The sequence below is a fragment of the Zobellia russellii genome (assembly GCF_018728565.1).
Lineage (GTDB): Bacteria > Bacteroidota > Bacteroidia > Flavobacteriales > Flavobacteriaceae > Zobellia > Zobellia russellii.
Genome location: NZ_JACSOI010000003.1, coordinates 519045 through 634387 on the forward strand (window position 1 = coordinate 519045; position 115343 = coordinate 634387).

The following is a 115343-nucleotide window of genomic DNA, read 5'->3' on the forward strand; positions in this document are numbered from 1 at the left end:
TGCTCGCTATGGTCACGGCCCTTTCATGGTCGTGCGGAGAGGAGTTTCTTGAAGAAAAACCAAAAGGAGCTGTAAGTGAGGAAATATTAACCAACGCAGATGGCGTAGACCTTTTGCTCGTTGGGGCTTATTCTAGGATAGATGGGTATTCTGCTGGTGAAGCAGGCGGTCAGGGAGAAGCATCTGCAACCAACTGGGTTTGGGGAGATGTACCATCTGATGATATGCACCGTGGCGATCAAACTGGGGGGTGGAGTCCAATTAACCTTATTGAAAGATATGAGACAGATGCGGCCAATCCATGGATAGAAGGTTTATGGGCGGCAAATTATGATGCCATTGCCAGAGCTAATGATGCTATTCGTGTTCTTAAAAAAGCGGGAGAGAATGTAGACCCCGCAGATGCCATACAATTAGAGGCGGAAGCACGTTGGTTGCGCGCATGGTTCCATTTTCAATTGCGTAATAAAATTGAGAAGATTCCATACATAACGGAAGATGTTGTTGCAAGTGAAGTGACCAATAACGAGGAAGTATGGGACAAAATTGAAGCCGATATTAAGTGGGGAATAGATAATGGTATGGCCGAAGATGTTGAAATAGGACGTGCCTCTCGTTGGGCCGCCAAAGCGCTTTTGGCACGTGTTCATATGTTTCAACAAGAGTTTGCCGAAGCAAAACCTTATTTGGATGATATTATTGATAACGGTCCTTTTCAATTAATGGATCATTACTATGATAATTTTGACGAGGAAAAACAAAATAATGCTGAGAGTATTTTTGAAGTTCAGTATACGGTGAACGATGGTGCAGGCGATGCCAATAGTGGAGCGGACCACAGAACTTTGTTTCCTAGAGGTAGTGAAGTTGGGTCATGTTGTTCGTATAGTGCACCAAGTTTTGATTTGTTCAACGCATTTAAAACAGATGCGGACGGTCTACCGTTGTTAGATAATTTTCAAGATGACCTTTTATTGGAAGATTACGGACTGTTGGATACTGAACCTTTTACACCCACTGATGTTTCTTTAGATCCAAGAGTAGATTGGAGCATTGGTAGGCGTGGTATTCCTTTCTTGGATTGGGGACCAATGTCCGGTAGTGATTGGATGTTGGATCAAGCAGGGATGGGACCTTTCTTAAACAAGAAAATTATGTTCTATAAGAGAAACAAAGGAGTTATATCCATTTCTAGTCCAATTTGGTCAAATGGTCTTAACGGGAATAACTGGCGTTTGTTTAGACTGAGTCATATCATTTTGTGGAGAGCGGAAGTAGCTATGGAAGAAAATGACCTTGGTAGGGCAAGAGACTTGGTAAATGAGATACGTGAACGTGCTCAAGACGATTTAGTAATGGGTAAAGTAAACAATACAACTTTTGAAAGTGATGCTGAATTGGATATTGATGAAGATCAACCTGCGGCCAATTACAATCTTGGTCTGTACCCTTCATTTCCAAATCAAGAGTATGCTAGAAAAGCTATATATCATGAAATGCGTCTAGAATTTGCTTTGGAAGGAATGCGTTTCCAAGACTTGGTAAGATGGGGAATAGATGATGTTACCATCAATAAATATCTAGACTCTGAGTTAAGTAACGAAAAGCTACCATGGTTACAAGGTTCTACTTACACTGCAGGACAAGATGATCACTGGCCTGTACCACAAACCCAGATAGATTTACAGCCTGGTGTATTAACGCAAGACCCAGCTTATTAATAAGGGTTAAAAATAAACTAGTTGAGTTAGTTGTTTGAAAACGGTGGCAGACTTTTAGGTCTGCTGCCGTTTCTTTTTTCTAACTAAATTCTTGTAATTGAATTTATTTTAAACAGAAATATTTTATTCCAAGAAATATTAATTGTTATCTTGACACTTTTTTTGATTGGGCTGTAAAATTATCCTGTTATAGTTTTTGAAAGGTTAATTTTTAATCGCTCGTATTTCTAAATAATTGAACCAAAATTCATGATTGACTTAAACCAAAAGGAGAATTCTTCACGAAAACGTTACAATATACTAGCCATGATTTTTATTACGGTGGTCATAAATTATCTAGATCGAAGTAATATTTCGGTTGCCGCTTTTGCCATGAAAGAAGATATGGGGCTTAGCAATGTGCAAATGGGGTATGTTTTTTCGGCTTTTGGCTGGACTTATGCTTGTCTTCAGATTCCAGGTGGTATTGTTGCTGATAAACTCCCTACACGAATCTTATACTCTGCAATAATGGCTTTATGGTCCGTTGCAACACTTATACAGGGTATGGTAAGCTCTTTTGCAGCATTACTAGGCTTGCGCGCCAGTATAGGCGTATTTGAAGCGCCTTCCTACCCGATCAATAATTTAGTGGTTACCAGATGGTTTCCTGAAAATGAAAGGGCATCTGCTATTGCCGTGTACACATCAGGCCAATTCTTGGGGCTTGCTTTCCTAACACCCGTTCTTGTGGCTATCCAAAATTATTTTGGTTGGAGAGGACTCTTTATTATTTCCGGTATTATAGGCCTAGTATGGGCGGCAATATGGTATTTTTTCTACAGAAACCCACAAGACCACAAATCCATAAGCCAGAAAGAGTTGGAGTATATTGAAAAAGGTGGTGGACTGATTGGTAAGAACGATGTAAAAAAAGAAGAGAAGAAAAAATTTGATTGGCACGATTTTAAACAGGCTTTTATCTACAGAAAGTTGTGGGGGCTATATATTGGTCAATTTTGTTTAGGAGCAACCACCATATTTTTTCTTACCTGGTTCCCAACATACTTGGTAGAATTTAGAGGATTAGATTTCCTGAAATCAGGATTTTTGGCGTCAATTCCATTTTTGGCGGCCTTTTTTGGAGTACTCCTTTCAGGATTCTCTTCTGATTTTATGATTAAAAAAGGGTATTCCGTTGAAATTTCAAGAAAGACTCCCATCATTATTGGTATGTTGCTCTCTACTTGTATAATAGGGGCCAATTATACAGAGAGCACATTTTTTGTCATATTATTTTTGGCCATTGCATTTTTTGGAAATGGTCTCGCCAGCATAGCATGGGTCTTTATTTCACTCATGGCTCCAAAGAAACTCATAGGGCTTACCGGTGGTGCTTTTAATTTTATAGGCGGACTTGCAGGAATAGTTGTTCCCATTGTTATTGGGTATTTGGTAGAGGATGGAGATTTTAGTCCAGCACTATTCTTTATTGGTGGTATAGCATTGCTTGGTTTTATATCTTACACCTTTATTGTGGGTAAGGTTGAGCGTATCGTACCAAAATCAAAATAAACTCAAACACTAGTAAATACAAATTTTATGAAAATATCAGCTATTAAAACTTTTCCTATCAACGTAGGTTTTGGGAGCCAGTTGGTCGTTAAGGTCGAAACCGATTCAGGAATCTACGGTTGGGGCGCTTCGGGGCTTTCCGGAAGGGAATTGGCGGTTATAGGTGCAATAGAACATTTTAAAGGTTTCTTGATAGGTAAGGATGCACGCAATATTGGTGCACTTTGGCAAGAAATGTACAGAGGGCAATATTTTGAAGGCGGAAGGGTGCTTACAGCGGCTATTTCAGCTATAGATATTGCACTGTACGATATAAAGGGAAAAGCTTTGGGCGTACCCGTATACGAGCTCTTGGGAGGGAAACATCGCGACCATGTAGACTGTTTTGCTTCGGTTCGTTTTAGAACACGCGAAGAGCTTTTTGAGTATTCTAAAATATGTATAAAAGAGGGTTGGAACATGTTGCGTTTGGCTCCTGCAGAATTTGAAGCAGAAGGCGATAAGGAACTTTTTGAACCACGAGAATCTATTGCTGTTATAGCGGAATGGCTTACGGACTTAAGAAGAGAAGTCGGTTCTGCAGTAACCATTGGTATAGATTACCATACGCGTCTTACTCCTGCGCAGACCTATTCATTTATAAAACGAATGCCACCGGGAACGTTGGATTATATTGAAGAACCTATTCGCGATGAAAATCCGGAAGCCTATGAGAATCTTAGGAAAATGGTTGATATACCTTTTACGATAGGAGAGGAATTTTCAAGTAAATGGCAGTTTTTACCATTTTTAGAACGAAATTTAACTCAATATGCGCGTATTGATATTTGTAATGTAGGTGGAATTACCGAGGCCATGAAAGTAGCGAGTTTAGCGGAAGCACATTACATTGATTTGATGCCCCATAACCCATTAGGGCCTATATGTACAGCTGCTACCATTCACATGGCGGCCGCTAGCCCTAACTTTGGTTGGTTAGAAGAAATGAATACACCTGCACAATATATGGGTACGGATGCTCCGGAATTTTATCCGGTACGTCCTATTTTGGATGGACCAACTTATCCTGTATTGGATACACCGGGATTGGGAGTGGAGTTCAATGAGGAATTAGCTTTGGAAAAAGGTTTTAAACCTATTGAAATTCCAAGACTAAGACGCAAAGATGGTTCGTTTACCAACTGGTAACATATTTTTATTCAACGAATTCCATTAAGCCAAAACGGTTGGCTTGATGTACATTCTTGGAAATATCATAAATAGGGAAAATGGTTGAAGTAGACCGCCTGTTTCCCTTGGCATCATTACGGTTTTGCCTAATAGCAAGAAAAGCCCATCTATTACCGGGTTTAATCGTAACAACTTCACCAAGCTCACCAAAATTTGAATAAGGGATGGCCATTTCCATGGTCCATCCCTTATCAATATCAGAATTATCGTTTATAGTACCGTTATAAGTAACCTCAACTTCAAAGTCTGGGTTAAAAGATTTGTAGACTACATCTTTTCCTTCTGTATAATCATTAAAATAAATGAAGTCGTTTACAGCCTTGTTGAGATTAAGTTCATATCCAAAATGCGTATCTAAACTATCGGGTGCGGTAATAAAAAATATTTCCGCACAATCATCAAAGTAAGGTTGTCCATCTCTTTTAGTTTCCTTGGCAGTTATATACTGGTCTTCCATTTCAAAAAACACATAGAACTTTTCTTCTCCCCAAAGCATTCTAAAGGTTGATTTTTGTTGGTCGGTTGGCTTTTCTACCCTATAAAAATAATCTAACGTTCGGGCTTCTGTTTTGGACCAACTTTCTTCATTCAGCTTTCCATCAATAGTCATGGGTTCGCCAGTTTTAAATACCTTGTAGATAACTTGTTCTCCCAAGGAAAGTTTTGCTTTCTCTTGGGCAAACAAACAAGTTGATAATAACGAGAGAATTGCCGATACCCAGATTTTATGGTGTGCTGATATAAAATACTCCATATTAATTTTGCATCATTACTTTAGCCCACAGATGATTAGGATAAATGTCTAACGCCTTTTGTAATTTCTTTTTTGATTCACTCGTATTGTTCAATCCGGCATTGCCCAAAGATTCCAAGTAGTAGGAGTTAGAAATAAATTTGTTGTTTGTTGCCGATGCCTCCTCAACAGCAATGAGGGTATTACCAGTACCATTTTCACGCATTGCGCTTCCTTTTTCAATTAAGCTTTGGAACATAGATGTAGCTTTTGCTGAATCTCCTAGTTTTTCAAAGGATTTTGCTTGAAAATATAAAAGGTTGTTCATACCTCTTCCGTTTTGGGCAGCGGCACTTTTTTGATAACTGGATTTTGCTTTTTTAGTATCGCCTAGCTGAGTATAGGCCTCACCCATATAATAGTAAATCATGGCGTTCTTCTCATCATGGGTGGGTTTCCCTACCTCAAGATTTTCTGGATAAAGTAATGCGCGTTCTAAGTGTGTAATAGCCTCTTTAGCCTTTTGGTCGGCTATGAGTTGTTTAGCTTTTAAAGTGTGCGCATCAACATAGTGCCAATAGGTTTCCCTGCCGCCTTCCCAAGTTCTAAAGTGATGCTCGTCTAGAAATGCAATTGCTTTATCATAATCACCGGCAAGGTTAAGTAGCTCTACATAGGTTTTAGGTGCATCCACATCTTCTTTGGCAATGGAAAGGTTACGCTCTAGAATGTCTAGGTTTTTCTTGAAATCGGCATCGGATTCATCATAATATTTAGAAAGTTCCGAATACCATAAGGGGTTTGAATTATCAAGAGCGATTGCTTTAGTCATGTAATCTATGGCCTGTGATGGATTTTTCTGGTGGTAGAAAGCCCCAAATGCCAGGTTACGCCAAACCATAGGAATACTTGTGTCTATTGCTCCAGCCTTCTGCCAATACATTAGTGCATCATCAGGTCTTTTATCATACAAAAGGTTACCTAAAAGATAAAAGGTAGTAGCATTATTGGCATCTATTTCCAATGCCTTGTTTAAAACAGTTTCGGTTTCCGAACGATATGGAAAAGCGTAATCCAAAGATGCTCTTTTTGCTGTTGAAATGGCATTGGTAGCTTGCTGGGAATTCCCAGATTCAGCATAGAACCAAGCCTTGTAGTACCCGGTAAGAGGGTTTGATTCATTTTTTATACTAGTTAACAAGGCAAGCCCATCTTCAATAAGGCCTGCGTTCATGTAATTGGTAGCAATTTCCAAATAATTATTTTCAGGATTTTGCATGTTTTTTTTCCATGAGTCCATTGAACTACCACTTTTTCCCAGCTCTATTTCATACAGCACAGAAAAATCTAGTGGATCATAGGCAATTTGCTTTTCTAATATTATGTTGGCTTCATTTTGACGGTTTAGTTTACGTAGCAAAGCAGCGTTCAAAACCACAATTCTTCCGTCTCTATTATTTGTTGAATAAGCTTCTTGAGCATATTCCAAAGCCTTTGAATAGTTGCCCTTTGCACTCTCTATTTGGGCCAGTTTAAAGTTACCTGAAGAGAACCATTGATAGTACCAGGTAGCTCTTGCAAAATTAGAATAGGCTTCTTCTTCATGACCCAAAGCTTGGTGAGCCATTCCCAGATAATAGAATATTTCACCTTCCAAAGGTTGATAGTATTTTATCTTTAATTTATCCGCAGCTGTTTGTAAATATTCTAGCGCTTCTTCATATTTTGTTTGTGTTATTCGGCGAATGCCCAAGGCAATATTGGTGCGATAATCCGTAGGCGATTTTTCTAATGCTGCTAAATAATAATCGTCTGGTTCTATACCGGGCCTTCTAAATTGTTCCACGAAACGGCCGGTTAAATAAAGGTCTTCAACTGTTTTTAGTTCTTCTGGTTTTTTTACTTTTTCTTGAATTTCAGGAAGCTGTGGTTCGGTTGGTTTGTATGGGGAATAGGATATAAGCTCACTGCCATTTACATCTTGGATGGTAACGGTAAGTTGATATTCATCTAAAGGTTTTCTGTTTTTATATGTACTTGTAAACGGATGGGCAGGGTCAATATCTATTGTTTTTTCTTCTAAAACGTTTGCACCGTTCTTTAGAATAATTTTTGCTCCTTTAAAATCTTTTGTTGTGTTAAAGCCATAAAAGACCGTTTTTGCATTTCGCATTTGAAGGGTGACGGAAGCATCTGTATTTGAATTTTTGACCACTTCTAAATCACGTACAGGGTACCAGTAGTTTTTTGCGTCTTTAACGGAATGGGGAAGTATCCAATTATAATCTGGTTGATTATTGGAAAAGGTCCCTGTCATTAATTCTACATATGCCTTTCCATCATCAGTTAATTTTCTTCTTGCATTTTGTCCTTGTAACCCTGGTCCAAATTGCCATAGTTTAGAGGCATTGTTCTCAAATGGGTCACCAACATGAACCGTTCCTGCTTTTTGTCCGTAATCATATCCACCTATAAATCCTTCTTTTATATCCCACATGAAAAATGAAACGGGATTAGGATGGTTTTTCCACCAAGTAAGGTCTACGCCTTCTTCGTAACTAGTACGCCCATAATCATCGGTTTTGTTAGATAAAGGCCATTTTATAAAACTGCTATTATTGTGGAATACTCCAATTTCTTGACTAGGAGGCCAAAACGTTCTAAAATCGTCGTTTGCCGTAATGGCAACGTTGGCCCAAAATAGAAAGGTCGTAGTTACATCACTAGTGTTGTTAATGCGATAATCAACCTCTATGTATGAACGGCCAGGCTTTAGGGTCATACCTACAACGCCACGCATATCCCTAGTTTTTTCGGTTTCTCCAATCCAAACTGTGGCACTCCCGTCTTCATTATTTATCATTCTATAATCGCTGGGGAGCATAGTAGTTGTACGGTGATGATGGGGAAAACACCATTCAATTCCTCCTGAAACCCAAGCACCCAAGGTGCCAATCAAATCAGGCTTAATCACACTGTTGGTATGGAACAATTCGTGACCGTTGGTCTTATCAATTGCCGAAAAAAGTCGACCACCAAATGCGGGTAACACCTTTACACGTATATATTCGTTTTCTAGGTATACCATGTCGTAGGTAACATCAACCAAGGAATCGCCCAATTTGGTTTGTGAGGCGTATGGGTAGACTTTACCCTGGGCACCTTGTACACCTCTACCCGTATAAAAAATGGGACTGACCTCGTCCGTGCCAATTTTATAGGTGGGAATTGTTTCTTGGCCCTCGTAAACTTTTACTTGTGCCTGGAGTTGATAAATGGAAAAAAATAACAGTAAGACTGAATAAAAATGATTTTGGTTTGGCATAATTTGTCTGTATAATAATGTTCTTCTTAAAATTAAGAAGTATTATTAAAATATGATAGAACAAATGGTCTGCCGAGTACAATAAATTGACAAAAACGACCTAGTATATATTTTATGTATTAATTTCTTCGCTTTTGTTTTTGGCCCGAGCAGTTTTGACCGCTATTTTTTTCAACATCCACTCAGGGTAATCTGTGGAATCTTCAGCATCGTAGATTCTAATATGTTGGTCTTCCTGTGGTTTTTTAAGCTCATCCGGATCACATTCCAGAATTTGGGCTGCGGTATCTACACCTGAATGGGAAACTCCTGCCACGCCATGAGAAAGAATACTGGCCCCACACAAATAGAGGTTCTTAATTTCGCTTTTTGCTTTATAGGCAAACGGACCAATATGCTTTAAACTTTTTTCAGTACCATAGATATTACCGTCCGTGGTGTTTACGTAGAACTTATTGGTCAAAGGCGTACCTAAGTCTTTCTGGATAATATGCTTGCTAATTCCCGGAATGGCTTTTTCCAGACCGTTTATCATTTTTTGCATCAATAGTTCCTTAAAATCCAAGTATTCTTGGGAGCGCTCCTGGTTTTCGTTCTTAAACATCTCAAAGGCCTTGTAATCAACTAGGGTGATAGCCTCAATACTATGGTGTTTTCCGTCAAAGCTAGATGGATCTTTTAAAGTAGTACAACTAATGAACATTCCTTCAAAAGCATCTCCTTTTGAAATGTCCGATGCTAACATACTATCGTAAAAATCATCCGTGTCCTTATTGGGCATCATCCAGATGTTTCCGGAATCCAATCCTGCCTTGCGCAAATCCATATCAACGATCAAGAACAACATTAAAGAAGTGCTTGAGTATTTGGTGTTAGCGAGCTTCTTTTGAAATTTAGCACTTAAATTTTCTTTTCCCACTAAATCATTATATGTTATGCCCACATCGGCATTGGATACGATGGTATTGGCATAAAGCTGTTGTCCATTTTCCAGAACGACCCCAACTGCTTTTTTTTGTTGATTTCCTTCTAATACTATTTTGGTAACCGCAGTACTGGTGCGAAGTTCACCACCGTGTTTTTTTAACGTATTGGTCATTGCTTTAATTAGGGCCCCACCACCGCCCATGGGGTAATACCCACCTTGAAAGTAATGGTACATTAAAGCACTGTGCAGTACAAAGGGAACTTTTTTGGGTTGCACGCCGTGATCACCACATTGTATATTCAATATGTTTTTTAAAAGCGGATTTTTTATATGCCAACCTATAACTTTCCTTACGCTGAACATCCCATATTTGCCAAAATGTTTGGTTTTGAACGGTATGGTTAGTTTTTGCCAAAACCCCTTAAAGTAGGGGAGGGAATACAGTTCTTCACTTACTTTTCGGGTAAGGTGAAGGTATTTGTGAATTTGCTTTTTTTCTTCGGGAAACCTTGATGATAACCGTTCGATAAGTAAATCAAGATTAGCGGGAAAATCAAAACGTTCTTTGCCTATTCGTACATGTTCATAAGCATCCGGATTCATTCTAAAAAAGACCAAATCGTTGGCAATACCTAAACCTCGGTATAGGTCATTGGTTGCTTCTCCTTTGGCCATTAAACCCACATAATGCACTCCAGGTGTAAATCTATGTCCGTTCAGGTAAAAACTGTGGCACCAGCCACCAGGTACGTCGTGTTGCTCCAGTACTACAACTTTCTTACCTGCCCTGGCCAAGCAAATAGCTGTGGCCAAACCACCTGCTCCAGACCCAATTATTATAGAATCATATGTATTGGATGAATCGGAATTTTGTACTGTTTCTTGCATTTGCAGGTTTAAAGTGTAGGATTCAAAAATAGAATCACGACCGAAGATATGTATAAACAGCTATTTTTTTGTGTTCAGCACATGTTCCGCAGCAAATAAGTTTATTTTAATTATTCAAAGCTTGGGCAATAGCTTCTTCTACCAATGGCTCCATGATTTTGTAACCTTCAACCGTTGGATGAACGCCGTCCTTGGCATATTTCTTTGGCAAACCATTTCTTTCGTCTGCTAATGCAGAAAAATAGTCCAAATAAATATGGCCTTTTTTCTCGGCGTATGCCTTGATCATTTTATTCAGCTCAACTATTTTCTGAGCCGGTTCCATGCCGGGCTTCCAAGGGTAGTCAAAAGCGGGAAGTGTAGAGGAGAGCACTACTTTTATGTTGTTGGCCTCGGCTATATCTGCCATAGATTTTATGTTGTTCATAATCATTTCTAAAGTAGATGGCCCTGTATTTCCTGCAATATCGTTAGTGCCGGCTAAAAGAACCATGACCCTAGGTTCAAGGTCTACCACATCTTGTCTGAAACGAACAAGCATTTGTGGTGTGGTCTGGCCACTAATACCTCTGTTAACATAAGGTTTGTTGGCAAAAAACTCCGGACGAGAATTTATCCATCCTATGGTTATGGAGTTTCCCATAAAAACAACTCGGTTTTCATTGGCAGCCGGTTTAGCCAGTTTTGCATTGGCGTCTTGAAATTCACTTAAATTTGGCCAATCCTGTCCTTTTATTCCGTTGATTATTCCTAGTCCCATTAATAAAGCAAGTAGCGTTGGTTTTAGTTTCATTGTGTTTGTTGAGTTATCTGTTTGGTTGGTTGTTGAATTCCTTTTTGTCCTCTAGTGTAAGCGGAACTTCTTCTAGGAACTTTCTTTGGGAAGGTTTTTGCATGAAGAGGTAGACCACTAAAAATATAGCAATGACCAAGAATAGTGCATTACCGTTAAACCCGTAAGCAATTATGGCCAAAAAGGCAGGACCTTCTATAAGAGCGAATTTTACGATGGTAGCCGCTTGATATTTTTGCATTTTTAAAAGAAGGCTATCCGTTTTTTTTATGGCTTGCAATTGTTTTTTGAACATAAACTGACTCATGAAATAACCAAATGCACCTACAATGGGTACGACATAGATAAAGACGTCATTAGGGTCTGCATTGGCTATAAAAGTACCGTTGTTTAGGTATTTAAATGTCCCAAAGGCGATAATGCCACCAACAAGTGCCAAATGAATTATAGATAACGTTTTCAAATATGAGGAAGGTTTGGCAGACATTAAATTTCTAAGTTAAGAAGGCTTATAAAGGTAGCCTTTCAACTGGAAATATAAAAATTAATTGAGTAAGGGCTATATAAAAAAAAACCAATAGATATAGAATAGAATTATAAAGGTCAGGACTATTGATAAAATGTAAATCATGGTTTCAATGCGCAAGTTGTTTTTATGCTGCATTCTAATTTTCTGTTTCAGAATTGCCCATTCTGGGGCACTTAGTTTTTTGAATTCAACTTCCGTTTTACTCGTTCCATTTTGACAAAGCTCCTTTAAGTCCTTAAAATTACGCTTCTTTAAAAGTGACCTGTTGGTTCTTAAACTCGTAATTGCATGTGCCATAAAACCTTCACCTGCCATATGTTATTTTTATGTATAGGTAGTTAATTCTTTCAAGATGTTACGGGTATTGGAAAGAATTTATTTTCTATTTTGAATTTGAGATGCTTCACTTTAGAAACCAATATTATCTGTATTTTAGGAGGGGAAATTTAAAAGGGACATAAAATGAAAAAAATATCAAGAAGAAGTTTTAATTCTAAACTATCAAAAGGTATCGCAGGAACAGCTGTTTTGAGCAGTGTTGGATTAGGTTATGGTTTTTCTTCGGGAAAGGAAAAGAAAAAACTGGGTATAGCTTTAGTAGGCTTGGGCAGTTACAGTAGCGGACAATTAGCTCCAGGGTTACAGGATGCCGAGAATTGTTATCTAGCGGGAATCGTGACCGGAACTCCGGCAAAGGAAAAGGTGTGGATGGAGAAGTACGGCATACCTAAAAAGAATGTGTACAACTATGATAATTTTGATTCTATTGCCAAGAATAAGGATATTGATATAGTCTATGTAGTTCTACCCAACAGTATGCACGCGGAGTTCTGTATTCGTGCAGCAAAGGCAGGAAAGCATGTTATTTGTGAAAAACCAATGGCCATAAGCGTAAAGGAATGTGATGCTATTATTGATGCGTGCAATGAGGCTGGAGTAAAATTATCTGTTGGTTACCGTATGCAATCTGACCCTTATACCAACGAAATTAAACGACTGGTAAAGCAAAAACCTTTTGGTAGCGTACGCTACGTTTCTTCCGATGCGGGATATATTTCTAGGGGAAATCCTGACCAATGGCGATTGAACCATGCGCTTTCCGGTGGTGGGGCATTAATGAATATGGGTGTGTACAGCATACAGAGTAACATATACGGTACGGGTCAAAACCCAATATCCGTTGCTGCACAGGAGTTTAGTTCTAGACCGGAGTACTTTGAGGATACAGATGAGAGCATTACCGCACAGATGGAATTCCCTGATGGGGTTGTGGGTAACTTATTTACTTCACATAACGCCAATGCCAACCGGCTTTTTGTGTCTTTTGAAAAAGGTTGGGCAGAACTTAATCCTTGCCATAATTATGGGCCGCTGAGCGGACGCACATCAGACGGAAAGGAAATAAAATTCCCGCACCAGAGTCAGCAAAAAGTTCAGATGGACGATTTTGCAAAACATATTATGCTGGGGACTACAAACTATGCACCTGGTGAAATGGGCAAACGAGATATGATTATTGTAGAAGCCATTTACAAATCAATTAAAGAAGGAGGAAAAAAGATTCCTTTGGATTTAGGTGATATGGGTATCGTTCGCGAGTAGGTTATTACAGAACTTAATAATGATAACTAGGATGGTGTAAAAGCCATCCTTTTTTTTATTTTATAATTCCATGTGGCATATTATAAATCCGTTTTTCATGCCAAAATCAGCTGCTATTTAGAATCAAAATAAATGGTAACGTTAAGCTAACGATTTAACACAAACTTGAACTTTAGTTTAAAGTATGACCACGGTCAGTTAACAATATTTGGGATTTGCTAAGATATTTTTGTTCAAAATTAGTATAACTAATAACCAAAAGAACAAAATGAAAACAGTATCTAAATTGTTATTACTAGCAGGTTTGGTAGCTACTACTTCCTGTGAAAAATTAGAAGAACATGTTGGGCATGGTGGTCCAAAAGAAGATGAAGGAACAATGTTCGAGAACAAATCGAATCTTGAGCCTTTAGTAGTAATGAATTCAAACTTTAACTTTGTAAAACCTTATTCTTTAATCAGTTCTACTGATATTTTAGAGGACGGTTTTCAATTGGTAGGTGCTCAAGATGGAGCCGGTTTCTTAAAAGAAGGTAACGGTTACATGTATATTGTAAATGCTGAAGATGATTATGCGGTTAGTCGTATCCATTTAGATAAAAACTTAAACCCTACAGGCGGTGAGTGGTTATTGAACTCAGGGGTTGCAGATTTCGCTCGTCAGTGTTCTGGTACTATGTGGGAAGCTGCCATTCACGGTGGTGCAAAAGATATTTTTCTTTCTGCTTCAGAAAGCTTTCACTATGATGTTAAAGGTATAGACCCTCATGTTGCCGTACCTACGCCAACTGCGGATTTTGGTTTAGATGCTTTAGGTGAGTTCTCATGGGAAAACGCTGTTCCTTTACCAAGAGATACGTATAAAGGTAAAACGGTAATTATAGGAGGTGATGATGACTCTAGCGGTTCGGAAGGTCAGATTACTCTTTATTACTCTGAAAATGGGGATGCCGATTTAACCAATGGTAAAATTTACGTTCTTAAATTAAAAGAAGTTGCTTCTGGTTCTACAGATGCAGACGGTAACCCGATTGCGCCAATGGCTGTTGAAGAAGGTGTTATCTATAACGAAGGTCAGTTGGCTTTTCAAGAAACATATGCTTTCGAATTCGTTGAAATCGAAAACGGTGCGGCTATGACAAAAAATGAAATGGAAGATGCTTGTGTTGCTGTAGGTGCTTCTGCTTTTATGCGTGTTGAAGATGTTGATTACCAAAAGGGTTCTGTTGACAATGCAAGAAATGTTTTCGTTGCCGTAACAGGAAGAGGTCCAGGAAGAGGTACTTACAACGATTGGGGTACAGCTTACAAATTGGAGCTGGATGAAGAATCTCCATTGACTGGAAAAATCACTCAGATTATTAGTGGTAATACAGATACGAATAACATGGATGGTAACCTTCCTGAGCTTCAGAGTCCTGATAACATTACGGTTACGGAGAACTTTGTATACCTTCAAGAAGATCCTAACTCTTTCGATAGAAACCACTCGGCCGCTATTTATCAAACGGATTTAAACGGAAACAATGCAAAAACAGTTTTGGAATTATTGATCAGAAATGATCTTGATCCATCAGGAAGCACTGGTTTCAGTGGAGAATTTGGTGCATTGGTAGATATCTCTGACAAGGTTGGTGTTGATGATACTTTCTTGTTGAACCTTCAGCCACACTACTGGCAGAATGATGATTACAAGAGCAAAGATGGTCACGATATGGAATCTGAAAACCCTGATGCAATTGCAGCAGGTGCTAGAGAAGATAACCAAGGTGGTCAAATCATTATCTTAAAAGGTTTGCCTAGATAAGACCTTACTATTTTATGGTGAAAGACCTCTATCTATTGATGGGGGTCTTTCCCTATTTTATAATTTTTGTTTCAACTTACTTCTGTTATGAATAAATTTCTCCTCTTTTTTTTATCGATATTTTGTATTCTTTCCTGTAAAAATAAAAATGAAGAACTAGCAAAAGTTGACCATGTCAAAACTACGGACTGGAGTTATGCACAAGAGTTCTATATAAAAAATATGACCAAGGCGGTATATTTGATTGATACCTTGAGTACAATGGATGCAGAAAGCGACGAGGCCAAAAAAATCTTCAAAGAGCTCCGTGTTGCCTTTAAAAAAGCAGAACCCTATGCATCATATTTAAACCCAGAAGTTGGGCACCGTGCCAATGGGCCCGCTTTACCCGTTTTTGCAGAAGATACGGAACGTATATTGAACCCTATAGGATTACAGAAAATAGAAGAGTCTATTTATGAAGGCGGTGAATCACCCGCCGTTTTTAAAAAAGAAACGGTTCTGACCAAAGGTTTAATGGTCAATTTATTGAAAAATGTTACCGAACGGGATTTAAGTGCCGAGCGTTTTTTTATAGCCACTCATCAACAACTTTTACGAATCATTAGTTTAGGTATTTCAGGTTTTGATACACCGGTAAGCGGTTTGGGACTTTCGGAAAGTGAGGTCTCGTTGCGAGGGTTGGAAGAGGTGTATGATTATACATTGCGTGATATCATACAGGTAAAAAATAGTGATTTAGATACTGAATTTCATCAAAATATAGCAAAAACGGTCAGTTTTCTTCAAAAAAACAACGATTTCAACACTTTTGACCGTTACACATTTATACGGGATTATATGAATCCTATTACGAGAAATTGGGTCAGCATAAGAAAGGAAAGCGGACTTTGGAACGGTGTAGATAACAAACCCTTTAATTTTGATGCGCCTACTTTTTTTGAAAAGGATGCGTTTAACCTAACCTATTTTACGCCACCTATAAATAGAAATCCATCCGAAAAACAAATTGCTTTGGGCGAAAAACTGTTTTTTGACCCTAATTTGTCGCAAACGGGTAAAATGGCCTGTGTAACTTGTCACATGCCGGAAAAAGCCTATACGGATGGTATACCTGTGAATACGGGTAACAATGGAAGCCCTTTACAGCGTAATGCACCTACATTAATAAATGTTGCGTTTCAAAAAAGCTTCTTTTGGGATGGCCGTGCAGAGAATATTTTGGATCAAATTTCATCCGTATTCAATAATGAACAGGAATTTAATACAGGTGTGCATGAATTCTCTACGGACATATTAAAGGATACTACTTATCACGTTTTATTTGAGGAGGCTTTTGGAAGAATTTCCAATAGGAACACAGATATCATTAAAGCTATTTCATCTTATATATCTACTTTAAACGGATTTGATTCTAAGTTCGATAAGAATATGAGAGCCGAAGAAGATTCGTTTACTTCCCAAGAAAAATTGGGTATGAATCTTTTTATGGGCAAGGCGTTATGCGCTACATGTCACTTCATGCCGCTAACAAATGGAACAGTGCCACCATTTTATGCAGAGACCGAAAAAGAGGTCATAGGAGTTCCGGAAACGGCCGAAAACAAAATTTTGGATGACGACCTTGGTTTTTACTGGCGTTATAATAAACCTGAGCATTTGGGAATGTTCAAAACTCCTACCGTACGTAATTCGGAATTTACGGCACCCTACATGCACAATGGGGTGTACAATACGCTGGAAGAGGTTATGGATTTCTACAACAAAGGCGGTGGTGGCGGAATGGGCTTTGATTTGGAACACCAGACCTTACCTTTTGATGAATTGAAACTCACCCAAGAAGAACAAAAGGCCATTATAGCATTCTTAAAGACCATGTCCGATACAAACGTAGATGATGAAAAAACGGCCCAATTGGTTGTTGCCGAGCCCTAATTCAGTTTTTTTCATAGTTAGATTTAAAGTTTAGCTAACCTAGAATTAAACTAAGGCTAGGCTATGAATTTTAATAAAGAACTAATTTGTCGCCCAGATAAAACCGTTATGAAAATGATACGTACAACCCGCTTTACTAAAAATTTATGCATGCTCTTTTTGGGGGTGTCCATGGCAATAGGATGTTCCAAAGGAAGTGATATTTCAGATGATATAGAGAATGAGATTGGAAAAGAAGAGGACAAGACCGAGGAACCGGAAGCCGAATCTCCAAAGGAGGAGACACCAGAGGAAACCTTGTTGAATGCCGCGGAATTTATTAAATCCGTAGATAGTTTAACCATCTCTGCCAATGCGTTGGATACTATAGATGATTCGTTAGTAAACATGCTTTCCGATGAAAGCGAAAAGATTACATTTTTTGTACCTAGCAATGAAGCGTTTACAGGATTTTTAGCTTCTTTAAAAGAGTATACGGATGTTTTGGATTTTGATGAGGATTTGGAAAAGGAAATCCTTTCGCAAGTATTAAAATACCACGCCATTATTGGAGGAGCTAATTTTTCTAATGAACTTTCCAATGGTTCCATTTTAGAGACCCTACAATCCGAAGAAATTAAAATTACGGTAGATGGTGATGTGTATATCATAGATACTACGGAGATAGATGCTAGAATAACTGCAGCGGATATTGAGGTGGCCAATGGTGTTGTTCATATCATAGATAAAGTTCTTATACCCGAATCCGTTTTGGCAGATTTGTTCCCCAAAAGCACCTTGATCAATTTAGTGAACCAGAACGAGGAATTATCCTTGTTTGCAGAAGGTATTGCAGAAGCTGGTTTAGAAGATATATTCAACACAGGTGAGTATACGGTTTTTGCACCTACCAATGCAGCTATAGAACAGTTGTTCAAAACTTTGGGAGATGATTACAATTCATTTTCGGATTTCACCAATATTTTGGAGAAACAAGCACTTAAAGAAATTATTTTAGGTCATGCCGTAAAAGAGGTAATTGCTCGTAATGACTTAAAAGTAGGCAAATTGGCCACTTTAATTGAAGATGATTCGGTAGATGTTGTGGAAGGAGCCGCAGGTTTGGCGCTTCAAGATGCTTCTGAGTTTAAAGCTAATTTTGTTGAATTTGATATTGAAGCTTCTAACGGGGTCATCCATACCATAGATAAGATTCTTATTCCTCAAAAAGCACTTTTGCTTATTAATTAAGCAAAGTTTCCCAAGATTCTTTTGAAATTTTTAAACCGCCCTATTTAGATGTTATGCATTGGAATAGGGCGGTTTTATTTTGATTTTTTGTTTGGTAAAGTTAATAGGCGGATTCAATGATTGGTTGGTAATACCTTTCTATGATGCTATGGTCCTTCTTTATTCTTAATTTCCCTATCTTCAATCTATAATCGATATTACAGTAGAAAAAAAAGACGGGTGATTGATATTCCCAACATAGCATTTGAAGGAGAGGAACACATTAAGGATTTTGATGTACTGACGATATCCGACTTATCGGCAAAAATAGATAGAGGTTTAGACCATGACCCTAAAAAGCCCCATCGTATCCACTTCTTTGCTTTGCTCGTCATTACTGAAGGGGAGGGGTATCATGAAGTTGACCTGCAAAGGTATCAGGTAAAAGTAGGTTCAGTATTGAAAATAGCGAAAGGGCAAGTGCATGCCTTTCAGCAAAAAATTGGCTATAAAGGTTTCCTTGTCATTTTTACAGAAGATTTTATTCTTAGATTTTTTTCAAAACCTTCAATTGAGTTCATTTCCCATTTATACAATTACCATATTTCTGACCCCTTGGTCCAAAGCAGTGGTTTAAATGATTTTTTTGTCCATCAATTACGGGAAGAATTACAGGTAGAATATAGTTATGGACAGCAGAATATTCTAGCCAAAATACTGGAACTGTACCTGTTAAAGTTAGAACGCATTTCTGGGGCCAAGCGAATCTCCAATCAGGATAGAGATTACTATCCGTTGTTTCTTCAATTCAAAAACCTTGTAGAAAAAGACTTTGCCACAACTAGAAACGTAAAGGATTATGCTTCTAAGATGCGTATCTCTACCAAGCATTTAGGGAAACTAGTTCATATTTTTACATTGAACACCCCTAAACATTTCATTGATCAGTATGTAGTTCTGGAGGTAAAACGTGCTATACTAAGTACGGATAAAAGCCTAAAGGAAATAGCCTATGACATGGGTTTTGACGAGGTAACCAACTTTACCAAATTCTTTAAAAAACACACAGAGGTAACTCCAAAACGGTTTAAAGCAGACTTGTAGACCTTTAATCTCATATTTACCATTCTTTTTCAACGATTTACCTACTCTATAGATGGGCATTTTGCCACTTTTGTACTGAACTTTTAAATCAAAGAAAATGAATTCAAAATTAGTAATCTGTATAGGTCTGGTCCTGTTTAGTGTTGGATCTAGTTTTGGTCAACACAAGACCCCCGAAGAAAGTAAATATCAATTTGGAGAGCCAGAACATTTTTTGGATGGTTATTCCTTTAATTTTCAATATCAAAACGGTACCGCTATTCATATGGAATTTGATGAAGGAAAAGCCAAGTATGAATGGGTTGCAGGGCCATCAAAAGGTAATGGAAACAAGGATATTTCCTATAAATCCCTTAAAATGGGAGACGAACTGTATATGGTAAGTTGGCATGAAACGGGTTTAAAGGATTATTTGACCCTTGTTTTTGATTTTAAAACAATGACCGTCCACAACTCTATCATAATCGGTTATCAGAATAAACCAGAAAGAAAACTTAGAACAGTTTCTCAGAGTGGTATTATAGATCACCTGAAAATAAAGGAATAGGGGTATTCTTTTAGTTCATCATGGTGCCATGATTTTTAAGATGGATTCCCATATATACCATTTTTGTGCAGGGATTCACCTTTAACAGTGATTCGTGTTTTATAAACTTTGCACAACAAAATATTGTATTATGAGTCAAGTAGCAACATGCCCCACATGTGGGAGCAAATCTAAAGTAAAGGAAAAGGAAGGCGTTGTTAGCTATCAAGCAGTTCAAGACGAAGAGGCCTTTAAAAAAATAGGTCAGATGAAAAAGGCCATGGAAAAATTCAAGAAAAAAGCAGAAGAGCTAGAACAGGAGCTTGAAGCTTTAAAATTAAAAATGTAATCTACTTAAGAACATACAGTTATGAAAATTGCAGTTACTTCAGCCAGCGGTCAATTGGGTTCTTCAATTGTAAAGCACCTTATTGATGCGATAGGAAAAGATAATGTTATAGGTATAGCTAGAACTCCTGAAAAGGCAGAATCTCTTGGGGTTGAAATTAGAAAGGGAGATTATAACAATCGTGAGGATTTTGATGTTGCTTTAAAAGGTGTAAATGCGGTTCTGTTAGTTTCTGGTATGGACGACCCAAAGAAAAGAATACAGCAGCATAGGAATGTTATTGATGCGGCCAAGGCAAACGGTGTTAGAAAAATAGTATACACCAGTATCGTTGGAGAGGAGAAAGCGTCTGCATTTAGCGCTGTTGTAGAAAGCAACAGACAGACCGAAAAGGATGTGAAGGATTCGGGAATGCAGTGGGTCATTGGAAGAAACGGAATTTATATAGAACCGGATTTGGAATATATAGATACATATATAAGTGAAGGTGAAATCCAAAATTCTGCGAATACCGGAAAATGTGGTTATACCAGTAGGGAAGAATTGGGGTATGCCTATGCGCAAATGCTTTTAAAGGCAAATCATAATGGTCATATTTACAACCTGGTGGGTGAACCCATTACCCAAAAGCAACTGGCAAATTACATAAATGGTGCTTATGGTACGGATTTAAAATATACTTCTGTATCCGTTGAAACTTATGAGAAGGAACGTAAAGAAGCACTAGGGGAGTTTATAGGCACAATAATAGGCTGCATTTATCAAAGTATGAGAAATGGAGCTTATGATGTACCATCCGATTATGAAAAAGCTGCGGGAAGGCCACATAAATCGCCTAAAGAAATGATAGCCTACTTTAAGAATGGTTAAAGGGAATGGATAGTAATATCCTCCCTTTATTTTTCAATCCCGAAATCGTAAATTATAGTTTCCATATATTTTTCTCCTGGTTTTAATAGGGTAGAGGGAAAATTAGGATGATTCATGGCATCGGGAAAATCTTGGGTCTCTAAGCAGAGTGCCATGTGAGGTGTATAAGCGATATTATACTTTCCTGTAATATTATCAAGGCCGTTACTTGCGTAGACCGTTATTCCCGGCTGTGTGGTAAATACTTCTAGCTTTCTACCGGATTTGGGTTCTATAACTTCAGCGGCCTTCGTCATTTCATCACTCTTTTTGTTCAATGCGTAGCAATGGTGATACCCGTTAAGGGGAATATCATGAACTTTATCACCTACTCGTGTAAAGTTAGATAGGTCCCAAGCCGTACCTTTTAAAAAGGGTAATCTTCCTGTAGGGGTAATGTCTTCATCAAATTCGGTATACCTGTCCGCATCTACCATAACCCTATGATCATAGATTAAGTCCTTGGCACCATTCAAGTTGAAATAACTGTGGTTGGTCATACTTACATGCGTGTCCTTATCGGTTTTGGCTTCAAAGGTGATATAAATTGAATTGTTCTTCGTCAGAAGGTAAGTGGCATAAACATCAAGATTACCTGGAAAACCAAAAGAACCATCTGGAGACAAATAATGGAACTGTAAACCATCGCCTTTTTCGTTGGAGACAACCTTGGCGTCCCAAACGGCATCCCTAAATTCATTGCCGCCGTGAATAGCAGTGCCTTCTTCGTTAGCAGAAAGTTTATAAACGGAATCGTTCATAACAAACTGCGCATTTTTTATTCTATTGGCATACCTACCCACGGTTGTACCAAAACTAGGGTGGTCTTGCAGGTAATCATCCAAATTGTCAAAGCCCAAAACTACATCGTCTAGTTCTCCGTTTTTATCCGGTACAAAGAGCGAAGTAATGATGCAGCCCATATTCATAATCTGCATTTTCATGCCCGTAGCATTGGTAATGGTATAAAGAGAAACCTCCTTACCTTTTACAGTTCCCCAGTGTTCTTTTTCTATGGACTGTGCTTTTACGGTAAGGTTAACCAACGTTAAAAAGGCCCCAATGTATAGTGTTTTTTTCAAAATTTGAAATTTAAAAATCGCATCAAATTACGAAAAACAAAAAGGCGCATAAAGTAAAAACAGGTCAAACTATGAAGCTTGACCTGTTTTTTGAAATTGAATTATGAGTAATTCAGTTCTATTTATAAACTCTGTATTTGGCGTATCATCTGATTGGTGAAACCCCATTCGTTATCGTACCATGCCAAAACTTTGAGTAAATCGCCATCCACTACTTTGGTAAGGGAAAGGTCTGCAATGGAACCATAAGGGCTTTTAATAATATCGCTAGAAACCAAAGGCGCGTAAGTGGTCTGTAATACTTTCTTATAACGGTCCGTTTGTGCTTCTTCCTCCAATATGGCATTGATTTCTTCTGCGGTCACGGTTTTTTCGGTTACAATAGTAATGTCCGAAATAGATCCAACCGCAACAGGAACACGTACCGCCATACCATCAAACTTACCCGCATATTCTGGTAATGCTTTTGTGGTTGCTACGGCAGCTCCCGTGGTGGTAGGTATTAGGTTATTAATACCGGAACGTCCCATTCTAAAGTTCCCTTTGCTGGGAGAATCTACCATGGCATTAGAACTGGTATTTGCATGTATGGTAGTCATTATAGCCTTTTTAATTCCCACACGACGCCCTAAAATTTCTATAATAGGGCTAATGTTATTGGTGGTACAACTGGCACAGGAAAAGATACTGGTCTTACCATCCTCAGAATTTACACCGTGAACAACAGTTGGTATTTCAGGACTTTTAGCCGGACCTGACAGAACTACGGTTTTGGCTCCAGCTTTAATGTGCCTATCCGCATCGTCATATTTAGTAAAAATACCGGTACTCTCAATTACAACGTCTATATCCAGTTCTTTCCAAGGGAGGTCTTCTGGATTTCTTTCGTTAAAGAATTTAATGGTGTTGCCATCTACTATAAGTTTACCCTCTTCAAAATCAACTGATTTTTCAAATTTACCATGAACACTGTCAAACTCCAATAAGTAAGCAATGTTCTCAATACTGGCAATATCATTTACGGCTACTACCTCTAATTCCGGAGTTTCAAGTAATACTTTTAATGCGGTACGGCCAATACGGCCCATTCCATTTATAGCTATTTTTTTCATAGTCTAATTTCTATACTATTAGTTTTTAGGTTTAGTAGACAGCCATTATTTATTGTATGTCATCTACACTCGATTTGTCGTAAATGAACCCTGAAACCAACAATCTCTTCGTTAAATTGAAGTTAATGCCAGGGTTTTGTTTTACGGTTCCATAGTACAGAATAGGAATGCAAATGTTGCGCTCAATAAAATATTTTATGTGTTATAAATCTTGTAAAATATTATGTAGGTCTTGAGATATAGGTCTTGCACTATCTTCTATAGAGGAATGGTTAATTCTCATAATACATTTTTCTATGAGTCCTTCTTCATCAAATTCAAAGATTTCGTTTCCATAGGAGCAAAACCATTTGTTATTTTCAATTCTGTAGTCATAATCAAATTGAACCGCTATGCTTTTATCCGTATGGGCCATATAGGTTTTAGTTACTTCAAAATCCAATTCTTTCTGCCATTTGCGTTCAAGGAACTCTTGAACTTCTCTACGGCAGGATAGAAGGGTAGATTCGTTAACATACCAATTGCAGTCCATGGAGTATATCATGGAAATTTGGTGAGGGTCTTTTGTACTCCAAGTCTCTTCAATTAAATGAACTTTTTGCTTGGCTGTTTCTAGGGTGAAGGGTGGGTTTTGTAGTAGTTGTTTCAAAATGCGTTGGTGTTAGTTCTACAGATTGCTCTGTATGATAGTTTTACATAGTGTTTAACGGTTTAATAATTTTTCACAAGCTTTTCTGCCGGCCAAAATGGGCCAATTATTTTTTTGGATTTGAGAAAGGATAATAGCTCCTTCCCATAGTACTAGAATTTCATCACTCAATTCCTTAATATCCATCTCATTTGGTTCGGCTTTATTTAATTCATTATATACAAGTTGCCGAATTTCATTTTTGTTCATATAGACCATCTCTTTAATAGAGTTCTGATCTTTTGGGATATCCGTAAAAATATTCTGAAAGCCACATCCTCTGTATCCTGATTCCTTTAACCAGTCAATTAAAAAATCAAACATGGAAAGAACCGCATCTGCGCCAGGCTCTTCTTTGTCCATATTACTCTTTAAAAGAGACATCACCATTTTGTGCTGCCTTTCCAAATACGCAACGGCAATAGCTTCTTTAGATTTAAAGTGCCGGTACATACTATCTTTTGATACTTTGGCGACTTTTAAAATCTTATTGATTCCTGTTTGGTTATACCCGTCTTTGTAAAACAATTCACAAGCCGTTAATAGTATCTTATCCTTTACGGTTTCTTTTCCCATGAATTAAAGGTAGCAGGACTATTATAAACAGACAAGTCTGTACGCTTCAACAAAAGTAGGAAAAATATTAATATGCTACACTATGCTACTTGTTAAAATTTTTACACTTGTTCTTTTCTGAGTTGATTTTTAGTCCTTTAGTGATTTTTTGATATGAACACTCTTTTAAAGATTACTAGTAGTTACTAGTAATAAAAATGTTCTTTAATCTGATTTTTTTGCTCTTGAACCGTAAAAAATGCAGTTTATCGATGATTTTAACATAAAAAAACGCGATTTAAGTGAAAACCTATGAATTATTACTAAGTATAGATAGGAGAGTTTTATAGAACTTTGTCGAAGATATTAACCCCTAATCGAATTTATTATGAAAAATGCGCTAACCTACAATGTGCTTTTTGCCTGCGTTTTTTCGTGCTGTAGCAGTTCTATGGACGCTCAGTATTCTAGTAGTAGTAATGCTACCGAGATTCACCAGGCTAACAACAAGAGGATGGAAAATTATCAATACCTTAAAAAACAAGGATATAAGGATAAAGCCATCTTTGAAGACTTGGGTAATGCCAACTTCTTGAACAAAAACTACGATACCGCCTTGTTCTGGTATGATAAGTTAAAAGAAGTAAGCAGTACCGGCTCTTTAAGTAAGAATTATCAGAAGCGTTATGACTACGCTATGGCCAAATATCAAAATATTGGATCAGCTACCAGTTCCGATATGAATGATTGGGTCGCTCAAATTGAGTCTGATTATAAAGTAAAAAAACAAAATTCTAAAAATTTTTTAGATCAACCTTTAACAGAAAGGTATAGAGAATTAGATTTTCAACGTAAGGACGGTCAGTTTATAGTAGATGACCAGACCATAGTTGAGAATGAACTTAGGACTTTACTAGGTGAGGAGACCGAAGATCATAATGGGTATAAAATGCCTGTTGCCGTAACTCCGGACGGACAGACGGCTTACTTTAGTAAAAAAGTGAAAATAAAACCCTTGTACGGTGTTTTTTCCAAAAGTGAAGAGGTACATAAAATCTTCAGGGCAGATAAAGTAAATGGTGAATGGAGGAACCTTAAAGAAGTTGCCGTAGCTCCCAAACATGCGTCTGCAATGCATCCTTCTATATCATCGGACGGTAAACGTTTATTCTTTGCCTCCAATATGCCAGGAACTTTTGGTGAGTATGATATTTATGTATCTGCGATCCGTAAAGACGGTAGTATGGGTGTAGCCAAAAACTTGGGTCAAAAAGTAAACACTAAAAAAGATGACCTGTATCCTAATGTAGTTGGTACCAACACATTGTTCTTTGCTTCCGAAGGAAGAAAGGGCCAAGGCGGACTGGATGTTTATATGACGCAAGTTGGTCAAAAAAGTGTAGACCTAGCCGTTAATCTTGGTAGCCCGATCAATAGTGGTGAAGATGATTTTGCCATATCGTTCACATCGGACAATGGTAAAGGCTATGTAATGTCTAACCGTGGTAACAATAAATCCTCGGTTCAGAAAGTAGCTTTCACCTATGCCAACAAAAGACGCGTAGAAGACGAGGGCGAATATAGAGCGCTAGAAGCTTTTAATGTAGATTCCAAAGCAACGTATACTTCCAATTTGTTTGAGGAAGATTAATAAAAATGGGGGATAAGATAAAGCCGGCGATTACCGTCGCCGGTTTATAACCCAAATTTAGGTAATCTAAATGTTCTAAGAAATGCGGACATCTACCACAAGGGTTCCAATTTTCAAAACTATAGAATTCACCGTATTACCACAGTTTTCAATAATCCCAAATATCACTACCATGAGCCACAAAAAAAATAATATCAACACAATTTTTCTGCTCCTTTTACTAGCTGCCATCTTTGGTACGCAGTCTAACTACGGACAAGAAGCAGTTACAGAGATCAATACTAAGAGCACCTATCACAACCAGTTGTTCTTTAACAGATTTTTGATCAACCCAACGTTTTCGTTGGTTAGAGAGAACAAATCGTACATAAACATTCTTCACAGAAACCAATATGCTACGTTTGAAGATAATAATCAGAACTACTTTTTAGGTTTTAGTAACAAACTTAATGATCATGCTGCATTAGGAATTAGTGTATATAGCCAATGGTCCGGGGTTGTTCAGGAATTTGGGTTCAACGCCAATTACGCTACGGCCGTAAAATTAGGAGATGAGAGCAGATTAACTTTTGGTACGAACATAACCTACTATACAGAAGGGCTAGACCAAAATAGAATAGTTGTAGCAGATACGGATACAAAAATTTCGGATGCTAAGAAGGAAAGTAAGGTAGCGGTACAACCAGGGGTAACCTTGTCATTGGGCGGGTTTGATTTTGGACTTTATGCAACTGACCTTTTTAAATATAACCAAACTACAAATGAATTTTTAACGAACTTAAGTACCAAGAGTGTAAAAGCTTCGGTACAGTATTCTCATCAGTTTTTGGCCAATAGAGGTCTTTTTGCCAACGCTCGTTTAATGCCAATGGTTCAAGTTGGTAAGAACAAGGATGGCGGATTGGGATATGTAGGTTCTATATTATTGGACTTGCCTAGCTACGGCTGGTTTCAAACAAACTTTGATGATGATTATGGCCTTTCATTAGGATTAGGTTTTAACCTTAGTAAGCGTATGTCCTTAGGGTATTTGTTAGAAAAGGATTTAATGACAGATGATGCCGATTTAGGATGGAACCATGAGGTATCCTTAGCCTATACTTTTGACAACCATGGCTCTAGTATGGACACCTTTGCAGATGGTTCTGAAGATGCTAAAGTAGACCGTATCGTAAGAAATTATGAGGAACAGATTTTAAGATTGAAGGAAGAGAGTAAAAAGAACAGTCAAAGAAACAATTCATCTCTGGCAAATAGAAGCTTTAAAAATACAATTTCTACCGAAATAGAGGATGAAATGAGCGGTATGGCTTATGAAAACAGATTGATTTTGGATGAGATGATCTTAAGACAAGACTCTATTGATGCCGCAAGAGATGCAGCTTTTGAAGAACGCTTAAAGTCTTTGGTAGACGTATTGAAACAAGAAATTAAAGAGAACCTAAAACCACAAATTGAAGAAGATGTGGAGCCTGTTCCGCCAGAATACACGGCTTTGGCTGCAAATACAGAAAATAATACTTCTAAGAAAACAATAGCTAAGCAAGACAATGAAGCAAGATTTAATGATGTACAGGATTTCTTGGCCGCCAATGACACGCAAATGTCAGATAGTACTAAAGAAGTAGAGAAGACTGTAGAAGTAGTGGCAGAGACTCAAACAAAGCCAATTGTAGAAGAAGGCGCAGATAAGAAAGAAATTAAGGATTACGTAAAGCTTCCTATCAAGATATTGAACCAGTCAGATATAGTGGGTGTAAAGTCCGGATATTACGTGATAGCCAATGTTTATAAGAACAAAAAGTATTTAAATGCCTTTATGGAGACTTTAAAGGAGCAAGGTCTTAACGCTAGACAGTTTTACAACAAAGAAAACGGTCTGCACTATGTATACTTGGCAGATTATAATTATAAAGAAGATGCAAAAACAGCTTACGTTTCCAATTTAAACGGAAAATACAACGACGAAAAATGGATTATGCAAGTAGATGATCATTCTGCAGTAGTGAACAACATGTACGAAGATCAATAACAATATTAACTTATGGTTAGTGGGACCTGATTTTTTGGTAGAAAATTAGGCTATAAACAGCGGGGGAGGCTCCGCTGTTTTTTTTGTTTTTTACCACTATTTTAATAGGTTTCACACCTTTTTTAACTCTTTTTTTGATTTTTAAATATCGATAATTGGTACGAAATTACCGATATAATGCAATGAGATAGGGACTTTAGCGGTAGTTTAACGAAAATGGGCGATCATACAGTAAGCGCATAGGAAATAATTCTTAAGTTTGATTATAATCATACTAAAAGTAACCTATTTATTAATCCCCAAATCTCACAAACCATGTACCATTATTACCTACAACAGCACCACAAGCAAAGCACACTTGATCACTTCATAAAAGTGCAACATCTCTGCGTCTGATAGAGATAAAATTTCAAAGCAATCATTTTAGGTTTTAGCGCCTTACCTACAGCACTAAAACATAACGATTCACCCAGCGTATAGCGCGTATATCTGTTTTAGCTTTAAACTAAGACCCGGCAGAATACTGTCATAACCATAGGTCTTTTTCTAAGCTTTAAAAGAACGGATAACAAAATCTCTTGATTTTTTAATCACAGGGAAAGAGCCTTCTTACGCCCAAATTTGAAAAAAATGTCGCTTTACCGAGCGATTATCTATTAATAGTTAACCCAAATTTAACCAGGTATTCTGTTGGTTTTCAATAGATACCAAAAAATCCCACTACCATGGAATCAAACATTTTAAAAATTATCGTGATCGATAATGATGTAACATCGCATGAATCTTATGAAATGTATTTTAGCTCTTACACGGAGTATTCCTTAAAAGGAATCTATACTTCGGTTAAAGAAGCTTTGGCAGATTACGACCGTATTTCTCCGGATATTATTTTTTCCGAGGTTTCATTGCCGGAAATTAATGGCATAGAAGGTATCCGTCTTTTTAGAAAGAAGGATCCTAAGGTAAAGATTATCATGCTCAGCGCCCAGAACAATTTTGACTTGGTGAAAAAGGCGTTCAAAAATACCGCAAATGGCTACCTATCCAAACCGGTGACTGAACGCGCCCTTTATAATGCCCTAGACTCAATCAAGTCAGAAGGCGCTACCATGAGCAATGATATTATTAGTCAGATCATTTCAAAGTTTCAGCGTAAATCCAATGAATTTTTCTCAGAAAGAGAAAACCAGGTAATAGATTATTTGTGCCAAGGAGCCACATATAAGACCATTGCCGAGAAATTATTCGTTACCGCAAGTGCAATCAATTTTCACGTGCAGAACATCTATTTAAAATTAGATGTCAATTCCAAATCGGAAGCGCTTAGAAAGTTACAAGAATTGGAATATTCCAATGCACTGGTATAAAAGCAGGAATAGTTGCTTTTCCTTGGAGGTTCAATAGGAGGACCTCCAGCTTATAAAGAAAGCTTTACATCTTGTATGTAAAGCTTTTTTCAATGAAGTCTGTATTTGGATATTAGGCCTTCTTTTTACTGATAAACATGCTATTTATTTCTTACCAACCTTCTTATGGATGCCCATTCTTTAAGCATATCCCTAGCATCTTGGGCAGGGTAGCCCAAAACGGTTTTTCCTGCTTCTACATCGTTCATGACACCGGACCCGGCCCCAACGCTTGCTCCGGAATGTATAGTAGTGTGATCTTTGATTGAAGCACTGCCCCCAATGATAACACCATCTCCTAATGTAACAGATCCGGCAAGTCCGCTATGTCCGGCCATTATACAAAAACGGCCCATAACGCTATTATGCGCTATTTGAACTAGGTTATCAATTTTACAACCATCTCCAATAATAGTGGTACTAAATTTTGCCCTGTCTACACATGAATTGGCACCAATTTCAACATAATTGCCAATGATTACATTTCCTATTTGAGGTATTTTCACCAGTCCACGACCATCATCACTTGGTCTATATCCAAAACCATCTGCACCAATGCTTACGTTGGTATGAAAAATACAGTGACTGCCAATAACGCAGCGTTCGCGTATTACCGTTCCTGACCAAACTGTTGTACTGTCTCCAATTAAGGTTTCATCAAATACGCATACATTAGGGTACAAAATTACATTTGCCCCTAATTCTACATCTTTGCCTACGTAACAATTGGCTCCAATTTTACAGCCATCCCCAATTTTTGCAGTTTCATGTATAACGGCGGTAGGATGTATGTCCGTATCAAAACAGGGAGTAGAAGGTTTGAAAAGGGTTAAGATTTCGGCCATTGCCAAATCCACATTTTTTACCCTGATAAAGGCCCGGTTATCTCCGGGTTCAATGGTAGATTTTGGACATACAAGTGCTGCACAGGCATTTGAGGCAGCCCAAAATTTAGAATATTTGGTATTTCCTATAAAGGTAATTTGATTTTTATTCGCTTTTTTTATTTCTTCAGGACCTTCTATTTGTTGACTGGTTGAGCCAATTAATTCCCCTTTTAGAATGTGGTTAATTTCACTTATTGAATAGGATGTCATTGGTTTAAGGTTGGTTAGTTATTAATTAAACAGAAAAGTGAAATCAATATTGCTTTAAAAGCAAGGATGTTACTGTTGGTTATGAATTCATACTTAGTTATTTAGCAAGTCTTTAGTGTAATGTTGATAGGACTTGGCCATTGAATTATCAATTCTAGGTGTTCTGATAATTCATAGCGAATATACAATGTGATAAACATTGCTATTTGTCACATTTTCACGGGAATATAGTCAAAAAATAGTTGGTTGATGATAAAACTATCAATTAGAAATCAATATTCGTTACCATCTACTCTTTCGCCATTGGTCTTGTTCTTCAGCCGAAAGAAAGCTCCAGGCAACAATTCGGCTAGATTTATTGCCAGTTCCCATAGGGATTGTTTTAACAGTTTGTGCTTCAACTTTTTTCAATAATTTATAAATCCGCTTAAGGTTGGATTCTTTTGATACTAAAGTTGAAAAAAGAAAACAGCTCTGCGCTAATTTTCTACTTTCCCATATCATATTTTCTATGAACCTGGCCTCGCCACCATCATAAATGAGTTCGTTTCCAGCCCCAGAAAAATTGAGTTCCGGTGTTTTTACCTTTTTCCCGGAAAGGTTTTTGATTTTTCTTCGTGTTCCTTTTAGTGCCTCTTCAATTGAAGAATGAAAGGGAGGATTGCTTATGACCACGTCAATTTGCTGTTCTGGGGAAAGAACCCCACGAAAGATATCCCTGGCGCTCTTTTGTAATCTGCATTCAACTTTTCCCCTGAGCGATGGGTTGGAACTAACAATTTGCTTTGCCGATGCAATTGATTTTGGGTCAATGTCCGAACCAAAGAATTGCCAACCGTATTCTGTAACTCCAATAATAGGGTAGATACAACTGGCCCCAATGCCTACATCAAAACAAGAAATTTTTTCACCAGTAGGTATTGTTCCCAAATTAAATTTGGCCAACGCATCTGCAATGTGGTGAATATAGTCCGCTCTTCCGGGAATGGGAGGACATAAATTTTCATCGGGAAATTCCCAGTTTTTAATACCGTAATAATGGTTCAGCAAAGCTGTATTCAAAACTTTTACCGCACGCGGATTGGAAAAATCTATGGATTCCACCCCAAATTTATTCGGTTTTATAAAGCTTTTTAATTCAGGGTTAGATTTTTTTAAGGCTTCTAGATCATATCGTTCCCTATTTCTGTTGCGAGGGTGTAGACGCGCTTTTTCTGCTGATTTTTCTGAGGACATGATTTACTTTAGAGTTATAAAGATTTTCAATAGTGCCTAAATTTAATAGCATATTTACGCATATTGTTGGTTGTTAAAGTGGCAAGATATAAATAACGGGCCAACTTTTTGGATTGGGTTACTTTAATAATATCCAACAAGCTAAAAAGGTTGCTAAAATCTGACTGTAAGAATGAAAATAATTATAAAATTTTTACAAAGAACATATAGACATGTGTTACGGAGTATTGCCTTTTATCCAGTCCTTATTTCCGTACTATGCGTAACTCTTGCTGTCTTGGCTTTAACGGCCGAAAATTGGGAAGTGGTAAGGTCTATTAAGGATAAGGTACCTTATTTGTTTATTCAGGATTATGAAACGGCCCGTTCTATTTTATCGGTTTTTATTGGAGGGATAATTTCACTTACTGTATTTAGTTTTTCAATGGTTATGGTTGTGTTAAGCCAGGCATCATCCAATTTTTCACCCAGATTACTTCCCGGACTGGTTTCTAACAGTAGACATCAATTTATTTTAGGTATGTATGTTGGTACGTTGCTTTACTGTATCATTATCATTACTTCTTTGGGTGCTCGCGGTATAGATGCAGATACTATGGGGCTTTCTACCATGTTTGCCGCAATACTTTCGTTAACCTGCATAGGATTGTTCGTTTATTTTATACACAGTATTTCAGGAGCCATTCAAATTCAGAATATAATCGATAAAATTTTTAAAAGGTGTAATGCTTATGCAGATAATGTTTTAATGAATGCCGATACAAAAAAAATAGCCCTGCAATATGTTGATACCTCGGGCTGGAAGGTCTTAAATAGTAACAAGACCGGTTATTTCAGAGGATTTGATAGCAAACTGCTTCAAAAGTCAATTGAGAAACAAGAAAATCAGATTGAGGTTCTACCATACCTAAATAAACATCTATGGGAAGGAATGCCCATATTAAAAGTAAAGGATACAGTTTCTGACGAGGAAATAGAAAACTTAATGTTCTGTTTGGATATTTCATCTGACCGTCATGAGGATGATAAAGGTGTAGGAGGGATGATTAAATTAATGGAAATCGCGGTAAAGGCTATGTCTCCAGGTATTAACGATCCGGGAACGGCTATTGATGCTATTGCCAAATTGGGAAGGTTATTGCGTAAATATCTGCAATTTCCGCATATAACTTCACAACCCGTAGAGAACGGTAAATGCGTTTTAATATATCATAGTATAACAGCTGCGGAACTAATGCGCACTTTGGTCCAACCCATAAGGTTATATGCAAAACAGGATAATACCGTTATGCATGAATTAATAGGTGCACTTCATTTTGTAACTAACGGCGCCAACATTTCGGATGAAAATAGAAAGGTTGTGTATATGGAGCTTGAAAATCTAAAAGAGGATATTAAATCGAACATTGGTAACGAGACCGATAAAAACCAACTTCTAGCGCTTTATGAAAATGGGATAAACCAATTTTAGACAAGGTTGCAGTAGATTGGGCGGTGTTTTATAATTATCCTATTTTTGCGGAAGATTGGCTAAGAAAACATAGTACACCGTTGTATGTATGCTTCTACCCAGAATAGGGCCAATTATCATTTTCTGTCAAAACGGAAACTAAATAAAGTAATTTGGATTCTATAAAATATTTGGAGTGGCGTTATGCCGTAAAAAAGTTCGACTCGGAAAGAATACTTTCAGAAGAGAAAATCGAACGATTAAAACAAGCTTTTAACCTTACCGCAACTTCTTACGGCCTACAGCCCATATCTTTGGCCGTGATACACAATAAAGACCTTCAAAATAAACTGGTAGAGCATTCTTTTGGTCAACAGCAAGTTGGGCAAGCCTCTCATGTCTTGGTTATTTGTATTCAGAATGACATAAACGAAGATTATATTAATCGCTATTTTGAGCAGATTAGAAAGGTGAGGGGAACGAGCGATGAAATTTTAAATCCGTTCAAAAATGCTATGATGGCCGATTTTTCTAAAAAAGAGGTACATGAAATAGAGCAATGGTCTAAAAACCAAGCCTATTTGGCTTTGGGAAATCTTTTAACGGTCTGTGCCATGGAAAAAATAGACTCTTGTCCTATGGAAGGTTTCATTCCTTCCGCCTATGACGATATGCTGAATTTAAAGAAAAGCGGACTCACATCTGTTCTGGTACTTCCCGTGGGATATAGAGCAAATGATGATATGTTTTCGGAATTCAAGAAAGTACGCAAGAATATAGAAGAAAGCATCATTGAGATAAATTGATGTTTTTTCACCTAACACTTAACACCTAACACCTAACACCTAACACCTAACACCTAGAACACATATGCCAGGATTTGAATTATTTGGAGACAAGGAACGCCAACAAGTAAATGACGTATTGGATTCCGGAGTGCTCATGCGTTACGGTTTTGACGGAATGCGTAATGGCCACTGGAAGGCACTTGAACTGGAGAAAGTCCTTGCTGATAAAATGCTGGTGAAACATGCCCAATTGGTGAGTAGTGGTACCGCGGCGTTAACCGTAGCCTTGGCAAGTGCTGGGGTTGGAGCTGGTGATGAGGTCATAATGCCCACATTTACTTTTGTGGCTAGTTTTGAGTCTATTTTGGCCATTGGTGCCGTTCCTATTTTAGTTGATGTAGATGATACACTGGCGTTAAATCCCAAAGCGGTAGAAAACGCCATAACGGAACGAACAAAAGTGGTTATGCCTGTACACATGTGCGGTTCTATGGCAGATTTAAAAGCCTTAAAGTCCATTTGCGACACGCATAATTTGTTATTGCTGGAAGATGCATGTCAGGCAATAGGAGGTACTTTTGAAAACAAACCTTTAGGAAGTTACGGAGACTTAGGTTGTTTTTCTTTTGACTACGTGAAAACCGTTACTTGTGGGGAAGGTGGAGCTGTAATAACCAACAACGACGAATATAAGACCAATGCCGATCATTATTCCGATCATGGTCATGACCATGTAGGAAAAGATAGGGGAGCGGAAACTCATCCGTTTTTAGGATATAACTATAGAATTTCGGAATTGCATGCGGCCGTAGGTTTGGCCCAAATAGAAAGGTTAGACGAGTTTCTGGCTATTCAGAAGAACAATTATTTGGTCTTAAAAGAAGCTTTACAAGACTTGGCCAATGTAGAATTTAGAAGAGTTCCAGAAGGAGGAGAGGAGAGTTATGCATTCCTAACGTTCTTTCTTCCGGATGCCCAAACAGCAAAAAAAGCCCATGTGGAACTAGGTAAAGCTGGAGTGGACGCCTGTTTTTATTGGTATGATAATAACTGGCACTACTATCGTGAATGGCAACACTTAATAGAGAAAAAATCCTTAGGCAAACTACCTTCGGAAGTGTACCGGCAATTACCAGATTATTCAAAATCCGATTTTTCAAAATCGGACCATTGGGTAGGTCGTACCGTTTCTTGCTTAATCAAATTAGGGTGGTCCCAAGACGAGGTTGGGCAACGTGCTCAAAAAATGCGAGAGGTAATTTCTAAGCTTTAATCTATTAACTGAATAGTACGGGGCATATTTCTTCAAGAGATAAAATTTCCTTTTAAGAAGTTATAACTATATTTAGTTTTTTAAAATTATACTGAACCAAAACAAAATGTAATTACCATTATGAACTCAAAAAAATATTTTTTCTTTTTGGCCGCTGCGGCCCTTTCGTTTCAAGTAACGGCACAGAAACATTCTAGTACTCCTCCGGAAGTATCACCAATGCCAATGAAGCCGGAAATGACCGAAATCTGGGAACCGGAAGTCCCTGTGGTAACTCCCGCAAAAACTTTGGGCGATGCCCCTTCCGATGCCATTATTCTGTTTGATGGAAGTAGTCTTGATCAATGGGTTAGCCAAACAGACAATACTAAGCCCGCACCATGGAAAATTGTAGATAACGATCATTTTGAGGTAGTACCTGGATCGGGCGGTATCAGCACAAAAATGAAATTTGGTGATTGCCAGTTGCATATTGAGTTTAGTGCACCGGATAAGGTAGAAGGAGAAAGCCAAGGACGTGGCAATAGCGGTCTATTTTTACAAAATAGATATGAGCTACAGATTTTGGATTCGTACAATAATAGAACCTACCGTAACGGACAAGCAGGAAGTATTTACAAAGACCATGCGCCTTTGGTTAATGCAATGCGTAGCCCATTAGAATGGAATACTTACGATGTGATCTACAGAGCGCCAAGGTTTAAAAAAGATGGTACATTGGATTCAAAAGCTGAAATTACGGTGCTTCATAACGGTGTTTTAATTCAGAACCATACCGTAATAAATGGAAATACCTATTATATAGGTCTTCATAATTACCCTTCTGCTCATGGAGATGATGTTATTTCATTGCAGGACCATGGTAACAAAACCCAGTTCAGAAACATTTGGTTAAGAAAATTATAGAACACAAATTTTCGTCTGAACAGACGGTAATTTAGAGTCTTTTTTAAACTGAAAAACCTCTTGGATTCATGTGAATCCAAGAGGTTTTTTTTGAGGATTTGGGTTGGTTGGTGATAGAGTTTTGTATGGTTGTAGCATTCATGTAATAAAGGAAGTAAAATCCTTATTCTATAAATATGAGCTCTAAAATTGAATGATTAGCAATGATTTGATGGAAATTTTATCAAACTGAAGGTTTTTTATAAGTATTTGAGATATATGTTAACCCCTTGTAACATGGGGTGTTGCGGGATTCATCCATGTTTTTGAATAATATGTCCATAAGGTTGGGAGGTAAGAAGCTTAGGTTTGGACTAATGTTCAACTAACTTAATTAAAATGAAAAAACTCAAACTTTTAATGGCATTCCTCTTTATAGGGGTGACAACTGTTTCATGGGCACAGACACAAATTTCGGGTGTCATTGTTGATGAGGCAAATGTACCTTTGCCAGGTGCCAGTGTTTTAGTAAAAGGCACCAGTAACGGTGTTGTATCTGATTTTGATGGAAATTTCACGATTTCGGTAGCTGATGGTAATGGAATTTTAGTGGTTTCATATATTGGTTATGAAACCAAAGAAGTTGCTCTAGGAAGCGCATCAACATATACCATAGAATTGGTAGAAGCCTCAACGGGCCTTGATGAAGTAGTGGTCATTGGTTATGGTTCCGTAAAAAAGAGCGATTTAACCGGGGCGGTGGCTTCATTGGATACGGAAACTTTAACGGAACAAAAGAAAACGGATATAGGCCAGGCCATACAAGGTAGGGTTGCCGGTGTAGATGTGCGTACGTTGAGTTCTAAACCGGGGGCGCCACTTTCCATAAAAATTAGAGGTAACACGGTAATTACCAACACCAATGCAAGTCGTGATGGTGTAAGTGATAATCTCAACGATGACCTTTCTAAACCGTTGTACGTAGTAGACGGTATTTTCTTTGAAGATATTAACGTGTTGAATCCTGCGGATATTGAACAAATGGATATTCTTAAAGATGCTTCGGCCACGGCAATATATGGGTCTAGAGGTGCAAATGGGGTTGTAATCATTACAACTAAAAATGGTATTGAAGGTAAAACCGTTTTTACATATGATTCTTCTTTTGGCCTTCGTACCGCTACTAATATTCCCGATTTATTTGACGGTCCAGAGTATGTACAATATGTTGACGATGTTTTAAGGGCAAGAGCTTGGAAAGGAAATGGTTCCGTAGCGGATTACAATAATGTGGTTATAGACCGCTCTACAGAATTCCAAAGTTCCAATGAGGAAGCGGATAATGTTGCCAACGGCAGGTATACGGATTGGATGAAGCTTTACCGTAAGGCAGGTATTCAAACAAGTCACACTTTGGGAATGTCCGGAGGCACTAACGGTCTGGTCTACAATGCATCTTTAGGATATTTAAGTGATGAAGGTGTAATGGGGATTGAGGGATACGAACGGTACAATATAAGTGCTTCGGTTTCAAAGAAAGTTTCGGACAAAGTTACGGTGGGTGTTAAGGCCTATTTAGCATTTGCCGAGCGTGAGGAAGGTAGTAGGGAACTGTTTAGAAGTACGCTTCGTTTGGCGCCAACCGTAAACCCTTTCGATTCGGACGGAGAACCTATTTTGTTTCCAGATGATCAAGATCTTCGTTTCGTGCACCCAACTTATGATGCAGAAGGGGCTTGGAGGTTGAACACAAAGACTTTAGACGTAATCGCAAACGTATTTTTAAACTATAAGCCTACAAAATGGTTGAACTTCAAAACACAGTTTGCGCCTAATATAACTTCGCAACGTTTTGGCGAGTACCGTGGTCTTTTGACCAAATCATCGCGTAACGATCCTAGTAGAATACAATCTCACTACCAGTCGGATTTTAATACTGCTTATACGTGGGATAATATATTGGATTTTGATTTTGATTTGGCTCCAGATCATAATTTAAAGACCACTTTAATTTCTTCCATTTATTACAACAATAAAGAAGGTAGCGATATACAGGTCAGAAATTTTGATACGGATGCCTATCTTTTCTATAATACCGAAGGAGGTACGGATATACGCAATTTTGGTAGTTTCTATCAAAAAGAAACCTTAGCTTCCTTTGCAGGTCGTTTAAATTACTCTATTAAAGATCGGTATTTGTTTACGTTTACCGGAAGATATGATGGTTCTTCAAAATTATCTGCTGGTAACAAGTGGAATTTCTTCCCATCAGCTGCATTCGCTTGGAGAGCTAGCGAAGAAGCTTTTCTTCAAAATGCAGATTGGCTTAACAACCTAAAGTTACGTGTTAGTTATGGTGAGGCCGGTAATGACAGTACTGTAGATGCATACAGTTCGTTAGCGTTTCTTTCCGCTTCAAACTATCTTTTTGGAGAGAATGCCAGTGTAGGAAAGACCGTTGCTGGCTTACCTAATGAAAATTTAACTTGGGAAGTGTCAAAGGAATACAACTTAGGTTTAGACCTTTCTATTATCAACAATAGAATAGGTTTAGGTTTTGAATATTACAACAAGAAAACAGAGGGTAGTATTCTGGCCAGAACCTTATCCAACATATCCGGTTATAACAGTGCTCTTGGTAATTTTGGTTCTGTTCGTAATAGCGGTATAGAGGTAACTTTAAATACGGTTAATTTTAGAACGGATAATTTTTCATGGAGAACTAACTTCAACTTTACAAAAAACAAAAATGAAATTGTAGAGATTGATGGTGATTTGGATGAAATTCCCTTTGGTGATCATGGAGTTTTAAAAATTGGAGCACCTGTTGATGCTATCTGGAATACTGAAGTTGCTGGCATTTGGCAAGTAGACGAAGCTGCAGAGGCGGCTAGTTACGGAGACCTTCCCGGACAGTACAAATTTGTTGATCAGAACAATGACGGAACAATTGATCAGGATGATAAGGTGTTGTTAGGTCAAAACTCTCCGGATTGGATTGGGGGTATGACCAATACTTTTAACTACAAGAACTTGGAATTAAATGTACAGGTGTATACCAGACAAGGTTCTTACGGACATTCTGAGTTCTATCAGAATTTCTCAACATCGGGAGACGGTGCCGTTTTTAATAGTTTGGACTTAAACTATTGGACACCTAACAACCCAGATGGTACTTATCCCATTCCAGATTATGGAGATACAGGTTGGACGTACGAAGACCTTTCTTTTGTGAGGGTGGGTAATATAGGTTTAGGTTATCAATTTCCGCAAACTTTGGCGGACAAGTTAAGAATGTCAAGATTAAAAATGTCCCTTGATGTACAAAACCCGTTCACATTTACGGATTACAAAGGGCCTGATCCAGAGACTGCGCTTCAGAACTCTTACAACATGACCTATGCGGTAAAAACAGTTTTATTAGGTCTTAAACTTGCCTTTTAACATTATAAAAAATTAAGATGAAACTAGATATAAAAATAAAGCATATAGGCGTCGTACTACTTGGTATGATTACTTTTAGCGCATGCGATAGTTATATTGAAGAAGATATTTTTTCTGATATAACAAGTGAAAATTTTATTGATGAAGGTACGGCCGATCAGTTGGTCGTAGGTGTATATTCCACCCTGAGGGAAGTATATAAAGACTATAATCTGCAATTTTTGGGAACGGATTTATTTACGGTCAAAGCCGAATTGAATGCTGTTTCTGCAGTCAATGATTATTTCGGTTTTGATTCCGGTGTTGGGGGCTCCTTATGGACAAAAAATTACAATGTGGTGGCCAAGGCCAATACTGCCATTAACCGATACGAAAACCAGATAAGTTGGTCTGAATCAAAATTAGGCGATAAGGCATATGGGATTGCTCAGGCAAAGGCGTTACGCGCTCTGGCATTCTTTAATATGGTACAACAATATGGCGGGTTGGTTCTAGATTTAGAAGAACCTACTAGCATCCGATCGGATTATACGAGAAGTTCGGAAGAAGAAACTTATAGTTTGATTATTAGTGATTTAGAAGACGCTATCCCAGTTTTACTAGATGAGCCTGAAACGGGTAGATTCTCGAAAAGAGCCGCTCAACATTTATTGTCAGAGGTATATTTAACAAGGGCATATACTTCATTCGGAAGTACGGATGATTTTAATACTGCGGCAGCTCTTGCCGAAGAAGCAATCGGGTCATACGATATTAGAAGTCAATCTTACGCCGAAGTTTTTGCATATGACAATCAGGAAAACGATGAGATTTTGTTCGCTGTTCAATGGGGTACCAATGGGCTTGCTACTGATCAAGTGAATACCAAGCATTCCATTTTTATGAATCAGGTAGCTAATTATCCAGGAGTGAATAGAACTACAACTCCCTATGGTTTTAGTGATTTTAATGCAATGCCTACTCCGTTTTTCTATTCCCTACTTGCGGATAATGATAGCAGGGACGAAGCAACACTACACAGGGCCATACTTGCAGATGGGGATGAGCCGGAAGGGCCTGACCCAATTGTAGCCGGAGATACAATTGTATACTACCCTAAAGTAGCCTTGGATGCCGTAGAATTGGCAGAACGCTTGGACAGATACTGGGTTTACCAACCCGATCAGTATTTATTTGGACAACCGGAAAATGTACCTGGTGTAAATTATTTGTACTCTTTGAACCCGGAACGTACCAACTTTCCTATTTTCAAAAAGTTTGATGATGAAATTTTTAGTGAAGCCACGGATGGCGCCCGCGACACCTTTGTATTTAGGGTAGCAGGAACGCACTTACTGGCTGCCGAGGCTTACTTGGGTGCTGGAAATCCTTCAGCGGCTTTAACCCATTTAAATATCGTTAGAGAACGTGCCACCGGAGTAGCTAATGAATACACATCAATTACCATAGATGATATTCTAGATGAGAGGGCTGTGGAACTAGCGGGTGAAGCCAATAGATGGGCCGTGCTAAAACGTACGGGAAAATTGGAAGAACGTATAAATGCCCATAATCCACATGTACAGGATCACGGTGCTTTTGACCCTAACGTTCATCTTTTGAGACCTATTCCTTCTAGCGAGTTGGAACTTTCGGATGGTTCTTTGACCCAGAACCCCGGATACTAGAATAATTGAGTTTAGTTAATTTGAGTTGATTGAATATGGGCGGGAGTGGTATTCCTGTCCATATTTTTTAAAAGGACGCTAGTCCGTACATGTATATTTAAGATTCATGATGAAGATGTTACCATTTAGCCAAAGATTTTGTCTGTCATTCCTGCTGTTAGGACTACTTCTCTTGTCTTCTTTTAGCATAGAACCATCACCAATTTGCTATGTTGTTATCGGAAAGCAAGTAAGTAAAACTGAGATAAATGTTGCCGAAGATTTACAAAAGGATTTGGAAAAGGTGTTATCGGGAGAGGTGGCAGTGGTAAATGATATCAATATAGTTCCTGAAAAAGCGCCGGCAATTCTTATAGGAACGCCACAGTCAAATTCTTTGATAGCCACTTTTAATCAATCCAAAATAAATATTACTACTGAAAATCCCGGTCCCAGAGGTGGCATTTGGTCAAAAGTAACTAGTAAGAAGAGGAAAGAGATAATTGTATTGGCCGGTTCCGATGTGCAAGGGCTCCAATATGCCGTTTATGACTATGCCCAAGAAATTTTGGAGATTGATCCATTGCAATATTGGACGGGAAAAGAAATGTCAAAAAAGAAAGCAATTGACCTTTTTGCCTTTTCGGAAAGGAAAATAGTACCGCCTAAAGTGCCGATTCTTTGTTATTTCGAGAATGATGTAGATGAGCTGGCCAATTATAGGGGTAAGCTGTTGGAGTATGATTGGGAGAGTTATACGGAGATGATAAATTCACTGGTAAGACTCAGGTACAACGCTATTCAATTATTTGATATGTTGGGCAGACCGGAGTTTTTTATTCGTCCTGAATACAAAGACCTAACGGACTATAAAGTAGATGTGGACTATGTTGAAAAGATGATAGACTACGCGCAAAAAAAAGGAATGAAGGTGGCGATAGATTTTGCGCTGGGCTATCAAATACATCCTATGTCCGCAGATAAAGCTACCTGTTGGAAAGACTATAAAGAAGATTGGTTAACGGCTTGGCGCTATTATTTAGAGGAAACCCCACTTAGAAAAACGGATATTTTTATTCTTAGACCACGCCATCAGGTATGGGATTGGGAGTATGAAAGTAGTTGTGGAGAAAGTAAAATTGAAGTCTTTAATCAGGTTTACAAGGCTTTTGGGGATTTGGTAGACGAGTACAAGCCCAATGCAGATAAAGTGTTGGTGTGTTACTCAGACGGTATGGAAATGTGGAACAATGGCTTTAGACCGCCAAAAGATTGGATTGTAGCCTGGTCCGACCATGGTTTTGGAGATTTTGAGCATCTACCAAAGGCCACGGACGGCTATAACTTTGGGACCTATATGCATGCAGGTTTTTGGCTGAACCATACCGTTCACAATCCCTATCCAGAGAAGGTAGAATCTGTAATGAAGGATATGTTCAGTACCTATGATGCAGATAAGTTCTGCCTGGTAAACGGACAGAATTTTAGACCCTTTCTACTAAATATAGAAGCCTATTCCGAGGTCTGTAATGACCCTGATAATTTTGAAGCTGCTTCATTTTATAGCAAATGGACCAAACGCTATTTTAATGACAACAGTGCTACCTTGGCCGTATCTTCAATGAAGTTGTTACATGAGGCACAACCCAATCGGATTGGTTATGTGCAGCACCTTTGGGAAATTAGGGAGGCCATTTCTTATCTATCGGACAGCCCTATACAAAGACCGGGAAAATCACCTGTTTCTCATGATTACAACAGAGTTGAAAATGATTTGGAACATGTACAAGTCATTCAAGAGCGTATAAATCTAGCGGTAAAAGAAGCTGAAAAGGGCCTTGAGCTTGCTACAGAAAATGAGACTTTTTTCCATGACTATATTTATTTGCCTGCGGTATTATATCAAGATTTAATTCAATTTGAAAGAACGTTGCATCAAATGTCCGTTTTAAAGAAGGAGTATGAAGATGTTCCTAATGAAGCCTTACTTACGGATATTAAAGCGTTATTGCCTCAAGCTAAATTGCAATTAAAAGAAATCTATGAAAATAGAAACAGTGGCGATAAATCAGCAAAATGGGATAATTGGTACAACCCTAAAATTAGAAGACCTAACAATGGTTTTCCAACTTTTAAAATGTTGGAACAAATTGAATCAAATCTCAATTCAAAAAGTTAAAGAAACGTATTATATGAGTTTATTTTCAAAAATTTCTTTCTACGGAATCTGTCTCCTGCTAATAATGGCATTCACATCTTGCGAGACTAAAGTAGAGTCCAAACAAAAGGTAACCGCTTTAGAGCCTGTGGATTTGGTCTACCCTCAATTGGACACTGAAAATTCAAGATGGTTTTTCTTTTCATCTGCCAGTAGACCTTTTGGCATGGTTAATCTAAGTCCGGATACAGAGGTAGACGGTGCTTGGGGAAGTGGTTACCGATATAAGGTGGATACCGTTCAAGGATTTAGCCATATTCACGCTTGGCAACTTTCCGGTCTGTCCGTCATGCCCGTTACCGTTGATGATTCAAATGCAAAATCCATATACACAGATTTTAAATCAAAATTCAGCCATGACAAAGAAAAAGTAGCTCCAGGCTATCACGCCTTGGAATTGGAAAAATATAATATAGATGTAGAGCTTACGAGTACCAAAAGGGTAGGGCTACACAAGTATTCCTTTCCTAAAAACGGAAAAAGGGCAGCCGTACTTTTTAATCTAAACGGAATGTTGGGCCCAAATAAAAATACAGATGGAGTACTGGAACAAGTAAATGAAACTTCGTTACAGGGCGAATTGCTTATTGCGGAAACCAGTAGGAGGCCTAAGCCCACAAAACTTTTTTTTACTATCGACTTAAATACGGAGATTGCTTCCCTAGAAAAAGATGATCAAACCGGAAACTATTTAGTTTTTTTGAAAGAAGGGGCAGATGAAGTTCTTATGAAAGCGGGTATATCCTATACCTCAATTAAGAATGCCAGAGGTAATACCGATACGGAATTACAGCACTGGGATTTTGACCAAGTAGTTAAAGACTCTCAATCAGAATGGAACACGTTACTGAGCCGAATAAAGGTTGAGGGAGGTACTGAAATTGCTCAAAAAAGATTTTACACGGATTTGTGGCATGCATTGCAAGGCCGCAGAATAATTAGTGATGCTAATGGTGCCTACCCGGATAATACAGGAGAATCTTTTAGGGTAGGTCAAGTACCGCTCAACGAGAATGGAAAACCTAAATTTAATCATTACAATTCGGATTCGTTTTGGGGCGCTCAATGGACTTTGAACACCCTGTGGGGCTTGGTGTATCCTGATGTTATGGAAGAATTTGTCCACTCTATGTTGCAATATTATAAAGATGGCGGAATGGTACCAAGAGGGCCATCCGGCGGAAATTATACCTATGTTATGACAGGAGCATCATCAACGCCATTTATAGTTACGGCAATCCAAAAAGGAATCATCACGGAAGATTTAGATGGTATTTATGAAGCCTTAAAGAAAAATCATATGTCCGGTGGTATTATGGCAAAAGCGGGCTATGAGCACAATACCATACTTGGAGGTGGACTGGAGTACTATTTGAAAAATGGATATGTGCCGCACCCCATACCTGAAGGTAAATTTGGGGGGCACCAAGACGGGGCAAGTATGACCATGGAATATGCCTACCAAGATTGGACCTTGGCACAGTTGGCGAAAAAACTGGGAAGAAAAGAAGATGTGGACTATTTTTTAAAACGTTCGCAGAATTATAAAAATGTATTTGACACTTCCATAGGTTGGATGAGACCTAAGGATGTAGATGGCAAATGGCAGGAAGATTATAGTCCCTATGAGCATGAAAACGGGTTTATAGAGTCCAATGGCGCACAATCTACTTGGTTCGTACCACATGACCCGGAAGGGTTGGCCCAATTAATGGGAGGGAATTCGACAGCCGTAGAAAAATTAGACCAACAGTTTAAAACGGCCCAAAAATTGGGGTTTACGGCAGGGAATTCCCATGCACAGGAATTGCATCCGGAGTATAGAAACATTCCTATAAATTATGGAAACCAACCTTCTATCCAGACCGCATTTATATTTAATAAATTGGGTAGGCCGGACCTAACGCAATATTGGTCGCGACAAGTAACAAGTACTGTCTTTGGAGGACTTTCCCCATCCACGGGATATAACGGAGATGAAGATCAAGGTCTCATGGGTAGTTTAGCGGTATTGATGAAAATAGGGCTGTTCCAAATGAATGGCGGAACAGAGGAGAACCCTAAATATGAATTTGGAAGCCCCAGTTTTGAGAAGGTTAGCATAACGCTTCAAAATGGTAAAAACCTGATTCTAAATTCTCCCGGTACCAGTAGTGGCAATGTGTATGTGAAAAACATTCAATTGAACGGGGAAGCTTACGATGAGTATAATATTACACATGATTTGCTTAGTAAAGGAGGTACACTAGATTTTGAAATGGCTGCGGATGCTGTTCTAGAATAAACGCGGTTAATCTTGGTGTTGTTTTTTAAAAGCTTAAATTGTGTAGTAGCAACGCAAAACCAATGAACTATCTGTTAACGTGTGTATTCTGGTTGGTCTTCTCACTATGGGGATTATACGCTCAATCGTTAAAATTTGAGCATTATGATGATGCCAGTGGAATTTCGCACAATTCAGTAAGACACATTGTTCAAGATAATGAGGGATTTCTTTGGTTTGGTACCTTTTCTGGTCTTAATCGGTTTGATGGGTACGAGTTTAAGTCTTACACCAGTGCTACTCCGGCTTTAAATACAATTCCCAATGATGATATAACAGCATTGGAATTTGATAAAGAAGGAAACCAACTCTGGATCGGAACGCGTGATGGGCTTACCCTTTTGGATTTAAACACCTACAAGTTCAAAGTTTTTCTGCCGGATCCTAATAGAACGGGCTCAATACAGGATAAGGAAATTAGGTCCGTACATATTGACCGCTTAAAAAGGGTATGGGTTGGTACTAGGGATAAAGGTTTGTTTTTATATGACCCTAAAAAAGAAAGTTTCAGTAAAGTTGATTTAGATGGGTTTACCTATGTAAAAGAAATTTTTGAAGATTCCACAGGGCGTTTGTGGATAGGTAGCTATGGTAATGTGGGCATAGCTAGAATTTCGTTGGATAACTTAGGCTCAATCGTACAAATAAAGCACTATTCGTTATCTGACCAAAACACAAATGAACCCAGTCCTTATTTAAATTTTATTTACGAAGACCATAAGTCGGATATTTTTGCAGGAAGTAGAAATGGCCTGTACAAATTGAATACAGCTGATGACCGTTTTCAAAATCTATTTATTGAAGACTCCGAGGTACGGGATAAACTAGGACCCTATTTTATATCCGTAGCAAAGTCATCAAGCGGAAAGTATTGGCTAGGTACTCTAGGAGGAATACTAAGGGTAGACCAACTTGAAGATGTTCGGGAGCAAGGCTATGATTGGTATTTTTCGGAATTGTCGGATGATGATTCTTTGGTTGATAATTTGGTATCTGCACTCTATTTTGATGCCTCAGGTGTACTTTGGGTAGGTACAGAAGAGGGACTGGACAAATATGATCCTTATGAGAACCAGTTCAAATACAATACCTCTATAAGCAGGTTTATAGATAATCAAATTCCTCGTATACGGGATTTTTCTAAAACGTATGATAATAAGATAGTTGTGGCTACCAGGCACAATGGTTTGTTTATATCTAACGGAGAAAGTTATATCCCACTTTATCGTACACAAGAAGATATTTCCAGTATGTTTTCCCCGGACGGCAAAATATTTTATTGCGGGCTTTGGAACGGAAAAGTACTGATTTTCGATTATCAGAAAAAAACGGAAAAGGTAATTGACGTTGGTTTTGAGCATGCCCCTATTTTGGCTTTTGAACCTATGAGCAATGACGAAATGGTTATTGCTTCGCATGGTGAGGGAGCCGTAATTTTGGATTTAAACACCAACGATGTAAAGTCCTCGTATGGTAATTTGTTGCCCGGAGTAGATATTAATTCTATTAAGGTAAGTGAGAACGGCAGAATTTGGTTCGCTACTCAAACAGGGGTCTTTTGCTATAATCGTTCTTCTATAAAAGTCAAGGCGTATGAAGCGCAATCTGATGACAAGGTTGGTTTGCCCCATAATAATGTAAGCGATATTGCTATAGATGAAACCGGAAAAATCTGGGCAGCTACCCGTAAAGGTTTGTGTTATTATGATCCGGCATTGGATGATTTTTCTGCCCTAGAAGATATTGATGGGCTAAAAAATAGGTGGATTACAAATCTCGTATCTAGGAAAGACGGTTTTCTATGGTTGAATATGAACAATAATAATTTGGGTAAGTATGATATAACTTCCCAAGAATTAAAACTCTATCATACGGAAAGTGGCAACCGGCTGGATGTTTTTAGCACTAGAGGGTTTTATTTTGCAGATGAGACGCATATGTACCTTGGAGGGAAAGAAGGTGTTATTAGCTTTTCCCCAAAAGAACTTTCGGTAAATGGGTACGCACCAGAACCTATAATTACAAATATACGGGTGCAGAACAAGGCTGTTGAAATTGGTTCAGTAATAAACGGACAGGAAATACTTAAAACCGACTTAAACCTAAACCGCAGTTTGGTTCTGGAAAATGCCAACAAAAACTTTTCGCTCACCTTTTCTAGTCCATCCTATGTAAATGGCAGACAGAACAGGTACAGTTATATTTTAGAAGGTTTTGATGAAAACTGGAATACCGTAGATATGAGGCAGCGTACGGTTCAGTATACCAATTTGTTTTCGGGGGATTATGTCTTCAAGGTAAAGGCTATGAACAGTCACGGGGTGTGGAGTGCTACTTCTGAATATCAGATTAAAATACTTCCTCCTTTTTGGTTTACCTATAAAGCACTGTTTATACTACTGTTGATACTGGCACTGGCTTTTTATTTTATCCGTAAACAGATCAGGGAACGTATTGTTTTAAAGCAACAATGGTTGATGGAAAAAGTAAAACGAGAACGCGATGAAAAACTGAATAATGAAAAATTGCGCTTCTTTACCAACATATCCCATGAACTTAGAACTCCGCTCACTTTAATTTTAGGGCCCGCAAAACAGTTAATGGAGGACGGTAAGGATTCCGGGAATTATTTTCAGCAGAGTCGTTATAACCTTATTCATCAGAACGCCAACCGATTGTTGAATCTGGTAAACCAAGTGTTGGATTTTAGAAGGGCCCAATCAGGGGAATTGCGCCTAAAGGTTACCAAGACGGATATTCTTCTGTATACCCAAAATACCTTTCGATCATTTGAAGAATTGGCGGACGATAAAAAGATAAACTTCAACCTAATATCGGAAAAAGAGGCGATTGAAGGGTATGTTGATCGGGACAAGTATGATAAAATGTTATATAATCTCCTGTCCAACGCATTAAAATTCACCCACAATTATGGCCATGTAGATCTTTTTATAGAAGTAAAAGAAGAGGAGGGGAAGGCTTTTTTAATGGTTGAAGTGAGTGATGACGGAATAGGAATTCCAAAAGAAAGTCAGCAGAAAATATTTTCGCGTTTTTATCAAGCACCCAATAGTTCCGGTCTTAATACGGGTTCAGGTATTGGCCTATCTTTGGTTAAGGCTTTGGCAGAATTGCATAAAGGCTCTATAACTGTGGAGAGCGAACTGAACAAAGGAAGTGTATTTACGTTAAAACTTCCTGTAAGCCGCAACGCATATGGAGATGATGAAGTTTTTGAATATGAGAAAAACCAGGTTACCGAAGATTCACCACAACTGATAACAGCCAAGAAAATTATACAGAGTACACATTTAAAAGAGCGTATTCTGATTATTGAGGACAATGCGGAACTACGGAATTATTTGGTGGATTTCCTATCGGACTATTATAAGGTCTTTGAAGCGGAAAATGGCGAAAAGGGATTGGAAGTTTGCCTAAACGTAAAACCTGCTATTTGCATAGCGGATATCATGATGCCGGTTAAGGACGGTTTGGAATTTTGTAAAGTATTGAAGAACGATGCGGATATTAGTCATATTCCGGTTATTTTATTAACTGCCTTATCGGACAATGACGATAAAATAAACGGCTACAGCTCTGGCGCAGATGGCTATTTGGTAAAACCGTTTGATCCGGCTTTATTAAAAACACGAATTGAGAATATCATCAATTCAAGAAAAGAACTAAAAAGTAGATTTTCCGAGGAAATCGAAAGTCAGGTAAACACTTTAACACACTCGCCCATAGATCAATCTTTTATGGAAAATCTAACGGAACTGATTCACGAAAATATGGGCAATAGCCAGTTAAATACTTCTTTTCTGTGTAAATCATTGGGTATGAGCTCTTCAAAACTATACCGAAAAGTAAAAGAACTAACAGATTTGGCACCTAATGAATTTGTGCGAACAATTAGGTTGAAAAAATCGGCACAATTATTACGTACCAAAAAATACAACGTATCCGAAGTAACCACATTAATAGGGTTCAGCGATCCCTTATATTTTAGTCGCTGTTTTAAAAAACAATTTGGGTATCCGCCCAGTCAGTTAATAAAATAGATTAGAAATAAGAGCAGGATCTAGTAGGCTACATACTCCACAATCTCTAGGCCATAGCCCACAATACCAACTCTTTTGGTTTGTGGCGAGTTTGATAGGATTCTCATTTTAGCAATATCCAAATCATGTAGAATTTGTGCCCCAATTCCAAAATCACGGGCATCCATATCAATTTTTGGTGCTTTTTGAATTCCTTTCTTTTGTAGCTCTTTTAACTCGGCCAACCGGGATAAAAGATTTAATGATTCTGAATCTTGATTTATAAAGACAATAGCGCCTTTTCCTTCTTTATCTATCGCCTTGAACATATCTTCAAGTTTGGCATCTGGGTTATTGGTCAATGTTCCTAGAATATCATTGTTGACTAAAGTAGAGTTGATACGAGTCAAAACTTTCTCGGATTTGCTCCAGGCACCTTTGGTCAATGCGATATGTACGTGGTTATTGGTGGTCTGTTGATACGCTCGTAAACGAAACCTCCCAAAACGAGTGTCTATATCAAAATCTTCCTTTTTGGCTATAAGGCTGTCATGTTCCATTCTATAGGCAACCAAGTCTTCTATAGAAACAATTTTTAAGTCAAACTTTTTAGCGACTTCTACCAATTGAGGAAGACGGGCCATACTACCATCTTCGTTCATGATTTCTACAATGTAACCTGCAGGTTGTAAACCTGCCAATCTAGCAAAATCAATAGCAGCTTCTGTGTGTCCTGTTCTTCTCAGGACACCACCTTCTCTAGCTACAAGTGGAAAAATGTGTCCGGGCCGAGCTAAGTCATGGGGTTTTGTGTTGTCATCGGTTAAGGCAAGTACGGTCTTGGCCCTGTCCGAAGCCGAAATACCAGTAGTAACTCCGCCACCACGTAAATCTACGGAAACGGTAAAAGCCGTTTCCATGGGGTCCGTATTGTTATTGACCATCATGTGCAGACCTAATTCTTTACATCTACCTTCGGTTAACGGGGCGCAGATAAGACCTCTACCGTGAGTGGCCATAAAGTTTACGGTTTCTGGTGTTGCCAGTTCTGCAGCGGCAAGAAAATCTCCTTCGTTCTCACGATTCTCGTCATCAACAACGATAATGACTTTTCCTTTTCTTATTTCTTCAATAGCTTCCTCAATAGTATTCAATTGAATTTTCTTTTCCATATCGCTATTTATTCTTCTTCAGTTTTGTCTTTTTTTGAAAAAAGTTTTTTGAAAAAGTCTATGACATTTCCAAAATTCATCATTCCTTGGTCTGCCGTAGCTTGTCTCGTTAGATAAACGCCTAAAGGTAGCATAACCATTGAAGATAGCCATGCTCCTATAATGGGGTGAATATTTCCTTTGTAACTATAATTTTCTGCAAAAACACCTAAAAAGTAATAGACAAGAAAAAGTAAAATGGCTATTACCATTGGTAGTCCTATACCTCCTTTACGAATAATAGCTCCCAAAGGAGCACCTACAAAGAATAGGATAATACAGGAAAGGGCCAAGGCATATTTTTCGTGTAATGAAAAAATATGTCGCCTATGTATTTCATAACGCTTGTTCAATTCTTGTTTCTTTCCTTCAATGGAAGTCATAATGTTGGAAACCGAATTTTTGGCGGAGTTCATTACCTGTACCTTCTGCCAGTCTTTAAACAATGAAATGATTTCCTTAGGAGCCGTTTTCTCTTCAGACTTAATAACATTACTAGTTTGAGTAACTGAATCTATTTGGGCTGCTTCTTTATTTTGTACTGTGTTAGTATCAACCGCAGTTGTTGTCATAGACTTGCTAGAGGCTTCTTTTTGGCGCAACAGGTTCATTTTTTCCGTAGCAGCAGTATCTTTTGGGGAAAGCGGAATAAAACCGCCCATACGATATACAATGTTTTTTGAAAACGCTTGAACTATTCTCTTGTTATCCTTTTCAATGGAATCCATATCCTTAATCAATCGGGAAACATTTTTCATTTTCTCACGATTGGATACATTCTCTTCTTCAAGATCTTGTTCCATTTCCGGAATTTCAATGTTCATCCGGTAAATTTCAAAATTACTTTTGGCAAAGGGATATTTTCTTTTTTCGGTGCTTTTCTTCTTATCCATGTCACGATAATAATGACCATCGCGCAGAACCAATTGAATAAGTTCCGAATCTTCACTACTGATAAGTTCGCCAGTTTTCGCTTTTATTACCGTACTGTTTACGTTAGTAGGCGTTTTTTGATGAATGATTACGTTTTTTAGAAAACGGTCTTTTTCACCATACTTTTCATCTACTTTGATGCTCATACCCTCAAAGTCGCTAAACACCCCTTTTTCAATAGCTGCGGCAGGTTTAACCTTGGCTATATTACGCCGCATATTGTAGATTTTTTGTTCGGATGCAGGAATAACACTATTCGCAAAATAGAAGGTAACGCCGCCTAGACCTATCATAAAAATAATAAGACTGAGCATAGAACGCTGCAAAGAAATTCCAGAGGCTTTCATTGCGGCAAACTCATAATTCTCGGCCAAGGTACCAAACGTAAGTATTGATGCAAGAAGCACGGTAAGCGGGAGTACCTTTTCCGTTAAACTTGGCATCATATAGAAGAAAAACTTCCCAATAATACCCATATCCAGACCTTTTCCGGCAAAGTCATCAATGAACAACCATATCGTCTGAAATATGAAGATGAACATCAATATTACGAACGAACTCAAAAAATTATAAAGGAACCGCGATAATATATATCGGTCTAGAATTCTCAATGTGGTAATATTAGTTTCTGACTATGTAGTACCCGTCGTTTTTGTACTTGGCCTCGTCAAAAGTAAATAAGGTTTTTGACAAAGGTCGATTAGTTTTGAAAGAATTAACGGTAATGGTCGTAGTGGTACCATTTTTACCGGTTTCTATCAGTTTGTAAATATGCTTTGTTTCCGCATCAATACCCAATAAAATGGTCTTTATTTCAGAATCTGTATCAATAGGGGTAAGCTTTACATACTGTATTTTTCTTCCGTTTACGTTTTGAAGGATATCCATTTCGTAATTATGACCTTCTCTGTAGAAAGTTAACATTTTAGCCGGGGTCAATGCACCCCCATCGTCAGATTTGTCTTCTATGGTCACTTCTTCGTTCTCTGGAATAATGGTATAGACTTTAGAGCCGTCATACAATAGTGTAGTGCCAAAGAAGTTACCAATAAACTTATCTCCTTGTAAAGTAACTTCACCACGTGTTTCTTGATTTATACCTGCTTCTGAATTGTTAAGTACGTATTTAAAATCTACGTAAATATTGTCATAGCTTTTAACCTTGGCGTATACATCTTCTAATAGGGCTTTTGCTTTTTCTGAATTTTGGGCAAAAGTTACGTTTGAAAGTAACACAAGGGTAAATATTAGAATAATCTTTTTCATTTTACTGTTTAAGTTAAGAGTTTTAATTAAGAGCGTTCGTTGCTCAGCAATTGATCAAGGGCTACAAGGTCAGGTACTAAAACCTGGCGCGCTTTACTTCCTTCAAAAGGACCTACAATTCCGGCCGCTTCCAACTGGTCTACGATACGACCTGCACGGTTGTAACCCAATTTCATTTTTCTTTGGATCAAAGATGCGGAACCTTGTTGCGCCGTAACAATTACTTCGGCGGCATCTCGGAAAAGGGCATCCCTGTCCGCTATATCAACATCAATACTTGTGCCAGAATCCTCGCCCGAATATTCTGGCAGTTCATGGGCATTTGGATAGGCGCGTTGCGAACCTATATATTCTGTTATTTTGGCTACTTCTGGGGTATCTACAAAAGCACACTGAATACGGGTAACATCGTTTCCTTGTGTGTAGAGCATATCTCCACGACCAATAAGCTGATCAGCTCCTTGCGCATCCAAAATAGTTCTTGAATCTATTTTAGAGGTTACCCTAAACGCAATCCTGGCAGGGAAATTCGCTTTGATAATACCCGTTATAACGTTTACCGAAGGACGTTGCGTAGCAATGATCAAATGAATACCAATAGCCCGTGCCAATTGTGCAAGACGCGCAATAGGGGTTTCTACTTCTTTGCCCGCGGTCATGATCAAATCTGCAAATTCATCTATAACCAACACAATGTACGGTAAGAATTTATGTCCGTCATTGGGGTTAAGCTTTCGGGCCTTGAATTTTACGTTGTACTCTTTTAAGTTACGTACTTGGGCATGCTTTAATAACTCGTATCGGTCATCCATCTCTATACAAAGGGAATTCAAGGTGTTGATAACCTTTGCATTATCCGTAATGATGGCTTCTTCAGAATCTGGTAATTTCGCAAGAAAGTGCCTTTCTATCTTATTGTAGATGGAAAGTTCCACTTTTTTAGGATCTACCAATATAAACTTTACCTCGGCCGGATGCTTTTTGTAAAGAAGCGAGGTAAGCACCGCATTTAATCCAACGGATTTACCTTGACCTGTAGCACCAGCCATTAAAAGGTGGGGCATTTTTGCCAAGTCTACAACAAAAGTTTCGTTGCTAATGGTTTTTCCAAAAGCAATGGGCAGTTCCATTTCCGCCTTTTGGAATTTACTGGAAGCTATAACCGAACGCATAGAAACGATTGTCGCATTTTTGTTTGGCACTTCAATACCAATGGTTCCTTTTCCTGGAATAGGTGCAATAATACGTATACCCAGAGCAGCAAGCGAAAGGGCAATATCATCTTCTAGGTTCTTAATCTTGGATATTCGTACACCGGCTTCGGGAACTATTTCGTAAAGGGTTACGGTTGGACCAATGGTAGCCTTGATTTGAGAAATACCAATTTTGTAGTTCTTAAGGGTATCAACAATTTTATTTTTGTTTTCCTCAAGTTCTTCTTGATTTATGGTGATACCACCTGTTACACCGTGCTGGTCTAACAGTTCCATTGTGGGGAATTTATAGTTGCCCAATTCTAGGGTGGGGTCAAATTCACCAAAATCCTCCACTAGTTTATCCGCTATATTATCAGTTTCTTCTTGCTCTTCCACAATCTTCTCTACTTCCATAGAAAGTTCATCTGTGGTTTCTTCTTCTACAGGAACGGTAACTTCAAAATCATCTAAAGGTACCTCTTCCTTTTTTAAAGGCGGAATGTCTTTTTTATGGGTGTATGTGTCAAGTACTATTGGCTCTTCCTTTTCGGTCTTTTTAATGGATTCCTTTACGTCTCTAACCGTATCGGATGCTTCTTTCGTTGTAGATTCCAATTCAGATTTTAAGGTTGATGTCTTTTTGCGGAAAAACTGGGCCATTCCTTCAGGAGTAAAATGGAAGAAACGCACTAATATGAATACCAGGCCAAAAAGAAGAATAAGTACCACACCTATATTACCTGTGTAATCCCTTAAAAAGTCGTTCATTTCATAGCCTACAAGTCCGCCCAATAAGGGTTTGGTGTCTGCTAGAAAACCTAGGGCAATAGATATCCAAATCATAAAGACAAGACCCCATATCCATTTTTTAAGAAGCCCTTTTTTCTCCAAGCTTAAGAACAGGTGTAGCCCCGTAATACAAACTAAGACTGTTAGGATAATAGAAGCCACACCAAAACCTTTGTAAACAAAAAAGTGGCTTACACTGGCCCCAAACTTATTGAGCAGGTTTTTGGCTTGTTCGTTTCTATTGGCAAATTCTGATAATAGGCTTTGGTCATCCTGCCAAGTGAAATAAAAGGACACAAATGAGAAAAATAGTGCCATACTGAAAAGTATCAGTAGGCTCCCTAAAATAATCTTGTTCTTTTTGGATACCTTAAGACTAACCTTCTTGGTGGGCGTCTTTTTTTTGGTTGTCGTTGTTTTCTTTTTGGCCATTACTTTTTTTCCACTGGATGCAAAAATACGTATTACGAAGTTTTCAAAGTAGGGATTGTGAAAAGTCTTTTCGTTTTTATAAAGTACATACTCCCTAAAAGGGGGTTATGGTTTTTTTGATACTTGATTTTTCGCCCTTGAAAGCCCTAATGAAAACTGCTTTCCGTATGCTATTGAACATAGCTTTTTACTATCTAATTTGTCCTTTTTTGTTTTTAACGGGTTTTTCTGGATTATGTTGTTCTGTGGGGTCTTATCGATAACCTGCAGAGTCTTAATCTACTTAATTACTGATTTTTGTAGCAACAAATTTTATAAGGCCGTTTGATTGGGGATAGGGTAGGAAAATACGAGATTTAAAATTTTTGAAACATCATTTTGGAATCATAGGTAGCTAGCTACAGCGATGAAAATATTTGTTGGAGGAATGGTTTTTGGCTGATTTGGGAGTCTTCCGTTTAATACAGGTGTGTGATGGGTTTGGTATTGTAACATGGAAAATTGCAACCAAACAGAATTGTAAATGCAGATGAAATAGGGACTAAAATACTTTTGGGATATAGATAATACAGCCAACAATAATTGCTCCAATGGATACAAGCATTACGGCGCCAGCGGCTACATCTTTAATAAAACCGATTCTTTCATCAAAATCCGGATGAATAAAATCACACAATTTCTCTATGGCCGTATTGGCCCCTTCAATGCCTACGACCATAGAAATGGCAAAGACTTGAAAAATCCATTCCGTAGCAGAGATTTCGTAATAAAATCCGGCAATAGTAACGGCAATGGCCAAAAATACCTGGATTTTTATACTGGCCTCCGTCCTAACTAAAAGAAGGGCTCCACGCAAAGCGAAGCCCACACTTTTTATTCTGTTTACTGCAAACGACTCTTCTTTAGGCATCGGCTAAAGCTTCAAGAGCCGCTTTGTAGTTGGGCTCATCTACTGTTTCGGTAACTTGTTCCGTATGAATTACTTCACCGGACTCATTAAGTACCACTACCGATCTAGATAATAAAGAGGCTAGGGGGCCATCGGAGAAGGCAACTCCGTAGTCTTTACCAAAACTTCCGTCACGGAAATCAGATAACATTTCTACATTCTTAATACCCTCAGCGCCACAAAAACGGGCTTGGGCAAAAGGTAAGTCTTTGGACACGCATAGAACTACGGTATTGTCCAGTTCGGCAGCTTCTTGGTTGAACTGTCTAACGGACTGGGCACAAGTACCCGTGTCTACACTAGGAAAAATATTTAAAACCACTCTTTTTCCGGAGTAGTCAGAAAGAGATGCAGGTGAAAGGTCGCTTTTTGTTAATGTAAAGCTAGGAGCTTTGCTTCCGTTTGCAGGAAGATTTCCTAAAGTATGTATTTCGTTTCCTTTTAAGGTTACTGTTGCCATGATATTTTCTATTTAGATTCGCTGTGAAAATATAAAATTATAGCTAATTAAAGGTGCTGCATATGATAAATGTGGTTTATGAAAACGTATAAAATGAAAAAAGTGAAACAACTTAATTGATTCGTTTAAAAAATCAATAGTTACTTCACTTTAAATCGTTGTAAAATGGGGTGTTCTATTTGTCTATAGAGCCCATTACACGTTGCATAAATTCGTTCAAGGCTTCCTTCTGCGGTTTACCTGCTTTAATACCTTTCTGTACCTCAAGAGCGCCGTACATATTAGATATAAGTTCACCAATAACATCAAGTTCCTCGTCCTTTAGAGAAGGCACTTCGGTCAATGCTTCTAAGGTCTCAATGGTTTCAATAACAAAATCCTCATCGTTCTCTTCAATGAAATTTGTTAAGTGCTTAATTACTGGAAGCTTCACTGATCAATTCTTTTAGAACATCATATTTGTTCGTTTGTACTTGATTTTTAAACTCTCCATTGGTGAAAGTGGCAAAAGTAGGCAAGTTGTCTACATTAGCCAATTTTCGACTTTCAGGGAATTTCTCGGCATCGGCTATAACAAAAGTAAAATCTTCGTTAGCCGAAGCTTCTTTCTTGAATTTAGGCTTCATGATACGGCAGTTGCCACACCATCCGGCAGAATATTGTACTACTACATTTTTCTTCTCTGCTATGATTTCTTGCAGATTGTCTTGTTCCAATTCCAATACCATATCTAAAGGTTTTAAAATTTATACTATTTAAGTTGAAAAAGTACCGCTTGCACTAATTGTACAAGCGGTTAACTTGTAACTAAAGCAATTATTTAGTTGCTATGTGCAGAAAGGTATTCGGCAACACCTTTTCTATCAGCGGTCATTGCTTCTTTTCCTTCTTCCCAGTTTGCTGGACAAACCTCACCTTTTTCCTGTACATGCGTATAAGCATCAATAAGGCGTAGGTACTCGTTTACGTTTCTACCTAATGGCATATGGTTGATGCCTTCATGGAAAACAGTACCCTCTTCATCAATAAGGTATGTTGCACGGTAGGTTACATTGTCTCCTTCAACAGTAACAACACCGGTTTCTTCATTGTACTGCTCATCCGTAATGTCCAAAATACCTAAAGTGGAGGCAAGGTTACGGTTACTGTCCGCTAATAGAGGATATGTAACACCTTCAATACCACCGTTATCTTTGTCTGTGCTTAACCAAGCAAAGTGAACCTCTGCGGTATCGCAAGACGCACCAATTACCAATGTATTTCTTTTTTCGAATTCACCTAAAGCAGCCTGAAAAGCGTGCAATTCAGTTGGGCAAACAAATGTAAAGTCCTTCGGGTACCAGAAAAGAACAACCTTCTTGTTGTTTTTTTGAGCTTCCTCTAAAACGTTCAATTTGAATGTGTCTCCCAAATCGTTCATTGCGTTTACACTCAGATTGGGGAATTTTTTACCTACAAAAGCCATATGATATAGTTTTTAATGTTTCAATTTGATTACAAAATTACATCAATATTATGGCGATAAAAGTAATGTGTATTTAAAAAATTGATAGAAGAATAAGTATTGTAGATGCGATGTATTTCATTTGACATAAAGTGTTAAATCAGTAAAATCAAACAGCTTAAATTACCAAATTCTCAATTTAATGACCTGTTATTTTGATATTCACATTTAGGCGATTTTAAGAAATCTTTATTTTTTTAAGACGATGTAGTCAGTTGCTTTAATTTGATCTGTAATGCAGCAAAAATAAGCGTCATAATTGGACTCAGCCAATTGAAAACGGCAAAAAGGGCGTACTCCGCGGTTCCAACTCCAAGAACACTACTATGATATGCTCCACAGGTGTTCCAAGGAACAAGAACGGAAGTTACCGTTCCGGAATCCTCTAAAGTTCGGCTTAAGTTTTCAGGGGCCAAATTTTTATCGGCATAGGCCTTGCTGAACATTTTACCGGGAACAACAATGGCAAGGTACTGGTCTGATGCGGTAATATTCAATGCCAAACAGCTTCCTACGGTACTGGCAAAAAGCCCGAATGTAGTTTTCGCCATTTTTAATAAGGATTTTGTAATACGGTCCAATGCGCCAATACCATCCATAATACCACCAAAAACCATGGCGCAGATAATGAGCCAAATGGTACCCATCATTCCTGTCATTCCTTTTGATGAAAATAGGTCGTTAAGCGCAGCGTTATCCGTTGGTACGGAGGTTTGAACGGTTATGGCTTTAATGACGCCTTCGTAACCTGATTTAAATGTAAGTGTCTTTGCCTCCGTAATACCTGCTACAACATCGGGTTGGAAAATAAGGGCGAATATTGCTCCCAATAAAGTTCCTATGAGCAGGGCGGCCAATGGCGGAGTTTTCTTAACGATTAGAACTACTACGGTTATAGGTACAAGAAAAAGCCAAGGTGTAATGGTGAAAGCGGAATTAATAGAGGTTAAAATGGAATCAATATCCGCGGCCCCTTTCGTTTCAATTGAAAATCCTAATATGATAAAAAAGATCAAGGTAACGCTAACCGTTGGCACTGTGGTGTAGAGCATATATCTAATGTGTTCAAAAAGCTCTCCGCCCGCCATGGCAGGTGCTAGGTTGGTAGTGTCACTAAGAGGAGATAGTTTGTCCCCAAAATAGGCTCCGGACAATACGGCGCCGGCGGTCATTCCTAATGGTATGCCCAGTGCTTCGCCAATACCTATAAGGGCTATGCCTACTGTTGCGGAAGTAGTCCAGCTGCTTCCTGTGGCAATGGATATGATGGCGCAGATAATAACACTGGCAGCTAAAAATATAGTGGGATTGAGAATCTGAAGCCCGTAATAGATCATAGCGGGAATGATACCACTTATAAGCCAAGAACCCGCTAATGCTCCTACCATTAATAAAATGAGCAATGCTCCGGTGGTAGATTTCAGGTTTTCTGCTACCTCTGCCATCATTTGCTTGTAAGATACCTTGTTCATTACACCTACAATGGCGGCAACGGCGCCTCCCAAGAGGAGAATAAATTGGTTGGATCCGCTAAGCGCATCATCTCCAAATACATAAACATTATAGGCCAGCATGGCTACTAGGGCTATAACAGGGGTGAGTGCTTCCCAGATATTTAATTCTTTGTTTTTAACGATGTTTTCGTTCTCTCTGTGCTCCCCTGAATTTTGGTTTGTCATTAATAACGGTTTAGCTATTAGGTAATATTACAATTTTGATGGGGTTTGTGCAACTTTTGTATAAATCGATAAAGGGTACCTTAAACCGGAAAATAGTATTAATTTTGTATTTCAAATTCAAAGAAAATTTTATGAGTTCATACGATGTGGCCATTATTGGCTCAGGACCAGGAGGATATGTGGCGGCTATTCGTTGCGCACAATTGGGGTTGAAAACGGCAATAATAGAAAAGTACAGTACTTTAGGAGGAACCTGCCTTAATGTTGGTTGTATACCATCTAAAGCTTTGTTGGATTCTTCTCACCATTACGAGGATGCCATTAAACATTTTTCGGATCACGGAATTGATATTCCTGGCGAGATAAAGGTAAACTTGGAGCAGATGATCGCCAGAAAGGCGGCTGTTGTAAAACAGACATGTGATGGGGTCAAGTTTTTGATGGACAAAAATAAAATTGATGTTTTTGAAGGATTGGGTAGTTTTAAGGACGCTACACATATTAATATCAAGAAAAATGATGGGACTACGGAAACCATTGAAGCTAAAAATACAATTATAGCTACAGGAAGTAAACCGTCTACGCTTCCTTTCATCAAAATAGACAAAGAACGCATAATTACATCTACAGAGGCCTTAACGCTAAAAGAGATACCTAAGCATTTAATTATTATAGGTGGAGGGGTTATTGGTTTAGAGCTCGGTCAAGTTTACAAGCGTCTTGGCGCGGATGTTACCGTAGTTGAATATATGGATCGCATTATTCCTACTATGGATGCTTCGCTTTCCAAAGAATTGACCAAGGTTTTAAAGAAGCAAAAGGTAAAATTCAACCTTTCCAGTAAAGTGAAGTCCGTTGAGAGAAGCGGAGACGAGGTTGTAGTTAAGGCCGATGATAAAAAAGGTCAGGAGATAGAGTTGAAAGGTGACTACTGTTTGGTTGCTGTGGGTAGAAGACCTTATACCGATGGATTGAACGTTGAAGCCGCTGGTGTTAAATTGGATTCTAGAGGCAAAATAGAGGTGAACGACCATTTACAAACTTCGGCTTCTAACATCTACGCTATTGGAGATGTTATTCGTGGTGCCATGTTGGCCCATAAAGCAGAAGAGGAGGGAACTTTGGTTGCCGAACAATTGGCAGGCCAAAAACCTCATATAGATTATAACTTGATTCCAGGTGTGGTTTACACTTGGCCAGAAGTTGCTTCTGTTGGTAAAACGGAAGAAGAACTTAAAGAAGCTGGTGTAGCATACAAAGTGGGACAATTTCCAATGCGTGCTTTAGGTCGCTCTCGTGCCAGTATGGATTTGGACGGGTTTGTAAAAATATTGGCCGATAAGAAGACGGACGAAGTTCTAGGGGTTCATATGATTGGTGCCCGTAGTGCGGATTTAATTGCCGAAGCGGTTACTGCTATGGAATTCCGTGCATCTGCTGAAGATATCTCTAGAATGAGCCATGCGCATCCTACTTTTGCCGAAGCGGTAAAAGAAGCTGCTCTTGCAGCTACGGATAACCGTGCATTGCATATTTAGACTTTACAAAGTATTGTAAAAAAAATCCCGTCTAATTTCTAGACGGGATTTTTTTATTTGTGGCTTCCATCACAATAAGGTGGGTTGCTTGTAAGCTTGCAAGTGCAGATTCTGGCGTCTTTATCTTCATCAACTTGAAAAACTAAAGAGCCGGGTTTCTGGTGTTGTTTATGAGAGCCATCGCAAAAAACATTCGTTTCGGAATGGCCGCAGGTACACCAGGCATATCTCTTATCTTTTTCCAATGCCAATTTAACGGGGGTAAACTTTTTATCGCTCATGTTTGCTATTGTTTTGTTTTTAGATGAAGGGATAAAAATAGTAGAATCCTTTCAAGGGTTTATGTTTTACCGTCTATTTTGATTCAGTCCTAATAACCTTTTGCTTCGGATGTGTAAAGTCGATACTGTTTTTCTGGATCCGGTTCTGAGCTGTGATATCTCTATTCGTAATTTCTATGTAGCTTTAGGTTTTAGTAATTAAAACATTTTTCAATGCATATAAATGACAAGTCAGGTATTACGGAATACACTGCAGATTCTAAGAGGTATAACACAATGAAATACAATCGCTGTGGAAAAAGTGGTGTTTTGCTGCCCGCTATTTCCCTTGGTTTGTGGCATAACTTCGGTTTTATAGATAATCAGCATAACGCTAGGGAAATTTTAAGAACAGCGTTCGATTTAGGGATTACTCATTTTGATTTGGCCAATAATTATGGACCTCCTTATGGTTCGGCAGAAGAAAATTTTGGGGTGCTTTTTAAGAAAGACTTTAAAGGGTATAGAGATGAGATGTTCATAGCTTCTAAAGCGGGATTTGATATGTGGCCCGGGCCTTACGGCAATTGGGGCTCTAGAAAGTATCTAATGGCCAGTATAGATCAAAGTCTAAAAAGAATGGGATTGGATTATGTTGATATTTTTTATCACCACAGGCCTGATCCGGATACACCCTTGGAGGAAACTATGGTTGCTCTTGCGGATATTGTTCGTCAAGGAAAGGCTCTTTACGTGGGTATTTCCAACTATCAGCCTAAAGAAACGGCAGAAGCAGCTGCGTTATTAAAGGAGTTAAAGGTTCCGTTTGTGCTGCACCAAGCTAGGTATTCAATTTTTGATAGGTGGGTAGAAGATGGGCTGCTAGATACTTTAGAGGATAGTGGAGTGGGCTGCATTGCTTTTTCTCCTTTGGCACAGGGAATGCTTACCAACAAATATGTAAATGGTGTGCCAGATGACTCTAGAGCAGCAAAAAATCTGACCTACCTGGACAGGGAACAAGTAGAAAAAAACCTGGATAAGATTAAAAATTTGGCAGCTCTTGCGGATAAGCGAGGCCAAAAGCTATCTCAAATGGCCATTGCTTGGCTTTTAAATAGGCCGGCTATTTCTTCTGTATTGGTGGGGGCGAGTTCTGCTGGTCAACTTAAAGAGAATGTAAAAGCGTTGGATAATTTAACGTTTACGGAAGAAGAGATGAGGGTGATCAATGCAAATTCGTAGTGTATCGTTAAAATGAATAGCGCAATGCTTTGCTGCTCAAAAGAAAAAAATCCGAGCTATAAACTCGGATTTTTTTCTTTTATTTAAAAGATGGCAGAAATTAATTCTTAGCCAAACCAACTCTTCTTAAGAATCTAAAAAATCTACTTTTTGAAAGTTGAAATATATAGATTGAAGTAATCTCAATTTTTGTCAAAACAAATCTTAGGGCAGTGGCGATTCTTAGTTTTATATGCTCCTTATTTTTTTCATAAACAAGAGCGGAATAAGTACAGACGACCATAAAAGTTAAGGCTCCTAAAATAACGGTTACAGGGGAAAGGGAATGGTGTAAAAACCGATATAGTCCTAATCCTGTAAATGTGCCGTATAGGATAATAAAATGTATGATGTAAATTGATAGGGTGCTTTGTCCAATTTTTAAAATACTCTTGTTTTTAAGTAGGCTTCTAAATAGCATAAATACGCTAAAAACAAGCAGTACATCACCTAGTCTTATGAATAAGTAATTATTGAAATAAATGTTTGCAAAAAGCTGTAAACCTGTATGTTTTGATGCGAGTAAAAACAAATCGGATGAGTAGACTATTAATGTAGCCCCTGTTGCGGCAAAAAGAGGAATGGCTATGAAGTATAAATATTTCAAGTTTTTAAACTTCGTAAAAACAACCGACAAAAAAGCTCCAAATGAAGCATACCCAAACCATGGGAGAATGGTAAAAACAGAACCGTTGCTTTTCGTTAGGTAATTGGCAAAGGCATCCGGTAAAAATGAGAATTCCCAAGTCTTGTAAGTGGGTTCAAATATGAATAAAACCAAGGTTGCGCTTAATAGTATAGTTGGGAAAGCAAACTTCTTTCGTTTTTCAGTGAATAGATAAACGCCAATAATCCCAAGTAAAGAAAGTCCTATGCAATGCAGTACATCGATCAGATAAAAGGAATCATAGATTTTTCCCTGTAGAAGACCTAGAAGGTTCGTCCGCAATAAATACCCAATAAACAAGAGTTCAAGCCCTCTTTTTATGCCCTTTTTTACCCTAGGGTTCTGAAGTCCGGTTTTATCGCCTTTAATTAAAAGATAGGTAAAGATAAACCCTGAAACCGTAAAGAATACGGGAGCGGTAATGCCTCTAAAGTACTTCCAGATAGAAAAAGCAGTATTGGACCCATCTCTATAAACAGGGTCTAGCAATCCATCTATAAAATGCCCTTGGAGCATCATTAGAATGGCCCATGCCCTCATGGCATCAATAAAATACAATCTTGCTGTCTTATTTTCCACTGCAAATACGATCAATAGTTGGCGAAAGCATCATTAAAACTTAAAACTTTGCATTTTAGTACTTCTGTTCGTTGTACTGCTCCTTTGTTAACAGGAGCAACTGTCATATATACTTGTAATACAGTTAGTTTGGATGTTTGCGCTGCAAAATTAGATAAAATACTCGCAATTCAACTCTATTTGCTATATTTTCGCTAAAACACATCAAACTACTAATTATGGCAACGCTATTAGCATTCGCAGGAAGCAACTCCTCTAAATCAATAAATTATCAATTGGTAAAGCATACCGTCTCTCTTATTGAGGGGTATAACGTTCAATTATTGAATATGGTAAACTTTCCTTTCCCTATGTTCAGTGAGGATTATGAAAGAGAAAATGGATATTCAAACTCATTGGTAGAGCTTAAAAATGACATTGTCAAGGCAGATGGCATCATTATCTCGGTTAATGAGCATAACAGTGGTCCTTCAGCTTATTTTAAGAATTTAACAGACTGGTTGTCACGTGTTGAGCGTAAGTTTTTAGAGGATAAACCTGTGTTGTTGATGTCTACCTCAGGAGGGCAAAGAGGAGGTATGACAGCTTTGGAAACCACGGAAAAGGTTTTGCCTAGATTTGGAGCTCAAATAGCCGCTACTTTTTCTTTACCTTCTTATCAAGAAAATTTTACGGAGGGGGAAGGTATAACGAATTCTGAGCTTGCTAAGGCACACCGCGCTGCTGTAGACCAGTTTTTAAGTAAATTCTAAAGTCTCTTTCATTTGCGTATTTCTACTACGTTCACGGTTTCTGAAATTAAAAAGTTTAAGGAGGACCTATTGCTTTGGGCGCAACAGTTTGAAGAAGTGGTGTGGTTGGATGGCAATGGGCACAATAGCAAGTACAGCTCTTTTGATGCTTTACTGGCTGTAGATGCCTTAACGACCATTAAAACTGATAGTGAAAAGGCTTTTGAAAAATTAAGGGAGTTTCAAGATAGGGCCAAAGACTATATTTTTGGTTATCTCTCGTACGACCTTAAGAATGATGTGGAGCGCCTGTCATCTAAAAATCACGATGGACTAGGGTTTGCAGAGTTGTTCTTTTTTCAGCCAAAGAAAATTATTAAGTTAAACGGGAATACCGTGGTTTTTGAATATCTGCGGATGGTAGATGATGAAATACAGTCCGATTTTGACTTGATTTCCGGCGGAATTCTGGAGAAGGAAAGCATCTCAGTGACGGAAAACATCAAAATAAAGCTCCGTATTTTTAAGGACGAATATTTTAAACAAGTAGGTAAAATGTTGTCCCATATTCACCGGGGTGATATTTACGAAGCAAATTTCTGTCAAGAATTCTATGCAGAAGACACGAAAATCAACCCTTATAAGACCTATCAAAAGCTAAATAAGATATCAGAAGCGCCTTTTGCATCTTTTTTAAAGGTCTATGACCAGTATTTGCTTTCGGCCTCTCCGGAGCGTTATTTGCGTAAAGAAGCGGGGAAGTTAATATCGCAACCTATTAAAGGGACTTCTAAACGAGCCAAACAGCCGGAGGAAGATGATAAGCTAGTGAATGCCCTTAAAACCGACCCTAAAGAAAGAGCTGAAAATATAATGATCGTAGACTTGGTCCGTAATGATTTGTCTAAAAGTGCCCTAAAAGGCAGTGTGGTGGTTGAAGAGCTTTGTGAGGTCTATACCTTTCAACAAGTACATCAAATGATATCCACTGTGGTGGCTCAAGTTTCATCCGGTGTTAATCCCGTTGATGTAATCAAAGAATCCTTTCCTATGGGTAGCATGACGGGAGCCCCAAAAGTATCGGCCATGAAGATTATTGAGGAATTGGAGGCTTTTAAACGAGGGTTATACAGTGGTGCTGTGGGGTATTTTACGCCCAACGGGGATTTCGATTTTAATGTAGTCATAAGAAGTATTCTTTACAATGCGTCAAAAAAATACGTTTCCTATTCCGTGGGAGGTGCCATTACGGCAAAGGCCATTCCGGAAAAAGAGTATGAGGAGTGTTTGCTGAAGGCAAAAGCTATGCGAGAAGTCCTTGAGGGCTAAGCCTGTTTAAAGATGCGTATTGTGACTTCCAAATTCTAATTCTTGCTTACCTTTATATCGTGTTAGAAGAATTTCAAAAACATATTGAAGCTAATTTTCAAAACCTTGTAAAGACCAAGTTTTTATTGGCCTGTAGCGGAGGGTTGGATAGTGTGGCTTTGGTTCATCTTTGCATTAAGTGTAAATTGGATTTTGCCATTGCGCACTGCAACTTTAATTTGAGGGGAGAGGCTAGCAACGGTGATGAAAAATTTGTTCAAGAATTAGCATCGAGTAATGATATTCAATTTTTCGTAACTAATTTTAATACAATTGGTTATGTTAAAAAAAATAAAGTTTCAGTTCAAGTTGGTGCAAGAGAGCTTAGGTATCGTTGGTTTACAGAAGTCATGCGTGAAAATGATATTAAAACCTTGGTAACTGCCCATCATGTGGATGATAGTTTGGAAACGTTTTTAATCAACCTTTCCAGGGGGACGGGTATTGACGGGCTGTCCGGAATTCCGGAAAAAACGGAGCCTTTGTCAAGGCCGCTACTTCATTTTTCTAGAAGTCAGATTTTGGAATATGCAAAGTCTCAAAACTTAAAGTGGAGAGAGGATGCCAGTAATGCGGATACCAAATATCTTCGGAATAAAATCCGGCATGAAATCGTGCCTTTGCTGAAAGATTTAAACCCTTCTTTTTTAAAGAATTTTACAAAGACACAAGAACATCTTTCGGAGAGTGCAGCGCTTATTGACGCCCATGTTTTGGAATTGAAGTCGCGCTTGTTTCAAGAAAAGGAGGGGGTAATTCATATTTCCACTCAAGCATTATTGAATTTAAAGCCTATTTCAGCACAAATACATGCTCTGTTTAAGGCATATGGGTTCACGGAGTGGAATGATGTGGAAAATTTAATAACTGCCATGAGCGGGAAGGAGATTTATTCTAAAACCCACCGCTTGCTTAAGGATAGGGAGTTTTTATTGTTGACCGAAGTTTCTGAGAAAGTTGATACCGAGTTTTATACTATTTCGGAAGAGCAAACCGAAGTTTTAGAGCCCATCCATATTACAATTGAATCGGTAGATAGTTTGTCAAGCAAGGGTCTCCACACACTGTACGTAGATAAAAAAGCGTTAAAGTATCCGTTAACGATAAGGAAATGGAAAAATGGCGACTACTTTTATCCTTTAGGAATGCAGGGAAAGAAAAAGTTATCCAAGTTTTTTAAGGACGAAAAGATTGATGTTGTTTCCAAAGAGCGCCAATGGTTGCTTTGTTCCGGTGAAGATGTAGTTTGGATAATAGGTAGGCGGGCAGATGAGCGTTTTAAGGTAAAGGAAGATACAAGTGATATTTTAAAATTTATATTAAATTAATGAAATATATAATAGTATTTATTGCATTGTTTTTTAATTCTTTAGGTCTTTTCTCCCAGGATGATGACAATCCCGTAAAATGGTCTCAAGAAGTAAAAAAAATTAGCGACACAGATTATGAGTTGATTCTGAAAGGAGACATTGCGGAAGGTTGGCATGTGTACTCTCAGTTCACTTCTGAAGGAGGGTCCTTGCCAAGTGAATTCAGTTATAAAAATGCAGGCGAAAACTATGAGCTTGTTGGTGAAACTTTAGAGAGTGAAACCATTGTTGAGTATAGTGATATTTTTGAGGTAGATGAAACCTTTTTTAAGGAAACCGCCATTTTTACTCAAAAAATAAAACTACTTAATCCGGATGTCAATCAAATTGATATCAACTTTTTCTATCAGGTTTGTAAAGAGGTCTGTATTCCGGTGGATGCAGATTTTAGTTTTGTTCTAGATGGAGGGGTGGCTGTAAACGAGGAGAAGACTATAGATGAACACAGTAAATCTTTGAGTTCGGCTTTAAAAATCGATTTAAAGAATAAGGAACTTTTAGGGAGTACGCACGAGGTAGGTGAGGCAAGTTCCGGTCTTTGGATGATTTTTGGCTTAGGATTTTTAGGTGGATTAATTGCGTTGTTGACGCCCTGCGTTTTTCCTATGATTCCGCTTACGGTATCGTTTTTCACCAAACACTCGCAAAAAAAATCCAAAGGCATTATAAATGCCCTGTTGTATGGCTTTTTCATTGTTTTAATATACTTTTTACTGAGTCTGCCTTTCCATATTTTTGACTCGGTAGACTCCCAGATATTAAATACCATTGCTACCAATATTTGGTTGAACATTGCCTTTTTCTTGATTTTCGTGTTCTTTTCGTTCTCCTTTTTCGGGTACTATGAATTGACTTTGCCTAGTTCTTGGGCAAATAAGATGGATGCAGCTTCTTCCAAAATAGGTGGCGTAATAGGTATTTTCTTTATGGCGGTAACATTGGCCATTGTTTCATTCTCATGTACAGGGCCTATTTTAGGCGGACTCTTAGGAAGCACTGTACTAGAAGAGGGTGATGTAGCTGTGAACCTTTCAGCGGGCATGACCGGTTTTGGTGTGGCGCTGGCTCTGCCGTTCGCTCTTTTTGCATTATTCCCTGCCTGGTTGAATTCATTGCCAAAATCCGGTGGGTGGATGACTACGGTTAAAGTGGTGTTAGGTTTTCTAGAACTGGCATTAGCACTTAAATTCCTTTCCAATGCAGACCTTGTAGGCAATTGGGGTATTTTAAAACGTGAAATATTCTTGGGTATATGGGTGGTATTGTTCGTATTGCTTGCGCTTTATCTTTTTGGATTATTTAGGTTTCCGCATGACGGACCAAAGCAAAAACTTTCAGCGGGAAGAAAAGTTACGGGATTGGTAAGTGCCGCGTTTTCAATTTATGTTCTTTTGGGGCTTATAGGGGTTTCTAACCTTAAGCTTTTGAGTGGTTTTCCGCCACCGGCATTTTACAGTGTTTTTGAAACAGAGAGCGACTGTCCGCTGGGCATAGATTGTTATAAGGATTTTGATGAAGGAGTAGCTCATGCAAAGAAAGTAAATAAGCCTATCCTGTTGGACTTTACCGGTTGGGCCTGTGTGAACTGTAGAAAGATGGAAGAGAATGTTTGGAGCGAACCTGATGTGTATGCTATTTTAAAGGAGGACTACGTTCTTATTTCTTTGTACGTAGATGACAGAAAGGAACTTCCTGAGGCAGAGCAATTTGATTTTAAATATGATACCGGCCGTGTAAAACATATTGAGACCGTAGGGCAGAAATGGGGTACTTTTCAGACGGTTAATTTTAATGCGGCTTCTCAACCTTACTACGTTTTGATGACACCGGATATGGAAATTCTAAATACCGCAGTGCAGTATACGGATGGTGATGTGTATGAGGAATGGTTAAAGAAGGGATTGGTAAATTTCAAAAACAACTAGTTTAGTATTCCTATTAAAAGAAAAAGGGCGTTCCAAAATATTTTGGAACGCCCTTTTTTCATAGGTTAAGTTTTGTTCTTATTGAAGCGCATCCGGTTGAACGTCAAATTGAAACTCATCTTGAATTTCATCGTCTGTTGATTGGATAACTCTAGCGGGTTCGTTGCCAAGAATTTTATCCAGTTGCTTCAAAAACCTATTATGGACCTGATTGGCAGTTAGGACTTTGCCTTTATTTTGGATTCTTCTAGCTAGTAGGTAGCCCCTTCTTGCAGCTTCCATACGTTGTAAAGGCGTGCCGTGGTGACCATCACTTGTAAAACTACAGTCGCCAATGTTAAAGAAAAGCTCTAGAAATTGTTGGGTTCGTCTCCAGTTTTGGGTACCACCTTTTTTATGGGTTACATAATACCCGGTGAAGAAATCGGCTTCTAGTTCCGTTGTTCTGGTAGCTTCGGGAGCATTATCCGCAGCACCGTTAGGGTACCATTTTTCCTGATTGTTAAATTGTATGTGGTGAGCCCATTCATGGGCCATGATGCCATTCCAGATTACACCTCGCCGTATACCCGTTTGTTCAAGTAGGTCTACTATACCATCACCAATTACAATAAGGTCGTTCTGTCCAAAGGCACCGTCCAGAGCAATTGCGAATCCATCTGCGGTAATCAATGGTGTCTCCGTTAGAAAGGTGCTCTCTACGTTCACAAAATTTGTAAAATAGTAGGCAAGGGCATTGGCTTCTGATGCAGGTCTTTCATACCAGAACATAAGGATATCCACTAATTTGTCATAATCTTCTAGAGTGCTTTTGTGTTGCCCGCGCACCTCTATCTCATGTGGCATAAACCAGAATCTCTCAAGACTTTTGGTTATATTCTTTACTTTTTGGGTGTCTTCCCCGTCTGCTCCAAAATACTGCGGGCTATCATCGGTAATGGTGGATAGAAAGTTCATTTCTGCATAGAGTTCATACCAATCAAAACCAATGGAATCCAGATTGCTAGAAACCGAAGCAGCAATTACGTCGTCTAAAGGAGTTAAGGTGCATTTACTGGGCTCTACAATAGAGGCTAAATTAAAGGGAACGTCATGAAACATTGACTTTTCAGGAAGTTTTTTAATCAATGACGGGGCTTTAAAATTAAAGTCTGAAGAGGGAATGCCAATTTTTGAGGTAAAAGGGGTTAAGCTGTCTTCGGTGCTTAGTTCAAATTCGTCTTTGGTACATGAAACAAGAAAAAGTCCGGCACCAATAATAGTTCCGGCAATTTTTAAGTAAGCATTTTTCATATAGTGTTTTTTAGGTTTATTTTAACTAAAAATAAGAATATTCAGATTTAATCACTTAATAAAATTGTAGTTTTTTCTTACTTTTTTGATTTTTGGTTGTTTTTGCTGTGCGTAAACGTGTCTTTGTAATTAAAATGAACCTTCATTTTTTAATAGAAATAGGTCGTTAATAGATGCTTTTAAGCGAGGTATCCGTTCTTTCTTAGCTCCTTGTAAATAATTCTTATATTAGGTCAAAACTTAGACTTGAATGAGAAAACTTAAGCGCTTAGGGTGGGGCTTCCTTGCTCTTATTGGTGTGCTAGCTGTTATTGTAGGAAGTTTCACCTATCATTTAAAACCTGACTATGATGGGGAAAAGTCCCTTCAAAATCTTTCCGGAGAAGTGCAGGTATATTATGATACTTATGGGATTCCTCATATTTATGCGGAAAATGATACGGACGCATTTAAAGCGCTGGGGTATGTTCATGCCCAGGACAGATTGTGGCAAATGGAACTTTTGCGGCGTATAGGAAAGGGTGGTTTGTCAGAGGTGTTCGGAAAAGACTTGTTGGGTACGGATAAGTTCTTTCTGGCTTTAGGAATAGATCAGTATTCTACGGAGACTATAGCAAAACTTAATTCATCCGATGTGGCGGTGCAACTATCTCAAGCGTACTTGGATGGCGTAAATGAATTTGTAAAGGAAGGACCCACTCCCGTGGAGTTTTATCTAACAGGTTTAGAAAAAACACCGTTTGAGTTAAAGGATGTCTACAATACCCTTGGGTATATGGCTTTTAGTTTTGCTATGGCTCACAAAACGGACCCGTTATTGAGTAAAATAAAGGATAAATTGGGGTTTGAGTACTTAAAGGATTTGGCAGTTCATAGTGATACTACAACGTTATGGATAAAAAACTACCCCAATACTAAAAACGATTCCATACATAAATCTATTTCAGAGGTGATGTCTTCTCTAGAAAAACTATCAATTCCATTGTTTGAAGGTAGTAATGGTTGGGCCATTGCACCGGGAAAGACCAAAAGTGGGAAGGTAATCTTTGCGAACGACCCACATATTGGATATTCGCAACCATCAGTTTGGTACGAGGCTCATGTAAGTACGCCAAGTTATGAGAAATACGGGTATCATCTTGCCGGAGTTCCTTATCCCATCTTGGGTCATAACCGAAAGCTGGCCTATGGCATGACCATGTTCGAGAATGACGATGTGGATTTCTATTACGAGAAAACACATCCAACGGATCCAAGAAAATATAAAGAGGGTAGTGGGTGGAAGGATTATGAGGTTATCTCAAAAAACATTAAAGTGAAGGATTCTGAGAATGTTCAATTTTCTTATAAAAAAACGAATAGGGGTCCGGTATTAAATGGTATTGCTGATCAAATTACCGGTGATAGACCCATTTCTATGTGGTGGATTTTTACTAAAGTTGAAAATAAGTTACTTACTTCCCTTTATAATATGTCATACGCCAAGGGATTGGGGGATTTTGAGCAAGCTTTGGGTGACCTACATGCTCCGGGATTAGGTATTGTTTATGGTGATGCTGATGATAATGTGGCATGGTGGGCCGCAGCTAAGCTTTATGAGATTCCGGACAGCGTGAATACCAAATTTGTATATGAAGAAGGAAAAGGTCTGCCTGTGGAAAAGAAATATTTGGATTTTAGTAAAAATCCGCATGCGATAAATCCACCGTGGCACTATGTTTACTCCGCTAACAATCAACCGGATTCTATTGCTGGAGTGTTGTACCCTGGTTATTATTTGCCTGAAAATAGAGGGCGAAGAATTGAGGAACTGTTGGAGGGTAAAGACGATTGGGACAAGGAAGCTGTGGGCGACATGATAACCGATAATACCTCGCCTGTAAATGTAGAAATAGTATCCCAATTGCTCAAAAAGGTGAATGTTGAGGGTCTTAACGATAGTCATTTGCAAATTCTGGATCGCCTTAAAGCTTGGAAAGGCGATTACCCTGTGGAAAGTACAGCTGCAACAGTATACCATAGATGGATGTATTTTATTTTAAAAAATACATTTAAGGACGAATTAGGGGAAACACTTTTTGAGGAGATTTTAAATACACACTTTATAAAACGGACCATAGCGCCCATAATAGGTAAAGAGAGCTCTATTTGGTGGGATAATACAAATACATCCGGTACCATTGAAAGTCAAAGCTATATTGTTACCATTTCTTTTAAGGAAGCAATGGAAGCGCTTGGTGATCAATTGGGCAATGATACAACTGCATGGGTTTGGGGTAGCGTGCATACCCTTGAGCACGGGCATCCTATAGGTCAGGTTGAAGCGCTAAAATCTTTTTTTAATGTAGGTCCGTTTGCTATAAACGGAACTCGGGAGGTTATCAACAATACCTATTTCCCGTATACGGAAGACGGTATTAACAAAGTAAGTTCCGGGCCATCAACAAGAAGGGTCGTAGATTTTTCGGATGTTGAGAATAGTATGAGTATCCTGCCTACGGGACAATCGGGAAATCCTTTTAGTGAACATTATAAGGATCAGGCGGAAATGTATGCAAAGGGAGAGTTTCGTAAAATGATGCTCAATAAAGAGGAGATACTTTCCACATCAAAGTCTCAACTTACATTAACGCCAAAGAATTAACTTGAATAAAAGCCAACTATAGAATTTAAATAGATAAAGAATATGCTCACCAAAGTTTTTGGAAGTGCCGTTTTTGGCGTAGATGCAACAACTATCACGGTAGAAGTCAATGTAGATAAAGGCGTTGGGTACCACTTGGTAGGGTTGCCGGATAATGCAATAAAAGAAAGCAACTACCGCATTGCGGCAGCACTATTGAACAATGGCTATAAAATTCCCGGCAAGAAAATAACGTTGAATTTGGCTCCGGCAGACCTTAGAAAGGAAGGTTCTGCGTATGACCTGACTTTGGCTATAGGAATTCTAACCGCTTCGGGACAGATTAAGTCGGATAATGTAGAAAAGTACATTATCATGGGCGAACTTTCTCTAGACGGTAGTCTCCACCCTATAAAGGGAGCATTGCCCATAGCTATAAAGGCGCAAGAAGAGGGTTTTGAAGGTTTTATTCTACCCAAGGAAAATGCCAAGGAAGCGGCTATTGTTTCTGATTTAAAAGTTTTTGGAGTTGATAACATATCGGAAGTAATAGAATATTTTGACAATGGAACACCGTTAGAGCAGACCATCATTAATACTCGTGAAGAATTCTATAAAACCCTTGATTTTCCGGAGTTTGATTTTGCCGATGTAAAAGGTCAGGAAAGCATCAAGCGGTCCATGGAAATTGCGGCGGCAGGTGGGCATAATATTATTTTGGTCGGTCCTCCAGGCGCGGGAAAAACGATGCTTGCGAAGCGATTACCTTCTATTTTGCCACCTATGACCTTGCATGAGGCACTTGAAACTACCAAGATTCATAGCGTTGTAGGTAAAATAAAAAATATGGGGTTGATGAGCCAGCGTCCGTTCAGAAACCCACATCACACAATAAGTGGTGCTGCATTAGTTGGAGGGGGAAGTTACCCACAACCGGGAGAAATTTCATTATCGCACAACGGAGTACTGTTTTTAGATGAGTTGCCAGAGTTTGAACGTAGGGTGTTAGAGGTAATGCGCCAGCCCATGGAAGACCGTGAGGTTACTATTGCCAGAGCACGTTTTACGGTTACCTATCCAAGCAGTTTTATGCTGGTGGCAAGTATGAACCCTAGTCCGGGCGGATACTTTAATGACCCGGATGCACCCGTAACTTCGTCTCCCGCTGAAATGCAGCGCTATTTAAGTAAGATATCCGGGCCTTTATTGGATCGTATAGATATTCATATTGAAGTTACACCGGTTCCTTTTGATAAATTGTCAGAAGATAGAAAAGGGGAAAGCAGTGTGGAAATCCGTAAGCGGGTGACCGCTGCAAGAGAAGTGCAGACCAAGCGTTTTGTTGATTTGCCCAATGTGCATTACAATGCCCAGATGAACACCAAACAGATTCGGGAATTTTGTAGATTGGATGAAGCTTCTAAGGAACTGCTCAAGAATGCTATGGAGCGCTTGAATCTTTCGGCAAGGGCCTATGACCGCATTTTAAAGGTTGGGCGTACTATTGCTGATTTAGAAGGTGCAGACGCCGTAAATGGCACTCATATAGCGGAAGCTATTCAATATCGTAGCCTGGATAGAGAGGGTTGGTTAGGGTAATTTGGTTAGACTGCGTACAAATAAAGAAAAAGCTCCTATCTGTAAACAGAGTAGGAGCTAGATAATCTAAGCTTGAATTTTAAGGGACTCCTAGAACGGGTGATTTTTGTATAGGAAAATCGCCATTACGATTATAAAAATTACATTGAATGCAACATAGGCGTAAGTGAGTTTGTCTCTTGTCTTCATAGAATATTTATCTGTTGTTCCTTCACAAAAATAAAAGTATAAACGGATAATAAAACAAAGAAAAACCCCACAATTTTTGGGTTATTTTTTACAAATAGTTGAGGTATTTGGTGATTGCGTTAAATTTAATACCTCGTAGCCTATGACTAATTCTATTGCATATAGGTTCTTACAGGTGTTTATGCAACTGTTGTGTAAAAGATGACATACAAAGACCATAAAAAACAAAAAGCGCAGAAAGCATAAACAAGGTAATCATTAAGAGTAGTTTTTTCTTTCATAAGAATTGGGTTTATATATAAAACGCTTTTATGGACTAGTGACACCTTTATCAATCGGGCAAAGGGGATTAAATTCGATTGAAAACATGAATGTCGGTAAGCGGTATTTATAGCTCCACAAACGGAATAAATGTAAAAACACCTTATCCTTTTTTTTAAGCAATACAACCTAAGGTTTGAGCTCTAATTGATAGTTTGTGTTCTTTGTTTTTTGGAAAGAATCTAGATAGAAAAGAGAAATGATATAATAAGCCCTTTGGAACAATAGATGTTTCTGTCAAGGGTCTTGTTGTTAGTTCAGATAAGTTCTTCAGACAAGCTAAGAAGAGGCTTTAAATAGGCTGGTGTTCAATTCTGAAAACGAGTAGGTAGGGAAAGAGTGGTATTGAGTAAGAAGTTGTATGTAGATGCTACTACAATTGAAGCTCTCCGTTGCCGTGACCTTCTTTTCCTTTGTTGTTGGCAAATACGTCCTTTAAAATATAAGCAATGATTATAGTAATTCCTACAGCTAGAAGCGGAATGGCATAGGATTCGTTTAACATATTCAAAAGGCTTCCGGCTATAATGGCAAGAGCTCCAACTACCATGGCTAAATTCCACAGTACACGGGCCATATTGTTTTTTTGTCTGCGGTCCTCGTCCAGAAAATAGGCAGTTCCTTCCATAATAAACCAAGTAATGAAAGAGATAGCAATTAGTATTTGAAAGAGTAGGGTAAACGGTAGGTCAACTATCCGGAAAAGCCCATTAAGTGCCCAACTGGTTACCATTACCATTTTAACGATATCAATAAACAGTTTGGTTTCCTTTTTCCAAAAACGTATAGTATATAGGATAAGAATGGCTGTAAATGCCAAGAAGATAGTTTCTGACGCGTACGGCCAATGAAAAATGCGAGATAGCATGCCCAACAACAAAATTGCGATTGAAATTCTCAATGGAGTCTTTAAAATCTTTGTATTATTTGACATGGCAATAGGTTTTAAGTTTATATCGCTTTGATATGTACACGCAAGCCTTCCATTATCCCTAGAATATTTGTAACGGTTTCTTTAAGATAATATTTTATAACTACATGGGGTATTCGTATGGTGGTAAAGCCATTTTTAAACGAATGCATGGCTTCTTCCAGGTCATTAATGGCTTGTTCATGGGTCATCATATGATATTCCGTATCTATTTCAATATTGAGTTTTACTCTAGATATGGCAATATCTATTGATTTTGAACCGTCCCACCATTCTAACATAGAAGGCACTCCGGCTTCTTTTAATCCATAGTATAATTGTATGGCCTCACGAGGGGTATCGTTAAGTTCTACTAGTTTTATCATTCTTGGTCTATGTTCTCTACACAATTCAACACCAAGAAGGTCCATTGAGTGTTTGTGATCTGTATAACCAAGTTTTTTATTGCATTCTAAACAATTCATTTCAGTAGGTCAATTAGGCCCCGATTAAAATGAGGGGGAAGTTCGATTTGGGATAATAATAACCCGTAATTTTTCTGGATATTATGTAGACTCGATATACGGCACCCTAGTTTTAGATGAACTGCAATTTTTTAGATAAACGGCATTAAAAAATGTTAAAACTGTGGTGAAATGAGGGGTTGCGAAAGAAGTGTTGGTAATTGTTTTGTGCGTTAATAGAAGGTCGTTTCTGACAGGAAGTCTTAAAGTTTATCAGTATTTTCGAAATTAGAAATTCCAAAATGGCAAGAACTTATATTGATTTAAATTCTGATGTGGGCGAAGGTGTTGGTAACGAAAATGAGCTGTTACCTTTATTGTCTTCCTGTAATATTGCATGTGGAGGTCATACGGGGGATAAGAGGACTATGACTCAAGTAGTACGGCTGGCTAAAGCACATAATGTGGCGATTGGGGCTCATCCCTCATATCCGGACAGGACTAATTTTGGGCGGTCTTCCATGAAAATGGATGCCAAAGCACTTATAGAGAGCATAAAGTTTCAGGTACAAAGTTTGGTTGAAGTTATAAAGACGGAGGATGCAAGACTAAGTCACATTAAGCCTCATGGAGCACTTTATAATGACATAGCAAAAGATAGCTCCTTGGCACTTTGTTTTTTAAAATCGATTGAAAAATATAAAGATGAGGTGTCTGTTTATGCGCCATATGGTTCGGCAATCGCGAAAGAGGCTGTGGAGTTAGGGTTTAAGATAAAGTACGAAGCGTTTGCAGACCGTAACTATGAACCAGATTTAAGTTTGGTTTCCAGGCAAAAACCAAATGCACTAATAATTGATAAAGAAAAAGTTTTAGCACATGTGGTTAAAATAGCAAAGTTCAATAGAGTGAGAACTGTAGGGGAAACTGAACCATCAATTTTGGCAGATACTTTTTGTATTCACGGAGATACTCCATCGGCATTAGAAATAGTATTGTATCTTACTAAAGAATTACCCAACCATAATATTTATTTAAAAAGTGAATAAGTACTCCATTTCAATAAGGCCCTTTGGTATCCATGCAATTTTGTTAGAGTGGCCTGGTAGGGTAGATGTTGCTATTCTTGAAGATATACTTCAATTTACCCAGTACCTTAAAGAGTGTTGCTTAAAGGATAAGGATTGGGAAATAGTACCGGCCTATAACTCGGTAGCCCTTATCTACAGAAAAGAACCTATAGATTTTGTTGAGTTAAAAACCAAGCTGCTTAGTTGGTACAAAGAGGATATTAAAGCAGTAGTGCGCGAACAGGTTTTATGGCGCCTTCCCGTCTGTTATGATAAAGATTTTGGTATTGATTTAGAGGAAATTTCTCAAAAATCCGGTCTGTCCGTTACGGAAATAGTGAGCCTTCATACATCTCATGTGTATACTGTTTTCGGAATTGGTTTTCTTCCTGGGTTCACCTATTTAGGGGGGCTTCCTCAGGTTTTGGAGTTTAACAGAAGGCCTCAACCACGTTCAAAGGTTATAAAGGGGTCCGTAGGTCTGGCGGGTAAACAAACAGGAATTTATCCTCAAAATTCACCGGGAGGTTGGAATATTGTGGGGAACTGCCCTGTACCTATGTTCGATCCCAAGGCTGAAGAACCTTGTTTTGTAAGTGTGGGTGATCAGGTTCAATTCTATGAAATAACTAAGGCCGAATATGATTTGCATAAGATAGAAAACGAAGTAGGCATTTATAAACTTGAAAAAATTATAGTAAATGCTTAAGATTCTCAAATCAGGACTTTTTACTACGGTCCAAGATAGCGGTAGATATGGGTATTTGAACAAGGGAGTGCCCGTGGCGGGTTACATGGATGCATTTTCAGCCAGAAAGGTGAATCAACTTTTGGATAATGAAGATGATGCTGCCGTGTTGGAAATAACCATGACTGGACCTACTTTGTTGTTTGAAAAAGAAACCTATGTTAGTATGGGGGGAGCTTTGCTTTCGGCAACTTTAAATAATGAACCCGTAGGTAATTACGAGGTATTGAAAGTGAATAAAGGAGATATTCTTTCTTACGGAAAACTCGAAAAAGGTTTTCGTAGCTACCTTGCCATAAAAGAGGGGTTTAAAACGCCGGTGGTTTTAGGGAGCCGGTCGCTCTTTTCTTCGGTAACCCAAAAGAATCATTTTGTAGATGGGGATGAGGTAGAGTATGACGCCTGTTCTCATTTTGAACCTAGGATAAGTAAGTTAAAGGTGGATTCTTTTCTAAGCGAAACGGATTTAAAGGTTACCCGAGGGCCTGAGTATGAAAGCCTTTCGGATAGACAATTGGAAATGTTGTTCGCTAAAAAGTTTAGCATATCCAACGAAAATAATAGAATGGCTTATCAGCTAGAGGAAAAAATTGAAGGCATTCAGACTTCAATGATTACATCGGCCACGCTTCCCGGAACGGTTCAGTTAACACCGTCCGGTAAACTCATATTGTTGATGAAAGATGGGCAGACTACTGGGGGGTACCCTCGTGTACTACAGTTATCGGGCAAAGCCCTGTCAATACTGGCGCAAAAAAAATATGGAGACGAAATTCAGTTTAAATTAAATTCATAAATAAACGGGGTTATTTCTGCGAATAATTTATTGTTAAACCCTATCTTTTTGATTAATATTGTTCCAATGAAAACAAACACACATACAATTGTTGTCGTAAACGTCATTCTCGTAAGGGGGTGATGCAGTTTTTCATTGTTTAGAAAGGCCTGTATCCAATTGATTCGATACAGGCCTTTTTTTGTTATTGAAGCCCTGGTATTGAGAAAACCGTTGATAAGAGACAAATTTAATGATGTATTTTGATGAATTAATGTGAATTGAATATGATAAAATATATTGGTTAAAAATCTGTTAATCAATATTTTATATATTTTTTTTAACTATTGGATTTAGATACGAAAGACACACGGCAAATACCAAAATAAAGAAAACAATACCTTTGAATGTAAAGAGTACATATTGTAAACTGAACAACCAATTATATAGCGCTTAATGGAACTGAATAAATACAGTAAAAACGTAACACAAGATTCAACACAACCAGCTGCACAAGCAATGCTTTATGCAATAGGTTTTAAAGATGAAGATTTTAGCAAACCATTAATTGGTATCGCAAGTACCGGTTACGAGGGCAACCCTTGTAATATGCACTTGAACGATTTGGCCAAGTTGGTAAAAGAGGGTGTCAATTCAAAAGAAACGGTTGGCCTTATTTTTAATACTATTGGAGTTAGTGATGGTATTTCAATGGGGACTCCGGGTATGCGTTTTTCACTTCCATCAAGAGATATCATTGCAGATTCTATGGAGACCGTTGTTCAGGGTATGTCCTATGATGGTCTTGTTACCGTAGTAGGTTGCGATAAAAACATGCCTGGTGCTTTAATGGCTATGTTGCGTTTAAATCGTCCTTCAATTTTGGTGTACGGTGGTACCATAGCTTCAGGATGTCATAACAGTAAGAAATTAGATATCGTTTCCGCTTTTGAGGCATGGGGCGAGAAAGTTGCGGGTACTATGGAAGAGCCCGAATATAGAAGTATCATTAAAAAATCTATTCCGGGTGCGGGTGCCTGTGGTGGTATGTATACGGCTAATACTATGGCTTCTGCAATAGAGGCTTTGGGTATGTCCTTGCCTTACAATTCTTCAAACCCTGCTATTAGCAGTAATAAAGAAGAGGAGTGTATTGCTGCTGGTAAGCAAATGCGCATTCTTATAGAAAAGGATATTAAACCTTTGGATATCGTTACACGTAAATCCCTAGAAAATGCTATCCGTTTAGTTACTATAATGGGTGGGTCTACCAACGCTGTATTGCATTTCTTGGCAATAGCAAGAGCTGCGGATATAGATTTTACGCTTCAGGATTTCCAACATATTAGTGACACTACTCCGTTTATAGCAGATTTAAAACCAAGTGGTAAATACTTAATGGAAGATGTTCATAGAGTAGGTGGTATACCTGCTGTTTTAAAATATCTTTTGAAAAATGGATTACTTCACGGGGACTGTATGACCGTAACGGGAAAAACTTTGGCGGAGAACCTAGAGGAAGTTCCGGATTTGGAAGAAGGGCAAGATGTAATTATGCCTTTGGATAACCCTATTAAGGCTACGGGGCATTTGCGTATGTTGTACGGAAACCTTGCTAAAAATGGTTCTGTAGCAAAAATAACTGGTAAGGAGGGTTTACTCTTTAAAGGAACGGCTAAAGTTTTTAATGGGGAATATGCCGCTAATGACGGTATTCGTACTGGTTATGTCAAAAAAGGAGATGTTGTGGTTATTCGTTATGAAGGTCCAAAGGGTGGTCCTGGTATGCCGGAAATGCTTAAGCCTACGGCTGCTATTATGGGAGCGGGTCTTGGTAAAGATGTAGCTCTTATTACAGATGGTCGTTTCTCCGGTGGTACACACGGTTTTGTGGTTGGGCATATTTCGCCTGAAGCACAAGAAGGAGGTAACATTGCCTTAATAGAAGATGGTGATATTATTACGATTGACGCGGAGACCAATTCAATTAATGTTGAGGTTTCGGATGAGGAATTGGCAAAGCGTAAAGAATCTTGGGTAGAACCTGAGTTGAAGTTTAAAAAAGGAGTATTGTATAAATATGCACGATCTGTGTCATCTGCTGCGCAAGGTTGCGTAACTGATGAGTTTTAATGAACATGAAAGGGTTTCTTGAAAATGTGATGAGAAACCAAGAGCAGAGAGGTCTCTGCAAATTAGCTATTATAAGGAATGAAGACCTATGGAAACAGTTAAAATAAAAACCGAAGTGAACCCAAAGAAAACAAAGCTTAAGATTAGTGGTGCAGAAGCCATTATACATTGTTTGTTGGCTGAAGGAGTGGATTTGCTATATGGTTATCCAGGTGGAGCCATTATGCCCGTTTATGATGAATTATACAAGTTTCAGGATAAACTTACGCATATATTAACCCGTCATGAACAAGGTGCTACGCATGCGGCACAGGGGTATGCTAGGGTTTCCGGTAGAGTGGGTGTGGCTATGGCTACGTCCGGGCCTGGGGCTACAAACCTTGTTACGGGATTGGCCGATGCTCAGATAGATTCTACACCAATGGTGTGTATTACGGGGCAGGTTACCCGTCATTTGTTGGGGTCGGATGCTTTTCAGGAAACTGATATTATCGGGATTTCTACACCGGTTACAAAATGGAATTACCAGATAACCGAAGCTTCTGAAATACCTGAAATAATGGCTAAGGCATTTTATATTGCCAGGTCGGGTAGACCAGGTCCGGTGTTGGTTGATATTACTAAAAATGCGCAGATTGATGAGTTTGAGTTTAGTTATGAAAAGTGCACTGCCGTACGCAGTTACAACCCTGAACCTAAACCCAAAGTTGAATCTATTGAAGCTGCGGCCCAACTTATAAATAACGCTAAAAAACCGCTTATTGTTTGGGGTCAAGGTGTTATTTTGGGTAAAGCCGAAGAAGAGTTGAAAGCTTTGGTTGAAAAGTCCGGCGTGCCGGCAGCATGGACCATAATGGGGGCTTCGGCCATGGATAATGAGCACCCCCTAAATGTGGGTATGGTGGGTATGCATGGTAACTATGCACCCAATATGTTAACGAACGAATGTGATGTTCTCATTGCCATAGGTATGCGTTTTGATGATCGTGTAACTGGTAATCTGGAAACTTACGCCAAACAGGCTAAAGTAATTCACTTTGAAATTGATAAAGCTGAGATAAACAAGAACGTTCATGCAGATGTGGCGGTTTTGGGAAATTCAAAAGAGACTTTGGGTCTATTGTTGCCCTTGATCAAGGAGAACAAGCATGAAGCTTGGCGCAATGAGTTTGAGAGATTGTATAAAATTGAATTTGATCAGGTAATCAAAAACGATATTCACCCTACTAAAGAAGGGTTGACTATGGGTGAGGTTATTGAGCAAATAAATGTAGAATCTGAGCAGAAAGCTGTAATCGTAACAGATGTAGGGCAACATCAAATGATTGGTTGTCGCTATGCGAAGTTCAAACAGACTAAAAGTAACATTACTTCAGGTGGGTTAGGAACCATGGGTTTTGCCCTTCCAGCGGCAATTGGCGCCAAAATGGGAGCTATGGAGCGTGAGGTGGTCGCTATCATTGGTGATGGTGGCTATCAAATGACCATTCAGGAGCTTGGCGTAATCTTTCAGCATAACGTACCTGTAAAAATAGTGGTATTGAACAATGATCACTTGGGTATGGTACGCCAGTGGCAAGAGCTTTTCTTTGATAGGAGATATGCTTCAACTATTATGACCAATCCGGATTTTGTTAAGATTGCCGAAGGTTATAGTATAGAGGCAAAAAGAGTAAGCACCCGAGAGGAACTTACAACTGCCGTTAAGGAGATGATTGCCTCTAAAGGACCATATTTCTTAGAAGTAAAAGTAGAGAAAGAAGACAATGTATTCCCTATGATTCCTTCTGGGGCATCAGTTTCTGAGGTTCGTTTAAAATAACAGATTTAAGATAAGCGAACACGAAACATTTATAAGCTAAAGAAGTGATAGATTCCAACATACAGGATAAACCTGCAATCCATCAGAAAATCAAACAAAAGTCGGAAGAAATTGGTTTTACCATGCCTTCGGATGTGTACATAGGTACATTGTTAAAAACGCTAGTATCCTCTAAGCCAAAAGGAAGCTTTTTGGAATTGGGTACGGGAATAGGGTTGAGTCTATCTTGGATGGTAGATGGTATGGATGCTGAGTCTAAATTAATTTCGGTAGATAATGACCCAAAGTTGATCTCTATTGTCAAAGACTATTTTGAGTCTGATAAAAGAGTTCAATTATGTTGTGAAGACGGTTCAGAATGGATAAAAAACTATACGGGTGAAAAATTCGATTTAGTTTTTGCTGATGCGTGGCCGGGAAAATACAGCGAAATTGATGAAGTTTTAGATTTGGTAAAAGTGGGTGGTTTTTATGTAATCGATGATATGACCGCTCAACCCAATTGGCCAGAAGGACATGAGGATAATGTGGAGCGTTTATTGGCTTATTTGGAAAATAGAAAAGACTTTACACTTACCAAATTAAACTGGTCTACAGGGTTAGTTCTTGCGGTAAGAACGAGTTAGTAAAAGTGTTTGTGAGTGAAAATAATGGGTTGTTCTAGAGGAAAATCCGCTCTCAAGTGCAGTTGAGAGGTTAAAAAAATACAATGTTAGTTATCGGCTGCGCTCGATAAAACCCTATTAAATTGAACAATGGAAAAACAATGGTTTACCATATCGGTATATTCGGAAAACAATGTGGGTTTACTGAATAGAATCTCTGGTATATTCTTAAAGAGACACATTAATATAGAGAGCTTAAATGTTTCAAAATCAGAAATAGAAGGTGTTTCTAAGTTTACGATAGTTGTGCATACTACCGAGAAGTGGACGCGTAACATCGTAGGGCAAATAGAGAAACAGATAGAGGTAATAAAAGCCTTTTATCATACAGATGAGGAAACCATTTATCAAGAATCGGTTCTATTCAAGATTGCTTCTAATCTACTTTTTGATGAAAGACAGATTCAGAATATTATAAAAGACAACAATTCGCAAATCGTTACGGTTGCCAGGGACTTTTTTGTAATTGCAAAATCGGGTAGGAGAAACGAAATTAATGAAATGTACGATCAACTGAAGCCCTTTGGTATTATGCAGTTTGTACGTTCTGGGCGTATTTCGGTTTCTAAAGAAGAAATGCAGATTACCGCTTTGCTAAAAGAATTTTATCAAGACTAATAACTAAATAAAAATCAATAATTAATTTAATAAAGGATTCTGGTCAATAGCTATACTGGTATAACTTTGGACGGAATTTGAAAAACACGATTGAAAAATGGCAAATTACTTTAATACATTATCATTAAGAGATCAACTGACGCAATTGGGCAAGTGTAGGTTCATGGATGCTTCAGAATTCGCAGATGGTGTATCAGCTTTAAAAGGAAAAAAAATAGTTATTGTTGGTTGTGGAGCCCAAGGTTTGAACCAAGGTCTAAATATGCGCGATTCAGGTTTGGATATCGCTTATGCCTTGCGTGATGCTGCAATTAAAGAAAAAAGACAATCCTTTTTAAACGCTAGCGAAAACGGATTTACCGTTGGTACGTACCAAGAATTGATTCCTAGTGCCGATGTGGTTATCAACCTAACTCCGGACAAGCAGCATACTGCTGTGGTTGGTGCAGTAATGCCATTAATGAAAAAGGGAGCTACGTTATCCTATTCTCACGGTTTTAACATTGTAGAAGAAGGTACTCAGGTTCGTGAGGATCTTACTGTAATAATGGTAGCGCCAAAGAGTCCAGGTTCTGAGGTGCGTGAAGAATATAAAAGAGGTTTTGGCGTACCTACTTTAATTGCCGTTCATCCAGAGAATGACCCAGAAGGTAAAGGTTTGGAGCAAGCTAAAGCATATGCCGCAGGTACAGGTGGACATAGAGCTGGTGTTCTTGAGTCTTCTTTTGTAGCGGAAGTAAAGTCGGATTTAATGGGTGAGCAGACTATCCTTTGTGGGTTGTTACAAACAGGAAGTATTCTTTGTTTCGATAAAATGATCGAGAAAGGTATAGATGCCGGTTACGCTTCTAAATTGATTCAATACGGATGGGAAACCATTACCGAAGGAATGAAATACGGTGGTATTACCAACATGATGGACCGTTTGTCCAATCCTGCAAAAATCAAGGCTTTTGAACTTTCGGAAGAATTAAAGGATATCATGCGTCCACTATTTCAAAAACATATGGACGATATTATGACCGGTCATTTCTCTAAAACAATGATGGAAGACTGGGCCAATGACGATAAAAACTTATTGACTTGGCGTGCAGCAACGGGTGAAACCGCTTTTGAAAAAACTCCGGCAGGTGATGATAACATCTCTGAACAAGAGTTTTATGATAACGGTGTGTTAATGGTGGCTATGGTTAGAGCTGGTGTTGAGTTGGCTTTTGAAAGTATGACGGAATCTGGAATCATTGGTGAGTCTGCTTATTATGAGTCATTGCATGAAACTCCGTTGATTGCGAATACAATCGCAAGAAAGAAATTGTTTGAAATGAACCGAGTAATTTCAGATACGGCCGAGTACGGTTGTTATTTGTTCGATCATGCGTGTAAACCATTATTGACCGATTTTATGAAGAAAATAGATACGGACGTAATTGGTAAGGCATATGCCGGTGACAAAGGTAACGGTGTAGATAACGCAAAATTAATTACGGTTAACAAGGTACTTCGTGATCACCCAGTAGAAATTGTAGGAGCAAGACTTCGTGCTTCTATGACGGCTATGAAGCCTATTGTATAATTAATAGAACAACCCTGTCCGGTTATTTTATCTTCCTTACTATGGGGAATTAAAATTCTAGACAGGGTTTTTTAATATGACCTATTTTCCAAATATATCTGATGTAAGAAGGGCGGCAGAAACTATTGCCCAAGTGGCCACGGTTACGCCTTTAATGTCCAGCATACGTCTATCCAAAATGTATGATGCCAATGTTCTACTCAAAAGAGAAGATTTGCACAGGGTACGTTCGTATAAAATTCGTGGAGCGTTCAATAAGATAAGTTCGCTTTCGGAAAAGGAAAGACAAAACGGGATTGTTTGTGCCAGTGCTGGAAACCATGCGCAGGGAGTAGCTTTTGCATGTAATCACTTAAAGATTCAGGGTACGGTATATATGCCATCCGTAACTCCTAAACAAAAGATTGAACAAACCAAAATGTTTGGTGGTGAGTGGGTAACGGTTGTTTTGGAAGGAGATACTTTTGATGATTCTTCCAAGAGCGCTAAAACGTTCTGCGAAAACAATTCAAAAACGTTCATTCATCCTTTTGATGACCCTAAGGTAATAGAGGGGCAAGGTACTGTAGGTTTGGAATTATTGGAACAATCCAAAGAGCCGATAGACTATATTTTTGCTGCAATAGGTGGTGGTGGACTGGCCTCAGGATTAATAGGTGTTTTTAAAGAACTATCTCCCAATACCAAAATTATCGGGGTAGAACCGGAAGGGGCGCCCTCTATGAAAACTTCCATAGAAAACAATAAGAACACAGAGCTTTCTAAAATTGACAAGTTCATTGATGGTGCTGCAGTGCAGAAAGTGGGCGATCTTACTTTTCAAATCTGTAAGAACGGACTCCATAACATGGTTACCGTTGCAGAAGGAAAAGTATGCCAAACCATTCTAGACCTTTACAATAGGGATGCTATTGTGGTTGAGCCTGCAGGAGCTTTGACCATTGCTGCCTTAGATGGCTTTGCTGAAGAAATAAAAGGGAAAAATGTAGTTTGTATTCTTAGTGGAAGCAACAATGATATCACCAGAACTGCAGAAATCAAAGAGCGTGCACTACTTTATGGCCAGCTTAAGCATTATTTTATAGTTAGGTTTCCGCAAAGACCTGGTGCTTTAAAAGAATTTGTAGCTGAGATTTTAGGTCCGGACGATGATATTACCCATTTTGAGTATTCTAAAAAATCCAGTAGAGAAAATGCCCCGGCTATTGTAGGTATTGAATTGAAATGTCGGGAAGACTTAAAACCATTGGTGCAGCGTATGAAAGCCAATAATTTTTATGGCGATTATCTAAATGATAAACCAGACCTTTTTCAATATTTGGTCTAGGGTTTCACAATTTGCGACTCTTTTATGAAAATCTGAAAAGCTAGGCTTATTTAAAATTTTCATAACCTTATCTAATTTGTTAATTATGTATTTTCGTTATAACTACTTTCTTAGAGGTAGTTTACATGACTATAATAAACCATTCCTAAAATGAAAGCAATACCCGAAGAATACCAAATAGATAATACAATAGACCAAAGAAAGTATTTGGTAAATGGCGAACTAAAAACGTGGTCCGGTAATACTACCGAAGTATACTCAACTATATCATCTACAGAAGAATACAAGCCTACATTATTGGGTACTATTCCAGATATGGGGGAACCGGAAGCAATCGAGGCTTTGGACGGGGCCATGAAAGCTTTTAATAGAGGACAAGGAGTATGGCCAACTATGCATGTAAAGGACCGTATTGAGTGTATGGAAAATTTCGTGCGCCAAATGAAGACTAAGAGGGAAATCATTGTAAAACTTCTGATGTGGGAAATTGGGAAATCTTTACCTGATAGTCAAAAAGAGTTTGATCGTACCGTAGACTATATAAACGATACAATAGAAGAATACAAGCAGTTAGACCGTAACTCCGCTAAGTTTCAAAAGCAAGATGGAGTTTATGCTCATATAAAAAGAGGTCCGTTGGGTGTTGTACTGTGTTTAGGACCTTACAACTATCCTTTAAACGAAACCTTTGCCTTACTTATTCCCGCTATAATCATGGGGAATACCACTATTTTTAAACCGGCAAAACATGGGGTCTTGTTGATTACTCCATTGTTGGAAGCTTTTCAATCTTCCTTTCCAAAAGGGGTGGTGAATATTATTTTTGGTAGAGGTAGGGCAGTGGCGGCACCTATCATGCAAACGGGAAAAGTAGATGTCCTTGCGCTCATAGGGAATAGTAAATCTGCCAATGCATTACAGGAACAACATCCTAAGAGTAACAGACTTCGGTTGGTTTTAGGGTTAGAGGCTAAGAATCCGGCAATTATTCTGCCCGATGCAGATTTAGATTTAACTATTGATGAATGTATTGCAGGTACCTTATCCTTTAACGGGCAGCGTTGTACAGCGCTTAAAGTAATATATGTACACGAAGATATAAGGGAGGAGTTTTTAAAACGTTATGCCAAACGGGTAGATGCTTTAAAATTTGGAAACCCATGGGACAATGGGGTGAAGCTGACCCCTTTGCCAGAGCCTGGAAAACCGGACTATATTCAAGAGTTGATAGACGACGCTGTTACCAAAGGAGCAAAAATAAAGAACAAAAAAGGAGGCCAGCGGTTTGATAATTATATATGGCCAGCAGTTTTATACCCAGTTACAAAAGATATGAGAGTGTATCAAGAAGAGCAGTTTGGTCCTATTGTACCCGTACTTTCCTTCTCGGATATTGAAGAACCATTAAACGATATGGCCGAAAGCAACTACGGACAACAGGTGAGTTTATTTGGGAAAGATGTATACGCGCTTTCGCCACTTATAGACACTTTGGTGAACTTGGTATGTCGTGTAAATTTGAATAGTTCTTGCCAGCGTGGGCCGGATATGTATCCGTTTACCGGAAGAAAAGACTCAGCTCAAGCTACTTTGAGCGTTCATGATGCTTTGCGTTCATTTTCAATTAGAACGTTTGTGGCCTTCAAGGATAACGACTTAAACAATGAGACTATTCAGCAGTTATTGGAAGCAAAACTATCCAACTTTGTTAGTACGGATTATATATTGTAATCTATCCCTTTAAACTACAAAAGCACAAAGGTTTCAATCGTAGCTTTGTATATCTTTCAAGGTTTCCCCTGAAACGCTAACATAGGTTTGAAGTATAAAATTTTACCCCTATTTGCAGGGGTATTCTTTTTTTATGGGTAATTATGAACATAAATCTGACAATCGCGCATATTTTTAATTGATTTTCTCGCCATAACTTTGCTTAAAATTTTTGTTAATTTTTAATGTAAGCTCCAAATCTTACAAATAAATTTTGTTTAATTAAAAAGGTGTGTGCTATGAAAACAAACACAGCAAATAGAAAAGCGCTAATAGCTTTAGCGATAGGTGGTTTTGGTATTGGATTGACGGAATTTGTTATCATGGGAATTCTTCCTGATGTAGCTAAAGGTTTAGGTATTACCATTCCTCAAGCTGGTCATTCTATTGCGGCTTATGCACTAGGAGTAGTAGTTGGAGCTCCGTTATTAACCAAAATAGGAGCCAAGTTAAATTCACGAACGGTTTTATTATTATTAATGGGGTGGTTCACCTTATTTAATACACTATCCGGTTTTTCGGATAGTTATATCACATTATTGATTACTCGATTCTTATCGGGATTACCGCACGGAGCCTTTTTTGGAATAGGTGCCGTAGTTGCCGGTAAGTTGGTCAAGGCAGGAAAATCAGCTCAAGCAATTGCCGTAATGTTCTCCGGGTTAACAATTGCCAACGTTATTGGTGTACCAACGGGAACGTATATAGGACATCACTATGATTGGAGTTTGTCTTTCTTTATGGTTGGAATCGTTGGGTTTATGGCAATTTTAAGTGTGCTTTTTTGGATGCCAAAAATAACGCCAGACCTTCCTAAGGAACGATCTAACGAGAACAAGGGGTTAAAAAATGGTGAATTATGGGCACTTATTGCTTTGACAACGATTGGGACCGGCGGATTTTTTGCTTGGTATAGCTATATAGCTCCATTAGTGACCGATATTGCCGGAATGGGAGAACATATGGTTAGTTATGCTATGATTTTAGCCGGTCTTGGTATGGTAGTCGGTAATTTCTTGGGGGCAAAAATGGCGGAGTGGTTCGCACCGTTAAAGGCAGTAGCTATAAGTTTAAGTATTATGGTTATTTTATTGTTGATAAACGCGGTAGTTGCATCAAGCCCGCAGTTATTATTGATTATGACCTTTTTAATGGGATTGGCTTCTTTTACGGTTTCAACACCCATACAGATGGCAATTATCAATACATCAAAAGGAAATGAAATGTTGGGTTCTTCAATGAATCAAAGCGCTTTTAATATGGGAAATGCCTCGGGTGCTTACTTGGCCGGTTTGCCAATAGCCTATGGTTTTGGAGTAGTATATTCTGGAATTGTAGGAGCAGTCCTTGCCGGAATTGGCGTGGTTATGGCTGTTTCAATTTTGGTGTATAGAAGGCAAAAAGCAAATAAATATAGAAAATTGGCTTATAATAGTTAGGCGAAGTGTATTGTGTAGTTTAAAATATAAATTACATTATTGATGATAATAAAAAACCTCCCAAGTTAATCTTGGGAGGTTTTTAGTATTATTTTGATTATAATCTACTTAAACATTCTTGGCCAACCAATCACCAACTTCGCTTGTTTTGTACGATTTGGCGTCTTCGGAAAGGTCTTCGGTTACGATGCCTTCGGCTAAAGACTTGTTTACTACACGACGGATGTCCTCGGCTTCTTCCTGTAGACCGAAATCTTCAAATAGCATAGCTGCTGAAAGTACGGTTGCCAATGGGTTGGCGATATCCTTTCCTGCGGCTTGTGGGTAAGAACCGTGTATGGGCTCGTACAATTTTGTTTTTTCACCTACGGAAGCAGAAGGCATTAATCCCATAGAACCTGAAATTACGGAAGCTTCATCCGTTAGGATATCTCCAAATAGGTTTTCTGTGATGATTACATCGTATCCTTTTGGCCATTGTACCAAACGCATGGCAACGGCATCCACAAATTCATAAGAAACTTCAACCTCAGGATAATCTTTTTCCATGGCCTGTACGGTTTCTCTCCATAAACGTGAAGATTCCAAAACGTTGGCTTTGTCAACACAACAAAGACGTTTAGACCGATTCATGGCCATTTCAAAACCTTTTTTTGCCAAACGCTGAATTTCGGCTCGAGTATAGGTCATGGTGTCAAAAGCTGTATTCCCATCATCTTTTCTTCCGCGTTCCCCAAAATATACACCACCTGTTAACTCACGAAGAATTATCAAATCGGTACCTTCTATACGTTCGCGTTTTAAAGGCGACTTATCAATTAAAGAAGGGAAAGTAAAGGTTGGACGTACATTGGCAAAAAGACCCAATTTTTGTCTCATTTTCAATAAACCTTGCTCAGGACGCACCTTAGCGGAAGGGTCATTATCAAATCTCGGGTGACCTATGGCTCCAAAAAGAACGGCATCTGCACTGGCACAAACTTCGTGTGTTGAATCTGGATAAGGCTCTCCAACAGCATCAATAGCTGCAGCGCCTGTCAACGCAGGTTTCCAACTTATTTCGTGCTTATATTTTGTTGCGATAGCGTCGCAAACTTTTACGGCTTGGTCAATAACTTCGGGGCCGATACCATCTCCGGCCAATAGTGCAATGTTTAATTTCATTATCGTATTGATTCTATTTATATAATATTAAGCATCTTTTCTGTTGCTTTGATTGCGGATACCGTTTGATCGGAATCCAAACCTCTTGTAATCAATTCTTTACTTCCATTCTGCCAAGTGATTATGGTCTCACACAAAGCATCGGAATTACTTCCTGGCGGAATCCTTACGGCATAATCCGTTAGTTTTGGAAAATCCATTTTCTTTGAGGTGTAGAGTTTTCTAAGGGCGTTCATAAAAGCGTCATACTGTCCATCTCCCTGCGCATGCGCCTCTAAAAGTTCTCCGTTCATTTCTAAGGAAACCGTAGTTGATGGACGCAACCCTTTTGAATGAGTGAGTACATACGACCGGATAAATACTTTCTGTTGATGGTCGTCTCCACCACCCAAAACATCCGAAATGATATAGGGCAGATCATCTTTGGTTACTCTTTCTTTTTTGTCTCCCAACTCAATAATACGTTGGGTAACTTTTTTTAATTCCTCATCATTAAGAGTAAGTCCTAATTCTTGTAAGTTCTTCTGTATATTGGCTTTTCCCGAAGTTTTTCCAAGTGCGTATTTTCTTTTTCTACCAAAACGCTCGGGCAGTAGGTCGTTAAAATACAGATTCTTTTTACTGTCCCCATCCGCATGTATGCCAGCGGTCTGGGTAAATACATTATCACCAACAATGGGCTTATTGGAAGGAATGCCCACTCCGGTAAAAGCAGAGACCAGTTTACTTACTTTGTATAATGAAGACTCGTTTACATTGATTTTAACATCCGTCAAAAAATCATTTATTACCGCTACGGCACTCGCCATGGGAGCATTTCCTGCTCGTTCGCCCATTCCGTTTACCGTAAGGTGAAGTCCGTGGCAACCGGCTTTAACCGCTTCCATAACATTTGCCACACCAAGGTCATAATCATTGTGACCATGAAAATCAAAATGTGTATTTGGGTAACGCGCTACAATTTCCGAAGTGTAATCAAATGTTTCGGTGTGTGTCAATACACCCAATGTATCCGGAAGTAAAACGCGTTTAACAGGCTGTTGCGTAAGAAAATCCAAGTATTGAAAAACGTATTCTTTGGAAGTGCGCATACCATTACTCCAGTCTTCAAGATACACATTGGTGTCAATGTTATTTTTGGAAGCCAAGGCAATTGCCTTTTCAATATCTGAAAAATGTTCTTCCGGAGTTTTTTTAAGCTGATGGGTAAGGTGGTTCAATGAACCCTTGGTAAGCAAGTTTTGCACTTTAGCACCTGCCTTTTTCATCCAATCTATTGAAACGCCACCGTCTACAAACGTAAGAACCTCTACCTTATCAATACAGTTTTCTGCCGAAGCCCATTCCGCTATTTGTTTAACGGACTCTAGTTCCCCATCGGAAACACGTGCCGAAGCTACTTCAATACGGTCTACTTTTAATTCGCCTAAAAGTAATTTGGCCAAGGTGAGTTTTTCGGAAACGGAAAAGGATACGCCAGAGGTTTGTTCGCCGTCGCGCAGCGTGGTATCCATAATTTCCAGTTTTCTTTTCATTTGCTCTAGGGTTTCTTTAGAACTGTATTTGTATTAAGGTGATGTTGTAGTAATTGGTGTAAAGGAAAAAACAACCTGCCGAAACTCCAATGGTCCGGCAGATTGCGGTAATCGTTTAACAGGTCTGCAATGGAAGGTTATAAAGGTCTATCCGCTGCAAATTCCTTGATTTCTTCCTGAATGTTCAAAAGGTAGTCAATGTCATCAAAACCGTTCAACATATTTGCCTTTTTGTATGCGTTTATGTCAAAGCTTTCGGACTCTCCGCTGCCTTCTATGGTAATGGTTTGTTCCGGTAGGCTAACTTCAAAAGTTGCTTCTGGATTAGCTTCTATCGCCTTGAATATTTTATCAAGAAAGTCTGCGCTCACCTGAACGGGAAGCACGCCAATATTCAGACAGTTGTTTCTGAAGATATCTGCGAAGAAACTGGAAACCACACAACGGAACCCATAATCATAAACAGCCCAAGCAGCATGTTCACGAGAGGAACCTGAACCAAAGTTTTTTCCTCCAACTAAGATTTTACCACTGTAAGTAGGATTGTTAAGAACAAAATCCTTCTTTTCGGAACCATCGCCGTTATAACGCCAATCTCTAAAAAGATTATCGCCAAAACCTTTACGCTCGGTAGCTTTTAAGAATCTAGCCGGTATAATTTGATCGGTGTCCACGTTCTCTATAGGAAGTGGTACTGCCGATGATTTTAAAGTATTGAATTTATCGTATGCCATAATTTCAAATTGTAATTCTGATTTTAGATATAAATAAACTTAGGCGGTTTCAACTTCCAATAATTCCCTTGGATCGGTAACCTTTCCTGTAACAGCTGCCGCTGCTGCAACTAGCGGACTTGCCAATAGGGTTCTGGAACCTGGGCCTTGTCTTCCTTCAAAGTTTCTGTTAGAAGTACTTACCGCGTATTTCCCGGCAGGAACTTTATCGTCATTCATTGCCAAACAAGCGGAACAACCCGGTTCGCGAAGTTCAAAGCCGGCTTCGTTCAAAATGGCCAAAAGACCTTCGTCTTTAATTGCTTTTTCAACTTTATGAGAGCCAGGAACCAACCATGCCGTAACGTTAGGCGCTTTTGAGCGTCCTTTTACCAAAGAGGTAAATAATCTAAAATCTTCAATTCTACCGTTGGTACAACTTCCCAAGAAAACAAAATCGATAGGTTTGCCCATCATACTATCGCCTTCATTGAAGTTCATATACTGCAACGATTTTTTATACGTAGCAACACCACCTTCTACAGCATCCGCTTGCGGAATACCATTAGAAATTCCGATGCCCATACCAGGGTTGGTACCATAGGTAATCATCGGTTCTATATCGGCAGCATTAAAAGTAATTTCTTTATCGAACTCAGCACCTTCTTCGGTAGGTAAGGATTTCCAATAAGCCATAGCTTTGTCCCATGCTTCACCGGTTGGTGTAAATTCTCTACCCTTTACATATTCAAAAGTTTTTTCGTCCGGAGCAATCATTCCACCACGGGCACCCATTTCAATACTAAGGTTACAAACCGTCATACGGCCTTCCATAGTCATATCACGGAAAACTTGTCCGGCATATTCTACAAAGTAACCTGTAGCACCGGAAGTTGTTAATTGTGAAATAATATAAAGTGCAACATCTTTAGGTGTAACGCCTCTACCTAAGCTGCCTTCAACATTAATTCGCATGCTTTTTGGTTTGGTCTGCATAATACACTGAGAGGCCAAAACCATTTCTACTTCCGAAGTACCGATACCAAAGGCAATTGCCCCAAAAGCACCGTGAGTAGATGTGTGAGAATCACCACAAACAATAGTAGCGCCGGGTTGTGTAATACCATATTCCGGCCCTACAACATGAACGATACCGTTTTTTTCATGGCCAAGTCCCCAATATGAAATACCAAATTCATTGGAGTTTTCCTCTAGCATACGCAACTGATTTGCAGATAGAGGATCCTCTACAGGCAAATGTTGGTTAATGGTAGGGGTGTTATGGTCTGCCGTAGCAAACGTCTTTTCTGGATACATCACTGGAATGCCCCTAGTTTTTATACCTAAAAAAGCAACGGGACTTGTTACTTCATGAACCATGTGGCGGTCTATGAAGAGCACATCTGGTCCATTTTCTATGTGTTGTACCACATGTGAATCCCAAACTTTATCGAATAATGTCTTTTTTGTATTCATTTTATTTAAATTCTAAGCACACAAATCTAATGAAAGTGGACGTTGTTAAGAAATTAATGTAGTTGAAAATTACGATGTTCAACTTATGTAATACCCGAGTATTTTTGTGTTATGTAATTTTATTTTAGGGTAGTTTATCGATTATATTTCGATAAAAATGTTGCATTTGGTCGGTAAAACAAATTAAAGAATCAGGACAACGAAAAAATTGTGTGAACTAAACAAGAGGTTATAATTTTACCGCGCTATGTGCCTAAACGGCAAAGTATAATATCCCAAATTACCTTAAAACCTACTTGTTAATGAAGCTGAAAAATACATTTTTTGTTTTGTTCATTGCGTTTACTACAATTGCAATGAAAGCGAATAACTTGCCTATACCTGTTACCGTAAATGAAAGTATAACGGTTACTTTGTTTTTTCCTTCGGCAATTGAGAAGGTAATTGAGCCAGCTCCCCATTATAAGTTTGATTATGAGCCTAACGCAACAATGGCCACTCTTGTAGCCAGAAAAGGAGCAACAAGTAATCTTACCGTGATTACCAAGGATGGGAGTATTTTTTCGTTTTTACTGCAATATGATAATGAGGTGAACAACTTTACGTATGTGTTGGCCACGGATCAAGCCATTGGAACGTTAAAAGGTTCTAGTGCTGTTGCAGTCAGTAGTAATAAAAATGAAGATGTAGTTCATCATAACGAAGAACCCAACAACAAAAAGCCGGTTGTGGAGGCTGGCTCTAACAAACCGTTAACACCTACCACATCCAAAGAAAAAAGAAATGTAAATAAAGAGACTCCAGCTAAGGAAGAGATCTATGACTCTGTAGAGGACGAAACGCCAGAAAATACAGGAAGCAGTCTCTACAATTCGGATAGGGAAAGCTATTATCAGATTTTTTGTGAAAATAGTTATTTAAAAAAATCCCGCTTTAAGAAAAGCTCCAACACTATTAATTTAATAGGGCTACACCTAAACAATATTATCAAGGACCATAATGATTTGCATTTTGTGATGGAAATTAAAAATGATTCATGGACCGATTTTAAAGTGAAGTCATTGAAGTTTTTTATAAAATCACTAAAAGGGAATCACGAAATAGAAATGAAAGAATTGTTCGTTTATAACTTACAAGAATCCATTGCTGCCCACAGTGCCAATAATTTAGTATTTATCTGTAAAGATTTTGCTTTGGGCAAAGGTCAGAATATTTATGTGCTGCTCAAAGAAGAGGAGGGTAGGGAACGCTCTGTAATGTTGAGTTTAAACGCGGAACAAATTAAGCCTGGCAAGTAATATGTATCTATAACCTACAATTGGTTTTGTTTTAATTGTAGGCTACTAATTCTTCCATGGGAAAACAACTTTCCTATACACGTTTCAACTCACTGGGCTTTTAAGCTTGTGATATGATGTTTCTCCATACCCAATACACTACAATAGCAATTGTATTAAGTAGCGTTGCTCCCCATTTTTTTTCTGAAATTGTAGAGCGAAAATAAGATACCCAGACCAATTAAAAGGTAAAGCCCGTAGGACTGTATAAAAGAGGTTTCGGGAGATTTTGCTAACGTTGGATTTGCGGAATCGTAATAAACCGTTACCGAATCGTCTACGGATTTTAAAGTGCCAATAAAAGGGATTGCCAACAGTTCAACCCTACTTTTATATTGGTTGCCATCTTCATCCATGTAGGCAACCGTAGCGAACGACCTTGTACCCCTTGCCTTTATGTTGTTGTGTATTTCGGTAATCTTAGCTTTGGTTTCAATCCAGTTTTCAGAGGTGTTCTGCGCACTTAAGGGCCAGTAGAGTAGTGTGGACAGGAGAAATAGTAGGGAAATTTTCATTAGGGCTGTTATTTATATAAATAAGGTTTCAAGGTATAGTTTAAAGACAACAAATACAATTATTATTAGTTATCTAATCTAAACGCTTACTGAAGTATGTCCCTATTTTATAAGTAAACTGAAGAATTAGATTTATGGCTAGAATTCAACATAAACCGATGTACTCCAATGCAATAGTACTATTAGTTGTATTGATAACAATGTTATCGGCTCTTGGTTCTTGCTCAACAGAAAGTGATGGTCCAAACCAAATAAGCGAAACAGAGGATTTGCCAGAGGAACCGGTTGTTGATACAGAGGCAAAAATTACTGAATTCACTTTTAAATCCGTTGATAACGAAGGGCTTTCTACCGACATAATCGGCACCTTAAATGAAGACGATAATACCATCCATGTTACGCTCAATTCCTTAATGCTTTCCATTGAAGAACTGACACCAACAATAACAGTTAGTTCTGGAGCCGATATTAGTCCGCTATCAAAAACTGTTCAAGATTTTAGCAATGAAGTCACTTATACCGTAACAGCAGAAAATGGAACAGCGGTAACCTATAAAGTTTTGCCTAACATTACTAGTAATCTCTGTAAATCTAATTTACAAGAATCCGGACCTATTGTTGTTAACGAGGATCATCAACAAATAGAAAATCTATTTATTAAAACATCCAGTCAGCATGGTATAGAGGTCAATAACTACAAGGGCGTGGTAATCTCTAATTGTATTATTGAATATACAGGTGCATACATGGGAATTAAATTTTCAAACGCCGATAACCTGACCATAAAAAATTGCTACGTTAAGTATACCAATGCACCTTCTGCAGGTCCTTTAGAGGATTTTACCAGAAACTGTATTGAAGGCTTTAATTCTCCTAATCTGGTCATTACTAATGTAAAAGTTGAAGATGGTTCTACCGGAATTCGATTAAACCAATGTGATGCATCTGAATTAACGTACATAGAAGGGCATAATATGAGAGGTCCTTATCCTAGAGGACAATTTGTACAGTATGACAAATGCATAGGCGGCTTACTTGAGAATTTTTCTGTCATCAATGATCGCAATGTAGCTTGGACAGAAGACAATATAAGCATCTATAAAAGTGCAGGGCAAGAAATAAAGAAAGGTCTTATAATAGGGAATAACAGTCCAACAGGCGTGGGTGTTTTATTTGAGGACCAAAATACCGAAGGTGCCCGTGGCGGTTACGGTGGTGTAGTAGAGGATGTGGACTTTTTAGAAATGGGTAACGGCGTTGTTTCTTCCGTAGAAGGTTCTAAAAATGTTACGTTCACTAGAATTCGCGCTAAAGAAATCATTTGTGGCGAGCTAGGACAAGGAAGAGGTAATCCTACCTCTAACTCCTTAATATTCGCAGCTTTCGGTACTGCCGAAAACACAGGGAATAATAAAATAATAGATTGCCTTGTGTATGATTCCTGTAACCCGACCAATATTGTCTGGCCCGAGCATAATTTTGAGGTAATAGATTATAGGGATGATATTGATTTTGAACCGAGAAGCCCAATAGTTCTCAATTTTGATTGCGTAGCTGATGATTAGCAGAAGTAAAGTGATGTTATAGGATTTGCTTGGGCCATTCTTTCAGGATATCCCAACTTTAGTTCTCGTCTAAAATACAAAAGCTACCTAGATGTTTAGATAGCTCTTGGTTTGTTGTTTCTTACTCCGTGCGGCACTCGTTGCAAACGAGCGCTAGCGGGGGCTTAATCTACTTCGTATTCCTCATATAAATTTTCAATTTCATTAAAAATGTTTTCTGGGATCCCTTCAATATATTCCTCTGAACTCAATACTTTTTCTCCATCTATTTTATCATACATAACTGGTGGTATATTGCTATTATCTAAATCAGGATATTCTTGTGTCCAGTCTAAACCATCATCATCTTTTGGGTTAAAACTTAAATTTTGGTTACTATAAAATCCAGAAGTATATTTTTGTTCAATCTCATTTTGATATTCAAAACCATGTTTAGGACTAGACATCCAATAAATCATTAGAATAGTTGCTTTTTCTGTTTGTTGATTTGTAATTAACCATTTCAAAAAAGTTTTACTACTATCATAGTTCCAATCCATGGCCATTTTGTGCCATTCTATCGGATTGACTGTTTTTGCATAATCAATTATTTTATCGTCTGCTATTTTTCTAATTTCTTGTTCAGTCATAATTAAAATTTTAACTACATCTAATTGGTATTTTTCCTTTTCGAGAACTTAATCTTTTTCTTTCTACTTTCTGAATAGCACTAATTTTCTTTCTAGCTTGAGAGGCACTAATTTCTCCTGCATTAAATTGATGTTTAACACCATTTACCCTTGTACTCATATCAGCATTTATATCTGCGTGGCTACCCCCGCTAGCGCTCGTTTGTAACGAGTGCCGTACCAGTTTTATTCTAAGAAACCAATATCGTCAATTTTTAGGACCGTATGATCATCCCCAAAATTTTTAGCACTAGAGTATTTCCAATCTATTGGGTCGCAAACAAATCCGGAAACAACCGGGTTGCTATGAATATATTCTATTTTTTGTTTTATAACGGCAGTACTCCATAGTTCAATGGGCTTGTTGTTGTGCTGCCAAAATTGATATTTAGATATATTTCCTTTTTGTTTTCCAGCTCTTTCAAACATCCATAGTAACCATTCTTTTCTACTTTCGGTAGGGTTCTCCTCAATTGCTTTTAGGATTTTTTTAGAGGTATGTTTTTTAAAATCTCTTAATAGATTCATTGGGGTTTCATTAGAATCCCTAAAAATTAAATGTATATGGCTAGGCATAAAACAATAAGCATATAACTCCATGCCTTTTTCTTTTCTGCAATAGTCTATACTTTCCAGTAGGATATTGAAATATTCTTGTCTGGTAAATACATCTATCCAATATACCGTAGCAAAAGAAACAAAATAGGCCGCTGTTGGATTTTTAAACTTGTACTTTCTGCTCATTGTCTAAAAATACAAAAGCTATCTAAATGTTTAGATAGCTTTGTTTGTTGTTTCTTACGCTGAACGGTACTCGTTGCAAACGAGCGCTAGCGGGGGATTAAGATTTTATAGTGCCATAACCAGCCTTAATGGCCAATTGTTTTGCGGCAGTCAAATCGGCTAGGGAAATAGTTGTTAATGGGTAACTGTCGCTATCGATATCCAACCAAATTAATTGCACCTTACTCGATTCAAGTTTCCGGTTCAGTTGTGGTATAAATTCCTCTATATCCTCGTCTATAAAAGGTTCTATTTTTAATAATTGTTTAGAAATTGAATCATAATCTGTATGGCCCTTAAATAATTGAAGTGCTGTCGAGACAAGTTCTTCTGGGTCATCTTTCCAATCCAGTTCTATTAAAAGGTCGCGTCTGGCCAAACCGTCTACCATGGCAAGCCAGGGAAGCTCGGGTACAGGTTTATCAATACCACGTTCTTGTAATACATTGGTAAATTGGCTCAAGTAGTTTAAAGGTTGGTTTTCGGCCAGCTGTACCTCCGATATTAAGGAGGTGTCCTCAGTTAGTAATTCTGCTAAGTCTAATAGGGAGCTAATTTTCTTCATTAGTCTAGTCTTTCCAATGTACCATATCATATGGGTAGTATTGCTGGTCTTTTAGGCTACTATCGTCAAGACCGAGGATTTTTGCTATAGCACCTGCTTCCCAACACCAATAGCCTGTATGTATGTTCCATTTACTTTCGTGGGTCTTGATTTCTAGGTTTCTATACCATTCGCTAAGATACTTTTTTAATCTTTCAAGGGCTTTTGCTTTATCTTCTTGTGATAGGGTTACGATTTCAGAAATTCCCTTATAGGGTTTGTTCCAAAGGAATTTATCCGATTGTGGCCAATCAGGTTTTCTATGACGAATTAAAAAATCGATTAGATAATCGTTTACATTATCTCGTTCTACCAATCTAACTAATTTGTCGAATTTGGAATTTTCAATTTCTACTAAAATCCCTATAGATAAGGCGTTTACCATTTGAACGTAACCACTTTCAATTTCCCAAGAGTCAACTAGCTGCAAATTAAAAATTTCTACTAATTCAATAATTTCTTTTACAGGTTCACCAATTGAATATTTGGTGAGGAAAACATCAAAATATTTATCAGCAAAATCGTCTTTTATGGCCTTTATTATTTCTTTGTTGGGCCTAGGATAATTCTGTATGCCATTTTCTATATCCTTGGTTAGAGATATAATTCTCTCTTTATCTTCTTTAATGGTTTCGATTGAGTCATCGATTAATTCTTGATATCCTTCTCTTGTATTTAGTGTATCTCTCAGGTTCATAATATGTTTAGTGTTATGGCCAATTGCCAATTATATTGCCAGCACTGTCTAACTGCTTTGTTGATACATTACCTGCTTTATCAACTCTACTTAGTACTTTTTCTACTTCTCCATTTTGCATTGCCCTGGAAATTTCCTTGGCTTTTTTAGGACCAACTTGATCTTGTAATCTCTTATAGTTATCACTTTTTATCCAATCATCAGACATTTGTTTACCACTTTTGGTTTTCCCTAAACCAGCAGTGTTGAACTTGGCTTCATCAATTACAAATTTAGGTGGCGGTGTGGCATTTTCATAGATACCATCAATACCTTTAACAATTTTATCATCTAGTGTTGATGGTGCAGAATCGCCTATTTTTGTAAGGTCATATCCAGCATCCTTCAAAGCCTTATTGTTAACCAAGTTATCCGCTGATTTTATTTCACCATAATTTCCTTTTTGCTTGTTAGTAGCTTTGGCCGCATCAAAAGCTTCATCTGCATTCTTGGAAGCGGCTTCTAATGCCTCGTCCCCTCCTTTACTTAGCTTTAGAATATTATTCCCTGCAGCATTAGGGTTCATAGCTTTCAGAACTTGCTTATCAATTTCCATTTGACGGGCAAGTTTTTCAGCTTTTGATAGTTTATATGCCCTAAACCCTTTCTCCACAGCCTTTCCAGCACCCAAAAATAAGAAACCTAGGGCAACTTCTTTAAATAAGGCTTCTTCATCTCCGTCTTGGGAGTAATCGTACAATGCTTTTACGGTTAAAAGACACCCTGCCACCTCCAATGCGGCAACGGTTACGGCTATACCCGTTGCCAATGCTCCCGAAGCCGCTGCCACGGCCCCAATGGCGGCAATGGCCATTCCACCAGTAACTACAATGAGTGCTACGGCAGCCACCACAAGTACTACTTTCCCCAAAGTCTCCCAAAAGCTGGATTCCTCTTCGGCACAGGCAGCTGTGGCTTCTTCTAAAGAGTAGAAGATTTCTATTTTTCCGCCAACACCGCACGGCAATACCGAGTCTTCCAACAAAGGGTTAAAGAGGCCTACAAAGATGCCATCTTCAAAACCGTCCCACATGATAGGTGCGGGCACACATGCACTGCTGGTAACGGTACAAACTCCCATGGGCTGTACGTTTACCATAGGAACCATGTCTCCTGTATTAGCTACGGGCTCGTCAAACAAGAACGAATTATTGTTGTTCGTAATCATGAACTCCATGGGCACAGTGCCCTTATCACAGGCTAAATAGGTGCCTTGCGGTACATATTTTTTATTCGCCATGTGTATCTTTTTCTAGTTCAATGATTTCCTGTTTGCTCTCGGTCATATAAAAACCCGGAATCTTAACTTTTACTTGTTGTGTTCCCTTAACTAGCCAATGCTCGCGGTCAAACTCCAAACGTTCTTTATAGTCCACCTGAAGCTCCACCTTCATGTCTATTTTATCCTTAAGTGTGCGTATGAACTTGGTCAGTTCCTTGGCATCTAACTTCTCTTCATCAACGGTTCCAATACCTTCTATAACTATGGGGTCCTTGGCGTTGCCCGGTGAAATTAACTTATATTCTATTTTTAAAGGTAAAGGCTGGGTGACCAAAAATTTAGCAAGCTGCCGCTTTACTATCGTTTCAGAATTAGAACTATAGGTTCTGTATAATCCCGGAAATAAAAAGTAAAGTGCGCCTTGGTTCGCTACTTCCTTTTCAAAACTGCCATTGGTAAGGTTTTCTTCTACAATGGCGATGGTTTTGTTTATTTGCTCACGAGTATCTTTGTTGGCTTCTTTTTTCCATTGTTTTCGAACTTTGTTCCATTTTTCGATTACGGTTGGCTTGTTATATATTTTTTTGAAACTTCCATTTCCATCGGTACCCACAGTAATCTCATGTAATAAAGTATTCATTTCTCGGTTAAGCTTCTCCGTAGCACTCCCTTTCCCAAATTTTTCGGAAATTGTTTTTACATCAAAAACGAGTCCCTTACCAGATATGTTGGGCTGTTTGTAGGTTTTTTGTAAAACGGCTTCAGATGAGTTTTTCATCATCATATCCTTAGTTGCTACAATGGATTTTGCTGTATGACGGTAGTTTTTATGCTGTAGGGCATAAGGGTTTATCTGCAGTTCTACCTCCATCTTAACCTTTATTTACATGAACTTCACCACCGGTAAGTTTACTTGTAGACTTGCCATGCATGGCTAGCTCGTTTCCAGAAAGGATATCCACTTTTTTGTTTCCAACAATATTGGTGGTGGTCTTCGCTTTGATTTTGACCTCTGCTTCCGTACTTCGAAAATCTACATTTTCTTTACCACTAATTTGAACCGTAGCTTCCGTACTGTGCATACCAATTGCATCTTTGGCGCCAATGGCAATAGTAGATTCTTCTGACTTCATCGTCAATGCATTTTTAGCCTTAATATCAATAGTATCGGCATTTAAAGATAAATTCCCGGGAGCGGTAATACTAATGCTACTGTCTTTGGTATTCAAGAAAATCTTGTTGCTGTTTTTGTCCGTTATGGTAATGCTTTCCTCGCCCTCCGTATCGTTAAGCTCAATCAAGTGTCCACTGCGGGTCTTGATAGCTTTAATGTTGTTGTCCGGATCATCAAAGCCACTTTTGGCGTTGGCATTGTAACCAGAACTCAGAACATACGGTTTTTCCGGGTTGCCACCTTCAAAACCAACCAATACTTCTTCTTCTTTTTCCGGGATAAAATAGAACCCTTTTCCACTACCACTATATGGGGTAGGTACTTTTATCCATGGGGTACTGGTACCCATAGGTTTTTGCCATGGAAACTGTACTTTTATTCGGCCCAGTCCGTCCGGATCTGCATTGTCGAGTACAAGACCGCGTTGATCGGCTACTCTAGGAAAGGCGAAACTGTTAGAGTAGGGTAAGTGTTCGGTACCTTCGGGTACGCCCTCAAAGGAATTGCTGTAATGTCCGCTATGGTCAAAACGGTGCACTACTTTTATAATATCGTAAGATCCGTAAGGGTCTTGGTTTTTTGGGTCTGAGAAATTAAGTCCGTTTAAAGACAGCGTATCACCTACTCGCAAAGCTACGATTTCGGAAGTACCTGAAGCGGTAACCATACCCGATGCCCTGCCCAAGGTATTTACTTTGGTGGCTGTATCAAGGCCGCCTTGTGCACTATATTCGTGTTGACCAACAGTATAGTCGTAATTTCCTTTTTTTACGAAAACCGCATCCGATTCGCCTTTAACAGGGGAGAGGTAAGGATGAGATGAATTAGCTATGTGGGAGGTTGAACTTGCTTCCAAAAGCGTGTCGTTTACCCAATCATGGCCTTTAATATCAAAAACTTGTTCTTTTAACGAAGTGGATAGGTTAAAGGAAAGTACATCAACTCCATATACACCATTCAGCGTGGCACTACCTTTTTTTCCTATGCAAAAATCCCGGCCGTTGTGATAAAGCCATACCCCGTATCGACTACAGAGTCTTTGTAAGAATGATAAGTCGCTCTCGTTGTATTGCACGGTATAGGGTAATGTAACATCTGTACCCGTTCCTATGCTTTTTTTCAAAATATCGGTGGAATGCCCTTTTAGGGTGTCTTCTACTACTTGTGATAGCGATGTGCCCTCTTCGTAACTTAAGCATTGCGACGAATTGGCCAATAGAACCGATGGTCCATGGCCTGAGATTACGAGGGTGCCCGCTGCACCGTTTCCTTTTTGAAGGTCTACATTGGTGATAATACCCGTAAATTCCATTTGCCCCGAATTAAGCCCAATAGACATTTTCTTGCCGATATATCCGAGGGCATTTTCCATAAGGGGCCCTGCATAGGTCTCCGTCGCATGAGCAGGAAAAGCGATACGGAAAGTACTATGGCCACCTATAGCCTGTTCTATTGAAACGGAATAACCAGATTTTGGAAGAAAAGCATTACCATTTAAAATAAGCTTGATTTCTACGATTTTAGACATGCGGTTGTGTTTAAGCGGTTTAAGGTATTTAGAATTATAAGAGTTACCAAAAAATCATAATTGAAATCGATGAACGGCATTTCGTACAAGCTTTTTATGTAAATTATTTCTTAGAGAAGAAATTCCATTACTTTACATTGTTTGAACTGAAAATGCAGTTGAATATGCAACTGATTTTCAAATCATTTTTTACAGGCTTGCCCATTTCGGCCAAACACCAATTAGTAACATACAGAACCGAAAAAGAACTAAGAATTTATCTTACTAACTAATATTCAACGGTAAGAGAGATTAACTAGTTATATATTTCTAGGTATAGAAAACCCGAAAAGGCAAAACATTGGCCGATCTGGTCTTTATTCCTATAAGTAACTCTTTTTTCAAGTGCTCCCAATCTGTCTCGCTATAATCCGCATCTGCGCTCCGAGTTATATGAATATCAGTTGTAGGGGTGTAGCCTACGCCATTGTCCTGTGAAACCATAACTCCCTTTTCTACGGTTACCTTTTTAATGGCATCCTTAAAGACGGCATAGCAATGGTGTATAATATCCTGCCGTGTTATAATGCGCCCTCTTGATAAAATCTGTTCCCTATAGGCATAAATTTTCTCGCTAGGGTTGGGTTCGTCATGGCCGCCCAAGCTACCGGTAATAAACACTAATGTATCCGGTTTAAAAGCGGTTCCCGAGTACTGAAACAATTTACTGTAAGGGTTTATTTTGTTCGCTTTTTCCCCTGTAGTCGTCCAATAATCGGTAAAGACAATTTTGTCCCTATTCTTCTCTACACTATTTCGGTTTACTATTAAATAAGAAATTTTGTGTTTTCTGAAATTGCGCAGTTCTATCTGTTGTTCAATCCGTGAAACAATCTGTTTAAGGTCTTTTAAGTTTGAATTGATAAAATCATCGCCCATGGCCGAAAAAGCTACGCTGTCTTCTTTAAGTAGGTCTAGGGTGTAATTTAACAGTTCCGAAGCATCGCGTTCGTCAAATCTGCTCACTCCACCATAACGCAAATAGGCTTGAGGTCTTGCATCATCCTTTTTGTTTCTATCTCGAACATAATATTCGTTTCCGCTATCACCCAGTACGTTTTGGACATCTAAAAAGAAATCGTCTCCAGATTCCAATGGAATGATATTAAAGTTGGGCTGTAGCCTTTTATTAACATTGTGCAATTTCTTATTCAACGCAGGAAAACAATTCACGTGAAAATGTAGATTGTCCAGCATTTCGGCAGAAACCACTGTAGAAAATTCTATTTTAATCCATAACAGCGGAGTAGTAAGAGCATCAAGATCTTTTTGCTTCATGAAGGCCTTGAAGGCTTCAGGGTATTTTTTGAGCTTTCCTTTTATGTCAATACTTCCTTCTACGGTGTAAAAATGATTTCTATAGAACTCTCTTACGTATTCCTCGTAAAATTGAATCTTACTTTGAATGCTCTCGTTAATGTAGGCGCTATAATCGTCTTTAACGATTTCTCGCTGGGCATATCCCTTGGATACATTTAGTGACTCCCCGTTTATAGACCAGTCCGCAATACCTAGGTGGTGTACCAAAAGCTCTTTATTTGCAAAATTTAGAAGGTCAAAATAACACAGTAAATCATTAAGGGTTTTTACACCAGGGGCGGGCTTTATACCAATATAAATACTGGAGTTTTCAGTGCTACCTTCAAAATCGGAACTTTTAAGCCAAGGTGTGGTCCGGTGATTTTGGTGCGAGACCACTTTATTGGGATAAGCAATATAATTTAGTTCGCAGTTGTTTACGGTAAATTCACCCGATGGGCAAAAGAAAAAATCCTTAAAATCTTCCTTTCCGCTATCTCTGAACAAGGGCATTCTTTTTCGGTGAAAGAACTGGCTTCGTTCATTGATTACCATCTTATCATCAATAGGCAAGGCATGCATAATGGCATGCGCTGGCTTGGCGGTTACTGATATTTCTGGGGTAAGGAGGTCTACCAAACGTTCCGTGACTTTGGTACGGCTCGTTTTTATGGTATCTGAAATACGTTCAAACTCATGTGCACAGGCATCAAAAAGAATACCCACAATAGGATCAAAGGAGTATTCTATTTCCATATCGTCCACACCCCAATGATCTGCGGCCCTGCGAATAAGCCTATCTTTTATTTCTTCTTTTGTAAGGCTTTTCATTTAGTTACGTTTTTGGCTGATAATTGAATTTGGATTTTTCGCTATCATTTACTGCGTGGTATCTATTTATAGGATAAAGGAGCTAAATAATAATCTCCATTGAACGTAAAAGGTTCATCTGTTTTTACAATGGTTCCCTTAATAGTTATATAGAGGTATTTTTTTAAACGTACCTTATTGGTCTTTGATGATAGGCTTTCCATCAATTCAATATTCAAGTCTACGTTAGACAAACGTTTTTCATAGGTTTTGATTTGTTTGGTCAATGACTTTTTGATTCTTTCTTTTAGAACGTTGGTATTGACTAAAAGGTCAAAATCTGTTTCCCATATTTCACTGCCAAACTGCTCATCAAAAGTATATTCTTCAAAATAGGTGGTTATAATAACACTTATGAACTGAGAAATAGAATCTTGGAGCGATAGTTTTTTAAGCTCTTTTTTCTCAAAAAAACGCTTAAAATCAAATGGTGCTTGGTAATACGGTTTCGCCATTGTTTTAAAATCAAATACGATTAGTACTGCTTGCTAAACTACATAGAACGGTATCTATCTACTTTTTTATTACTTTAAAGTCAAGGTCACCTTTTTTTAACGTAATTTTTACCGTTTGTGGTGCCTTTATCTCTCCAGAGATAATCATTTTGGACAACGGCCTTTTTAGTTTATTACGAATAACGGCCTTTAACGGTCGTACCCCATAAGTAGGGGAGAACCCATCCAAAGACAAATGGTCTTTGGTTTTTTTGTCTATTTCCAAGGTGATTCCCAATCTTTCTGTGAGCACCAATAATTCTTTTTTCAAATGGAGGTCAAAAATGAAAGGGGCATTTTTTTCGGAAATTGGAGCAAAAGGCACAATTTCAGTGATACGGCCTAAAAATTCAGGTCTAAAATAATTGGACATAATCTCCAATAACTCATTGGATTTAGGGATTTTGCCTCCTTCAATAGACTTACTAATAAAATCTGAGCCAATGTTGGAGGTAAATAGGATAACGGCATTTGAAAAGTCTCCTACCTTTCCTAAACGATCGTTTAATTTTCCTTCATCAAGAATTTGTAAGAACACGTCAAAAACGGATTGATGGGCTTTTTCAATTTCGTCAAAGAGGACTATTGAATACGGTTTTTGGCGAATTTTGTTCACTAAAACTCCTCCTTCTTCATAACCTACATATCCTGGAGGCGCTCCATATAATAATGCTGCAGAATGCTCTTCTTTAAATTCCGACATGTCAAAACGAATAATGGCGGTCTCATCGTTAAACAGAAATTCTGCCAACGATTTTGCCAATTCCGTTTTTCCTGTTCCGGTAGGCCCTGAAAAGAAAAATGAGCCAATGGGCTGCCCACCTTTTGAAAGTCCGGATCTAGATTCTATAATTGCTTCCGAAACCGTTTGTATGGCGTTATCTTGACCAATAACCCGTTTCTTTAACGTGTCTTCCATTTCTAACAAACGCTCTCTTTCCTGGCTCTGTACTTTACCGGCCGGAATACCCGTAATACCAGCAACCATGGCTGCTAGGTCTTCTTCGTTTACTGCTGTTCGTTTTTCTTTTGAATGGTCTGTTATACCTGAAAGTATTTTTTTTATGTAAGCCGATTTCTTTTCATAGGTAGGTAAACGTAGGCTATCTTCCGTATCAAATTTGCCCGTTACAATTGGGCTTAATCTGTTTTTTAATTCAATATAGACCCAATCTATAGCTTGGATTTTGTCCGATTCCTGTTGTTTTTCAGTTTCTGACTCTATTTCAACAAGTTTGGTGTTCAAATCTTCCAAATCGGTCGGTAAAGATTGCGTAGAAACATTTGCTGCGGCCATAGTTCTATCAACCAGGTCCAAGGCAGAATCTGGTAGGCTTTTTTCTTTTAAATACCGTTTTGATAAACGAATGGATTCCTTTAAGGCTTCATCATCAATATCAAGCGCATGATGTTCTGTATAGGTTTGGCCCACACTTTTTAGTATGCGAAAAGCCATTTCGGAATCGGGCTCTTCCACAGTAACAGATTCAAACCTTCTGTTGAGTCCATCATCATTTGCAATGTGTTTCCTGTAATTATCCGCAGTAGTTGCACCTATCAAAATGACTTCCCCTTTGTTCAATTCTGATTTTATGACGTTTAAAATGCCTTGGCTGGCACTTGCATCTTGTAATAACACATGAAAATCATCAATGAACAAAATAGGTTTTACCAAATTTTTAGCTTCGTTAAAGATGCTTTGCAAACGATCTTCTACCTCGCCTTTATAGGATGCACCCGAAAGTAATACGGCAGTGTCTATTTCTAGTAAACTGGCTTCTTGTAAGGTGCCCACAATTTTTCTGGAATAAATTTCTTGGGCCAGATTGTTAATTAAAACGGTTTTGCCCACGCCGGACTCTCCTTGGACCATAACATTGGGTTTGGATTTTCGGCTTAAAATCTCGGCAATTTGTTTTAACTCACGATCACGATTAATGATATGATCATAATCACCGTTGGAAGCTTCAACAAGTAGATCGTTGGTGTATTTTTTTAGGATATCCGTATCCGGAGTAAAGTCACTAGTACTGTTGACGACTTTTTTGTTTGAGCTACCGGAGGTGTTGATTCCGGCCGAAAAACTATCGAACAGTTCCGAACTACTTACAGGCAGTGATTTTACTTGGTCAAAACTGAAGCCTACTCCAGGTGTAATTGCGGATATGAACAAACAAACAAGATCAACATCAGATCTGTTCAATTTAGTTTGTACTTCTTCCGCTTCAACAAAAACCATTTTGGCCTCTGAACTAGCCTTTACCGATAAGGTACGACTAGTGCGTTTGGGATGGGATTCCATATTAACATCGGCCCATTCTTCAATAAAATATACATCTACTCCTTTTTCATGTAATATACGGAGTAAAGAAAGGTCTCTGTTTAATGAAGCCTTTATTAAATGTGCGGGACCAAAACTTTCATGTTGATGCTCTTCTGCAAGTTGCGTGGCAATGTGTATAGCTTTCTCTAGTTCGGTATTCATGCAATGGTTAGTTTCGGTTCATACGTTTAGCAAGATCTAATGCGGTATTGAGTCTGCTGATTTCTTTTTCATAATCTGCGACTTGTTCCTCAAGCTCATTTATTTCATGTCTTGCACTTTCTACCTGTTTTAAATCTCTCTTGGCATCTACAAGTTTATTATAGGTCAACACCAAATTCTCGTACATACTGCGATCGTCCAAGGAATCTTTTGGAATATCACTTCTAAGGTCTATTAAATTCTTGATGATAGATTGTTCTACAAAGAACCAGCCTTCTTTTACCGTGTCTAGAGAGTCTATTTGTTTGTCTACGCCCTCTAAGGCTTTTATGAATTTCTTTTGGTAAAGAAATTCATATTGCATTTTTTTATTGTCCTCACGTAATACGGCATTTTCTTTCCACGGCAGTTTATAACTGTAGAAAAATGCGGTAAACAGAATACCGACCGTTATGGCGAACATTAATAAAAATAGTAGAAAAGAAGAGGTTCTTTCCTTTTTGTTAAGTATTTCCATAGCATGTTTTATTCAGATAAAAACGAAGGCTTGTTTGATTTATCTTGTTTGTTCTGTACTATATTTTCATTTACGAAAATTCCCATATCCCTTCGTTTTCCAATATAATCTACTTGTGTTAGTACAGTAAGTAAACGATCAATAACGTTCATAAAACCAGTAGCTAAAAGTACATTTAGGTTTACATCGTTATGATTGTATTGCATATTGATCACATCTGTAAATATCTTTTCATAATCACCTCCTTTTAGATCGGTCCATTCTCCAAAATAATTAAAAAGTTCTTCTTTGTTTTGTGGAGAGGAGACATCTACGGCTCCTTTAAAGACTCTTGCAAAACTTACTATGATCTGTAAAAGTTCTTTAGGGTGCATGTCATATTCTTCCCATTTTATCTTGGTAATCTGTTGTGCGAGATAGCCATAGGCTTTATCAACGGCCAAGTGCATGGCATCTGCAATAGGATTGTCGCTCTGCTTGGCCATTATCTTTTGAACGATCAAGATTGCATTTCGCTCCGTCATCTTTACAAAGTTCTCGGCGTCATTATAAAAGTCTACTAAACTTTCATGAGCACCTAGAGTTAAACTGGGAGGAATATAGTCTGTTGCAATGGATAGGCTTTTACCTTCTTTATGAATTTTGGCGATCGGTAACTGGTTGCCGGATAATCCTGATTTTGCCAAATCATCACTTGTAATAAAAGTGAAAAATTGACCATTGGTCAAAAATGGGTGCCTTGGAGGCATTTCTTTAGGGTCTTGCTCTCCAAAAGGTATGGTTTTCTCCGTATCTAAGTTTATGAGTAAAAAGCCTTCATCCAACTTATTGTCGGCCAATTCATCAACAACAATTTCTTCTTTTACGGATGGTGTATTTTCCGTAATTTCTATTCGGTTACCGTTTGGGGTAATTGCCCGTAATTTTTTGATGCTTACTTTTAGGCTTTTGTGAATATCTAGATTAATAGCATATTCATTGTTGCCATTAAGATAGGAAGCCAAGAACCCATGACCGTATCTGCCTTTACGAACCACATACGCATCCTTTATGCTGTTTTCGGCAAAATTTTGAAGGCTTTCAAAATGCTCCTTGGAGATTTTCATGCCATCTACCCAATTGATTTTAAAATTTTTGATATCCTCTATCATGATGTTCTTTTTATATGCGTTGGCAAATGACTACATCGCCATCTTTTAGGTTATTATCTTCTACTGTAAGCTCTGAATCAATATGTTTAGAAGCTGCGTACCACTTAGGTTTGCTATAAAAATACCAGCCGTGCGGGTCATCGGCCGTGTCAGTAAGTTCTATTTTTGTGGTTGCTTTTTTGGCATTGTAATCATTAATAAAAAAATAGAACAATCTACCGAACTCCATATTTTTTGGAGCTTTGGCCTTAAAGCTAGTCATATTTCCCGCTTCGGTGTTTTTATAGAACATGAAGTTGAGTATAATCATGTTCTTTAGCTCGTAATGCTCCGGTGTGTCATATTTTTTCTGAAGGGGATAGTACCATTTTGTATATAACTTTACAGGAATGGAAACGGAATATTTATAGAGTACAAAAAAGCTAGTAGGCACTGTAAATGCGGCCATCGTCAAAAAATAATAGGACAAATACTGCAAATCTTGATAGTGTGCTGCAATCATGATTACAGGAACCATTATAGCAAAAGAGGTAATTATGCCAAAAAGTAATTCTTTAAGACCCTGGTTGGAATCGAATTTATCAAAGAGATAGCGATAGAAAAACACGTGAAGCCCACCTATAATTGTAGCAAAGGCAAGCATCCAAAAATACCGGAACATTACTGTAGACTGTCTTAAGTTGTATATAATGGCTAAAAATATACCCATTACCGCAATTAATGCCGCAAGATAATAGTAGTATTTTTTCCTTCTTTTTTTGAACCCAGGGGTTTTTCGACCAATTAGGCCAAGTGCCAACAAAATAAAGACCAAGACAATCGCAAAAGGAATCAAGGCCTCTATGTTTATAAATCTCTTTAGGTAACTTCCAATCATAGGGGTCTAAATTGTAGCGGATACTCCAAGTCTTCCGGAATATACATCTTCACTAATCACAAATTTTCTTTTCTTTTCGGCCAGTGTAAATTTTATTTCAAAATCGGCTTCATAGGGCAATGTATGTTCTAAAAAGAATTGAATTAGCGTATTAATTTTTCCATTTGGCATGTAATCAACTATTTTATCAGGTCTTCTAATGTTATTAATGATAAAAATGTATTTAGGAAGAAACGTAACCGTTTTTCCTTCTGTTGCCATGTTAATGCCCAATTGCCACGGTTCCTGTTTGGTTTTCGCTGCTATTGTGGCGTAATCCTTCTCAATTATTAACTGTTCTTCAATAATATTTTCCAACACTATTTTTAACAACGGTAAATTACCTGCTATCTTATACATGAAGGGCATAGTCTTTAAAATCTTTGCGGCTATGCTCCCTGGAATTCTTGAGTCTATCTGCCATAGATTTAACAAAAAATCTACTAGTTCTGGGCTACCTAAAGATTTAAAGGTAAGGTCTTCTGCCGATTCTATAGCAACCCGCTGCAAGAAAAACTCAGTTTCCAGAGGGCTGAAAAACTTTCGCGCATTTTCTTCCTCAATTTTTCTTCCGTTGTAATCGGTAACCATTGTTTCCACATACGGCGTACTAGAGTAGGTGCGATGAAAAAAACGTTCAGGAAAAATATTGTAAAAACTTCTACGGCTAAGTTTAACCTCTAAAGTGTTTTTTTTGTCTAGACTTTCTTCTATTGAGGTGATGTCCTTACTAAAGCGTCTTTTGAAAAAATCAGAGAGTACAATATCTAGTTCGGTCTCTTCATTTAAGTAAGAAATAAAAGTTTCGGCCTTTAGGTCAAAATCAAGGTCAAATAACTCTTGTCGTATTTTATCTGGAGATAAGGGGGTCATTTTTAAAGGTTTTTTAGCAAGCGTGCGCCGGAGACGAACCTATCTTGCCAATATTTTGAGTTCAAATCAGCAATTTGAACTCCAGTAGGGGAATTTGAGCCTGTAAATTTTCCGTTTTGAAGGTAAATGCC

91 protein-coding genes (2 of these 91 cut by a window edge) are annotated in these 115343 nt (G+C 38.4%); 44 read left to right on the top strand and 47 right to left on the bottom strand.

The features are described from left to right. The 3 genes from H9565_RS10270 to H9565_RS10280 form a co-directional block, all read left to right on the top strand. Positions 1-1721 carry the 3' portion of a RagB/SusD family nutrient uptake outer membrane protein gene (locus H9565_RS10270; protein WP_215439270.1) on the top strand. It extends 31 nt beyond the left edge of the window, so the window shows 1721 of its 1752 coding nt (coding positions 32-1752); its start codon lies off the left edge, out of view; the stop codon is at positions 1719-1721. A gap of 249 nt (positions 1722-1970) precedes the next feature. Then, entirely contained in the window at positions 1971-3275 is a 1305-nt protein-coding gene (locus tag H9565_RS10275) for an MFS transporter (RefSeq protein ID WP_215439272.1), read from the top strand. A 27-nt stretch (positions 3276-3302) separates the two neighbouring features. After that, positions 3303-4463, top strand: coding sequence for a mandelate racemase/muconate lactonizing enzyme family protein (locus H9565_RS10280; protein ID WP_215439274.1), 1161 nt, complete (start codon positions 3303-3305; stop codon positions 4461-4463). Positions 4464-4470: 7 nt separating this feature from the next. Here H9565_RS10280 and H9565_RS10285 read toward each other — a convergent pair whose 3' ends face one another. The 6 genes from H9565_RS10285 to H9565_RS10310 form a co-directional block, all read right to left on the bottom strand. After that, entirely contained in the window at positions 4471-5259 is a 789-nt protein-coding gene (locus tag H9565_RS10285) for a carbohydrate-binding family 9-like protein (protein WP_215439276.1), read from the bottom strand. 1 nt (position 5260) lies between these two features. After that, positions 5261-8563: a DUF5107 domain-containing protein gene (locus H9565_RS10290; protein WP_215439278.1), complete on the bottom strand. Its 3303-nt coding sequence runs from the start codon at positions 8561-8563 to the stop codon at positions 5261-5263. Between the two features lie 112 nt (positions 8564-8675). Beyond that, positions 8676-10379, bottom strand: a complete 1704-nt coding sequence (locus tag H9565_RS10295) for a phytoene desaturase family protein (protein ID WP_215439280.1) — start codon at positions 10377-10379, stop codon at positions 8676-8678. Positions 10380-10485: 106 nt separating this feature from the next. Further along, positions 10486-11172 carry an SGNH/GDSL hydrolase family protein gene (locus H9565_RS10300; protein WP_215439282.1) on the bottom strand — a complete coding sequence of 229 codons (687 nt, stop codon included), beginning with the start codon at positions 11170-11172 and terminating at the stop codon, positions 10486-10488. 13 nt (positions 11173-11185) lie between these two features. Beyond that, positions 11186-11635 (bottom strand): hypothetical protein, encoded by a 450-nt coding sequence (locus H9565_RS10305; protein ID WP_215439284.1) that lies wholly within the window; start codon positions 11633-11635, stop codon positions 11186-11188. 96 nt (positions 11636-11731) lie between these two features. Next, positions 11732-12016: a hypothetical protein gene (locus H9565_RS10310; RefSeq protein WP_215439286.1), complete on the bottom strand. Its 285-nt coding sequence runs from the start codon at positions 12014-12016 to the stop codon at positions 11732-11734. A gap of 147 nt (positions 12017-12163) precedes the next feature. Between H9565_RS10310 and H9565_RS10315 the strand changes: the two genes are divergently transcribed. The 8 genes from H9565_RS10315 (at position 12164) to H9565_RS10350 (ending at position 21103) form a co-directional block, all read left to right on the top strand. After that, positions 12164-13303: a Gfo/Idh/MocA family protein gene (locus tag H9565_RS10315; protein ID WP_215439288.1), complete on the top strand. Its 1140-nt coding sequence runs from the start codon at positions 12164-12166 to the stop codon at positions 13301-13303. A gap of 268 nt (positions 13304-13571) precedes the next feature. After that, a complete protein-coding gene (locus H9565_RS10320) occupies positions 13572-15110 on the top strand; it encodes a hypothetical protein (protein ID WP_215439289.1) in 1539 nt (512 codons plus the stop codon). Positions 15111-15197: 87 nt separating this feature from the next. Continuing rightward, positions 15198-17045, top strand: coding sequence for a cytochrome-c peroxidase (locus tag H9565_RS10325; protein WP_215439292.1), 1848 nt, complete (start codon positions 15198-15200; stop codon positions 17043-17045). A gap of 114 nt (positions 17046-17159) precedes the next feature. Next, positions 17160-18275: a fasciclin domain-containing protein gene (locus H9565_RS10330; RefSeq protein WP_215439294.1), complete on the top strand. Its 1116-nt coding sequence runs from the start codon at positions 17160-17162 to the stop codon at positions 18273-18275. A gap of 219 nt (positions 18276-18494) precedes the next feature. Next, a complete protein-coding gene (locus H9565_RS10335) occupies positions 18495-19358 on the top strand; it encodes a helix-turn-helix domain-containing protein (protein WP_215439296.1) in 864 nt (287 codons plus the stop codon). Positions 19359-19455: 97 nt separating this feature from the next. Continuing rightward, a complete protein-coding gene (locus H9565_RS10340) occupies positions 19456-19905 on the top strand; it encodes a MoaF-related domain-containing protein (protein WP_215439298.1) in 450 nt (149 codons plus the stop codon). Between the two features lie 130 nt (positions 19906-20035). Next, positions 20036-20233, top strand: a complete 198-nt coding sequence (locus H9565_RS10345) for a hypothetical protein (RefSeq protein ID WP_215439299.1) — start codon at positions 20036-20038, stop codon at positions 20231-20233. Positions 20234-20254: 21 nt separating this feature from the next. Continuing rightward, positions 20255-21103 carry an SDR family oxidoreductase gene (locus tag H9565_RS10350; RefSeq protein WP_215439300.1) on the top strand — a complete coding sequence of 283 codons (849 nt, stop codon included), beginning with the start codon at positions 20255-20257 and terminating at the stop codon, positions 21101-21103. A 26-nt stretch (positions 21104-21129) separates the two neighbouring features. Here H9565_RS10350 and H9565_RS10355 read toward each other — a convergent pair whose 3' ends face one another. The 4 genes from H9565_RS10355 to H9565_RS10370 form a co-directional block, all read right to left on the bottom strand. Beyond that, positions 21130-22224 (bottom strand): aldose epimerase family protein, encoded by a 1095-nt coding sequence (locus tag H9565_RS10355; RefSeq protein ID WP_215439301.1) that lies wholly within the window; start codon positions 22222-22224, stop codon positions 21130-21132. Positions 22225-22346: 122 nt separating this feature from the next. Next, the gene (gene gap, locus H9565_RS10360) at positions 22347-23336 is read right to left on the bottom strand and encodes a type I glyceraldehyde-3-phosphate dehydrogenase (protein WP_215439302.1); all 990 of its coding nucleotides are present in this window, start codon (positions 23334-23336) and stop codon (positions 22347-22349) included. 202 nt (positions 23337-23538) lie between these two features. Next, complete coding sequence (locus tag H9565_RS10365; protein WP_215439303.1) at positions 23539-23985, bottom strand: DUF1348 family protein; 447 nt, start codon at positions 23983-23985, stop codon at positions 23539-23541. A gap of 54 nt (positions 23986-24039) precedes the next feature. Continuing rightward, positions 24040-24600: a TetR/AcrR family transcriptional regulator gene (locus tag H9565_RS10370; protein ID WP_215439304.1), complete on the bottom strand. Its 561-nt coding sequence runs from the start codon at positions 24598-24600 to the stop codon at positions 24040-24042. A 367-nt stretch (positions 24601-24967) separates the two neighbouring features. Here H9565_RS10370 and H9565_RS10375 point away from each other — a divergent pair, with 367 nt between their 5' ends. The 3 genes from H9565_RS10375 to H9565_RS10390 all read left to right on the top strand — a co-directional run bounded on the left by H9565_RS10375 (position 24968) and on the right by H9565_RS10390 (position 29629). Beyond that, a complete protein-coding gene (locus H9565_RS10375) occupies positions 24968-26230 on the top strand; it encodes a TolB-like translocation protein (protein WP_215439305.1) in 1263 nt (420 codons plus the stop codon). Positions 26231-26402: 172 nt separating this feature from the next. Then, on the top strand, positions 26403-28262 hold the full coding sequence (locus tag H9565_RS10380; RefSeq protein WP_246560487.1) for a PorP/SprF family type IX secretion system membrane protein: 1860 nt from the start codon (positions 26403-26405) through the stop codon (positions 28260-28262). A 725-nt stretch (positions 28263-28987) separates the two neighbouring features. Then, entirely contained in the window at positions 28988-29629 is a 642-nt protein-coding gene (locus H9565_RS10390) for a response regulator transcription factor (RefSeq protein ID WP_215439307.1), read from the top strand. A 140-nt stretch (positions 29630-29769) separates the two neighbouring features. On the opposite strand, the gene lpxD is transcribed toward H9565_RS10390, so the two are convergent. Both lpxD and rlmF read right to left on the bottom strand, forming a co-directional pair. Continuing rightward, complete coding sequence (gene lpxD, locus H9565_RS10395) at positions 29770-30765, bottom strand: UDP-3-O-(3-hydroxymyristoyl)glucosamine N-acyltransferase (RefSeq protein WP_215439308.1); 996 nt, start codon at positions 30763-30765, stop codon at positions 29770-29772. A gap of 282 nt (positions 30766-31047) precedes the next feature. Next, positions 31048-32001: a 23S rRNA (adenine(1618)-N(6))-methyltransferase RlmF gene (rlmF, locus tag H9565_RS10400; protein WP_215439311.1), complete on the bottom strand. Its 954-nt coding sequence runs from the start codon at positions 31999-32001 to the stop codon at positions 31048-31050. A gap of 172 nt (positions 32002-32173) precedes the next feature. On the opposite strand from rlmF, the gene H9565_RS10405 reads away from it, so the two are divergent. The 9 genes from H9565_RS10405 to H9565_RS10445 all read left to right on the top strand — a co-directional run bounded on the left by H9565_RS10405 (position 32174) and on the right by H9565_RS10445 (position 50089). Next, positions 32174-33472, top strand: coding sequence for a DUF2254 domain-containing protein (locus H9565_RS10405; RefSeq protein ID WP_215439313.1), 1299 nt, complete (start codon positions 32174-32176; stop codon positions 33470-33472). Positions 33473-33624: 152 nt separating this feature from the next. After that, positions 33625-34257 (top strand): nitroreductase family protein, encoded by a 633-nt coding sequence (locus tag H9565_RS10410; protein ID WP_215439315.1) that lies wholly within the window; start codon positions 33625-33627, stop codon positions 34255-34257. 64 nt (positions 34258-34321) lie between these two features. Further along, positions 34322-35512: a DegT/DnrJ/EryC1/StrS family aminotransferase gene (locus H9565_RS10415; RefSeq protein ID WP_215439317.1), complete on the top strand. Its 1191-nt coding sequence runs from the start codon at positions 34322-34324 to the stop codon at positions 35510-35512. Positions 35513-35632: 120 nt separating this feature from the next. After that, positions 35633-36418 carry a 3-keto-disaccharide hydrolase gene (locus H9565_RS10420; protein ID WP_215439319.1) on the top strand — a complete coding sequence of 262 codons (786 nt, stop codon included), beginning with the start codon at positions 35633-35635 and terminating at the stop codon, positions 36416-36418. A gap of 378 nt (positions 36419-36796) precedes the next feature. Continuing rightward, positions 36797-39841, top strand: a complete 3045-nt coding sequence (locus H9565_RS10425) for a SusC/RagA family TonB-linked outer membrane protein (RefSeq protein ID WP_215439321.1) — start codon at positions 36797-36799, stop codon at positions 39839-39841. 17 nt (positions 39842-39858) lie between these two features. Further along, positions 39859-41508 carry a RagB/SusD family nutrient uptake outer membrane protein gene (locus H9565_RS10430; RefSeq protein ID WP_215439323.1) on the top strand — a complete coding sequence of 550 codons (1650 nt, stop codon included), beginning with the start codon at positions 39859-39861 and terminating at the stop codon, positions 41506-41508. Positions 41509-41680: 172 nt separating this feature from the next. After that, on the top strand, positions 41681-43666 hold the full coding sequence (locus H9565_RS10435) for a glycosyl hydrolase 115 family protein (RefSeq protein WP_215439325.1): 1986 nt from the start codon (positions 41681-41683) through the stop codon (positions 43664-43666). A gap of 13 nt (positions 43667-43679) precedes the next feature. Then, positions 43680-45989 carry a GH92 family glycosyl hydrolase gene (locus H9565_RS10440; protein ID WP_215439327.1) on the top strand — a complete coding sequence of 770 codons (2310 nt, stop codon included), beginning with the start codon at positions 43680-43682 and terminating at the stop codon, positions 45987-45989. Between the two features lie 62 nt (positions 45990-46051). After that, positions 46052-50089 (top strand): hybrid sensor histidine kinase/response regulator transcription factor, encoded by a 4038-nt coding sequence (locus H9565_RS10445; RefSeq protein ID WP_215439329.1) that lies wholly within the window; start codon positions 46052-46054, stop codon positions 50087-50089. Positions 50090-50109: 20 nt separating this feature from the next. On the opposite strand, the gene ribB is transcribed toward H9565_RS10445, so the two are convergent. The 10 genes from ribB to nhaC all read right to left on the bottom strand — a co-directional run bounded on the left by ribB (position 50110) and on the right by nhaC (position 60487). Next, complete coding sequence (gene ribB / locus H9565_RS10450; RefSeq protein ID WP_215439331.1) at positions 50110-51240, bottom strand: 3,4-dihydroxy-2-butanone-4-phosphate synthase; 1131 nt, start codon at positions 51238-51240, stop codon at positions 50110-50112. Between the two features lie 8 nt (positions 51241-51248). Continuing rightward, positions 51249-52802, bottom strand: a complete 1554-nt coding sequence (locus H9565_RS10455) for an LptF/LptG family permease (protein WP_289063051.1) — start codon at positions 52800-52802, stop codon at positions 51249-51251. A 31-nt stretch (positions 52803-52833) separates the two neighbouring features. Then, on the bottom strand, positions 52834-53478 hold the full coding sequence (locus H9565_RS10460; RefSeq protein ID WP_215439335.1) for a LolA family protein: 645 nt from the start codon (positions 53476-53478) through the stop codon (positions 52834-52836). A 26-nt stretch (positions 53479-53504) separates the two neighbouring features. Next, positions 53505-55895, bottom strand: coding sequence for a DNA translocase FtsK (locus tag H9565_RS10465; RefSeq protein ID WP_215439337.1), 2391 nt, complete (start codon positions 55893-55895; stop codon positions 53505-53507). A gap of 541 nt (positions 55896-56436) precedes the next feature. Continuing rightward, entirely contained in the window at positions 56437-56805 is a 369-nt protein-coding gene (locus H9565_RS10470; protein WP_215439339.1) for a diacylglycerol kinase, read from the bottom strand. Further along, positions 56798-57304, bottom strand: a complete 507-nt coding sequence (gene tpx / locus H9565_RS10475) for a thiol peroxidase (RefSeq protein ID WP_215439341.1) — start codon at positions 57302-57304, stop codon at positions 56798-56800. Before tpx ends, H9565_RS10470 begins: the two co-directional genes overlap by 8 nt. Before the next feature lie 175 nt (positions 57305-57479). Beyond that, a complete protein-coding gene (locus H9565_RS10480) occupies positions 57480-57737 on the bottom strand; it encodes a DUF6952 family protein (protein WP_215439343.1) in 258 nt (85 codons plus the stop codon). After that, positions 57718-58032, bottom strand: coding sequence for a thioredoxin family protein (locus H9565_RS10485; protein ID WP_215439345.1), 315 nt, complete (start codon positions 58030-58032; stop codon positions 57718-57720). The genes H9565_RS10480 and H9565_RS10485 overlap by 20 nt, the downstream gene beginning before the upstream one ends. Positions 58033-58124: 92 nt before the next feature. Further along, positions 58125-58769: a peroxiredoxin gene (locus tag H9565_RS10490; protein WP_215439347.1), complete on the bottom strand. Its 645-nt coding sequence runs from the start codon at positions 58767-58769 to the stop codon at positions 58125-58127. 236 nt (positions 58770-59005) lie between these two features. Then, the gene (gene nhaC / locus H9565_RS10495) at positions 59006-60487 is read right to left on the bottom strand and encodes a Na+/H+ antiporter NhaC (protein ID WP_215439349.1); all 1482 of its coding nucleotides are present in this window, start codon (positions 60485-60487) and stop codon (positions 59006-59008) included. 131 nt (positions 60488-60618) lie between these two features. On the opposite strand from nhaC, the gene lpdA reads away from it, so the two are divergent. Further along, on the top strand, positions 60619-62025 hold the full coding sequence (gene lpdA / locus H9565_RS10500; protein WP_215439351.1) for a dihydrolipoyl dehydrogenase: 1407 nt from the start codon (positions 60619-60621) through the stop codon (positions 62023-62025). A gap of 53 nt (positions 62026-62078) precedes the next feature. Here the strand turns inward: lpdA and H9565_RS10505 are convergent, their stop codons facing one another. Next, positions 62079-62306: a CDGSH iron-sulfur domain-containing protein gene (locus H9565_RS10505; protein WP_215439353.1), complete on the bottom strand. Its 228-nt coding sequence runs from the start codon at positions 62304-62306 to the stop codon at positions 62079-62081. Positions 62307-62519: 213 nt separating this feature from the next. Here H9565_RS10505 and mgrA point away from each other — a divergent pair, with 213 nt between their 5' ends. Next, positions 62520-63530 carry an L-glyceraldehyde 3-phosphate reductase gene (mgrA, locus tag H9565_RS10510; RefSeq protein ID WP_215439355.1) on the top strand — a complete coding sequence of 337 codons (1011 nt, stop codon included), beginning with the start codon at positions 62520-62522 and terminating at the stop codon, positions 63528-63530. 100 nt (positions 63531-63630) lie between these two features. Here mgrA and H9565_RS10515 read toward each other — a convergent pair whose 3' ends face one another. Next, positions 63631-64815 carry a heparan-alpha-glucosaminide N-acetyltransferase domain-containing protein gene (locus tag H9565_RS10515; RefSeq protein ID WP_215439357.1) on the bottom strand — a complete coding sequence of 395 codons (1185 nt, stop codon included), beginning with the start codon at positions 64813-64815 and terminating at the stop codon, positions 63631-63633. A 218-nt stretch (positions 64816-65033) separates the two neighbouring features. Between H9565_RS10515 and H9565_RS10520 the strand changes: the two genes are divergently transcribed. The 4 genes from H9565_RS10520 to H9565_RS10535 are packed head-to-tail and all read left to right on the top strand — an operon-like array spanning position 65034 to position 70209. Further along, a complete protein-coding gene (locus H9565_RS10520) occupies positions 65034-65567 on the top strand; it encodes an NADPH-dependent FMN reductase (protein ID WP_215439359.1) in 534 nt (177 codons plus the stop codon). 12 nt (positions 65568-65579) lie between these two features. Further along, positions 65580-66875 carry an anthranilate synthase component I family protein gene (locus H9565_RS10525; RefSeq protein WP_215439361.1) on the top strand — a complete coding sequence of 432 codons (1296 nt, stop codon included), beginning with the start codon at positions 65580-65582 and terminating at the stop codon, positions 66873-66875. A 59-nt stretch (positions 66876-66934) separates the two neighbouring features. Beyond that, entirely contained in the window at positions 66935-68242 is a 1308-nt protein-coding gene (tilS, locus tag H9565_RS10530; protein ID WP_215439363.1) for a tRNA lysidine(34) synthetase TilS, read from the top strand. Beyond that, positions 68242-70209, top strand: a complete 1968-nt coding sequence (locus tag H9565_RS10535; protein WP_215439365.1) for a protein-disulfide reductase DsbD family protein — start codon at positions 68242-68244, stop codon at positions 70207-70209. Before tilS ends, H9565_RS10535 begins: the two co-directional genes overlap by 1 nt. A 78-nt stretch (positions 70210-70287) precedes the next feature. On the opposite strand, the gene H9565_RS10540 is transcribed toward H9565_RS10535, so the two are convergent. Further along, the gene (locus tag H9565_RS10540) at positions 70288-71502 is read right to left on the bottom strand and encodes a hypothetical protein (protein WP_215439367.1); all 1215 of its coding nucleotides are present in this window, start codon (positions 71500-71502) and stop codon (positions 70288-70290) included. Between the two features lie 250 nt (positions 71503-71752). On the opposite strand from H9565_RS10540, the gene H9565_RS10545 reads away from it, so the two are divergent. Further along, complete coding sequence (locus tag H9565_RS10545; RefSeq protein WP_215439369.1) at positions 71753-74146, top strand: penicillin acylase family protein; 2394 nt, start codon at positions 71753-71755, stop codon at positions 74144-74146. Positions 74147-74188: 42 nt separating this feature from the next. Beyond that, a complete protein-coding gene (locus tag H9565_RS10550) occupies positions 74189-75724 on the top strand; it encodes a YifB family Mg chelatase-like AAA ATPase (RefSeq protein ID WP_215439371.1) in 1536 nt (511 codons plus the stop codon). An 883-nt stretch (positions 75725-76607) separates the two neighbouring features. On the opposite strand, the gene H9565_RS10555 is transcribed toward H9565_RS10550, so the two are convergent. Next, complete coding sequence (locus H9565_RS10555; protein ID WP_215439373.1) at positions 76608-77168, bottom strand: hypothetical protein; 561 nt, start codon at positions 77166-77168, stop codon at positions 76608-76610. Between the two features lie 17 nt (positions 77169-77185). Beyond that, positions 77186-77530 carry a hypothetical protein gene (locus H9565_RS10560; protein ID WP_317195436.1) on the bottom strand — a complete coding sequence of 115 codons (345 nt, stop codon included), beginning with the start codon at positions 77528-77530 and terminating at the stop codon, positions 77186-77188. A gap of 380 nt (positions 77531-77910) precedes the next feature. On the opposite strand from H9565_RS10560, the gene pxpA reads away from it, so the two are divergent. The 11 genes from pxpA (at position 77911) to H9565_RS10615 (ending at position 91548) form a co-directional block, all read left to right on the top strand. After that, a complete protein-coding gene (gene pxpA / locus H9565_RS10565) occupies positions 77911-78657 on the top strand; it encodes a 5-oxoprolinase subunit PxpA (protein WP_215439377.1) in 747 nt (248 codons plus the stop codon). Continuing rightward, a complete protein-coding gene (gene pxpB / locus H9565_RS10570) occupies positions 78650-79387 on the top strand; it encodes a 5-oxoprolinase subunit PxpB (protein ID WP_215439379.1) in 738 nt (245 codons plus the stop codon). Before pxpA ends, pxpB begins: the two co-directional genes overlap by 8 nt. After that, positions 79380-80222, top strand: coding sequence for a 5-oxoprolinase subunit C family protein (locus tag H9565_RS10575; RefSeq protein WP_215439381.1), 843 nt, complete (start codon positions 79380-79382; stop codon positions 80220-80222). Before pxpB ends, H9565_RS10575 begins: the two co-directional genes overlap by 8 nt. 435 nt (positions 80223-80657) lie before the next feature. Continuing rightward, positions 80658-82334, top strand: a complete 1677-nt coding sequence (gene ilvD / locus H9565_RS10580) for a dihydroxy-acid dehydratase (RefSeq protein ID WP_215439383.1) — start codon at positions 80658-80660, stop codon at positions 82332-82334. Positions 82335-82422: 88 nt separating this feature from the next. After that, the gene (gene ilvB / locus H9565_RS10585) at positions 82423-84156 is read left to right on the top strand and encodes a biosynthetic-type acetolactate synthase large subunit (protein ID WP_215439384.1); all 1734 of its coding nucleotides are present in this window, start codon (positions 82423-82425) and stop codon (positions 84154-84156) included. Between the two features lie 44 nt (positions 84157-84200). Then, the gene (locus H9565_RS10590) at positions 84201-84782 is read left to right on the top strand and encodes an O-methyltransferase (protein ID WP_317195437.1); all 582 of its coding nucleotides are present in this window, start codon (positions 84201-84203) and stop codon (positions 84780-84782) included. A 129-nt stretch (positions 84783-84911) separates the two neighbouring features. Further along, positions 84912-85439: an acetolactate synthase small subunit gene (gene ilvN, locus H9565_RS10595; protein ID WP_215439386.1), complete on the top strand. Its 528-nt coding sequence runs from the start codon at positions 84912-84914 to the stop codon at positions 85437-85439. A 97-nt stretch (positions 85440-85536) separates the two neighbouring features. Further along, complete coding sequence (ilvC, locus tag H9565_RS10600; protein WP_215439388.1) at positions 85537-87012, top strand: ketol-acid reductoisomerase; 1476 nt, start codon at positions 85537-85539, stop codon at positions 87010-87012. Positions 87013-87088: 76 nt separating this feature from the next. Next, on the top strand, positions 87089-88339 hold the full coding sequence (gene ilvA, locus H9565_RS10605) for a threonine ammonia-lyase (protein ID WP_215439390.1): 1251 nt from the start codon (positions 87089-87091) through the stop codon (positions 88337-88339). A 150-nt stretch (positions 88340-88489) separates the two neighbouring features. Beyond that, positions 88490-90070, top strand: a complete 1581-nt coding sequence (locus H9565_RS10610; protein WP_215439391.1) for an NADP-dependent glyceraldehyde-3-phosphate dehydrogenase — start codon at positions 88490-88492, stop codon at positions 90068-90070. Between the two features lie 278 nt (positions 90071-90348). After that, positions 90349-91548, top strand: a complete 1200-nt coding sequence (locus H9565_RS10615; RefSeq protein WP_215439393.1) for an MFS transporter — start codon at positions 90349-90351, stop codon at positions 91546-91548. A 108-nt stretch (positions 91549-91656) separates the two neighbouring features. Here H9565_RS10615 and leuB read toward each other — a convergent pair whose 3' ends face one another. The 4 genes from leuB to leuC form a co-directional block, all read right to left on the bottom strand. Further along, complete coding sequence (gene leuB, locus H9565_RS10620) at positions 91657-92712, bottom strand: 3-isopropylmalate dehydrogenase (RefSeq protein WP_215439396.1); 1056 nt, start codon at positions 92710-92712, stop codon at positions 91657-91659. Between the two features lie 17 nt (positions 92713-92729). Further along, positions 92730-94247, bottom strand: coding sequence for an alpha-isopropylmalate synthase regulatory domain-containing protein (locus H9565_RS10625; protein WP_215439398.1), 1518 nt, complete (start codon positions 94245-94247; stop codon positions 92730-92732). Positions 94248-94384: 137 nt separating this feature from the next. Then, entirely contained in the window at positions 94385-94981 is a 597-nt protein-coding gene (gene leuD, locus H9565_RS10630) for a 3-isopropylmalate dehydratase small subunit (protein ID WP_215439400.1), read from the bottom strand. Between the two features lie 39 nt (positions 94982-95020). Then, positions 95021-96436, bottom strand: coding sequence for a 3-isopropylmalate dehydratase large subunit (gene leuC, locus H9565_RS10635; protein WP_215439402.1), 1416 nt, complete (start codon positions 96434-96436; stop codon positions 95021-95023). Positions 96437-96738: 302 nt separating this feature from the next. Between leuC and H9565_RS10640 the strand changes: the two genes are divergently transcribed. Beyond that, positions 96739-97734 carry a DUF4138 domain-containing protein gene (locus tag H9565_RS10640; RefSeq protein WP_215439404.1) on the top strand — a complete coding sequence of 332 codons (996 nt, stop codon included), beginning with the start codon at positions 96739-96741 and terminating at the stop codon, positions 97732-97734. A 155-nt stretch (positions 97735-97889) separates the two neighbouring features. Here the strand turns inward: H9565_RS10640 and H9565_RS10645 are convergent, their stop codons facing one another. Then, positions 97890-98288, bottom strand: a complete 399-nt coding sequence (locus H9565_RS10645) for a DUF3592 domain-containing protein (protein WP_215439406.1) — start codon at positions 98286-98288, stop codon at positions 97890-97892. A 134-nt stretch (positions 98289-98422) separates the two neighbouring features. Between H9565_RS10645 and H9565_RS10650 the strand changes: the two genes are divergently transcribed. Next, positions 98423-99853 (top strand): right-handed parallel beta-helix repeat-containing protein, encoded by a 1431-nt coding sequence (locus H9565_RS10650; protein ID WP_215439408.1) that lies wholly within the window; start codon positions 98423-98425, stop codon positions 99851-99853. A gap of 164 nt (positions 99854-100017) precedes the next feature. On the opposite strand, the gene H9565_RS10655 is transcribed toward H9565_RS10650, so the two are convergent. The 15 genes from H9565_RS10655 to H9565_RS10725 all read right to left on the bottom strand — a co-directional run. Continuing rightward, on the bottom strand, positions 100018-100482 hold the full coding sequence (locus H9565_RS10655; protein WP_215439410.1) for a DUF4274 domain-containing protein: 465 nt from the start codon (positions 100480-100482) through the stop codon (positions 100018-100020). A gap of 225 nt (positions 100483-100707) precedes the next feature. Next, a complete protein-coding gene (locus tag H9565_RS10660; RefSeq protein WP_215439412.1) occupies positions 100708-101265 on the bottom strand; it encodes an REP-associated tyrosine transposase in 558 nt (185 codons plus the stop codon). A 97-nt stretch (positions 101266-101362) separates the two neighbouring features. Continuing rightward, the gene (locus tag H9565_RS10665; protein ID WP_215439413.1) at positions 101363-101869 is read right to left on the bottom strand and encodes a DUF6630 family protein; all 507 of its coding nucleotides are present in this window, start codon (positions 101867-101869) and stop codon (positions 101363-101365) included. A 4-nt stretch (positions 101870-101873) separates the two neighbouring features. Beyond that, positions 101874-102605, bottom strand: a complete 732-nt coding sequence (locus H9565_RS10670) for a PoNe immunity protein domain-containing protein (protein ID WP_215439415.1) — start codon at positions 102603-102605, stop codon at positions 101874-101876. A gap of 13 nt (positions 102606-102618) precedes the next feature. Further along, positions 102619-103884, bottom strand: a complete 1266-nt coding sequence (locus H9565_RS10675; RefSeq protein ID WP_215439417.1) for a PAAR-like protein — start codon at positions 103882-103884, stop codon at positions 102619-102621. Beyond that, positions 103874-104737, bottom strand: a complete 864-nt coding sequence (locus H9565_RS10680; RefSeq protein WP_215439419.1) for a hypothetical protein — start codon at positions 104735-104737, stop codon at positions 103874-103876. Before H9565_RS10680 ends, H9565_RS10675 begins: the two co-directional genes overlap by 11 nt. Before the next feature lies 1 nt (position 104738). Then, positions 104739-106568, bottom strand: a complete 1830-nt coding sequence (locus H9565_RS10685; RefSeq protein WP_215439421.1) for a type VI secretion system Vgr family protein — start codon at positions 106566-106568, stop codon at positions 104739-104741. A gap of 309 nt (positions 106569-106877) precedes the next feature. Beyond that, positions 106878-108737 (bottom strand): type VI secretion system baseplate subunit TssF, encoded by a 1860-nt coding sequence (locus H9565_RS10690; protein WP_215439423.1) that lies wholly within the window; start codon positions 108735-108737, stop codon positions 106878-106880. A 62-nt stretch (positions 108738-108799) separates the two neighbouring features. Continuing rightward, positions 108800-109231 carry a GPW/gp25 family protein gene (locus H9565_RS10695; RefSeq protein WP_215439424.1) on the bottom strand — a complete coding sequence of 144 codons (432 nt, stop codon included), beginning with the start codon at positions 109229-109231 and terminating at the stop codon, positions 108800-108802. Positions 109232-109289: 58 nt separating this feature from the next. Next, the gene (locus H9565_RS10700) at positions 109290-111755 is read right to left on the bottom strand and encodes an AAA family ATPase (RefSeq protein ID WP_215439426.1); all 2466 of its coding nucleotides are present in this window, start codon (positions 111753-111755) and stop codon (positions 109290-109292) included. A gap of 7 nt (positions 111756-111762) precedes the next feature. Continuing rightward, complete coding sequence (gene tssO, locus H9565_RS10705) at positions 111763-112272, bottom strand: type VI secretion system TssO (RefSeq protein ID WP_215439428.1); 510 nt, start codon at positions 112270-112272, stop codon at positions 111763-111765. A gap of 8 nt (positions 112273-112280) precedes the next feature. Further along, positions 112281-113423, bottom strand: a complete 1143-nt coding sequence (locus H9565_RS10710) for a hypothetical protein (RefSeq protein WP_215439430.1) — start codon at positions 113421-113423, stop codon at positions 112281-112283. A gap of 10 nt (positions 113424-113433) precedes the next feature. Further along, positions 113434-114300 (bottom strand): TssN family type VI secretion system protein, encoded by an 867-nt coding sequence (locus H9565_RS10715; protein ID WP_215439432.1) that lies wholly within the window; start codon positions 114298-114300, stop codon positions 113434-113436. A 6-nt stretch (positions 114301-114306) separates the two neighbouring features. Further along, positions 114307-115212, bottom strand: a complete 906-nt coding sequence (locus H9565_RS10720; protein WP_215439434.1) for a hypothetical protein — start codon at positions 115210-115212, stop codon at positions 114307-114309. Between the two features lie 2 nt (positions 115213-115214). Next, positions 115215-115343: the end of a C40 family peptidase gene (locus H9565_RS10725; protein WP_215439436.1), read on the bottom strand. 498 nt of this gene lie beyond the right edge of the window; 129 of the gene's 627 nt are visible here — the last part of the coding sequence; its start codon lies beyond the right edge, outside the window; it ends in the stop codon at positions 115215-115217.

Bases quoted from the DNA above. Each gene is read 5' to 3' on its own strand.
- H9565_RS10325 (WP_215439292.1), top strand. From the start codon at position 15,198: ATGAATAAATTTCTCCTCTTTTTTTTATCGATATTTTGTATTCTTTCC.
- H9565_RS10370 (WP_215439304.1), bottom strand. From the start codon at position 24,600: ATGGGAAAAGAAACCGTAAAGGATAAGATACTATTAACGGCTTGTGAA.
- H9565_RS10390 (WP_215439307.1), top strand. From the start codon at position 28,988: ATGGAATCAAACATTTTAAAAATTATCGTGATCGATAATGATGTAACA.
- H9565_RS10575 (WP_215439381.1), top strand. From the start codon at position 79,380: ATGCTTAAGATTCTCAAATCAGGACTTTTTACTACGGTCCAAGATAGC.
- H9565_RS10700 (WP_215439426.1), bottom strand. From the start codon at position 111,755: ATGAATACCGAACTAGAGAAAGCTATACACATTGCCACGCAACTTGCA.
- H9565_RS10490 (WP_215439347.1), bottom strand. From the start codon at position 58,769: ATGGCTTTTGTAGGTAAAAAATTCCCCAATCTGAGTGTAAACGCAATG.
- H9565_RS10650 (WP_215439408.1), top strand. From the start codon at position 98,423: ATGGCTAGAATTCAACATAAACCGATGTACTCCAATGCAATAGTACTA.
- pxpA (WP_215439377.1), top strand. From the start codon at position 77,911: ATGGCAAGAACTTATATTGATTTAAATTCTGATGTGGGCGAAGGTGTT.
- leuB (WP_215439396.1), bottom strand. From the start codon at position 92,712: ATGAAATTAAACATTGCACTATTGGCCGGAGATGGTATCGGCCCCGAA.
- ilvN (WP_215439386.1), top strand. From the start codon at position 84,912: ATGGAAAAACAATGGTTTACCATATCGGTATATTCGGAAAACAATGTG.
- H9565_RS10295 (WP_215439280.1), bottom strand. From the start codon at position 10,379: ATGCAAGAAACAGTACAAAATTCCGATTCATCCAATACATATGATTCT.
- mgrA (WP_215439355.1), top strand. From the start codon at position 62,520: ATGCATATAAATGACAAGTCAGGTATTACGGAATACACTGCAGATTCT.
- H9565_RS10375 (WP_215439305.1), top strand. From the start codon at position 24,968: ATGAAAAATGCGCTAACCTACAATGTGCTTTTTGCCTGCGTTTTTTCG.
- H9565_RS10420 (WP_215439319.1), top strand. From the start codon at position 35,633: ATGAACTCAAAAAAATATTTTTTCTTTTTGGCCGCTGCGGCCCTTTCG.
- H9565_RS10285 (WP_215439276.1), bottom strand. From the start codon at position 5,259: ATGGAGTATTTTATATCAGCACACCATAAAATCTGGGTATCGGCAATT.
- H9565_RS10485 (WP_215439345.1), bottom strand. From the start codon at position 58,032: ATGGTATTGGAATTGGAACAAGACAATCTGCAAGAAATCATAGCAGAG.
- H9565_RS10685 (WP_215439421.1), bottom strand. From the start codon at position 106,568: ATGTCTAAAATCGTAGAAATCAAGCTTATTTTAAATGGTAATGCTTTT.
- H9565_RS10625 (WP_215439398.1), bottom strand. From the start codon at position 94,247: ATGAAAAGAAAACTGGAAATTATGGATACCACGCTGCGCGACGGCGAA.
- H9565_RS10340 (WP_215439298.1), top strand. From the start codon at position 19,456: ATGAATTCAAAATTAGTAATCTGTATAGGTCTGGTCCTGTTTAGTGTT.
- H9565_RS10660 (WP_215439412.1), bottom strand. From the start codon at position 101,265: ATGAGCAGAAAGTACAAGTTTAAAAATCCAACAGCGGCCTATTTTGTT.
- H9565_RS10645 (WP_215439406.1), bottom strand. From the start codon at position 98,288: ATGAAAATTTCCCTACTATTTCTCCTGTCCACACTACTCTACTGGCCC.
- H9565_RS10555 (WP_215439373.1), bottom strand. From the start codon at position 77,168: ATGTCAAATAATACAAAGATTTTAAAGACTCCATTGAGAATTTCAATC.
- H9565_RS10665 (WP_215439413.1), bottom strand. From the start codon at position 101,869: ATGAAGAAAATTAGCTCCCTATTAGACTTAGCAGAATTACTAACTGAG.
- H9565_RS10535 (WP_215439365.1), top strand. From the start codon at position 68,242: ATGAAATATATAATAGTATTTATTGCATTGTTTTTTAATTCTTTAGGT.
- ilvC (WP_215439388.1), top strand. From the start codon at position 85,537: ATGGCAAATTACTTTAATACATTATCATTAAGAGATCAACTGACGCAA.
- H9565_RS10470 (WP_215439339.1), bottom strand. From the start codon at position 56,805: ATGCCTAAAGAAGAGTCGTTTGCAGTAAACAGAATAAAAAGTGTGGGC.
- H9565_RS10275 (WP_215439272.1), top strand. From the start codon at position 1,971: ATGATTGACTTAAACCAAAAGGAGAATTCTTCACGAAAACGTTACAAT.
- leuC (WP_215439402.1), bottom strand. From the start codon at position 96,436: ATGAATACAAAAAAGACATTATTCGATAAAGTTTGGGATTCACATGTG.
- H9565_RS10465 (WP_215439337.1), bottom strand. From the start codon at position 55,895: ATGGCCAAAAAGAAAACAACGACAACCAAAAAAAAGACGCCCACCAAG.
- H9565_RS10505 (WP_215439353.1), bottom strand. From the start codon at position 62,306: ATGAGCGATAAAAAGTTTACCCCCGTTAAATTGGCATTGGAAAAAGAT.
- H9565_RS10610 (WP_215439391.1), top strand. From the start codon at position 88,490: ATGAAAGCAATACCCGAAGAATACCAAATAGATAATACAATAGACCAA.
- tpx (WP_215439341.1), bottom strand. From the start codon at position 57,304: ATGGCAACAGTAACCTTAAAAGGAAACGAAATACATACTTTAGGAAAT.
- H9565_RS10560 (WP_317195436.1), bottom strand. From the start codon at position 77,530: ATGATAAAACTAGTAGAACTTAACGATACCCCTCGTGAGGCCATACAA.
- H9565_RS10615 (WP_215439393.1), top strand. From the start codon at position 90,349: ATGAAAACAAACACAGCAAATAGAAAAGCGCTAATAGCTTTAGCGATA.
- H9565_RS10310 (WP_215439286.1), bottom strand. From the start codon at position 12,016: ATGGCAGGTGAAGGTTTTATGGCACATGCAATTACGAGTTTAAGAACC.
- H9565_RS10680 (WP_215439419.1), bottom strand. From the start codon at position 104,737: ATGGAGGTAGAACTGCAGATAAACCCTTATGCCCTACAGCATAAAAAC.
- H9565_RS10715 (WP_215439432.1), bottom strand. From the start codon at position 114,300: ATGATTGGAAGTTACCTAAAGAGATTTATAAACATAGAGGCCTTGATT.
- lpxD (WP_215439308.1), bottom strand. From the start codon at position 30,765: ATGACATCCTATTCAATAAGTGAAATTAACCACATTCTAAAAGGGGAA.
- H9565_RS10695 (WP_215439424.1), bottom strand. From the start codon at position 109,231: ATGGCGAAACCGTATTACCAAGCACCATTTGATTTTAAGCGTTTTTTT.
- H9565_RS10655 (WP_215439410.1), bottom strand. From the start codon at position 100,482: ATGACTGAACAAGAAATTAGAAAAATAGCAGACGATAAAATAATTGAT.
- H9565_RS10280 (WP_215439274.1), top strand. From the start codon at position 3,303: ATGAAAATATCAGCTATTAAAACTTTTCCTATCAACGTAGGTTTTGGG.
- H9565_RS10290 (WP_215439278.1), bottom strand. From the start codon at position 8,563: ATGCCAAACCAAAATCATTTTTATTCAGTCTTACTGTTATTTTTTTCC.
- tssO (WP_215439428.1), bottom strand. From the start codon at position 112,272: ATGGAAATACTTAACAAAAAGGAAAGAACCTCTTCTTTTCTACTATTT.
- leuD (WP_215439400.1), bottom strand. From the start codon at position 94,981: ATGGCATACGATAAATTCAATACTTTAAAATCATCGGCAGTACCACTT.
- H9565_RS10300 (WP_215439282.1), bottom strand. From the start codon at position 11,172: ATGAAACTAAAACCAACGCTACTTGCTTTATTAATGGGACTAGGAATA.
- H9565_RS10315 (WP_215439288.1), top strand. From the start codon at position 12,164: ATGAAAAAAATATCAAGAAGAAGTTTTAATTCTAAACTATCAAAAGGT.
- H9565_RS10415 (WP_215439317.1), top strand. From the start codon at position 34,322: ATGCCAGGATTTGAATTATTTGGAGACAAGGAACGCCAACAAGTAAAT.
- ilvD (WP_215439383.1), top strand. From the start codon at position 80,658: ATGGAACTGAATAAATACAGTAAAAACGTAACACAAGATTCAACACAA.
- H9565_RS10545 (WP_215439369.1), top strand. From the start codon at position 71,753: ATGAGAAAACTTAAGCGCTTAGGGTGGGGCTTCCTTGCTCTTATTGGT.
- H9565_RS10550 (WP_215439371.1), top strand. From the start codon at position 74,189: ATGCTCACCAAAGTTTTTGGAAGTGCCGTTTTTGGCGTAGATGCAACA.
- H9565_RS10440 (WP_215439327.1), top strand. From the start codon at position 43,680: ATGAGTTTATTTTCAAAAATTTCTTTCTACGGAATCTGTCTCCTGCTA.
- rlmF (WP_215439311.1), bottom strand. From the start codon at position 32,001: ATGTCCTCAGAAAAATCAGCAGAAAAAGCGCGTCTACACCCTCGCAAC.
- H9565_RS10670 (WP_215439415.1), bottom strand. From the start codon at position 102,605: ATGAACCTGAGAGATACACTAAATACAAGAGAAGGATATCAAGAATTA.
- lpdA (WP_215439351.1), top strand. From the start codon at position 60,619: ATGAGTTCATACGATGTGGCCATTATTGGCTCAGGACCAGGAGGATAT.
- H9565_RS10520 (WP_215439359.1), top strand. From the start codon at position 65,034: ATGGCAACGCTATTAGCATTCGCAGGAAGCAACTCCTCTAAATCAATA.
- H9565_RS10640 (WP_215439404.1), top strand. From the start codon at position 96,739: ATGAAGCTGAAAAATACATTTTTTGTTTTGTTCATTGCGTTTACTACA.
- gap (WP_215439302.1), bottom strand. From the start codon at position 23,336: ATGAAAAAAATAGCTATAAATGGAATGGGCCGTATTGGCCGTACCGCA.
- H9565_RS10540 (WP_215439367.1), bottom strand. From the start codon at position 71,502: ATGAAAAATGCTTACTTAAAAATTGCCGGAACTATTATTGGTGCCGGA.
- H9565_RS10430 (WP_215439323.1), top strand. From the start codon at position 39,859: ATGAAACTAGATATAAAAATAAAGCATATAGGCGTCGTACTACTTGGT.
- H9565_RS10425 (WP_215439321.1), top strand. From the start codon at position 36,797: ATGAAAAAACTCAAACTTTTAATGGCATTCCTCTTTATAGGGGTGACA.
- nhaC (WP_215439349.1), bottom strand. From the start codon at position 60,487: ATGACAAACCAAAATTCAGGGGAGCACAGAGAGAACGAAAACATCGTT.
- H9565_RS10445 (WP_215439329.1), top strand. From the start codon at position 46,052: ATGAACTATCTGTTAACGTGTGTATTCTGGTTGGTCTTCTCACTATGG.
- ilvB (WP_215439384.1), top strand. From the start codon at position 82,423: ATGGAAACAGTTAAAATAAAAACCGAAGTGAACCCAAAGAAAACAAAG.
- H9565_RS10320 (WP_215439289.1), top strand. From the start codon at position 13,572: ATGAAAACAGTATCTAAATTGTTATTACTAGCAGGTTTGGTAGCTACT.
- ribB (WP_215439331.1), bottom strand. From the start codon at position 51,240: ATGGAAAAGAAAATTCAATTGAATACTATTGAGGAAGCTATTGAAGAA.
- H9565_RS10720 (WP_215439434.1), bottom strand. From the start codon at position 115,212: ATGACCCCCTTATCTCCAGATAAAATACGACAAGAGTTATTTGACCTT.
- H9565_RS10460 (WP_215439335.1), bottom strand. From the start codon at position 53,478: ATGAAAAAGATTATTCTAATATTTACCCTTGTGTTACTTTCAAACGTA.
- H9565_RS10350 (WP_215439300.1), top strand. From the start codon at position 20,255: ATGAAAATTGCAGTTACTTCAGCCAGCGGTCAATTGGGTTCTTCAATT.
- H9565_RS10690 (WP_215439423.1), bottom strand. From the start codon at position 108,737: ATGAAAAGCCTTACAAAAGAAGAAATAAAAGATAGGCTTATTCGCAGG.
- H9565_RS10380 (WP_246560487.1), top strand. From the start codon at position 26,403: ATGAGCCACAAAAAAAATAATATCAACACAATTTTTCTGCTCCTTTTA.
- H9565_RS10710 (WP_215439430.1), bottom strand. From the start codon at position 113,423: ATGATAGAGGATATCAAAAATTTTAAAATCAATTGGGTAGATGGCATG.
- H9565_RS10330 (WP_215439294.1), top strand. From the start codon at position 17,160: ATGATACGTACAACCCGCTTTACTAAAAATTTATGCATGCTCTTTTTG.
- ilvA (WP_215439390.1), top strand. From the start codon at position 87,089: ATGACCTATTTTCCAAATATATCTGATGTAAGAAGGGCGGCAGAAACT.
- H9565_RS10405 (WP_215439313.1), top strand. From the start codon at position 32,174: ATGAAAATAATTATAAAATTTTTACAAAGAACATATAGACATGTGTTA.
- H9565_RS10675 (WP_215439417.1), bottom strand. From the start codon at position 103,884: ATGGCGAATAAAAAATATGTACCGCAAGGCACCTATTTAGCCTGTGAT.
- H9565_RS10345 (WP_215439299.1), top strand. From the start codon at position 20,036: ATGAGTCAAGTAGCAACATGCCCCACATGTGGGAGCAAATCTAAAGTA.